Source organism: Acinetobacter sp. Lyrl_1 (assembly GCF_051948795.1).
In the GTDB taxonomy this organism is placed as follows: domain Bacteria; phylum Pseudomonadota; class Gammaproteobacteria; order Pseudomonadales; family Moraxellaceae; genus Acinetobacter; species Acinetobacter towneri.
Genome location: NZ_JAYJLK010000003.1, coordinates 57672 through 145157, shown reverse-complemented (window position 1 = coordinate 145157; position 87486 = coordinate 57672). Strand labels below are relative to the sequence as shown.

The window sequence follows — 87486 nt, the reverse complement described above, 5'->3', positions numbered from 1 at the left end:
GTATTTACACATCAGCTGGGGATGTTGAAGCTGGAATGTTGATGTTTTTAGCAACTAAAATATTAGGGCAATAAAAAAAGGTCACCGAAGTGACCTTTTCTTAGCAATCAGCGTTGAATTACGCAGATTTAACCGCTTCAAGTAAAGCAGCTTGACGTGCTTTCAATGCAGCAGGTAGGCGCTCACCAAGTTTGTTGAATAACTCAGTGTGGCTTTCTAACTCTTTGATCCATTGTTCTTTGTCTTGCGCTGTTACAGTTTCAAATTGCTCTTTAGAGAAATCTAAACCAGTCCAGTTCAATTGCTCATACTTTGGAACGAAACCAATTGGAGTTTCAACAGCTTCTGCACGACCTTCGCAACGATCAATGATCCACTCAAGCACACGCATGTTTTGACCAAAACCAGGCCATACGAAGTTGCCTTCTGCATCACGACGGAACCAGTTTACATTGTAGATACCTGGTAATTTGTTGCCTGCAGCTTTTGCTTTCTCGCCAACTTGCTCACCCATCTCTAACCAGTGAGAGAAGTAGTCTGCCATGTTGTAACCAGCAAACGGAAGCATTGCAAATGGGTCACGGCGTACAATACCTTGTTGACCAACGGCTGCTGCAGTCGTTTCAGAACCCATCGTTGCTGCTTTATATACGCCATCTACCCAGTCAAATGCTTCTGAAATTAGAGGCACTGTGTCTGCACGACGACCACCGAAGATGAACGCTGAAATTGGAACACCTGCTGGATTTTCCCAGTCAGCATCGATAGAAGGGCATTGACCTGCTGCAACAGTGAAGCGCGCATTTGGATGAGCTGCTTTTTCTGCGCCAGTGTGTGGTTGACCTTTCCAGTTGGTTAGGTTTGCAGGAACTTCTTTAGATAGACCTTCCCACCATACTTCGCCGTTGTCAGTCACAGCAACGTTGGTATAAATCACGTCTTTGTGCAGAGTTGCCATACAGTTCGGGTTAGTCTTGGTGTTTGTACCAGGAGCAACACCGAAGAAACCAGCTTCTGGGTTAATTGCATATAAGCGACCATCTTCACCTGGTTTGATCCAAGCAATATCGTCACCTACAGTTTCAATTTTCCAGCCTTCGTAACCTGCAGGTGGAATTAACATCGCAAAGTTGGTTTTACCACATGCAGAAGGGAATGCTGCAGCGATGTAGTGTTTTTCGCCTTGTGGATTGGTCACGCCTAAAATAAGCATGTGTTCTGCTAACCAGCCTTGTTCACGGCCCATTGCAGAAGCAATACGAAGCGCTAAGCATTTTTTACCCAATAATGCGTTACCGCCGTAACCAGAACCATACGACCAGATTTCACGAGTTTCTGGATAATGTACGATGTATTTTTCTTTGTTACATGGCCAAGCAACGTCTTTTTCGCCTTCAGCCAATGGTGCGCCCACAGTGTGTACGCAAGGAACAAATTCGCCATCTGTGCCCAATACGTCATAAACAGCTTTACCCATACGAGCCATTTTAGACATGCTGACAGCAACATAAGGAGAGTCAGTTAATTCAATACCGATGTGCGCAATGTGGCTACCTAATGGGCCCATAGAGAATGGAACCACATACATGGTACGACCAGCCATTGAACCGTCGAATAAACCGTTTAATTTAGCGCGCATTTCAGCTGGCGCTTCCCAGTTGTTGGTCGCACCAGCATCTTCTTTGTTTTCAGAGCAGATGAAAGTACGGTCTTCAACACGAGCAACGTCAGAAGGATCAGAGTTTGCAAGGTACGAACCAGGGTGTTTTTCTTGGTTTAATGCTTGCATGGTGCCGTTAGCGATCATCAAGTCAATAAGACGTTGATATTCTTCAGCGCTACCGTCACACCATTCAATTTTTGCTGGTTTCGTTAACTTTGCAATTTCTTCAACCCATGCAATAAGCTTAGGGTGACGAACGAATTCTGGTGCGTTCACTTGGGTCATGGTGAGGCCTATCTTAAATGTGTACAAGTCGTGTACAAAGTACAATCTGAACGATGGGGTACATGGTTCAGATGAAATATGAAAAAAAAGTGGCTGTATTAAAGCACAAAAACATAAAAAAAATAAGACATAGGCTTGATTTAGCTTTATGTGAAAAATACCCATATAAATAATGAATAACATATATGAAACATGGGCTTACAACTTTTTTGTGTTCCATTTATCATTATTTAAAAAAATTATGGGCATTATTTATTTTAATTATTTTTAATTAAAACATGTACTTATATCTTAAATTTTATAAAGAATGATTATTGATTTAATGAATGGTCGTCATTCGATTTTTACATAAAGCTGCTTTTCATTCTGCATCAATTGGTTGAAATTAGAGCAAAAGCTTTAAAATGATTGAAGAAAATGTCGACAACATTACAGCCGTTATCGCTTATTTATAATCAAAAATCTGGATTTCATGCCACACAGCAAGAAGGTGTCTATGAAGAGTTGTTGCATGTTTTGTCACAGCATGGTTTTGAAATCCAATTGTTTGAAATGGGCGATATCGCCAATTTTGATCAACTGATGCAACAGGTATTAGCACGGCATCAAGCAGCGCAGTTAAGCGGTGTTGTGGTTGCAGCGGGTGGAGATGGTACTTTAAATGCGGTTGCTGCAAAGTTAAAAGGGACATCTATCCCCATGGGTATTTTGCCTTTGGGCACGTTTAATTATGTGGCGCGCTTACTGAATATTCCGCTAGATTTAATTGAAGCAGCGCATGTGATCGCAACTGGCAGTATGCGTGCAGTACATGTGGCACAAATCAATCAACACATCTATTTAAATAATGCCAGTTTGGGTTTATACCCTTTATTTATTCAAAAACGTGAGCGTTATAACCGTTATTTAGGACGCTTTCCTTTACATGCCTATACCTCGGCTTTAGATGTGCTTCTGCGTGACCGTAAAGAATTAAAATTAGAAATAGAGGTCGATACAAAGCGCTATCCGCTGAAAACTCCGCTCATTTTCTTTGGGAATAATCAATTACAACTGTCTGAAATGAATTTACGTATTGCCAAAGCTGCTGCAGCGGGAAAAGTCGCAGGTGTTGCAGTGGCAAAGTCCGATAAATTGACTTTATTTAAAATTCTGTGGCAATTAATTCAGGGGAAGGCTGAGCAAGCCGATGATATGTACAGTTTTGCAGCAGAGCAGGTGGTCATTCATAGTAAACGCCCACAACTGACCGTGGCGCTTGATGGAGAAATTGTCAAAATGCGCCCACCACTGCGTATTTCGGTATTGAAAAATGCATTGAAGATTAAGGTGCCGCATGCTGCTGCATCTGTCTGATTTGCACTTTGGCACTGAAAATGTGGCTTGTATGCAGGCAGTACAACAACTGTGTGCAAGTATGCGACCGGAAGCGGTTGTGGTCAGTGGTGATTTAACCCAACGTGCACGCTATGCACAGTTTTATGCCTGTAAGCATTTTTTAGACAGTTTGAATTTACCGTATTTAGTTGTGCCAGGAAATCACGATATTCCGCTATACCATCTTTGGAATCGTTTTTTTAGTCCGTTTGCACGGTATCAGTTGTTTTTTGGGCGTATGGAAACAATTTTGGAAACCGCCCATTTTTATGTGATAGGGGTGAACAGTATTCGGCGACGTTTTCATACCCGTGGGCATATTTCTTTGAATCAAATTCAGGAGATCGACGCCTTATTGCAAGCTGCGCCCAGCAATAAGTTAAAAATTTTGGTGGCGCATCAGCCGTTCTATACACCGCCCGATAATGTGCACGGTATTAAAGATTGTCCTGTGTTGGGACGTATTGCGTTGGAGCAATGGAGTAAAAACGGCTTGCATGCCTTGCTACATGGTCATTTACACCAGCCTGCTGTATATGACCTCAATCAAATCTATGCACTTGGTGCAGCACATCCTGTACTCGATATTCATGCAGGAACTGCAATTTCACAGCGTTTGCATCAAGGTATGCCGAATAGCTTAAATATAGTCTGCAATAATGGTGATGTGCAGCATTACATCTTTGATGTAGGACAAAAACAATTCGTGTTGTGGCAGCAAAACGCAGAATAAAAGGTTGAACCCCTCAACTTGTCTAAAAAAACAACAAAAACTGAAATATTTTTAGCGTTTCCCCTTGAAGCGAATTTTTCCATCCCCACAACTGTGTCATCTAAAATTTATTTTGATGATGACACATGGAATAAATAAGTCGTCATCAGGAATCTATACATAGACTTAGTCTGATGGAGTTATTTATGAGCAACATTCGTCCATTACATGACCGCGTAGTTATTCGTCGTGTTGAAGAAGAAACAAAAACAGCTGGCGGTATTTTGCTTCCAGGTTCTGCTGCAGAAAAACCAGCGCAAGGTGAAGTGATTGCAGTAGGGAATGGTCAAATCACAGACAATGGCGTGCGCGCTTTAGACGTTAAAGTGGGCGATAAAGTCTTGTTTGGTACGTATGCAGGCACCACAGTTAAAGTAGACGGTGAAGAACTTCTTATTATGAAAGAGTCTGACATTTTAGCGGTACTTGAAGGCTAATTTCAGCACTCGTTATTCAAAGTCAATTTGAACATTATTTAAAGATATTTGGAGTCAAACATGTCAGCAAAAGACGTAAAATTTGGTGATTCAGCCCGCACAAAAATGATCGCAGGTGTAAACATCCTTGCAGATGCAGTTAAAGTAACTTTAGGCCCTAAAGGTCGTAACGTAGTGATTGACCGTTCTTTCGGTGCGCCGCACATCACTAAAGATGGTGTATCTGTTGCGAAAGAAATCACCTTGAAAGACAAGTTTGAGAACATGGGTGCTCAGCTTGTACGTGAAGTGTCTAGCAAAACCAATGATATCGCAGGTGACGGTACGACCACTGCAACAGTACTTGCACAAGCCATTTTAAATGAAGGCATCAAATCTGTAACTGCGGGCATGAACCCAATGGATTTGAAACGTGGTATCGACCTTGCTGTAAAGGCAGTCGTTGCAGACATTAGAGCAACGGCTAAACCTGCTTCTGACACGAAAGCGATTGAGCAAGTAGGTTCTATTTCTGCAAACTCGGACACGACTGTGGGCAAGTTAATTGCAGAAGCAATGGAACGCGTTGGTAAAGAAGGCGTAATCACTGTTGAAGAAGGTTCAGGCTTTGAAGACGCGCTTGACGTTGTAGAAGGTATGCAGTTTGACCGCGGTTATATCTCGCCATACTTCGCGAACAAACAAGATACTTTGACTGCAGAACTTGAAAACCCGTTCATTCTTCTTGTTGATAAAAAAATCAGCAACATTCGTGAACTGATTACTGTCCTAGAAGCGGTTGCAAAAACAGGTAAGCCTCTTCTGATCATCGCTGAAGATGTTGAAGGCGAAGCGCTGGCAACGCTTGTTGTGAACAACATGCGTGGCATCATCAAAGTATGTGCGGTGAAAGCGCCTGGTTTTGGTGATCGTCGTAAAGCAATGCTTCAAGATATTGCAATCTTGACAGGCGGTACGGTTATTTCTGAAGAAATTGGTATGTCTTTGGAGCAAACATCACTAGAGCATTTGGGTAGCGCGCACAAAGTTACAGTCTCTAAAGAAAACACCGTGATTGTGGATGGTGCTGGTGATGCAAATCAGATTTCTGAGCGTGTTCAGCAAATCCGTGCGCAAATCGAAGAATCTACTTCTGAATATGACAAAGAAAAACTTCAAGAACGTGTTGCTAAATTAGCAGGCGGTGTAGCAGTCATCAAAATTGGTGCTGCAACTGAAGTTGAAATGAAAGAGAAGAAAGACCGTGTGGATGATGCGCTTCACGCAACTCGCGCTGCGGTTGAAGAAGGTGTTGTTGCGGGTGGTGGTGTTGCACTGGTACGTGCTGCTAAAGCACTTGAAGGCGTAACTGGCGCGAATGATGACCAGAATGTAGGTATCAACATTCTTCGTCGTGCGATTGAAGCACCGCTTCGTCAAATCGTATCTAATGCTGGTGATGAGCCTTCTGTTGTAATTAATGCAGTGAAAAATGGCGAAGGTAACTTCGGTTATAACGCTGCAACTGGCGAATACGGCGACATGCTGGAAATGGGTATTCTTGACCCTGCTAAAGTGACACGTTCTGCGCTTGAGCATGCTGCTTCTGTGGCTGCTTTAATGCTGACAACTGAATGCATGATCACTGATATCCCGGAAGACAAACCTGCAATGCCTGATATGGGCGGCATGGGTGGAATGGGCGGCATGATGTAATTCATGTTGATCATTTGATCTTGAAAAATCCCTACCTCAGGTAGGGATTTTTTTTATTTCTTGATAAAAAAGTACAATTTCAATAAAAAATAGAGTAAAATTTGAGACATAAGTTTGATCTAGATTAAAAAATGCAAACAGGGTTTCATTTTTTATTAAAAAATTGATTAATGTTTATTTTTGTAACATTTGATCTTGGAATATATAAATTTTTGATTTATTATTTAATTAAAATATAATTGATGTGCGGCTATATGAACAGTACAGTTATAAATAATGAGGGGAAAAGTTCAGAGGATCATTCTGAACTGGTATTGATTAGTAAATGTGAATTAAAGTCTTTATACCGAAAATTAAAGGAATATGAAGATCGTTTACGGAGGTATGAGCATGAGCATAAAAAAATTTTAGCTTATTTCACGCATAAAAATTACAATTGATTTAACTCATCAATCAACTTTTTAATGATATCTTTATGATGATTTTTTAAAGCGCGAAACTTCAGATAATAGTCTAGATCTCCAATATCATGTTCTGAAATCTGAGCACTCGGACTAATATCCTGGTCTCCAAATCTTAGCCATTGATTAGATACATTTAGCCAGATTGCTAAAATAGAAAGTTTATCTTGGCTAGGGATGGCCTTACCTAATAACCAGTTATTCGCAGATTGTACTGAAATTGGGCTGCCGTCATAACGGTGATTGAACTCCCTAGATAAAAAAGTAGGGCTAATAGGGTGTGCAGCATCCAGTAAAGCTTGTGTCAATCGTTCAGCAAATAATTTTTTTTCTTGTTGATTGCTCATAAATTAAGTTCTCTCTTGCTATCACATCATACACTTTATAAGTTTTATCTTAAAAATGTATTTAAAATACTACAATGATTTTAAGAGCATAATTTTAAGAAAACTCGACTCATATTTCAATTGTAACAAAGTTTTTTAGCCCATCTTGTTGTAATCATTTGTAATCATTATTTGTTTCTATACTTTATGTTTAGTTTAGCTTAATACAAATATCAGGTAATCAATCTGTTAATTAATCAAGGTTACTTTATCATTTTTTAATTCTTAAATTGCTATTTAAAACAAAATCTTAGTTAATTTCATATTATTTTCACCTTTAAAATCAATTTTAAATTGAAAAATAAATCAAATATTGATTGATATATTTGTTTCGTTTTGTATATTATTGACTCAGGATCGCTCTAGCGGCGGTATGGGGTGGATGGCATTCTCCAGAACAACCAGACATTCAACTCAGTTTTGCTGGTTTGCAAACATCCTAGGGTAAACCAGTCTTTTTATAAGAATTGAAAGAGGACAAATCTATGACATTTAAGAAATCAGCATTAGCTGCGGCTGTATTAACAGTCGTTGCTGGGAATGCCTTAGCTGCACCGACAGCTTTACCAACACGTGACAAAGTTGATCCGACTTATGATGTTCCTGGTGTTCCATCGTGGGCTTATGCGTATGATCAATCTACAGGCTCTGAAACTATTGTTAATACCGATGGATTTAATAGTACTGAACGCTTTGAAGTTACAGGTCCAGATGATCAAGATGAAGTGGTGTATACTACACTACCAACTGCAGTAGAAGGTCAACCTGGAGTTAAGCAATATCAGGAAGTACGTAAAGATACGGTTACAAAAACTTCTACGTCATCTGATACTCGTCTGTCACCTGAAGATATAGAAACAATAAATACACGCACTATAGATACTTCCTCATCTTATAGTGCGAATGGCTTGGTAACTCGTACCGCGGAAACCCGTGCTGGTGTTTATTTGGGGAATACCTATGATGACCGATTTGCTGATCCTGGGCTTTTGACTGAATCTAACTTTCAAGCATATGATTTAACTAAAGTTGCGGGTGCTTTTGAAGACACAAGTTCGCGTAGTAGAACGGTAGTTGACTATAATGATGATCAGGTACTAGATCGTACTATTGAAAGTAAGCGTACTCGAAATTATAAGGATAATGCGGTTGCCTATGACCAAAATGGTCAACCAGTACAGGTTGACGGTCAAACCAGTTATGTGGTGTTAGAAGATACCAGTGAGCGCAATTTTAATTTAACTGCATATAATTCAGATATTCAAAATGGCGTAGAGACTAGCCGTGATCCTGATGGCAAGTTACTGGTTGTAGAACGTAGCCGCTCTTCTACCAAGCAAGATGCTAACTACCAATATGATGATAATTCTGGTGATTTCGTTACCTTTAAAGTTGAGGGTAATGATGTATTAGTGTCTAATATTAGCGAACAAACCAATGCTCAGTCATCAAAATTTACCAATTATGATGAAGTGAGTGCCAAAGATTTTGAACGTAGCCGTTCTGGTACAGCTAATTACAAAGAGACAGCTGTTCTTGATGGTTTTGAGCAATATGACAATCGCTCATGGGAAAATAGTGTAACTCAATATAAAGATGGTAAATCTAATATTGACCAAGAATCTTCATTTAAGTTTACACAAGCATCGAAAGACCGTGATTTCTTGACTGATGAAGATGGGGTGGTCCTTGTTAATGGAAAACCTGTTGTAGATAAAGTAACTGAAGTAACTTCAAGTGTGTCAGGTGCTTATTCTAACTACCAAGCAACAGAAGATGCTAATGGTGATGATTTTGTTATCACTAAAATTGGAGATGATACACGTTCGACTGATACTGATCTGAAACATCGTTCATTTACATTTGACTATAACAAAACAGTTACAGATCAGCAGGATGGCTTTGTTGCACATGACATCCGACAATTTGACGGATCAGCTGACTACTATTCAAGTATGCAGGAAAACATCGAAGTCGATCGTGATCTTAAATTGAACTTCCGCAGTGATGAAAAATTCAAAACGGGTCCTATTACTGTTGTAGAGTCTTCTGCTTTTGCGGATGTAGGTTCTGGTTTTAGACGTAAGCTAGATGGCTCACCTATTACAGCTGCAGATGTGAATACTTGGACCGATCAAAATGGTAAAGATCATTACTATGTTGTATTGGGTCATGATAAAGATGGTGAAGAAATCCGTACTGAGGTTAGCTATGCAGAAGGTTCAACTCCTGGTTTGACGTTGAATGCTGTACAGGAAAACTTCGAGGAATATAATTCAACAGAATCTGTACGTTATAATGAAGATGAATTCTATAAGTCTACCGATTCATTTGTAAATAAAGAAAAAATCACTTATGAAGATGGTTCGGTTGAGTATGATAATTCGACTCTTGATCAAACAATCACTGTTTACAATGAGAATGTAGTTGATAAAGAGTGGGAAGGTACTCGTGCTGGTACTCAAGCAACTCAGGATGTGACATTTGTTGACGTGGGTGGTGTTGCAACAGCAGCTCAAATTGATACTTCAGCATCAAACTTTGCTGAAAAAACTACTAAATATAAACCAGGGCAGGAACTAGAAGAAGAAACTACGCGTACTGAAACTGAACAAGGCAGCCGTGAGAATCTAGTAGCTGAAACAACAGAAACTTACCAAGATAATTGGGAGTTTAATGACAAACTGTATGCTGTAGGCGCAAGTGATTTGGGTCGCGTTACGACTGAAAGTGGAAATGGTACATCTTCTTATATTTCTGCTACACAGACTGAAGAATCACAATGGGCATCGAATAGTCAGGAAACAATCTATCAGGCTGGTGATATAAATAGAACTGAAACTGGATCGGAGTCTCAGAGCACAACAACGACAGATGTTGCGACAGGTAATTCACAGACTTATGCAACTAATGGTCAATCTGCATCAACTGAGTTCAACACGGTTACTGGTTTGCTGGCATCACAAGCTATTCTGTATACAGAGGCTGCTGAGCGTCAAGAAAGTTTAAGCACGACTCAGGCAGGTGTAACTACTTCTACAACGGTTGTTCGTGGTTATGAAGATGAACAACGTAGTGATGAAAGTGCAACCTACAAGCTTTATGGTTCTGAAACCAAGGTTGCGGGTGATGGCTCTCAAACTGTATTGGCTAAGAGTGAAACAACAGTTGTAGATAAATTTGGTATTGAGGAATCTAATCAGCTGACTCAAGTAAATACAGATATCACTGCTGATGGTGCTGCAACTACAACCACACAACAACGTATTGATGACGTTACTGGTATTCAGCTGGAAAAAACAGTGGCAGGTACTACGACTCAGACCAGTTCAACCACAATCAGTGCGGGTGAAATTTCTGTAGATGGCGTGTCTATCACTGCAAATGGTTTGAATGCCAATAATACCGTTGTGTCTAATGTTGCAAATGGTGTTGCGGATTCTGACGCGGCAAACCTTGGTCAAGTACGATCATACTACAATGATGTGAGTGGTCGTGTTAACCAATTAAATTCACGTGTTGATGATGTTGAGAAAACTTCTTACCGTGGTATCGCTATTGCATTAGCTGCTCAACAACAAATTCCTAACATCGGTGCTGGTCAATTCGCTGTATTTGGTGGTGTAGGTCACTATGAAGGTGAATCTGCTGGTGCCCTAGGTGTTGCAAGCGTATTTGCTGATGGTCGTACTTCTGTAAGTGCTGCACTTGGTTTCGCTGGCGGTAACGAAGTTGGTGGCCGTGTAGGTGTATCATACGTATTTGGCGGTAAATAATTACTCCTTATACTGAGCTATAAAAAATCCCCGCATATTGCGGGGATTTTTTATGCGGTACAATAAAAAATACAGTAGACTTCTTGCGAAAGTTTATAGTCAACACGCCAAAAAACCAATACAATACCGATATGAGTTATCCAATACATTTTAGAAAGAAAATATTGTCCAAGCTTGAAGAAGGTCAATCTATCCGAGCTGTTGCTCAGCACTTCGAAATTAATAAAAATACAATTGTCGAATGGAAAAAGCGAATCGAAATAAAAAGAACTCGACCAAGAAAACCATCTAAAGTTGATGATGATGCCTTACGTGCAGATGTTGAGCAATATCCTGAAGATTATCAATATGAACGCGCTGCTCGTTTTGGTTGTGGTACTTCTACAATTGGTGATGCGCTCAAGCGTCTAAATATCACAGTTAAAAAAAGACCTTACGGCACCCGAAAGCAAAAACAGAACTCAGAAAACAGTATTTAAAAGATTTAAACCGATTAAGGTATCAACACCCGATTATCTATCTTGATGAAAGTGGATTTAAATCTCATGAACATAGACCTCATGGTTATTCAAAACAGGGAACTCCTTGTTATGGAACATATAATTGGCAATTAGAAAATCAAACCAACGCAATAGGAGCAATCCATGAGGGTAAGTTATTTGCAGTGGGTTTATTTTATAGCAAAGTAAATTCGGATGTATTTCATTTTTGGGTAGATAAGTTTTTATTACCAGAATTACCCTCGAATAGTGTAATTGTCATGGACAATGTAGCCTTCCATAAACGACAAGATATACAAGATCTATTAGCCCAACATGGGCATCAAATACTTTGCTTACCACCTTATAGTCCTGACCTTAATCCTATTGAAAAAATGTGGGCATGGGTTAAAGCAAAAAGGAAAAATTGGTTGGTTAACTCAATAGATAAGCTTTTTAGTCGTTTCTTTAACGAGTGTATGGGTAATTAAGCGGTTTTGCTATAACAATAGGTTCGCCAATCAGGTATTTCCCGTCTGAGGTTACTTGAAGTACGATTTCTGATTCAGCATTTTTTGCGTACCAAACCCCAACGATATCTTTGAGGAGTTTTTTGTTAAAGTTAGCTTGTGCTTCTGTTGCGCTAACTACGACTTTATCTTTAAAAACTTCTATTGTTTGTAGAACAGGTTGAAAGCTTGTAATAAATTCTGTTGTTGGTTTAGAGAAGTCAATTGAGTTTGCAGGGAGTTGACTCACTGAGTCAGGGATTTGAATACCATCGTCATGATCACCCTCAGAATCTAAAGATTGTAAAAAAAATAAGTAAATTTGTTCGTGTTGTTACATCATCGGCTAACTCCATAGGGGTAATACGATCAGCACCAGTTACTGTGCCAATTTCAATATTTCCGATATGGAAAGTGATTTCATCACCTTCTTGATATTCAAACTCCCCTTGAGCATTTGTACGTTTAGAAACGCCATTAATTGTATACGTTGCGCCACTCACAGGTCCATCGGTCAGTATCCCAGTTTTTAGAGAGCTTGAAGGTGGGGGAGCAGAACTACCAGAATCATTGTCTGAACCACCACATGCACTGAGTAAGCCTGCTAAAGTTAAGCATAATAAAGTTTTTTTCATCACGAATTCCTTGTTATTCAAATTATCATGTCTGCAGTATAGAAATTAGATGAGTTTAGGTGCTATCCCAAAATTGGGAGGGTGTACACAAAAATCTGTGAGAAAAAATGAAGACCAATCAACATTTTTGTGACAAAACTAGATTTTTTGATGTGCAGTCATCGAAGTTCTATTTAGCTGTGTTAATTTGAAACACGGTTTCAAGTTTTTTTGATGATCTTCATCCACTTGATTCATTTCATATAAATCTCATTATTGTTATCTATAAGTGATCCAGTTTTATGTTGTCTAAATTTTTTATTGAACGTCCAATTTTTGCAGGGGTGCTCGCTATTATGGTGATGGCACTCGGGATTTTTTCAGTATTAAATTTACCAGTAGAACGCTATCCAGACATTGCACCACCTCGTATCACTGTCAGCGCAACCTATACGGGAGCTTCGGCAGAAACGGTGGAAGAAAGCGTCACACAGGTTTTAGAACAGCAAATTAAAGGCTTAGATCACTTACTGTATTTCAGTTCTAGCAGTGATTCTTCAGGACGAAGTCGAATCAGCATTAGCTTTGAAAATGGTACCGACCCCGATACCGCACAAGTCCAGGTACAAAATGCGATTAATGGCGCAATTAATCGCTTACCCGAAGATGTGCAGCGTCAGGGGGTAAATGTCTTTAAATCATTGGGTGATACCCACATGGTCATTGGGCTGTACGATGCCACAGCCAAAAGCAGCAATATTGCCTTGTCTGACTATATGATGAGTCATTTAGAGCAAGAGCTGGCACGCATTGAAGGTGTGGGTGAGGTCGATGTTTTTGGTGCGCAATATGCAATGCGGATTTGGCTGAATCCGATAAAATTAAAACAATATGCGCTGATGCCAAGTGATGTACGTGCTGCAGTATTGGCACAAAATACCCAAGTCGCAGCAGGCGCAATTGGTGAATTACCCACAGCACAAGAACAATATCTCAATGCCAAAGTCACCTCAGGTTCACGCTTAAAAACGGTAGAAGAATTTGAAAATATTATTTTAAAAGCAGATCAGGCAGGTGGCTTTGTTTATTTAAAAGATGTGGCACGTATTGAACTTGGTGCAGAAAATTATCAAAGCTTTAATACCATTAATGGTTTTCCATCGGCAGGGATGGGGATTTCATTATCTTCTGGTGCCAATGCGTTACAAACTTCAGCCTTAATTCAAAAACAAATTGAGCATTTAAAACAACAATTGCCCGAAGGTTACCAAATTGTCTATCCACGCGATAACACACCTTTCGTGCAGGAATCAATTAAAGAAGTGGTGAAAACTTTAATTGAAGCGGTAATTTTAGTCGTTATTGTGATGTTCTTGTTTTTACAAAACTGGCGCGCGACGCTCATTCCTACCGTAACCGTGCCTGTGGTGATTTTAGGCACTATGGCCGTGTTGCAACTCTTTGGCCTAAGTATTAACACGCTGACCTTATTCGCTTTGGTTTTAGCGATTGGTTTGTTGGTGGATGATGCGATTGTCGTGGTCGAAAACGTAGAGCGCTTAATGCATGAACAGCAGCTTAACGCTAAACAGGCCGCCATTGCATCCATGCAGGAAATTAGCGGTGCTTTGGTCGGCATTACCTTGGTTTTGACCGCAGTATTTATTCCAATGGCATTTTTTGGTGGTTCGACTGGAGTAATTTATCGCCAGTTTTCTATCACCTTAGTGACTGCGATGGCGCTGTCTTTAGGTGTGGCCTTAATTTTAACGCCTGCTTTGTGTGCTTTGATTTTAAAACCCAATTCACAACCTGCTCAATGGGCCATCTGGTTTAATCAAAAACTGGAAAGCTTAAAACAACACTATCTCAAATTATCAGGCTGGACGATTCAGCATAAAGCGGTGTGTCTGGTTATTTTTGCAGGTTTATTGACGGTGTTTGCCTTGTTTTACCGTGCCTTACCTACCAGTTTTATCCCGAATGAAGATCAGGGCATGTTGTCGGTGCAATTTAAATTACAGGAAGGTGCGCCGTTGTCTAAAAGTCGTGAAGTGGGCGAAAGCATACGTGAATACTTTATGCAGCATGAAGCCCACAATGTTGATTTGGTGATGATTCGTTATGGACGTAATTTTTCGGGAACAGGGCAGAATTTAGGGCAGGGTTTTATTGCGCTAAAACATTGGGATGAGCGTCAAGGGCAACAGCATACCGCACAAGCTATTCGTGAACGTGCCATGCAGCATTTTCGACAGCATCCCAATGCACAAATTACCATTGGCATGCCCGCAGCAGTTCGTGGTTTGGGGCAAACCGATGGCTTAGAGTTCTGGATGCGCGATGTGAATGGTACAGGACGCGATTTTTTAATTCAGCAATTTCAAAATTTACAGCAGCAAGCCGCTCAATATCAAAGCTTTAAAAATTTAGATCAACGTGCCAATCCTGAAAAAGCGGAGTTAAACGTCACGATTGATCAGAAACAGGCGATGGCAGCAGGTTTAAATCAAACGGCGATTAACAGTACCTTAGCGGCAGCTTGGGGCGGCAGTTATATCAACGATTTTATTGACCGTGGTCGAATTAAACGCGTAATTATGCAGGGTGATGCCGAATTTCGTGGTAAACCTGAAGATTTGAACCAATGGTCGGTACGTAGTCAACAAAATCAAATGGTACCTTTTAGCCAGTTTGCTCAACTCAGTTGGAGCGGTGGGCCAGAAGTCGTCAATCGTTTTATGGGTTATAGCGCCGTGCAAATGGAAGCCGATACTGCTGAAGGATATAGCTCGGGGCAGGCGATGCGTGATTTAGAACAGATGGTGGCACAGCAGCAGGGCATTGACTTGGCATGGAGTGGGTTGTCTTTTGAAGAAAATCAGTCTAGCAATCAGGCTTTGTTACTGTATTTGGTTTCCATCGGGTTTATTTTCTTGTGCCTTGCGGCCTTGTATGAAAGTTGGAGTATTCCAACAGCCGTGATGAGTGCCATTCCTTTAGGGATTGGTGGAAATATTATTTTCAGCTATTTGGCAGGTTTCCCGAACGATATTTATTTCCAAATTGCCTTGCTTACCACCATTGGTTTGTCATGTAAAAATGCCATCTTAATTGTGGAATTTGCTTCGGCTGCGCAGCAACAAGGCAAACAAGTCATCCAAGCCGCTTTGGAAGGTGCGAGTTTGCGGCTTAGACCAATCTTAATGACCTCATTGGCATTTGGTGCAGGTATTTTACCGTTGGTATTTGCGTATGGTGCAGGTGCAGCAAGTCGTCAGGAAATTGGGGTGAGTGTTTTGGGTGGGGTAATTTTTGGCACAATTTTAGTGCTCGTTTTTATTCCATTTATGTACGTGCTGATTCGTTCTATATTTCAAGTGAATCGTTCATCACCCATAAACTAAAGATGTTTTTTATTAGGCACTTAGCAAGATTATAGGCTATGATATGAAACGCTAAAAATCTTGCATAAATCTACAGATTTTCGGTTTTTTAAGGGTTGGTTTGGGCCGAGACACTGCGCCCATTCTTCATTTTACGTTTTTGGAATGATGGAGTGGGTGAGAGCAATGACCAATCTGCACGCTGAACAGTTAGAACAAGCCTTACAATTGCATCAGCCAAGCACAGTACACAGCCTGATCGACAGTATCAATCCTGCCGATTTAGCCGACTTGATGCAGTATTTAAGCCTGAAAGCACAGCTGAGTTTAATTGAACAAATTGACAGTGCTGCCTTGGTGATGGAATTTTTACCACTGCATTCACAACTTCAAATTGCCGAAGCGATTGCACCGCAGCAATTGGTCAAACTGATTTCAGCCATGCATTCAGATGACCGCACCGACTTATTTAAGTTACTTTCTCCGCATTTACAGCGTTTTGTCAGCTTACACATTACGGAAGAAAAACGCGCACAGATTCAGACTTTGGCGCGCTATCCTGAAGAATCTGCGGGCGCGATTATGAGTTCGGATTTCGTGGTGCTCTCGCCAGAACTGAACATGCAGCAAGCTATAGATGAATTGCGCAGAATGACCACAGATCGGGAAACTTTATACCTGATTTATATTGTCGATGAACTAATGAAACTATTGGGGGTTATTTCTTTAAGGGAAATTATTCAAAACCCGCCTGAACAAAAAATTAAAAATGTGATGTGCACCGATTTGGTCACAGGTTTGGTGACTGAAGATCAGGAAAGTATCGCGCAAAAACTCAGCCATTATGATTTTTTGGCCTTACCGATTGTAGATGATGCACAGCATTTACTGGGGATTGTCACCTATGATGATGCGATGGACGTGGTACAGGCAGAAACTACAGAAGACTTTTTAAAATCCAGTGCGGTAGCGTCTTCACCTGGCATGAGTATAAAAACTGCGCCAATTTTATTTTTATATCGCAAACGTGTGTTTTGGTTGGTGATTTTGGTATTTGGCAGTTTATTGTCTGGAATTGGCATTGCGCATTATGAAGACATTATTGCAGCACATATTGTACTGGTTTTTTTCTTGCCGCTTTTGGTCGGTAGTGGTGGTAATGCGGGTTCTCAGTCTGCGACCTTAATGGTACGGGCACTGGCTACAGGTGATGTGCAATTTAAAGATTGGCTGCATTTACTCGGACGTGAAAGTTTGGTGGCGCTATGTTTGGGTGGAACTATGGCTTTTGCGGTTTCAATTTTAGGCTATTACCGTGGCGATATGATGGTGTCTGTGGTATTGGCACTGAGTATGCTGGGCATTGTGCTGATGGGCTGTTTAATTGGCATGAGTTTGCCTTTTATTTTGCATCGCCTGAAACTAGACCCTGCCAGTGCCTCTGCGCCTTTGGTAACCTCGATTTGTGATGCAACGGGCGTGGTGGTGTACTTATTTATTGCTTCACAGTTGTTACTTTAAACACTGTCTGTGATGATGACTTATTCAAGACCTCATCTTAAACTTTTTGCATTGATCAAAATTATGTTTATAAAATCATAACAGACCTGAGTAAAAAAATGCTTTATTCTCAAGTAGATTGCATTTACCCAACGATACGTTTTCTATGCCAGAACCTGCATCTTCAAAAAAACTTAGCCAGCAAGAGGTGATTCGCTTAGAGCGCGATTTAGCCAAGTTTGCCAATATGATGGATTCTGTGGTGCGTATTCCATTTACCAAGCAGGGCGTGGGAGCAGATGCCGCATTAGGCACTGTACCTGTCGCGGGGGATGTCGCAGGTTTTGCACTGACCTGTTATGCGATTTATAAAGCCAAACAAATTGGTGTACCACAAACCAAACTCACTCCCGTGATTAAACTTGCTGTGATGGATGCAGTAGTTGGTTTTGTGCCAATTGTCGGCACAGTATTTGATGTATTTATTCGTCCAAGCCGTAAAGCTTTAGATGTAGTGCATACGCATATCCGTGAAGAATATCAGATTCACAGTGAGCATCATGTGGTACATCCTTTTTTACATGAGCGATTGGAACGTAAACAGCAGCAGTCAGCATTTTGGCGTAATCCTGTAGTGGCATGGCTGTGGCTACATTTGCCTGATTTGCTTGGTGTGATTTTTCTTATTTTCTTTATTTGGGCAGCATGGCTCGGTGCAAGTTGGTTGTGGCACTGGTCACAAAGTTTTGCTGTTTAAATGAACCTGTTTAAAGTACAAAACCATCTGGCAGATCTAATTTACAGACATGAAAAAAGCTTCCCTGAGGAAGCTTTTTGGTGTCGCTGTTACAATATCTTGCTAGCAGTATTAAGGTAAATTTAATTGCTGTAAAGCTGCAACACGTTGTTCAATGCTTGGGTGAGTTTGGAATAACGCTGCCAAGCTAAAACCTTCTTCTTTACCTGCAGAAATCGCAAAAGCTTTCATTTCTTTTGGCATTGCATCAGGCATTTCAGATTCTGCCTGTAAACGTAATAATGCAGAAATCATGGCTTGCTTACCTGCCAAACGTGCACCTGCTTCATCGGCACGGTATTCACGTTGACGCGAGAACCACATCACGATTGAAGAGGCCAAAATACCAAATACGATATCCAGTACAATGGTAATTGCAAAATAAGCCAAGCCAGGTGCTTCGCCGTCTTCACGACCAAATACGTTACGGTCAATGAAGTCACCTGCAACACGGGCAAAGAACATGACGAATGCGTTGACCACACCTTGAATCAGTGCCAAGGTCACCATGTCGCCATTGGCAACGTGACCAATTTCGTGTGCCAAAACTGCTCGTAATTCATCTTTGTTCATACGCTCAAGCAGCCCTGTAGATACAGCCACTAAAGCATCGTTTTTATTCCAACCTGTTGCAAAAGCATTCGATTGGTAAGAAGGGAAAATACCCACTTCTGGCATTTTGATACCAGCACGTTGCGACAACTGCGCAACTTCATTTAATAACCACGCTTCAGCTTGGTTACGAGGTGCATTCGGGTCAATTAATTCAGTCCCAGTTGTTTTTTTCGCCATCCATTTAGACATGAATAGTGAAATTAAAGAGCCAACCATACCAAAGACAAAACAGATGACCAACAGGTTGCCTAGGTTTAAGCCACCCGCGCCATGGTAACTACCGACACCGAAGAGTGACAAAATTATGCCAGCTACAACCAGTACCGCGAGGTTGGTTAGCAAGAACAAACCAATCCGCATCATTGAGTAAATCCTCTTATATTAAAAATGTAATCTGATTTATTAATAAACCATGCCGTAAATATGCGGTGTATGTATTAAAAATTCAAGAAAAAATAATAAAACTGTACTAAAAATATTTTGCGCTGATACTGCAATTGGCATTTCAAAAAGGCTTGCGTTGCCGCAAGCTCAAATGAAGTGCTGCAGCTTTTATTCTGAAATAAAAATACGTGCCGAAGCCGTGGCATTCCCTGTCGCGTATGAACCTGCAGGTGCATCGGTAAAGCGACCATCGGCGGCCATAATAATTTGACGTTGTGGGCGTTTGTTTGCCGCCACTTGATGACTACTGGCAGAGTAACTCTCTGACTGCGCAATCACTTGAGCATTTTGACTCTGAGTATTGCTATTGTTATTTGCCGTAATCGCATTGTTATTAGCACTTGCACTAACACCGTTGGCATACAGGTTGCTATAACGACTGGTCACACGACGTACATAGTCCTGAGTTTCACGAAAAGGTGGTACACCGCCGTATTTTGCAACATTGCCTTCGCCCGCGTTATAACCCGCCAAAGCTAAAGTGGTGTTGCCATTAAAGCGTTTGAGTAACCAAGCCAAGTATTTTGCACCCGCCATAATGTTTTCATGCGGGTCATAAGCGTTGCTGACATTAAAACGTCGTGCTGTCGCAGGCATGAGCTGCATTAGACCTTGTGCACCGACAGGCGAGCGGGCGTTGACATTAAAACCTGATTCGGTATGCATCACTGCTTTAATTAGACCTTCTGAAACACCGTGTTGTTGTGCTGCTTGCTGAATAATATGGTCAAAGGCGTTTTTATTGCGGCTATAACTTGGCAATACCGACGCTTCGGAATTGCCCCAGTTGCGATAACTGTGAATATTGCTGTCTGGATAATAGGTGACTTTTACTTTTGTCAGTGAACGATCTGCACTTTTGCGGTTAGTCAGCAAGGTACTGCCATTGCTGTCCTTATACATATAAATTTGACCTGCGTGCGTTGTCGTTGCCAAAGGCATGATGCTGGCAGTCCCCAAAATATACAGTAAAAAGGCATTAATTTTATTGTTCATGCTGTGAATACACTAAAAGCTGTCCCCAAACAGTTAATAGGAGTTTAACAAAAATCTCACAGATGAAAAGGCTTTGTACAAATTCATTTACAGTAGTGTCGAAAAAAATCAAGCTTAATTGCTGACAGAGTAATCAAAAAAAATATTTATTTTTTTTAATTGGATCAGCTTGACACACTTAAGTATATGATTTTAAATTAAAATAAAATCGATCAAAAAGTGATCAATTTAAAGAGAAGCCTTAGAATAACGGCAAGAGGCGTTGTCAAGTTGTTTTAAATCCACAAAGTTATCCACAGCTTTTGTGGAAAACTGTGGAAAAGTCCAAAAGATAAGCATCTTGGCGAAAAAGTGAACCTGAGGGTTCAAACTTGCCACAGAAAAAAACGATCTGCGCAGATAGAAATAAAGTGTGTAAACAGAAATGAACGCGCAGTCAGAAATTAAGTTCTTTGACGAAAAGGAAGATTGCGATGAAATTACATTCTTTTGATGCGGGATTGGTCTGAATCGGCTAAAATTGCGCGGTAATTTTTTTCATGGGTTAATCGCGTCTATGTTCTCACCAGTTGAGTCCGATCAAGGCTTTAATTTCAAACCAGAACTTCCAACCAGCTCTGCGTATTATCGTTTGTTGAAAAAGCTGCGTCGTCAAGTCGGGCATGCGATTCGTGACTTCAACATGATTGAAGATGGCGATAAAGTCATGGTGTGTATTTCTGGTGGTAAAGACAGTTATACCTTGTTGGACATTATGTTGCAGTTCAAGCGCATCGCACCCATCAATTTTGATGTGGTGGCTGTGAACTTAGACCAAAAGCAACCAGGCTTCCCTGAAGATGTATTGCCGCGTTATTTAGAAGAAAATAACATCCCATATTACATATTAGAAAAAGACACCTATAGCATCACCAAGCGTTTAACGCCTGAAGGTAAAACTTACTGTGCAGTGTGTTCGCGTTTGCGTCGTGGTTCTTTGTATGGCTTTGCGCAGGAAATAGGGGCAACCAAAGTGGCGCTTGGGCATCACCGTGATGATATTTTGGCGACTTTTTTCTTAAACTTGTTCCATGGCGGTAGCTTAAAAGCCATGCCACCGAAGTTGTTGTCATCAGACAAGAAAAATATGCTGATTCGTCCACTGGCTTATGTGGAAGAAAAAGACATCATTAAATATGCAGAAATGCGTAAATTCCCAATTATTCCGTGTAACTTGTGTGGTTCACAGGAAAACTTACAGCGTGCCATTATTAACGACATGTTACGTGAGTGGGATAAAGCACATCCTAAGCGTTTGCACAGTATTTTTGGCGCATTACAGAATGTATCGCCATCGCAGTTGGCAGACCGTGAATTATTCGACTTTGAAGCGTTAGACAGCCAGCGCGTATTTGATTTTGCCGATCAGGCCGAACAAAACGCAGCAGAGCAAAACAAACGCATCAATATGGTCAATTTAGGCTACGCTGCAGACTAAGCGATAACAGCCTGTCAATCCCTTTAAAATGTAATCAACACCAAGCCAGAGCTTGGTGTTTTTTTATGAATTTGATTTATTTGAGAAAGTCGTCATTTCGACTAAAAATACAAAAACTGAACGTCCCGTACAAAATTTCTTAGCCTTTCACGAAAGGTTCATGCTATAACAATCAGCAAGCAAAACAGCTTAATAATGATGGTGTCTGGATAGACAACACACATGCACAAATATATTGAGGAAAAATCATGCCTGCTTTTTTAACTGATGATTGGTTTGCAACTGTAGAAAATCTAACGGCTCAAGCTGGTGATTTAAACCTACCTCCAGCACTTGCAAATCTGGCAATTAACTTAGTGGTGACTGATGCTGCAGGCAACACAGAATTGTCTTTAGATGGCGGTAAAATCCAAAAAGGTTTGGCGGACAACGCAAAAACAACATTAAATATGGATGCGGAAACTTTACGTAAAGTATTCCTAGAGTTTGACATGGCGGCTGCTATGCAAGCCTTTATGACAGGTAAAATCAAAGTACAGGGCGATATGTCACAATTAATGGCATTACAAACTGCAAAACCAAGCCAAGAACAAAAAGACTTATTTAAGAAGATTCTTGAGCAATCTGCTTAATTCAAGCGATTTACGCTGTAGCAGGCGAATTTCCCGCTATAGTACAAAAAAGCCTAGCTGAAGTATCAACTAGGCTTTTTTATGCACTGCAGCTTTAACAGCGCATTATTCATGTTTGAATTGCAGCTGATATACACTGCAACTCAATCACGCGAGGTAAATTTTAGATATTCACCAATTGCGGTGTGGTCTTAATATGCTCAAGGTAGGCGCGAATACGAGTCACATATTGCACTGCTTGACGATAACGACCGTTGCTCGCTTTGTTACGGTCTAAATACGCATATAGGTTAACCCAATTGTTCGGGTTTTTGCCTTGTGAGCGAATACGCTTCTGAATTTGACTGACTGCACCAGGACCCATGTTATAAGCGACTAGGGCATACCAGTTACGATCAGGAAATGGAATATGCTCATAACGGCTCAGCATTTGGTCATAATACTTAGCACCACCCTGAATACTTTGTGCAGGATCGGTACGGTTGCTTACGCCCATCGCTTTGGCTGTATTATTGGTCAGCATCATAATACCGCGCACACCTGTTGGCGAAACCGAGTTGGGTTTGAGGTAAGATTCCTGATAACCAATTGCCGCCAAAAGATGCCAGTCTAAATCGTACTGCGTGGCAGTCTTTTTAAAGTTGGCCTTATATAAAGGTAAACGATTACGCAAATCCCGCTGGATCACATCCCACGATTCTTGTTTGACCACATTACGATTATAAAATGAAGCCAATTGGGTAATTGAGCCGTTTTGCTTGCCACGACAAACAAAGTTGCTTGCGGTTTGGCTAAGTGGATCATCTGCGTGTTTAAACACCCAGTTCAGCTCACTATTTAAACCATTACGCTTTAAAGTATTTAAATCGCCACAACTGGCAGAAAATGCCGTGAGTTGCTGCTTTTCGATGCTTTGGATACTCGACGTGGTCATGGCAAAGTTCGCTTTACCAGAAGACACCCATTTTAAAGCGGTCGCATTGTCGCTTACCGTTTTAAATTCGAGTTTCACATTCATGCTGTCGGCATAGTTACGCACAAGGTCATAACCAAAGCCATGTAAATGTTGTCCATCTTTAAACACTGTGGTTGGATTTTCCACAGACACAACGGTCAATTTGTTCTGATTGACGACGCTGTCAAATTGATGAACGGCTTTGCCTGCGTTAATACTGTGGAATGGGAGAAGAACAGTACTGAAAGCGAGGACTTTGAATGGGAGGCGATTAAAAAATGAGTGAAGGCTAAGCCTAGACCCAGACGTTGAACTACTGTGCATGTTGGCTCCGCTACAAGTAATTTATGCCCTAAAAAGCAAAGGCAACACACCTTAAACTTTTTCAAGTTTGATAAATTCAATAAGGGTTGGGCAGTCATGACGTCATTCAAAATGACTTGGGATTAAAGGGAAAATGTGTAAAATTTATACACAGGTTAAAAAGTGATCAAAACTAAAAGATGTGCGAATAATAAAGATGAAAATTTTGGATGTCAAATTTTGTACATAAATTTTTTGAAAAATGTAACATAAGATATTCATTTCATTGAGAAATAAATTTTATAAATTTTTATTGTGTATAAAAATGCAATAAAATATAGGATTGATGTTAACCAAATGTAAAAAACCGGCTGCAAAAACACCATGAAATCTAACTTAATTACACGTTCTGGACACGATAAACTCGTGGCAGAGTTACAGCATTTGTGGCATGAAGAACGCCCTGAAATCACCAAAAAAGTAAACTGGGCGGCAAGTCTCGGCGATCGCTCTGAAAACGCAGATTACCAATATAACAAACAGCTTTTGCGTAAAATTGACCGTCGGGTACGTTATTTGGGCAAGCGTTTAGAAGAGCTGCGTATTGTCGATTTTGCACCGGAACAAGAGGGTAAAGTTTATTTTGGCGCATGGGTCGAAATTGAAAATGAACAAGGCGAGCAAAAGACCTTGAGAATTGTGGGTGAGGATGAAATTTATGATCATCATCCACAACATATTTCGATTGATTCACCTATGGCTCGAGCTTTGTTGTCTAAACAGGTGGATGATGAGGTGGAAGTGCAGACGCCGTTAGGCAAAAAGAGCTGGTTTATTAATTCGATACGCTATGAAAAGCCTGAAATTGCAGAAAATGACTGATTTTTGATTTTATTTTGAACATTTGGATCATAATTTTTAGAAAATATTTGCCAAGCTGAATTTTTCTTTATATGATAGCCGCCATTGGAAGCGTGGCAGAGCGGTTTAATGCACCGGTCTTGAAAACCGACGAGGGTGTGAGTCCTCCGTGAGTTCGAATCTCACCGCTTCCGCCAAATATCAATGACTTAGCCCTGACATACTCAGGGCTTTGTTGTATTTGGGGTTTATGCAAGGTAAGCCTGTAGTAAGCATAATAAAAACTTGGTTTGAGTTTAAATTATTGTTCAAGACTAAATACAATCTCAAATTGGATACCATCCCAAATAGTTAATTCACCGATCCAATTGGTTTTTGCATTAAATCTTTTAGGGTATTGGCTGCCATCTTTGCCATCTAAAATATTTTGAAAATCCGAGCTTTTATCGAGCATAGCTATAATAGGTCTAATTTTTAATTTTTCTTCTAATGCAAGATCAAGGTTTTTCTTAAATTCATTACGTCCATTACCAGACCATCTATCAATACGGTCACGATAAACCTGTTTTCTTTCAGTTGGATGTTTAGATAATAAAGGTTTATGACCCCATAAACTAACAATTAGCTCATTATTAGAGCTAATTGAAGATACTGACCAGTTCGGATTTTTAAGATCAGCATCAAATTTTTTAAACTCAGAAACGATACCCACAATAATACTCATATTCAAATTAATCCTTATTTAAGATATGCTGAACGGCATAAATTACAAGTATTTAAGGTTAATAAATGTCTGATACTCCGACTGTTTGGGGTGTACACATGGGCGTACATGTTGGAACTGAGCCAGTTGAAAAAAATTACATTGGAATTGGCTGGTCAGAGTTAGGTGATTTAAGTCAGATTGATGCTGATAGGGAAGCCTTTAAATTTGCTTTGCAAGCAAAGCAACCTGATTCTTCAATGCCTTCTATCCGAACTCAGGTAGCCACAATTTACAGATTTATGCATGTGGTAAAAACAGGAGATTATGTGGTATACCCATGCAAATCGGATAGATTGGTCTATATTGGTATTATTAGTGGAGATTATGAGAGAGCTAATTCTGAAGACGAAGATGCTTATTTAAATCGTCGTCCTGTAACATGGCTAACACCTAATGGAGTCCCACGTAACAATTTTTCTCAAGTAGCGTTATATGAAATTGGTGCTTACATTACGTTGTTTGAAATTAAGAAAACAGCAGGTGATTTTTTAAATGCTGTAGGTATTGAATACCAAGCTACAATAAATAAAGACCCAATAGTTGAGTTACAAGAGCAAGAATTAGAACAAGAAGAAATACCCGATGATGAAACAGTAACTAAAGTAATTAATGAAACAGCAAAATATTCAACTGAAGATTTTATTATTCGCAGATTACATCAACATTTAAACGGTTATCAGTTTGAAGAATTTGTCGCTCATTTGCTTGAATGCATGGGGTATGTTGCTAGGGTTACTCAGAGGTCGGGTGATGGCGGTGTTGATGTTATTGCTCACAAGGATACACTTGGCTTCGAACCCCCTATTATTAAGGTTCAATGTAAAAAAACTTTAACATCTAATGGCTTACCTGAAATAAATCAACTTTTAGGTACTCTTGAAGATGGCGAATATGCTTTATTTGTTAATCTTGGAAGTTATAGTAATCAAGCAAAGAGTAAAGCTACGAATAAATCACGGTTAAGACTTATTGATGGTAAAGAGATTGTAGAGCTAATTTATCGTTATTATGAAGATTTTAAACCACAATATAGAGCTTTAATCCCTTTAAAGCAGGTTTTTATTCCTGATATTGGTGACTAATTCCTAGTATCGTCAGGATTTGTTGCCTAAACATTCAGAAGCCGAATTTTCCGAAATCCATTCAAATTTAAGTAACAACTCGGATATGTGGTCTGTCTAAGTCCGTAAATTTATTTAATGTAGTCATACGTACATGAATCTTAAAAGAAAATTCTACTTTTAGATTATTTTATTTTAGGGGGATTACGATCTTCCAATAATTTGATGCAATTTAGCTAAAACTTCCTTTTAACAAAAAACCAGTGAATTTTACAATTCACTGGTTTTTGAAATGACATTATGTAGAGCGCATGGGCCGATGTACTACCCAAGCGGCATAAAGCAATTAATTAATCGAATCATCCAAGTTTGGAGCTAACCAACGCTTCGCTTCATCTAAACTCCAGCCTTTACGCTGTGCGTAATCTTCAAGCTGATCTAACGAGATTTTACCTGCGTTAAAGTACTCAGAAGCAGGGTTGGCATAGTAGAAGCCGCTGACAGATGAAGGCGGCCACATCGCAAAGCTGCTGGTCAGCTGTGTGCCAATCTTTTCAGTTGAACCTAACCAGTTAAACAGTGTCGCTTTTTCAGAGTGTTCAGGGCAAGCAGGGTAGCCTGGTGCAGGACGAATCCCCACATATTTCTCTTTAATTAGCTCTTCATTGCTTAGTTGCTCATTCGGTTGATAGCCCCAGAATTCTTTACGAATACGCTCATGCAAATGCTCTGCAAACGCTTCTGCAAAACGGTCACCCAAAGACTGCACCAAAATGGCAGAATAATCATCCCCTTTGGCTTTAAACTCATTGGCCATTTCTTCCGCACCAAAAATCGACACGGTAAAGCCGCCCAAGTAATCTTGCCCTTGCTCTGTAGTTGCGACAAAGTCTGCCAAAGACAAGTTTGGTTTACCTGTGACTTTGTCTGACTGTTGACGAATATGATGGAAGGTATGCGTTACTTGATTACGTGCTGCATCATATACTTGTACTGAATCTGCCGCAGAACGGTTGGCAGGGTAAATCCCAAAGACTGCACGTGCATCAAAGCGATTATTTGCAATAATATCTTTGAGCATGGCTTGCGCTTGGTTATATAAGTCGGTTGCAGCTTCGCCCACCACTTCATCTTCCAGAATTTTCGGGAATTTGCCCGCCAAACTCCAAGAAATAAAGAATGGTGTCCAGTCAAAGTATGGCAACAAGGTTTCAAGCGGGTAATTGGTCAGCACTTGTGTACCAATTAATTTTGGTACTGCAGGCGTGTAGTTGTCCCAATCAATTTTTAAACCATTGTCGATGGCTTCTGCATACGACAATTTCGCAGCTTTTGGTTGCTTATTGGCAATACGTTCACGAATTTTAGCGTATTCCGCACGATGCTCTGCAACAAAAGCAGGTTTCATTTCAGGGGAGAGTAAGGTTGTCGCAACACCAACGGCACGCGAAGCATCGGCAACATAAATCACTGCATCATTTGAGAACTGTGGATCAATTTTAACTGCAGTATGTGCTTTAGATGTGGTTGCGCCACCAATCAACAATGGAATGTTAAAGCCTTTACGCTGCATTTCTTTGGCAACAAAAACCATTTCATCTAAAGATGGGGTAATCAGACCAGACAAGCCAATGATATCGACTTTTTCGTCAATGGCAGTTTGCAGGATTTTTTCTGCAGGTACCATCACACCGAGATCGACAATATCGTATCCATTACAGCCCAAGACTACGCCCACAATATTTTTACCAATGTCGTGAACGTCGCCTTTTACCGTTGCCATCAAGACTTTACCTTTAGACTGACCTTCGGTTTTTTCAGCTTCGATGTACGGGTTGAGCCATGCAACGGCTTGTTTCATCACACGGGCAGATTTCACCACTTGTGGCAGGAACATTTTACCTGCACCAAACAAGTCACCGACCACGTTCATGCCATCCATCAACGGGCCTTCAATCACATCTAATGGACGTTTGGCTTTCAGGCGCGCTTCTTCGGTGTCTTCATTAATAAAGGTGGTGATGCCTTTAACTAAAGCGTACTCAAGACGTTTTTCGACAGATTCACTACGCCATTCTAAGTTTTCTTCGGCTTTTTGTGCGCCTGATTGACCACGATATTTTTCTGCCACTTCTAGCAGTTTTTCTGTGGCATCCTGACCGCTTTCACCTTGGTTCTGGTTCAGAATAACGGCTTCAACTGCTTCTTTCAGTTCTTTCGGGATGTCATCGTAAATTGCCAACTGACCTGCGTTGACAATCCCCATGGTCATGCCTTGCTGAATAGCGTGATATAGGAATACCGCGTGAATGGCTTCACGTACAGGTTCGTTACCACGGAATGAGAAAGATACGTTCGATACACCGCCTGAAATCATGGCATGCGGCAGGTTTTGTTTAATCCAGCCTGTGGCTTCAATAAAATCGACTGCGTAGTTGTTGTGTTCTTCAATACCTGTCGCAACTGCAAACACGTTCGGGTCAAAAATAATGTCTTCGGCAGGGAAGCCAACATCATTGACCAAAACGTCATAAGAGCGTTTACAAATTTCGCGCTTACGTGCCACAGTATCGGCTTGTCCGACTTCGTCAAAGGCCATAACAATGACAGCTGCGCCGTATTGGCGGCAGAGGCGGGCTTTTTCGACAAACTCGTCATAACCTTCTTTTAAGGAAATAGAGTTGACAATGGCTTTACCTTGTACGCATTTCAAGCCTGCTTCAATGATTTCCCATTTAGAGGAGTCAATCATGATAGGTACGCGAGAAATATCAGGCTCAGATGCCACCAAGTTCAGGAAGTGCACCATCGCACCTTCTGAATCGAGCATGCCTTCATCCATGTTGATGTCGATGATTTGCGCACCGCTTTCTACCTGTTGACGAGCAACATCTAAGGCTTCGGCAAAGTTTTCTTCACGAATTAAACGCAGGAATTTTTTAGAACCTGTGACGTTGGTACGTTCGCCCACGTTTACAAATAAAGAGTCATCATAAATGTTAAATGGTTCTAAACCACTTAAACGGCATGCAGGTTTAATCTCTGGAATTTTACGCGGTGGAATGTCTTTTACCGCATTGTAAATCGCGCGGATATGATCAGGCGTTGTACCACAGCAACCGCCTGTAATATTGATCAAGCCGCTTTCAGCAAATTCTTTGAGGAAAGCTGCGGTTTCTTCAGGCGTTTCATCATAACCACCAAATGCGTTGGGTAAGCCCGCGTTCGGGTGTGCAGAAACAAACACATCGGCAACGTCTGAAACGGTTTTAACGTGTGGACGCATGGCATCTGCGCCCAAAGCACAGTTAAAACCAATTGAAAGTAAATCGCCATGACGTACCGAGTTCCAGAAAGCTTCTGCAGTTTGACCCGTTAAGGTACGTCCTGAAGCATCGGTAATGGTACCTGAAATCATCAACGGCAATTCACGCCCGAGCTGTTTAAACACTTCTTTGACCGCAAAAATCGCAGCTTTACAGTTTAAGGTGTCAAATACAGTTTCAATGAGCAGGATATCTGCACCACCTTCAATTAAGGCATGCGCAGCTTCAATATAGTTTTCTTTGAGTGCATCAAAGCTAATGTTACGAAATGCAGGGTCGTTTACATTTGGTGAAATTGAACAGGTACGCGATGTTGGCCCAAGTACACCTGCCACAAAACGTGGTTTGTCTGGTGTTGAATATTTTTCACAGGCAGCTTTGGCTAAACGCGCTGCTTCGCGGTTAATTTCTGGAACCAAATCTTCCATGTGATAGTCAGACATAGAAACGCGTGTGCCGTTAAAGCTGTTGGTTTCAATAATGTCTGCACCCGCATCTAAGTAGGCTTCGTGAATACCCTGAATAATGTGCGGTTGGGTCAGTACCAATAAATCATTGTTGCCTTTGAGGTCATGTGCCCAATCTGCAAAACGCTCACCACGATAATCGGCTTCTTCCAATTGATGGCGTTGAATCATAGTACCCATAGCACCATCGATAATTAAAATTCTTTGGGCAAGAAGCGCTTTCAGGGTGGTAAGCGTGGACATAAAAAACCCTTTATGACTGAATCCGAAATGAGCGCTATTTTAGCAGAGTTCGCACGGCTTTCGTGCACTTGAAGCGACCAGAGAGAGTGGAAGTCGTAAAAATAGTGCATAAAGCAGTATTTTTAGGATTTTGCTGTAGCTTTTGAACCTAAATAAAAGTTGTGATGAGGAACATTCTAATTTTGATTTTACTTTGATGCGTCATCGCTTTGTCATATTGCTCAGGCAAAATTGGCTCACGGTAAATTTTGTCTGAAATTTTAGGCAAATATGACAAAGGTGTAACAATCTAAATTTGAGAGAATGGCATAAGAAAAGTAGGTTTATTTATTCTAAGTGTTTAAATTTAAATGTTAATTTTAATTTTATGCACAAAAAAAACAGCTTAAAGTGTGAAAATAAAGTATGAAAGTTGCTTTATATAGCAGCTCTTTGTCATATAATTGTCACAATTTAATTGAACAATAAGGGGATTTTAAATCCTCTTTTCTGCTTGCATGAATTCTAATCCAACTCCTGTAGATTCAGCACACAAGTCGACCACTAAATCGACCAATGTTCATGTGCCTACACCGAAATTTTTTATGCCGGTGTTTTTAACGATCATCGTTTCTACCCTTATTTATATTGGTTTCCAATTGTCTGCGGACTTATCCCACGTGCCTGCGCTAAGCATGTACTCGGTGATTTTATTGGCGACCGCTTTATTCATTGCCTTAGGCTTTGAATTTGTGAATGGTTTCCACGACACAGCTAACGCAGTGGCAACGGTTATTTATACCAATGCCCTGTCTGCACCTGTGGCAGTAATGTGGGCGGGTTTCTGTAACTTCCTTGGGGTGATGGTCGCCAGTGGCGCAGTTGCCTACGGTATTATTGCCTTACTTCCAGTCGAATTGATTATGAATGTCGGTTCAGGCGCAGGCTTTGCCATGGTTTTTGCCATGTTGATTGCCGCGATTGTCTGGAACTTAGGAACGTGGTTTTTCGGTATTCCTGCTTCAAGTTCGCACACTTTAATCGGTTCGATTTTAGGTGTGGGGATTATGAACTACTTGCTGAACTCAGGTGCGGGTGCAAGTGGCGTAGACATGGAACAAGTCATGAAAGTGGGCAAGGCTTTATTGTTCTCGCCACTGATTGGTTTTGCCTTTGCTGCGATTTTGTTCTTCTTGGTGAAAAAAATCTTCAAGAAACAAATTGAGTTGTTCCAGCCACCTGAAGGCAATAAGCCACCACCACCACTGATTCGTGCCATTCTAATTTTTACTTGTACTGGGGTAAGTTTTGCGCATGGTTCAAACGATGGTCAAAAGGGCATGGGTTTAATCATGTTGATTTTGATCGGGATTGTGCCGTTGGCGTACTCGTTAAATAAAGAGTTAGACCAAAACCACATTCAATCGTTCCAACAGCTTTCAACGCAAACAGCTGATGTGATTTATGCACAACATGTCGATATGCCAGATGAAAAAGCACGTCAGGTCATCACTAGCTATATTCAGACCAAAGAAATTACCCCTGAAGTCGTGCCTGCTTTGGCAAGCTTAACTGACCATTTGGGTGAGCGTGTGGGTCAATATGGCAACTTGAAAGATGTGCCTGAAGCTGAAGTAGCAGAAATGCGTAATGATATGTATTTAAGCACGACTTCATTCAAGCGTTTAGACAAAGCCAATGCCTTGCCTGAAATGTCGGAAGAACAGAAAAAAGTGGTTAAAAGCTACCGCAGCCATTTAGATTCATTCTTACAATACATTCCAACTTGGGTCAAAGTTGCCGTTGCCTTAGCACTAGGCTTGGGTACGATGGTCGGCTGGAAACGTATTGTGGTGACTGTTGGTGAACGTATCGGTAAGCAGCACATGACTTATGGTCAAGGTATGTCTGCCGAGCTTGTGGCAATGTCAACTATTGCTGCTGCAGATGGTTTGGGGATGCCAGTTTCAACTACACACGTACTGAACAGTGCGGTGGCAGGTACCATGGTGGCAAATAAATCGGGTCTGAATTTCCAAATGGTGCGTACAATTCTTTCGGCTTGGATTTTCACTTTACCTGCGACAATTTGTTTATCGGGTAGCTTGTTCTGGTTGTTCTTAAAAGTGTTTTAATCCATTCTCAACTTTTTTGAGTGGTTGAAAAAAGCGCTGTGATGATACAGCGCTTTTTTTATACCTGCAGATCAGTCTAGAGAAATATTTGCAGGCAAGTTTTTGAATAGATAGATTAGCGGTTTACATTACTTTTTAAATTTTTGGATGACTTTGTCCAGCGGTAATTTATCTGCAGCAAAGCCATAGAGCGCAGCGAAAGGTAGGGCCGTTCGTGCCAAATACGCCACGCGCCACAATCCACCATGGTTCGCACCTTCCATCATCAATTCGAGCGGATGCTCAAGTTTCACTTCAGGATTGGCTGCCGAGTTTGGATTGCGTAAGTCATGAATCCACAATGCCGCCATAATCGCATTGGTGGTTTCAGGGCTAAATGCTTCAACATCAAACAAACTTGCGCCACTAAATGCTGCTTTGAGTAATGGATTTTTGGTCACAGAGTGTGTGGTGGTCGAAGGTGCAATATTGATGCTGACATGCTGTCCTTGATGACGCGCTAAAATTGCACGCCATTGCTGGATGCGTTTTGCTAAAGCATAGTTTGGCCCTTGTTCAACCACCAAACAGTCGGCAATACCATAATGTTGACCATTGTCTGAAGCAATTAAATTATGCAGATTCTTTTGGAAGAAATGACTGCGTGAAATGGTTTCAATACTTTTGGTGAGTAGCTTTTGCCCTTGTGAACGCTGCTGAAACTTCTCTGCCGATGCGCTAATCACTTCTTCAGGAACGGCATAAACATCGGTTGGGGTACACATAAACATAAGGCTGCTATCAGCTTTGTGTTCGCTGACATATTGCATAATGGCATCCATCGCCATCGCAACACGCACGTGTTTTTCACCATCTAAATAGGCAATGGCTGCTAAATCTAGCGTTTCAGGTTTTTGAGCTAACCATTGTGCAATTTCTGGGGTTTGTGTCAGTAGATTTGCACCCAACTGTTCTGTTAAAATATCAAGTGGGGTATCTGCCGCGAGTTGTGTTGTACTGGGTGCATATAAGGTGGCATTGCCTTGTTGCACAGTGCTTAAAATTTTATTCCACACACGGCTATTTGGTAAATCGACTGCAATAATATTGGCTTTCCATTTGGCTAACCATGTGAGTGGCCCTGCTTCTGAAGCTGCACCAAATAGCACCATGTTACGGTCAGACAAATCAAACCATTCAGGATGCGCCATTGCAGCATTTAACGCTTCGGCATGACTTGGTTCAATAATGCCTGCTGCTAGCCAAATTGCAATTTGATCTAGTAGAGCTTGACCTTGTAACTTTTGCCCACGATACGGCACATACCATTCGGGTGCTGCTTGGCTGCTGCCTTGTAATTTAAAGGTATGTAAAGTTTCAGTAGGCAAGAGCATGACATCTTTCAGCACATATTTTTGCTCATGACGATAAAACTCAAAACTTTGATGAGCTTTTCTTAAACCATCTTCTGCAATTTGAATTGCGTTAGCTTGTTCACGAATACCATTGGTCACGAGGGCTTTAAAGTATTTTGGATAGTGTTTACGCCAGTTTTTTTCTGCCAAAGCATCGACTGAGCTTTGATGATCGACTGTGGCTAAGGCTTCGGCAATAATTTGTTTGCCCGTGCTTGAGGTGCTGGGTTTATGATTTTCTGGATGAATTGGAAACTGTAAGCCATCGTAAGAAGTGGACATGCAAAAACTCGCAAACTAAATTGAAATTAATATACAGATGTATACATTATCTATGCCAAGTTGCGATATGGGGTAGCAAAAACTACCAAAATTGAGTGAAATTTGAATAAAAAAACCTTCACGAAGTGTAAAGGTTTTTAATGTGAATGAAATGTTGTTGAGATTTAAAGGTTAGTGTTTAAATGTCTAGGTTCGAATCATAAATGAGTCTGATGCTGTATCAACAATGTTTTATTCACTCAGACCAACAGCTTAACAACGTCCTTTTTTCGCCTGACCTGGAGGACAAAAATCACCATCACCATGTGGATGTTGGTGTGGATAATAGCCTTTCGGGTAGATCGTGCGGTCAGGATCAATCACCACACTGCCTTCAGGGGTATGTACGGCACAGGCGCTTAATCCTAGACTGAGTAACAGGGCGCTTAGAAGTGCAAACTTTTTCATGGCTGACTCCTGATTGCTTGATAGTTTTAGTCTTTATATTCTTAGTATAAGTGCTTGTCGAGTAACTGCATGTTATTTGTTGTGTGCTTTATGCTGTATTGGATCATTCAGATGCTTTCATCAATCAAAAATACTTATCAGCAGTTCATAAAATGACGATTGAAAGTCGTTTTTCCCAATGAGAGAGGCTGAAGATGAGAGGCAATAAATGATGGTGTTAAGCGGATTTATGAAAGCAGTCTATTGACGGATTTGAAAATTCTTTAAAGTAGCAACGACTCAGTGGTAGATGTACCGAGTCGTTATAGTTTCAAAAGTTAAAACGGCAGTTGCGCCAGTTTATTCAGGAAGTGAGGCAAGATGCGTGGTTCAATTAAAATAGTCACAATCACACCATAGGCCGCACCCCATAAATGCGCACTGTGATTAATATTGGAATTGCCGCGTTTACCCGACCAAATGCTATACGCTACATACAGTATTGCAAAAATAATGGCAGGCACTGGAATAAAGAACACGAAAATCAACTTCCATGGCTCAAACAAAATATAGGCAAACAACACCGCAGATACAGCACCAGATGCGCCTAAGCTGGCCCAACGATGGTCATTTTTATGCTTTAAATAACTTGGAATAATCGCGGCGATTAAACCACCCAAATAGAATAAAACAAAGCCTAAATCATAGACGTATTGGCGATAAAAACTTTCAATAATGCTGCCAAAGAAAAACAGGGTAATCATATTGAACAGCAAATGCGCACCATCGGCATGCACAAAACCATGGGTAATGAAGCGGTCATATTGACCACGTTGCATAGCAGGCGGCCAAAAAATCAGACGATTCATTAATTCTTGTTTGGAAAACGCCAACATAGACACAATGACCGTAATAATGATAATGGTCACGGTATGATTAAAAGGTAAATCGAGCATAAACGCCTATTCTTTTACTTGAATTCTGCTGTAATAATGCATCAAAACTGAGTTTGAGTCGAACTTTAGGAATAAATCCGACAATTTTGGTTGATTTTTTTTTATTCCCCCGCATCTTCAGTTAAAATAGCCACTTCAGCTTGAGGAAATTATTGTTATGTCGACTGAGAACAGCAGCACAGCAGTTGTAGATGAAATTCCAAACTTATTGATTACGCCAACTGCTCAAGAGTATTTGAAGGATTTATTGGCAAAGCAAAATACACCGGGTATTGGTGTGCGTGTTTTTGTGGAAAATCCTGGTACACCGCGTGCTGAATGTTGCATGGCTTATAGTGCGCCCGATGAAGTTGTACCTACAGACTACAAACAGGAATATCCAGACTTTCCTGCATTTATTGATACGCCGTCTATTCCGTATTTATTGGATGCCGTAATTGACTACAACAAAGACCGTTTTGGTGGTCAATTGACTTTCCGTGCACCGAACTCAAAAGTGCCACGCGTAGGCCCAGATGCTTCAGTAGAAGAACGCATTACTTATGTTTTACAGTCTGAAATTAACCCAGGTTTAGCAGGGCATGGTGGTAACTGTGCTTTGGTTGAAGTGGTTGAAGATGAAGAACACGGCTTAACTGCAGTATTGAAATTTGGTGGCGGTTGCCAAGGATGTTCAGCGATTGATGTGACTTTAAAGCAAGGTGTTGAAACAACCTTGAAACAACACGTACCTGAATTGATGCGTGTGGTGGATCAGACTGACCACAGTCAATCTGAAGGTGCTTATTTTAAATAAGCTCTAAGCCTCGCTTAAAAATAACCTCCTAAATTTTAGGAGGTTATTTTTTATCTGAAATTGTCAACAGACCCTATTCATTCGTTTGTAGATTTAAAATTTGTTGTGTTTTTTCAGAATAATAAAATTTCTCTAAATAATGGCGCGCACGTTGCTTTAAATAGCCTTCAGCGATCATTTTTTGAATGACTGGATTTAACAGTTGTTGTAATTGTTGTTGGACTAGCGCTTCATCAATGTTTAAGTCGTGCAATAACAAGTCAAAAGGGCGCGCCTGATTGCGTACATACCACGCATAAACCCCATCATGCACTTGCTGTTTCAAATAGTCACTTTGGCGTAAATGATCCCAAATTTCATGTCCTAAATTGACAGTTTGGGATAGGTCTTGTACTTCAATATAATTTTTTAAAACGGAAAGTGGCAAGTCTTTAACTTTGTGCCATAAATTGGCTTGGAAGTGATACAGTTTTTCCTCATCAAAATGTTGATTAAGCACCGACTCGCTCATTTGAGTCAGCTTCTGCACATTTTTTTGCAAATAATGCTGAATGGTCTGGTCTAAATTGGTATCGGTAACGCTTTCCAAAACCGATTTACCCATTTTCATAAAACGCGATACGCCAGGCACGCTTTTGGCGATCACCGAATTATCCATATAATCCTGAATGGAATGTTGAATGAGTTGGGTAATCATGGCGGCAAAGGCAGGATTATTCACCACGGCTTTAATCAAACGCTGACGATGTCCACTTTTCCTTGCAACATATTGTGCAATTTTGTCGATGGTCAGCACAGGTATCACATCGGCAATTTTACTGCTGTCATTAACAGGGTGTACCAGTGCAAAACGAATATGCTCAGCAATTTGTTCCACTAAAAATGAACTGGCAGGTGTATTTAAAATTTGATGTTGAATCAGTTGATGAATGGCTTCAGATGTCCATAAATCTTGTAAGCTTTGTTTGCGAAACCATTGGTAAAACTGCACAAATTCAGTTTGTACCATTTCACTTTGGTTAAATTCTTGATCTAAAAAATCAAGCTGAGCTTCAATTAGTTGCTCAATGATGGGATGTTTCTGCATGAAGGTTTTATATAATAATTAATTTAGAGGAATCAGTTTATCAGCAAGTGGGTTTTTTAGGTTCTGAGTTTTAGCCAGAAACGGCAAATAATATTGTGCGACTTGTTTTTCAGCTTCCAATAACGGCATGTGTCCAACATTATTAAGAATCACAGGTGTTTCGGCGCGTTTGAGTAAAGATTGTAATTCCTTCGCCACTTCAACATTAATAATGCGATCTTGCTTACCCCATAAAATCAGGGTCGGTGCTTCAATTGATCCTGCTAAACGTGCAAATGAGTCTGGAGTATAAATACGGTTGAGTTTGACAATTTGTTCAATTGCTTTACGGGTTTGTTCTGAGCGAGAAATCAGGACTTCTTCTTGCGCATGTTGAATTTGTGAGGTCATGGCAGGCGGGCTTTGCATGATTTGTTTAGCGACATCGGCTAAATCGCCATGTTTGCTCACAATTAAGTCATTTAAAGATAATGGATTTTTGGTGTATGGCGTATTGGCGAGTTTATAAATTCCCGCACTGTTGAGTAAAAATAAACTTTGCGTATCAAAAGGGTATTGCGAAGCATACACGGTTGCAATTGAGCCGCCTAAAGAATGTCCTGCCACGTGTAAGTTTTCTTCGCAGTCAATTGCTTCAATAAACTGACGCAGTTGTGAAGTTACATTCGGAACTGAATTATCAAAATTGCTTGGGGTTTTGGTGTCTCCGCTATTGGGTAAATCTGGAATAATCACATGATAATGCGGTGTTAAAAATTGCGCGACACGGTTCCAATTGTCACGTGTGCCTGCCAAACCATGAATCAATAAAATTGTGGGTTTGCTGTGCGAGCCACCTTCGTTATAGCTCCAGACGACATCTCCAACACGAATGCTTTTAGAGCTTAGTCCTGCTTGTTTGCGCTGTTGCTGAAAATGATTTTGTAATAGTTTAAGTTCAGTTGCGTTGCTGTTACTGGCGTTATTGTTTTTTGTGAAGGTATATGGATTGGGCGCAGCGCTTTGCACAAGGCAAGATGTACTTAGTCCCAAAGCCAATAAAGTCGTATGTAGATAACGTGATCGAATAAATTTCATCATGAAAACGTCTTCCCCTGACGAACCCAAAACAGGCTCCAATAATGATAGGCACTAGCTCTTAGGTCTAATTGCACAAGTGTATTCTGTCTATTGTAGGCGTTTAAAAATGAAAGTCATCCCTTGCTTTTTTGATCAAAGCTTTGAAATTGGTAGAAAATGTGACCTATCTCAATAAAAAGTGAAAAAATTTATAACAAAAATGAATAAAGAAAAGCGCAGCTGCATATTTTTTTGCAAGTGACATTCATAAAAACTGGCTTTAGAATATCGCAACTTCAAAGATCGGTGGTAAATCAAGAATGCTAACAGCTCAAGAAGCTTTAGAACGTCTTAAACAAGGAAACCAACGTTTTGTTTCTGGTGATACCAGACATCCGAAGCAATTGTCGCACCAACAGCGTGCAGAAATGGCAGAAGACCAAAATCCATTTGCCATTATTTTAGGATGTTCAGATTCACGTGTTCCTGCAGAAATGGTATTTGACCAAGGATTGGGTGATCTTTTTGTAATTCGTGTTGCGGGCAACGTGGTTGCGCCATCACAGGTAGGTAGTGTTGAATTTGCGGCAGAGCGTTATGACTGTGCTGTGGTTGTTGTCTTAGGACACAGTCACTGTGGTGCAATTCAAGCGACAATTGATACTTTAATGTGCCCAGACTGCCCACCATCGGCAAATTTAATGTCGATTGTGAACCGTGTTCGACCTTCAGTTGAAACCTTAATGCAGACTGAACTAAAAAATGATTTGGCGAAATTGTCTAAGCATGCAGTACGTTCCAATGTATTTGCATCGGTAAATCAATTGCGTCATGGTTCAGCAGTTTTAGAAAACCTGATTGAACAAGGTCAGTTGAAAGTAGTCGGTGCAGAATATTCACTGGAAACAGGTGAAGTGGTTTTTTTTGATTTTTAATCCGAACCGCACAGCAATTAGATTTTCCTCAAAGGCGCTTTATAAAGCGCCTTTGATATATGGATAAGCATTATTTAGCAAAATAGGCTGAGCTTTGGCATTTGGATGAATTAAATCTTTTTGCATCAATTGCTTATTGCCCGCAATACCTTCCATAAAAAATGGCAGTAATTTGACTTTATATTGCTGACTCACCACTTTATAGTTATTTTCAAATGCTTTGCTATACGCCGAGCCGTAATTTGGCGGCATTTTCATCCCAAAAATCACCACTTTCGCTTTGGCTTTTTGGCTATGCTGAATTAAGTTCGCTAAATTTTTTTGAATCATTTGTGGCGGTTGTCCACGCAAGCCATCATTTCCGCCTAACTCAATGACTACAACGTCTGGACGATGGGTCTGCAGCAATTTAGGCAGACGCGCCAAAGCACCACTGGTGGTTTCGCCACTGACACTTGCATTGACCACTTTATGCTGTTTCGGATACTGTTGTTCTAAACGTTTTTGCAATAAGTGAACCCAACCTTGTTGTGGTTGTATGCCGTAACCTGCACTTAAGCTGTCACCTACAATCATAATGGTTTTTGCAGATACCACGAATGGGCTGAAACATAGTCCAAGCAGCAACACACGCGGGAAGACACGACTAGTTAGATTGCGATTTTGCATAATGGGAAACGTATGACTCAAAACACTAAAGAATCTAATATCATGCCACAAACGATTATTTCTGCCCAAAATTTGACACAAAAGATACAACTTGCACAAAAACAATTGACCATTTTTGAGAATTTAAACCTCGATATTCAGGCAGGCGAACAAGTTGCTATTACTGGTCGTTCGGGTTCGGGAAAATCGACCTTATTGGGTATTTTGGCAACTTTAGATCAAGCCAGTAGTGGAAAATTGCTGATTTGTGGTGAGTCGATTGCAGAATTAAATGAAGAACAACGTGCAGAAGTTCGTTTAAAGCATATTGGTTTTGTGTTTCAGTCTTTTCAGTTGTTGCTACATTTAACTGCACTGGAAAATGTGATGTTGCCCCTGCGTTTACAGGAAAAATTTAAATATGCAGAAGCTGAACAAAAAGCGCTGAATTTGCTGAAACGTGTCGGTTTAGAGCGTCAGGCACAGCAAACGCCGAAAGTGCTTTCGGGAGGCGAGCAACAACGTGTCGCCATTGCGCGTGCTTTAATTCGTGAACCTAAAATTATTTTTGCCGATGAACCGACAGGAAACTTGGATGGTGAAACTGCAACTGAAATTGAGCAATTGTTATTTGAATTGAACCGTGAGTTGGGCACAACTTTGGTGTTGGTCACGCATGACCCGAAACTGGCGGCACAATGTCAGCGCCATTACGCTTTAATTGATGGGCAATTGGTTGAGCAATTTGCAGCTAAGCCAACCGCTGCCATAACAGGAGGATGAAATGAACGCATTATTTCATCCACTGTTAAAGCAGAGTTTTAAAAGCAGTGGTGTCTATTTACTGATTATTGCGCTGACTTTAGCGATTAGTGCGACCACGGCCTTAAAGTTTAGCAATGAACAAATTCAAAATGCGGTAGCGTTGCAAGCGGCAGAAATGTTGGCGGGTGATTTAGTCCTAAGTGACAATGAGCCCATTGCGCAAGACTGGCAGGATCAGGCGACTGCACATCAGTTACAACAGTCGCATGTGACTGTATTTAGTTCGATGGCACATACTCAAGCGCAATTTGTGATGGTGAATGTCAAAGCGATTGAGCACAATTTTCCGTTACGTGGTGAATTGAGGGTGAGTCCTGCAGCGGACAAGATTCAATCTGGTAAAATTTGGCTCAGCCAACGTGCCATGGATTTGCTTCACGTTAAACTTGGTGAAACGGTGAATATTGCCGATGCAGCATTTACCGTGACTGCCAAAATTGAACATGATTCTAATCAGGAACTCGGTTTTTCAGGTTTTTCGCCGACAGTAATTATTTCACAGGCCGATGTGGCACGTACCCACGCGATTCAAGTGGGTAGCCGCATAGATTACCGTTTGTTGTTGGCAGGCAGCGCCAAAGATACACAAAATTTTGAGCAGTATTTTAAAACACATACACAACAGCCTGCACAGGCACAGCAAACGGCCAGCCCTGAACAAAACTTTGAAGAACAAAGTAGTTTAAGACTACGCAATGCCAGTGAAGGCAATACTCGCTTAATGCGCCCCATTGCCAATTTAGATACCTTTTTACAGTTAGCGAATATCCTGACCATTTTATTGTGTGGGATTGCGATTGGTTTGACCAGTCAGCGCTATGTGCAACAAAATCAGGATCATATCGCCTTATTACGTTGTATTGGTGCAAGTAAACGACAAATTTTAGCCGCTTATTTGGCTTTGCTTGCTTTGGTCTTAATTATCGCTATGGGCATTGGCAGTATTTTGGGCGTGACGTTGGGCTATGCTTTGTTGCAAATCATGCTGCAACTGATTCCGCACCTGGAAATTCAATTTTCAGCCATGGCAATGTTGCTTGGGCCATTGCCAATCGCCATGCTGACCAGTGCTGTGGTGTTGTTGGGTTTTGTGCTGCCTAATTTATTGCAATTGCTGAATACCGCACCGATTCGCGTGATTCGCCAACAAGACAAAAGCATGCGCGCTTGGTGGTGGATGTTGCTTACAGGGACGCTAAGTCTAATCGTATTTTGTGTGGTCTTGACCGAAAGTTTAGTGCTTAGTACATGGGTGATTGGTGCGATTATTGCGCTGTGCGTATTGCTGTATGGAGTGGTGTGGAGTTTATTAAAATTATTGCGTCATTCTAAAGGCAGACTCGCAGCGTATATTCGTGCGCCTGCTGTCACGGCATTTCAAATTACTGCATTGGCTTTAGGATTAAGTTTAATTACGGTACTTGCAGTGTTGCGTACCGACCTGCTAGATCGTTGGCAGCAGCAATTGCCCGAAGGAACACCCAATCAGTTTGTTTACGGCTTGCCACCGTTTGATATGCCTGAGTTTCAACAACAATTAACGCAGCAGCAGTGGCACAGCACGCCACTTTATCCAAATATACGTGGGCGTTTGGTCGCCAAAAATGATCAACCTTTTGCCGACGCCTTAATTCAGCAAAGCAATACGTTAAGACGCGAACTCAACCTGACACAGTCTGACCGTTATCCTGCCGATAATATCATTGTAAATGGGCAAGCCAATTTCAGTGCAGTGGGACAAGTGTCAGTAGAAGCAGATACGGCTGCCGAGTTGGGCATTCAAATTGGTGATCGACTCAGTTTTAGTTTGCCTGAAGGCATACTTGAAGCCGAAGTGATTAATCTGCGTACGGTGGAGTGGGAAAGCTTTAGTCCAAATTTTTTCTTTATTTTTTCACCGCACACTATGGATGAAAATGCAGGCAGTTATTTGGGCAGTTTCTATGTGCCTGAAGCAGATAAACCGAAACTAATTCAATTGATTCAGCAATTTGCCAACACAGTGTTTATTGATGTCAGCCTAATTTTGGATGAAATTAAACGCATTGTGAATGTGTTGGTGCAGATCATCACCATTTTAGCCATTTTGGTGAGTGTGTCTGGGCTGTTGGTATTAATCGCGTGTTTAAACTTGCTGATGGATGAGCGCAAACGCGAAGTCGCATTACTGCGTTCTTTTGGTAGTTCTAAACAAAAACTCAAACGTATGTTGAGTCTGGAAATCGGTTTTATGGGCTTTATAGCGGGAATAGTGGCGTGTTTATTTGCCGAAGTCATTAGTGCTGTTGCCAGTTACCGCATGGATTTAATGCTGCAACCACATTGGCAAATCTGGCTGATTTTGCCTGTATTTATGACCGTGCTGTGTGCCTTGATTGGACGTTATCGTTTAAGTTATTTATGCGATATTCCGCCACTGCAAAGTTTAAGGGAGATGAATCAGTCCTGATTCATCTCTAGTTGATGTTGTTTTACTTGCTGTAAAGGTTGATTGTTCAACCCAGACTGCGTTGCATCATGCTAAGCAGTTCTTGCCAAAGGGGTTGAATTGGAGCAAGCAGTTTATGGCAATACCAGTAAAATGCAGCACAACCCAATGGTGCAAGGAGCATCGCAAAACTGTTCACTAAGTTACTGTGTTTGCTGCGTTGTCCAAGGTACCAAATGAGTGTCATGGCTGCGCCCATGAGCATGCCGCCAATATGTGCAGCATTATTAATGCCACTGATCATAAAGCCCATACCTAAGTTCAGTGCCATCACCATCACCAAAGTCTTGCCATCCAACAGAAATTTTTGGCGAGGTAATTGGGGCAATAACGCCAATACCGTCAGTGCAGCTCCAAGTCCCATCACTGCACCCGATGCACCTGCACCCACTCTAGGTAACAGCTTTGGATTAGCGACACCTTGTTCGAGCAGGGTATAGCTGTCTTGAATGCTGACATAGCCACTAAGCAGGCTACCCATCAAACCTGCGCAAACATATAACACTATAAAATAGACACGCCCAAACAACTGTTCACTGACGCTGCCAAAAATATACAAGGCCCACATATTTAACATTAAATGTACTAAACCGAAATGAAAAAACATGCTGCTGAACAGGCGAATGGGTTCCGCCAAAAAGGTTAAAGGTGCATAATCAGCACCCCAGCGTATTGCATCTTGCGGGCTAGGATTGCTAATGTTCATGCCGTTGAGCACTTGCCATGCAAACAAAGCCACGTTTATTGCAATCAGGGCTGCGGTAATCCACCACAGGTGAATTTCAACTTTATTGTTGCGCAGGTTTGGGGGATGTTGGGACATATATTTGAATATTGTGTCGTAGTGATCAATCTAAGCTTAACACGAAAAAATAACGCTTCAGGAGCCATGCACCAAGATGAAAGCTTTTTTTATACGAACTTTGTTAATTCTTGTCAGTGTGGTGCTTTTGGTTCAATTATGGATTTTTAGCAGCTTGGTGTGGTGGCGTACGCAGCCTGTGCAATCGACCATGATGATGCGTTTGGATTATTGGGCTGAACCGAGTAAGCCTATACAACATCAATGGCGCGACTATGACCAACTCAGTGATAATTTAAAGCGAGCTGTGGTGACTGCCGAAGATGGCAAATTTATGCAACATCATGGCTTTGACTGGGAAGGTATTCAAACTGCGCTGGAACGGAACAAAGATGAAGGCAAGGTTGTTGCAGGTGGTTCCACAATTTCTCAGCAGCTCGCCAAGAATTTGTTTTTATACAATAAGCGATCTTTTTTGCGTAAAGGGCAAGAAGTTGTGGCGACATGGATGATGGAACGCATGTGGTCAAAGCAGCGTATTTTAGAGGTCTATCTCAACTCGGTAGAATTTGGCGATAATATTTATGGTGCCGAAGCTGCGGCACAGCATTATTTTGGCAAAAGTGCAAAAAGTTTAAGCCGTGATCAAGCAATTTTCTTGGCTGCGATTTTAACCAATCCAAAATATTTTCAGGAACATCGTAATGCGGGGGCATTAAAAGCCCGTAAACAGATGGTGCAGCGCTATATGCGTTATGCGGAAATTCCCTAAATTGAGCGAAAACAAACTATAAAATGTGAAAATATCCACAAAGCCTAATTTTTTAGGCTTTTTTTATGAAAATGTCACAAAATTGAAGCATACTTGTAGCAGTGCCAAACATTTTAAAAAAGCATAGGTGGGTATGAATACGGCAACAGGCGCGACTCCTGCGCAAACAGAATATACATATAATGATCGCTACATTAACCGCGAACTGTCTATTTTAGATTTCCATTTGCGCGTGCTTGAGCAAGCTGTCGATCCGTTGCATCCTTTGTTGGAACGCATGAACTTCCTGCTGATTTTTTCACGTAACTTGGATGAGTTTTTTGAAATTCGTGTTGCGGGCATGATGGAACAATTGGACTTGGGCAATGAAAGCCGAAGCCCAGATGGTTTAACACCTAAACAAGTGTTAGATCAAATTTCTAAAACAGCACATGCTGCTATTGAACGCCAGTACCGTATTTTAAATCAGGAAATTTTGCCAAAATTACGTGAAGAAGACATTTGTTTCTTACGTCGTGGTGAATTAACCCCTGCACAATCGGCATGGGTGAAAAAATATTTCCAAGAGCAAGTTGCCCCTGTATTAACCCCAATTAGCCTAGACCCTGCACATCCATTCCCACGTTTGGTCAATAAAAGCCTGAACTTTATTGTGACTTTGGAAGGGAAAGATGCTTTTGGTCGTCAAATTGATTTGGCGGTTGTTCCTGCTCCTCGTTCATTACCACGTGTAGTGCGTTTACCCGATGAACTTACAGGCGGTAAAGAGCACCACGTCATGCTTTCAGCAATTATTCATGAGCATGTGTCTGACTTATTCCCAGGCATGACTGCGACAGGATGCTATCAATTCCGCGTGACCCGTAATGCAGATTTGGCCTTAAATGAAGATGTTGAAGACTTGGCTAAAGCCCTAAAAGGCGAATTAAACTCACGCCGTTTTGGTCGTGCGGTACGTTTAGAAGTAACGCAAAACTGCCCGAAAGCCATTTATGATTATTTGTTAGATGAGTTTGATCTTGAAGAAGAGCAACTTTATAAAGTAGATGGCCCAGTGAACTTGGCGCGTTTATTGTCTAATTTTAAACGTCCACATTTACGTTATGATTCACATACACCCGCCATTCCAAAGGTGTTAAAAAAGTCTGAAAATATTTTTTCAGCGATGCAAAAGCAAGACATTTTATTACACCATCCGTTTGAATCTTTTGCACCCGTGATTAACTTGCTGCGTGAAGCTGCACGTGATCCACAAGTCTTGGCAATCAAGCAAACTTTATATCGTAGTGGCGCAGATTCTGAAATTGTACAAGTGCTTGCAGAGGCTGCACGAAACGGTAAAGAAGTGACTGCGGTGATTGAACTGCGTGCACGTTTTGATGAAGAATCTAACATTGCTGTGGCTAACGTGTTGCAAGAAGCGGGCGCTGTGGTTGTGTACGGTATTGTGGGGTATAAAACCCACGCCAAAATGATTTTGGTGGTGCGCCGTGAAAATAATAAATTGGTGCGTTATGTACATTTAGGCACAGGTAACTACCACGCAGGCAATGCGCGTATTTATACCGACTATGGTTTACTGACCACAGACAAAGAGCTGTGTGAAGATGTGCATCGTATTTTCCAAGAGCTAACAGGCATGGGTAAAATGGCAAAACTGAAAAAGTTGTTGCATGCACCATTTACCCTGCACGCACAGTTGGTGAATTATATTGATGAAGAAATTGCCAATGCTAAAGCAGGTAAGCCCGCACAAATTATTGTGAAAGTGAATGCACTGACTGAAATGCAATTGATCAATAAATTGTACGAGGCGTCTCAGGCGGGTGTGCAAATTGATCTCATCATCCGTTCAATTTGCTGCTTGCGCCCAGGTTTGCCGGGCTTATCGGAAAATATCCGTGTGCGTTCGATTGTCGGACGTTTCCTTGAACATACCCGTGTCTATTATTTCTCTAATAATGGCAATCCACGTATTTATTGTTCAAGTGCTGACTGGATGGATCGTAACTTATTTAACCGTGTTGAAGCGTGTTTCCCAATTGAAGATCCTGCCTTGAAAAAGCGTATTTATGAGCAAGGTTTATTGACCTACATGCAAGACAATCAACAGGCGTGGTTGTTGCAGGGTGATGGAACTTGGGTGCGTGTAAAAGCAGCTGAGGGTGAAGAACCACACAATGCGCAGCGTATACTGACCGATAGTATTGTTTAGTTTAAAGCATTTATAACAGGTAAAAAGAGCGATGCCAGACATCGCTCTTTTTTGTTTCTAATTAATTGTTTGATGCTTATTTAATACTTATGTTTTTGATTTATCTTTTATATTGATCAGCTTAAGAAAAACAGCACATCGCATCATCCGCATTCATAATTTTCCGATAAATACTTTTCACATAACCATGCACCAGTTGTTCCGAAGCATGCAAGTTGGCTGCGACTTGTTGTGAGGGCAAACCTTGTCCTGAAAGCGCCAATATTTCATGTTCAGTTTTAGAGAGTGCCAAAGAATGGCCATGTGCGACAATGGATTGTTCGCAGGCTAAAATTTCATTGGCCAAGTTGACATCTAGCGGTGAGCCACCACGTAAAATAGTGCGAATCTGGTTTTGCATGCCTGTAGCAGATTGGTCGCTAAAGACATAGGCTGAAATGCCTAAATGGATGGCTTGTAGCAATTGTTTGGGCATACTGGAAGGCAGCACTGCCACAATTAAGGTGTCTTTACGGAAATGTTTGAGATTTTGAATAAAATCAATTTGAGCTTTTGACCAAGACTGTAAATTGATAAATACCAAATTAGGTAAATGTTGCTGCACCATCAACACTGCATTTGCGAGCGATGAGCTACAAAGCAAAACCTCTTTAGGGTAGCCAAAATTTTGTAAAATGTGGCTTAAATTTTTTAGTGCTTCTACCTGATCATCAATCAGCAGAACAGGTACAGGTAAAATGAGATCTCTGTGAATCATGGCAATTACTCCTGTGCTGTTCTATAAATAATTTTGATAAATAGATTGTGCGTGATATTGCTGTAACTGAATATCCTTAAATATAGTGATTTTTATATAAAAATGGTAAATATAAGTAATTGTTGCTGAATATTTTTTTTGAAATGTGTTGAAAACGTGAGTAATGTAACTCGATACCGTTCTTTCGTTCAGTGGTAAGAGTGAATTGTTGAATTTGTGATGAATCTCACATTTTAAAACTTATTCATTTTTATAAGTCACTTAAATCATAGTGAACTGCAAAAACAATACGCATTTTTGAACGAAAAATAAAAAAGGAGCCATGTTGACTCCTTAATGAAATGTTGGATCGTGTGTCTAAATTTAGACTGCGTTTTGAGTGATTTTCTGTAAAATCTGCAGCAAAACGTCAAATTCACTTTGTAATGGCGTGCTTTTACGCGTCATTAAAGCCAAAGTACGGCTTGGTGCAGCCTCAATACTTTTGATCTGTAAATCTGGATTCGATTTGATCATGGCATTATGAATTGCAATTTCAGGCAATAGGGTAAAGCCTAAATTTGCAGACACCATTTCAACCAAGGTCGGCAAAGAGCTGGCTTTTAAACGATGATCGTTTTTGCGTTCACCAATCGGGCAAGCACTTAAAGTGTGATCACGTAAGCAATGACCTTCTTCAAGCAGCATTAAACGCGATAAATCCAAATCATCTAAAGAATTGGCCTGCGCCGATTTTTGATCGCCCTTGTGATAAACCAAGAACAAATCTTCTTTAGAAATTTCAGCCACTTTCAAACCACGCGTATCGAATGGCAGGGCTAACACCACCATATCTAAATTGCCGTGTTCCAGTTTTTCGACAATTTTTTCACTTTGCGCTTCGTGTAAATGCAATTGAATTTTAGGTAGCTGCTTATGCACTTCATCTAACAGTTGCGCCAAAATAAATGGGGCAATGGTTGGAATCACGCCTAAGTGTAAATCACCTGTGAGAGGCTCACTCATTTCACGGCTTAAACGCATTAAGTCCTGTGCATCTGCTAACAGAACACGGGCGCGTGCTACGACTTGTTCACCCAATGGGGTTAAACGTACATTCTGTCGATCACGTTCTACCAGTACGCCGCCAAGCAGGCGCTCCAGTTCCATGATCCCGCCAGACAAAGTCGACTGAGTTACAAAAGAACGGCGAGCCGCTTCTGTAAAATGTAACGTTTCAGACAGTGTAACGAGGTATGACAGCTGTCTTAAAGATGGTAATGCAGCCATAGTGTCCTAATGATTATGATTTAAAGTGGTGAGCAAACAGTTCGCTAAGATGAGGAATAAAGTGTGGAGGAATATCATGCCCCATTCCTTTGATTAATTCAAACTTAGCGCCCGGAATCGCTTTCGCAACAGCCTTACCATGCCCTGGTGGGAGCAAACGATCTTGCGAACCATGTACCACAAGGGTAGGTTGCTGAATTTGTTTGTCCAGTTGTAGCAACGAGCCTGTACATAATATTGCTAAAAACTGTTGAAGTACACCCGCAGGGTAATAACTTCGCTGATATAATTTGCGTGCAGTTTGCATCGTTTCGAGTTGATTCACATAGCCAGGTGAGCCTATCACCTTAAATAGTTTTAAACTATGATCAACAATGCCATTTTCATCTTGTGATTTTGGTCTTTCTAGCAAGCTGAACAGTTGTTTCGGAAATGGTGGTGGTAAAAAAGGCTGGTTATTACTGGTAAATAATAAGCCTAAATTATTCACGCGATCTGCATATTTGGCTGCCAAAATTTGGGCAATCATGCCGCCCATAGAAGCACCAATCACCTCGGTCTTTTCAATGCCTAAGCGCTCTAATAGCAATGCAGCATCATCCGCCATATCAAATAAGTTATAAGGCGCACCGTGGTTTTGCAGACCTAAGCTAAAACGCCCCATCATTTTATAGGTGTTCAGACGTGGACCTTTGTGGCGAATTTTGGATGACAAACCAATATCGCGGTTGTCATAGCGAATGACCCGATAACCCTGATCAATCAGTGATTTACAAAAGAAATCGGGCCAGTACAACATTTGTGCGCCTAAACCCATAATCAGCAAAATAGGCGGATCTTCAGTTTTGCCGCCCACTTCGACATGCAGCTGAATTCCGTTGCCTAAATCGACTTTGGTTTCGTGCATAAATGCCGTATAGGGCGATGTGGTGAACTGAAGTGCACTATTCATGTTGTGATCCTCATGTCAGGCAAGGGCGAAATCAATCGCCCTTTATTGTTTTTATTTTATTCCGATACAGGCAATAAGTCTGGCACTAATTTGGTCAAACTCAAGCGTTGTTTAGCTGCCGTTGCGCCCAATAGGACAAAGCCACGTAAGGTATCGGTTTGGTCATAGGCTCTGGCAATCATGCCATCGTCAAATTCTTCGGTATGCCAGTTGACATCTACCCCTAGTGGCGCAGGTAAAACGGTCAGTGGTGCAGCAGGTGTTTTCACTGCAACAGGCATGGCAGGGTAGTGTACCTGAGTAGTTTCACCATTTAAGGTTTTGGCTAAGGCACGTGCTTGCTGCATGATTGGCATCACATACGGCAATAAAATACCATTCACTTCCGCACAGTCACCTACTGCATAGATATCAGCTTGGCTGGTTTCAAGTTGCGCATTGGTTAAGACCCCACGACTGGTTTCGATGCCTGCTGTTTTAGCCAAAGCAATGTTTGGTTGTAAACCAATGGCAGACAGTACCACATCGGCAATTAAAGACTGACCACTGGTAATGGTCACTAAATAGTCGTCATTTTTAATTTTCGAAACTTTTTCAACGGTTGTACCCAATACAAAATGGATACCCGTTTCTTCTAGGTTTTGTTTAAAAGCACTGGCTACATAATCCGGCAATAAACGACCTAGTGGTTGTGGTGCAAGGTCAATCACCGTGACTTGGTGTCCTGTTTGCTGCAAGTCATTGGCAAATTCACAACCAATTAAACCTGCACCTAAAATCACCACACGTTTGTCTTGACGTTGTTCAAGCTGTTGGCGAAATGCGGTGTAATCACTTAAATTATTTACCACATGAATGTCATCACTGCCATCGCCCGCAATGGCTAAACGTACAGGATTCGCACCCACTGCCAAAACCAATTTAGAATAAGGTTGTTGGCTGCTTACACCCTCTTTTTCTAATTCAAGTACATGCGCTTCTGCATCAATTGCTTTAACCCAAGTGTGGGTTTCAATACGCATATTGAGTTGGCTTGCCATTTTAGCTGCATCGCCCAATGCAATTTGAGCAGGGGCTTTATTGCCCGCCAATGCGTTAGATAAAGTTGGTTTGGCATAATTGGCAGCATCATCTGCACAAATCATGACTAACTCTTGTTCTGCATTTAGCTTACGAAACTCGCGTGCAACAGTATAACCTGCCATGCCTGAACCAATAATAACGATAGGATGCATAAGGTGTACTCCAAATGAGGGCATAGAAATTGGCGTTAAAAAAAGACCATCGGACATGGTCTTTTCGTGGTCTTAAACTTCAATCATTTCAAAATCAGCTTTTGAAACGCCGCAGTCTGGGCAAGTCCAGTCATCAGGAATATCTTCCCATAATGTACCTGCCACAATACCATCTTGAGGCCAGCCTTCTGCTTCGTCATAAATCCATCCACAAACGATGCATTGATACTTTTTCATTCAATTCTCCATAAACCGATCTTTAAATTTCCAGATCAGCAAAAAACTTATCTACGACTAGTTGTATGATATATCTATTTGATTAAATTTTTACGCAGTTATACGGCTAAAGTAAAGTAAATAAGCGATTTTAATCTGTGCTTTTATAGAATGAATAGCTGCATGGGACATAACCGCGCAGAAAAGACCTCTTTTGATATAGATACGGCATTGTAATGAGAGAATGGCTGCAGGAAAAATCACGTTTTTATGCGTTTAAATGCCATTTAAGACCTTGGTCGTACAGTAAAAGTCTTATATTTTTGCTATTTTATTATGGAATAAATATATATTAATATTTTTAAGTATATTAAAGTTTATAAAAATCAAAACCTTGTAGTGTTTTGATGCGTGATTGATGGCAGTCTTGCCGATTCGATCACTAGCCTTATGTGAAAATAAACGGTAAAATTCAACCATTCTTTAGTCACATTTCTGATCTTCCATGAGCAATTTGTCTACTTTTTTGTGGTCGCATATTCGTACAGTTCCTCATTTTCCAAAACCAGGCGTAGATTTTTATGATTTAACGCCTTTGTTTATGAATAATTTGGATTCATTAACAGATGCTTTAATTGCCAGCATTCCTGCAGAAAAATTAGCTGAAGTTGAAAGCTTTATTGCAGTAGAAGCACGTGGTTTTGTATTGGCGAGCCTTTTGGCACAGCGTACAGGCAAAGGTTTGGTACTTGTGCGTAAAGCAGGTAAATTGCCACCACCAGTTGTGGGTGTGGGTTATAGCTTAGAATACGGTTTAGACCGTTTAGAAATGGCTGCCGATGTGCAAGCGCAAAAAGTCATTATTGTAGATGATGTATTGGCGACAGGTGGCACTTTAAAAGCAGTGAAACAATTGGCTGAAAAATGTAATCATCAAGTTTTAGGTGCAAGCATTTTCCTAGACTTACCAGATTTACACAAAAATTTAGGTTTAGATATTTGGTCCGTATTGGACAATAAATCTAAACCAGAACAAGCAGTGGCTTAATCCTTTTAAGTTATTGTAACTGCTGTAAAAAAGCCTGATCTCCATAGTTGTGATCAGGCTTTTTTAATGGGTGATGTTTAATTGATTATTTTTAATGGATAGCTTTGACTTTATTTGGCAAGATAAGCTTGTTCGATTTGCTGAATACAAGAATTAATATTTTCTGGATGCAATAAGCGATGATGCCCAGACTCAAAAGTAGAGGTCTGCATATAGTTTTCTAAAAATGCTTGCGCGGCATGCATATCCAAAATTTCATCGCCCAATTCTAAATAAGCCAATTGTGGAATATCGTGCTGCAAGTCATCATCTGAAATTGCAGGATAGTCATTGCGAAACGTGGGAGCTAAACTTGGATTTGCCACCACACACGGAATATGGTGCGACAAAGACATTTTGAGTGCCCAATAGCCGCCTAGACTATGTCCCACCAAAATTTCAGGCTTAATTTTTTGAATGATATTGTGATAAAAATCGGCAACAGTTTGATAATTTAAGTTGCGATAATCGACATTGATACAAAATTTTTGTTTTGCATCTATGGCATGGAATTTAGTCGACTCCCGCGAGGAATCTAATCCATGTAAAAACAAGACTTTTAAAGCACATGTATTCATTGCCAGATTCACAAAGTTAAACATCTTGAGTCAAACTGAGCCTAAAGATAAAGTGGATAGAAAATAAAATATTTAGACTGATACATCAGCAGGTTTAAAAACAGCAAAATACGGTCTTTTTCATCTATTTTCTGAACAATATTGTAGTGCGCTTAGCCTGAGAAAGAAGTTAGCTTTTGGTCTAAGTCTACAAAAAATCACAAAAGCAAGTGGCAATTTAAAAAATAAATTGCTCGAGTCAGAGAAGGCATACGAAATCGTGTCTAAATCTGCTATTCTATTGAACTTCTTTTTTTAGTAATTATTCGAGGCAGAGATGACGCAACATAACGCTCAATCGACTTCTGAACCCACTATTTCCGAAAACGATTTAATTGCGCAGCGTCATGCCAAGTTAAAGCAAATTCAAGAACAAGCGCAGGCGAAGGGAACTAGCCCTTGGCCAAATACGTTTAAGCGTGAAAACTACGCAGAAGATTTGCAGGCACAATTCGCAGAAGTTTCTAAAGAAGAAATTGAAGCAGGCGAAAAAGTGTATGTGTCTGTAGCAGGTCGTGTGATGTTGAACCGCGGTTCATTCATCGTAATTCAAGACATGACAGGTCGTATTCAGTTGTATGTGGCGCGTAAAGAACTTAGTGCTGAAACATTAGAGACGATCAAGAGCCTAGATTTGGGCGATATTATCGCAGTGAAAGGCTATATTGGTCGTTCAGGCAAAGGCGATTTATATGTTCATATTGAACATTTTGAATTGTTGACCAAATCTTTACGTCCATTACCAGACAAATATCATGGTTTAAGCGATACCGAAGCGAAATATCGTAAGCGTTATTTAGACTTAATCGTAAATGAAGACACCCGTAAAACCTTTGAAATTCGTGCCAAAGTGGTTTCGGGTATTCGTGCATTTTTAACTGAACAGCGTTTTATGGAAGTTGAAACGCCAATGATGCATGTGATTCCTGGCGGTGCATCGGCACGTCCATTTGAAACGCATCATAATGCTTTAGATATGCCGTTATTCTTGCGTATTGCGCCTGAATTATATTTAAAGCGTTTAGTGGTTGGCGGTTTTGAACGTGTGTTTGAAATTAACCGTAACTTCCGTAATGAAGGGGTGTCTACACGTCATAACCCTGAATTTACCATGATCGAATTCTACCAAGCTTATGCCGACTATAAAGATTTGATGGCATTGACTGAGCAAATGCTAGAAAAACTGGCTTTGGATATTTTGGGTACTACCGATGTGCCGTATGGCGATGAAGTGTATAGCTTCAAAGGCCCATTCAAGAAAATTTCTATGTTTGATGCCATTCTTGAGCATAATCCACAATTCACGCCAGAAAATGTTAATGACCGTGATTTCTTGGCTAAATTTGTGCAGGAAGAATTGAAAGAACAGGTGAAGCCTGGTTTTGGTTTGGGCAAATTACAAACGATTGTGTTTGAAGAAACCGTAGAAACTCAATTACGTCAGCCGACTTTCATTACAGAATATCCTGCAGAAACGTCGCCTTTGGCACGTCGTAATGACGATAACCCACACATTACTGACCGTTTTGAGTTCTTTATTGGTGGTCGTGAATTGGCGAATGGTTTCTCAGAATTAAATGACCCGATTGACCAAGCTGAGCGTTTCCAAGCACAGGTTGCAGAAAAAGACGCAGGCGATGATGAAGCGATGCATTACGATGCAGACTTTGTTGAAGCTTTGGAATACGGCTTACCACCAACTGCAGGTGAGGGCATCGGGATTGACCGTTTGGTAATGTTGTTTGCCAACGCTGCGAGTATCCGTGATGTGATTTTATTCCCACACATGCGTCATAAAAACTAAGTTTTAGCGCATCGTTGACGACATAAAAAACAACCTGCAGAAATGCAGGTTGTTTTTTTGTTGTAACTTAAAGTTAAACACTTGCCACCAATTTTTTGATCATAGGTCGCTGGCGTTGACTGGCAAGCCATAAATCATGCTGCATTTGTAAATTCAACCAAAACTCTGGTGAGGTTTCTAAGGCTTCACTCAAACGAATCGCCATATCTGCAGAAATTCCAGTATGACCATTCAAAATGCGAGATAGGTTTGCACGTGTCACTCCAAGTGCTTGAGCCACTTCAGTCACAGAAGTTTCACCAATATATTCGCGCAACATTTCGCCCGGATGAGGTGCATTAAACATCATATTCATCTTTGTACTCCTGCGCTAGAAGCTATGTGATAATCCAAATAATCTACAATGTAGACATCACCATCTTCAAATTTAAAAATTACACGCCAATTACCATTTACTGTTAGTGACCATTGATCTTGTAGATTTCCACTCAATTTATGTAAACGCCAATTGGGTGGAGTTCGCAAATCATTCACCGTAGATGCAGCATGTAGTGCTGCAAGTATTAAACGTAATTTTGTAGAATGCGCTGCTTGAATACCTGCTGTTGAACCAGTTTGGAAAAAAGCCTGAAGACCTTTATGTTTAAAACTCTTAATCAAGCCTTAGTATCCAAGTGTATTGTGTATATGTACAGTATACGATAATTTCGAGTTTAATCAATCAACCAGTTTTGGCGGGGTTTAAGTGCATCTTGCGTAATCCGCAGAAACTTAAAGTGATGATGCTTATAACAACGCCGTTTGAATCCGTACTTTCATCTCTAAAGCTTGCTGCAAAATATGCGCTTTCATCCAAGTTACTTGTGTACCCATGGGGTTGGTTTTAATAGCAGTGTTTAAGAAATCCAGTTTTTCTTGCGAAAATAATTGCGTTTCAATCGCTTGATGCAGTTCTGCCGTGGTTGCATTTAAAGGCACATCTACCAAATAAAAACCTTTAGGATAATTATAAAATGCATACATTAAGTTAAAGGCTTTTTGTTCGGCCTTTAAATTGCCCGCACCAATTTCATAGCTGCGGTCTTGATTGCTATGCGTCACGCCTATTAAAAAGGAGAGTTGTTGATCACGGCAACGCAAACCAAATTGCAGCCCAATCTGATCTGCACTGAGTTCATGTTGCACAAAAACATTCAGCATTGAAGCATCATCGTTTAAAGGCTCTTGTAGGACGAGTAGCTCAGGGCTGTGCTGATACAAAAAACCAGCCAGCTGCGCCTGTTCAAGTTTGGATTTGATCTGTTCAATCTGTGGCATGGGAGCATCTTAAAAATAAAAAAATATGTTTTTACTTTAAGCATTTTTTGTTCATGCTTGAAGCACTGAATTAGATGAATAATCTATGAAGTTATTCAAAAATGAGCAGCTTGTAAGCGCGATTTGTATGTATCAAACGTAGCGAGAATGACGTTAAATTTCAATATATGATGGAATAAACTATTGATTAAATAAAACTTATACTGCTTATTGGTTTTCTTTTATATGAGCTTTTTGCATATAAATATAATAAAACAAGCAATAGTCTGCATAACTAAGTCACTATAATGAAAATCAAATTCTATCTGTGTTATTCGTACACAAGTTTAAGTACATCTGGTGTGATCAATGTCAATAAATCAGGAAAGACTTACTCATCTTAAACAGCTTGAAGCTGAGAGTATTCATATTATCCGTGAAGTTGCAGCCGAGTTTGAAAATCCAGTCATGTTGTATTCGATTGGTAAAGATTCAGCGGTAATGTTGCATTTGGCTTTAAAAGCATTCTATCCAGCGAAACTGCCATTTCCACTGTTACATGTGGATACAGGCTGGAAATTCAAAGACATGATCACTTTCCGTGACAACATGGCAAAACAGCACGGTTTTGACTTGATTGTTCATCAAAATAAAGAAGGGGTAGATGCCAACATTAACCCATTCGATCATGGCAGTTCTAAATATACCGACATCATGAAAACCCAAGGCTTAAAACAAGCTTTAGATAAATACGGTTTTGATGCGGCATTTGGTGGCGCGCGTCGTGATGAGGAAAAATCACGTGCCAAAGAACGTGTTTATTCTTTCCGTGATGCAAAACATCGTTGGGACCCGAAAAATCAGCGTCCTGAATTGTGGAATTTGTATAATGGCAAGGTCAATAAAGGCGAAAGTATTCGTGTGTTCCCATTGTCTAACTGGACTGAATTAGACATCTGGCAATATATTTACCTAGAAAGCATTCCTTTGGTGCCATTGTACTTGGCTGCAGAACGTCCTGTGGTTGAGCGTAGCGGTACTTTAATTATGGTTGATGATGAACGTATGCCTTTACTTGAAGGTGAAGTTCCACAAATGAAATCGGTACGTTTCCGTACTCTGGGCTGTTATCCACTTACGGGTGCAGTCGAATCAGCAGCAAATACCTTGCCTGAAATTATTCAGGAAATGCTATTGGCAACCAGTTCAGAACGTCAGGGTCGTATGATTGACCACGATGAAGCTGGCTCGATGGAAAAGAAAAAACAGGAAGGCTACTTCTAATTCATCTCCCTTCAAAAATCCTCCTTTCATAGCAGGAGGATTAAGCGGGATGAAAAACTGGTTTCTAAAGAATATGTGGAGCTTTGAGCAATGTCTCATAAATCGAATTTAATTAGCCAAGACATTTTGGCGTACTTAAAACAACACGAAAACAAAGATCTACTGCGCTTTTTAACTTGCGGTAATGTAGATGATGGTAAATCGACCTTAATTGGTCGTTTGTTGTACGACTCAAAATTGATTTATGAAGATCAATTACAAGCGGTAACCCGCGACTCAAAAAAAGTCGGTACCACGGGCGATGCTCCTGACTTGGCCTTACTGGTCGATGGCTTGCAAGCTGAGCGTGAGCAGGGCATTACCATTGATGTCGCTTACCGCTATTTCTCTACTGAAAAACGTAAGTTTATTATTGCCGATACCCCAGGGCATGAGCAGTACACTCGCAACATGGCGACAGGTGCATCGACCTGTGATTTGGCGATTATTCTGATTGATGCGCGTTATGGTGTGCAAACCCAAACCCGTCGTCATACCTATATTTCTAGTTTATTGGGTATTCACAACATTGTGGTTGCCATTAATAAAATGGATTTAGTGGATTACTCAGAAGCACGCTTTAATGAAATTCAGGCGGAATATGCCAATTTTGTGAATCAATTGGGTGACCGTAAACCATCGAATATTATCTTTACACCTATTTCTGCCTTAAATGGCGACAACGTGGTGAACAGATCGGAACATACGCCGTGGTATGCGGGCAACACCTTAATGGGTACCTTAGAGTCGGTAGAAATTAACCGTAACACTGCACACAATGATTTCCGTTTCCCTGTGCAATATGTGAACCGTCCTAACCTAGACTTCCGTGGTTTCTGCGGCACGATTGCTTTGGGCGATATTCATGTGGGTGACCGCATTGTGGCTTTACCATCGGGCAAAAGCTCAACCGTGAAAGAGATTGTGACCTTTGATGGTAACCTAGAACATGCCATTGCTGGACAAGCCGTTACCCTGACCTTAAATGATGAAATTGATATTTCACGTGGTAATGTTTTGGTTCGTGAAGATCAGGCACGTCCTGAAATTTCACGTGCTGTAAATGCCACAGTGGTGTGGATGGCCGATCAGCCTTTATCGATTGGTAAGTTGTATAACTTAAAAGTGGGTACGCAAACTGTGCCTGCGAAAGTCACCGCAATTCATTACCGCACCAATGTAAATACTTTGGAACAGGTGCAGGTTGAACAACTTGAACTGAATGCAATTGCTAATGTAACGATCGAATTTGATGCACCGGTCGTGTTCGACCGTTATCAAGACAGTCGTTATACAGGTTCATTTATTTTCATTGACCGTCTTAATAACGTGACCATTGGTGCGGGTATGGTTGAAGCTTGTGTAGAATGGTCTGCACACAGCGCGCCAGTCACTGCAGAAGATCGTGCTGCACGTTTAGGTCAGAAGCCTGCTGCAGTCAGCGTTTCAAGTCAAATTTTAGCGCAGGCTCAGGCCATTGAAAGTTTGTTGATTCAGCAGGGTATTGTTGCAATTGCCAAAGCAGGGTTAGATGCTACGCAAGTTGCGTTACTGCGTGAAACAGGCATTGTGGTGATTAGTGATGTAGAAAGCGGTGCCGATGCGCAGTTAAGTGCAGACACCATTGAAGAATTGGCAGAAAAAATTATTGCGCTAGTTCGTTTATAAAATCGTAGCTGCAATACAGATGAACCCGCTTTCAAATGAAAGCGGTTTTTTTTATGGGGGTATCGAACTGAAAGATTGTTGTACTCAGGATTGCTCTGATCGTTCTGTATTAAGATGTTTGAGCATGGGGGTGAAATGCCCATAACTAATTTTTTGTGGTTGAATTTCAAAATCGTATTTTTGATAAAACATCAGCGCAGTCTGTGTGCTAAACACACTGATTTGCGATACATTTTTAGCCCGTAAATGAGCAATAGCTTCAAATAACAAGGCCTGACCAATACCACGCTGTTGTACTTCAGGTGCAATCGCATGTTGTAAAATTTGCCCGCGATCACTCATCATAATAAAACCAACCACCACATGCTGTAAGACATAGACCCAGCAATTGTTGTAGTGCAACAGCATTAAAATATTTTCATAGTTTTTCGTTTCAAGCCATGCCTGAATTTTGGCTTCATTACGTTGATGATCTTGAATACAAGACCGAATACTGGCGTGTAATACCGCAACCAAATCGGAGACATCTTGAATTTGTGCAGCTCTAATCATCTAAGCTTATAGTTATAGATAAAAACAAGGCTCTATTGGAAGGGAAAACACCTGTAAGAAATAGCAGAAATTTGTTGTGTTTTACTTCATTATGATGATGCTCAAGTCGTATTTTTGAGTAAAAGCGTAGTATTGTGTAATTCAAGCATGTCTAATTGAATTTAAGTATAAGAAGCTTATTTGTGTATCTATTGATGATCTTTAGCAGTATAGGTTTAGGTTTAATCCGTTGCTAAGGATGTGTTCGCACAGTACACAGAATAGACGCTAAGCGCTGAAATCGTTATACTTTATTCAAGCGCCCGAATAAGAGCGAAGACCAAGATGGCAAAACTATTGTTGTGGATTTTGTTCTTCATTGCAGTCTATGCAGTGTGGAAAGTCTGGTTCAAAATAAAAATTAATCGTAGCTTTCAGCAAAGCTGTCAAGATATGGCCAATATCGTACAAGACCCGATTACCCACAAAGCACCTCGTGCTGTAGAAGAAGTGGTTGAAGAAGTCGCCGAATACGAACAGCAATTATTTGACGATGTCGCAGCGTTATTTTTAAGCCTAAAAGTTTCTACTTCCGACCCTGATGATGCCACAGCCATACAGCAAGAATTACTCAATAAAATGCCTGCTAAAGCCCAAACGCAGATTCGTCAGTTAGATTTAGGTGAGTGGTCGATTTACTGGAGTTTTTATCAACAATCTTTGGAATATTATGTGGGTAAATATGGTGTTTTTATTACCCATGTAGACCGTTTTGGACAAGAACATAAATATAATCATGCAGATGTATAAAGCCAATTTTATCGGGTGTTTATTTTTATTGTTTTGACTTGTTCTTAACTCAGTCTGAGTTTGAGCAGTATTACAGAAACAAGGTATCATGCATTTTTCTTTTTCATAGGCTGCATCAATGTCGGTTTTAGAAATCATTGCTGTATTGATCAGTGTCTTAGGCGTGACGTTAACCATCAAACGGCATATTGCTTGTTGGGTGGTAAATTTTATTGCCTGTTTGTTGTATGCCTATTTATTCTTTGAATATCAATTGTATGGCGAAACGGTATTACAAACCCTATTTATGGGCATGGCTGTTTATGGTTTTTTCCAGTGGAAAACTGCACAGCAGCAAAAACAACATATCATCATTCAAAGCTTGCCACTCTCTAAAATGTGGCTGCAAATTGCACTGAGTAGCATACTGGGTTTACTGTTTGGGCTAAGTTTAAAGTGGTGGACGCAGGCTTCACTGCCTTTATTGGATGCACAACTGGCAGCTATGAGTCTATTGGCAACCTATTGGACCAGTCGTAAATACTTGGCTACATGGGTGTTATGGATTGTGGTCGATCTGGTGTATATCGGCATGTTTATTTACAAAGAGTTGCTGTTAACGGCTGTGTTATATGCAGGTTTTGTGGGTCTTGCTTATTTGGGCTGGCGTGAATGGCATAAAATCCGACAACAACATGCGGCACATTCTGCGGTGTGATGGCGTGTAGCGATGAGCAATTTAATTGATTTTAAACAGGCGCAGCTTAAACAATTTGATTTATTGGCATTGGATATTTTAGCGTATCCTGAGCGTTATTTACAGTTTGATTCGATTGCAGATTTTTATCAAGCCCAATGGTTGGATGATTTTCCTCAAGGCACCACTTGGTATGCCACAGGATTGGATGATGGGGCAGAGCATTTTTATGCCAAAATCGAATTTTGTGGGCATTATCTTACTTTATATAGTCATGATATTTATGCTGCTGAATTTGGCATCCTACACACAGATTTGAACAATTAGAGTCAATGACAGCAGGTGGAAAAAATACTTTAATAGCCTGAAAATAAAGTTGTATTTAGGATATAAAACAACTTATACCCGTTGAGCATCAGCCAAATTATATTGCACGATGATGCTAGACCTACTCCATCAATAAACAAAATAAAAGGAACTCAAATGGCTCATCAATTTACTGTTAATGCCACTATTCATGGCGTTTCAATTGACGAATTTAAGCGTTTAGTGGCAGATATTGCGTTACATGAAGCGGTGTGTAAACGTATTCCAGGTGAAAATTTAGAAATTTTAGAATCAAAAAAGAATGGTGATATTTACACCCTGCGTCGTGCTTATAACTTGGATGTGAATATTCCAGATATGGCAAAAAAACTATTAAAAGATGCATTTCGTTTAAAACGTAATGATGTGACCAACTTATCAGCACTTACTTCTACAGTTGAGTTGGGCGCTAACTTACCTTTGGAAGCCAAAGGCGAGCGTACCGTTACAGGTAATCAAGAAAAAATTGAAATTCAGTTGGACTGGACCATTAAAGTTAAAGTTCCATTGATTGGTGGTATGTTAGAAAAACATGCAGAAGGTGAAATCCGTCGTTTCAGTGAGCTAGAAATTAGCATTGTAGAAGATGAGCTTAAGAAAAATTTAGCCGCTTAAACTGTTTATTTAAAACACGAATGCTTAATTTGTATTTAGCGCTGCCTATTGGGTGGCGCTTTGTTTTTTTGTAGCTGGGATGGCTGCACTTGGTCATTTGCAGCACTGGTTTTTAAGTCAATTGTAGATGCGAAGCATAATATATTAATTATTTAAATATATTATATTTATTATGCTACTATTTTAATCACATCTAAATTGACTCTGAGATCAACCATGAAATTGATTAAGCTGTTGTGTCTGTCTTTATTCCTGAGCTTTGCAAGTCTATCGCCTGCTATGGCAGAGAATAACAAAGATCCGCTATTTGTATTGCTCACCAGTAATGATGCACACCGTACCAAAATGGCAATTGGCATGAGCAATAACCAGTTTGGCAAAGGTCATCCACTGACCATTTACTTGGTTGATCAGGGTGTGATGTTGGCATCTAACCGTTTTGAACATAAATATGCTGAGCATCAAAAAATGCTAAAAAGCATTATGGCCAAAGGTGGTGAGGTCTATATTTGCAAAATGTGTATGGATCAGTATGGTGTTGCCGAGGGTGATTTAATCAAAGGTTTAAAATATTCAAATCCAGATGTGATGGGTGAAGCGATTTTCCGCCCAGGCACACAGACCCTGAGTTGGTAATATTGCTGCTTTAAAGTGCAAAAGCCTTGTTGAAAAACAAGGCTTTTTTTATTGAAGGAAGTTTTAACGCATGGCGTATTTTTTTAAACGATAATCCAGTGCGGCACGTGAAATTCCCAATAAGCGGGCAGCTTCAGATACATTCTGTTTGGCTTTTTGCATGGCGGTCATAATCAATTGTTGCTCATGCTGTTCTAAGTCAAAACCTTCGGTGACCAATCTGTCTAAATCTGTGCTGTCTTGCACATCTTCAGCATCGTGTTCATGCTTTTGTGGGAATAACGCATTCAGTTTAATCATTTGTTGCGCTTCGGTGAGCAGTACTGCACGCTCCAACAAGTTTTCCAGTTCACGAATGTTGCCTGGCCAAGCATAACTTTGCATAAAGGCGGTGGCTTTTTCACTTACTCCCTGAATTTGTTTGTCGTACATTTTTTCAAAGCGTTTTAAAAAGTGCTCAACTAAAAGGGGGATATCTTCACGGCGTTCTCTGAGCGGTGGAATCTGCACGGGAAAAATATTCAGGCGATAATACAAATCGGCACGGAAACGTCCTGCTTTAACTGCCTGTTCTAAATCTTCATTAGTGGCGGTAATCACACGGACATCTAAATGCCGTGTTTGTGAATCCCCAACACGTTCCACTTCACCTTCTTGTAGCACACGCAGTAAAGCCGCTTGAGCGCGTGGTGAAAGCTCAATCACTTCATCTAAAAAAATAGTGCCGCCATGGGCGCGTTCGAATTTACCTAAGCGTGATTGATGTGCACCTGTAAAGGCACCTTTTTCAACACCAAACAGTTCAGATTCAATCAGTTCAGGCGGAATTGCCGCACAGTTGACCGCAACAAAAGCATGTTCTTTACGTTGACTGAGTTCATGCACACCACGGGCAAAGGCTTCTTTACCTACACCAGTTTCACCTTGTAGTAAAATCGAAACTTTGGCACCAGCGGCTTTTTTCAGCAGGTCACAGACCCGTTGATAGGCAGCTGATTGCCCCACCGAGCTGAACATGCTGTAGTCATTTTTACTGGTGGCATAAATCGACTTTTTCAGTTCATACAATTCAGCTTGCAGTGCAATGAGTTCCTGTTCCATCGGTTCAGGCGACATGAACTGAATCAGCTCATCGGCATTTTCCCATTCACTGAGTTGTTTACCAATAATACGGCAATGCTCACGCCCGCAGGCTTTACATTCCACTTCCTGATAAATAATGGTCATGCCTGTGGCAAAACTGCTGTAACCGCAAGCATAGCCCAGCAGCATCCAGCAGGAAGGTTCGTGACTCAGTCCAAATTGCTCAACATGCACATCGGCTTCAAAAGAGTTATGCCAGTTTAAGTCTGCATAAAACTGTTTTTTCTTTTGATTTAAAATCAATTGATTGGCAGAAACTTGCACCATGCCACGAATACCGTGCATTTGCGGCCCTGCCATAAAAGCCTGTTCTTCATTTAAACCTGGGCGCATTTTAGTAGTGACTTCTGCATCTTTCAGACCTGCCTGATAGCCCAAACGAATAAAAAAGCGTTTGGTGCGTTCCATTCCAATCATATTGGCAAGGTCTTTACGCAAATAGCCCATGATGCTGGTATGCATCAGCAACATGCGATATTCATCAAACCAGATTTGTCCACGCTCAGTGTCAAAATGTAGTTTGGAAAGCAGGTCGTGAATTTCCTGAGGATGACCTGCATATTTGCCGCTGCTGTCGTATTTTACTCGTACCATGCGCCGTGTTTAATCCATTAAATTCGAGGCTGTTTAGCCATCTTATGCAAATTCGTGAAAATTCAATAATACCTAAACAGCATCATGCCAAACCTTAAAGGTATTTAGTTGTATCTATATGTTTTTGTTGTTTTTATTCCGTCTTTATCATAAGCGAATTGCATAAAGCCCAAGGGTAAATTTTTGTATCTGTACGGGCTGTATTTCATCAAATCATGAAATCTTAAATTTTTTAAACATCAAAATTCATCAAATCATGAAATCCAAATTCTTATAAAAACACTCAGATTTTTTAAGTTGCTGTTTTTCAATGTTTTTATAAAGTTGGCACGCTTGTTGTAATAGTAAAAGTAAGCAACAGATGCATGAAGCAACTGAAGCAAGTTCTGAATGAATCAGATCTTGTAGGAGAACAATATGAAGGATGCAACAGGCGCATTGCCCTTAACCAAATATATTCGGGTAACGGGCGATATTAATGCCGCATTTGTCGAGTTCGACTTTGCCATTCACGATCCCACTTTATATGTGGAGTTGGTGTTACCGCAGCAAGCATTCCGCGAGTTCTGCGCAACCAATCAAGTGGTGGAAATGAGCGAACAACAGCAAGCCGTGAATGATGCTGAAGAAGACAAATGGCGTTACGGCATTGAACACGACACTTTAGTCGGTGCACAGCGATACAACATTGATCATGAAGATCAACACTGAATGCTTAAGGAGATAAGCGATGACTTTAGAAATTAAAACAGCGGGTATTGAGCCAATTCGTCAAAACTATGCCTATATTGAGCGCCGTTTTGGCAACAAGCCAGCCACCCGTTATCAGGAAGTCAGTTTTGATATTCAGGCGGAAACCAACTTTCACTATCGTCCGCTGTGGAAACCTGAAAAAACCTTAAATGATAAAACCCATACTGCGATTGAAATGCAGGATTGGTATGCATTTAAAGACCCGCGTCAGTTTTATTACGGAACTTATGTGCAGCATCGTGCGCGTTTGCAGGACATTGCCGAAAGTAACTTTAGCTTTTTTGAAAAGCGTCAGTTGGCAGAGCATATTTCTGAAGATGTCAAAGCCAAAGTGATTGCCTTGTTTTTGCCGTTTCGTCATATCGAACAGACTGCCAATTTACACATGATGTCGGGCAGTGCTTATGGTTATGGCACGGTGCTGACCCAAGCCTGTATTTATGCTGCGATGGATCGTTTAGGGATGGCGCAGTACATCTCACGGGTTGGTTTGGCACTCGATGGCAACACGGGCGAATCTTTAATTCCAGCCAAACAAGCATGGATGCAGGATGAAGCATGGCAAGGACTGCGCAAGTTGTGTGAAACCAGTTTGATCGAGCAGGACTATTTCAAACTGTTTTTATTACAAAACTTGGTGATTGACAGCTTTATGAGCGAATTGGTTTACACCCAATTTGATCAATGGCTGGCACAGCATCAAGCACGTGACTTGGCGATGCTGATGGAATTTATGCAGGAAGCCATGGCAGATTTACGCAAATGGTCAGACAGCGTATTTAAAACCGCAGCTGCAGAATCTGCACATAACAAACAATTGTTGAGCCAGTGGTTAGCCGAATATTTACCTGCAGTGAAAGCGGCATTTGCAACGTGGGCAGCTGAGGCGTTGTCTGCAGATGCAGTCGACATTGCAGAACAAAAACTGCTGGAACGCAGTAAAAAAATTGGCATCGAACTCGAACAAATTTTGCAGGCTTAAGGAGAAGCAGCATGTCTAAGGTTTATCTCGCATTACAGGACAATGACACGTCGCGCTACATCATTGAAGCGATTGAAGAAGACAACCCAGATGCCACGATTCAATATCTGCCAGCCATGATTCGGGTAGAAAGCGAAACAGGTCTGATTGTTAAAGCAGAAACGGTATCTGAAAAACTTGGACAAGATTGGGATATTCAGTCTTTACAACTCAACATGATTACGTTGGGCGGCAACGTCGAAGAAGATGATGACAGTTTCCGTTTGCACTGGAACTAGGAATAAGGATGTGCACTGAGCCAATTTGAGTACAGTGCCGCCAGAACATATTGCTGCATAGATTGCCGCTAAAAAATTTAAGGATGATGAGCATGAATTCACAAGTTAAAACCCCAGCAAAAAAACTGAATGCCAAAGACCGTTATCGCGCACTTACTCGTGACTTGGATTGGGACTTTTCTTATGCAGACCGCAAAGAAGCTTTTCCATACGAAGAATTTGAAGGCATTAAAATTACAGACTGGTCTAAATGGGAAGATCCATTCCGTTTAACCATGGATGCTTACTGGAAGTATCAGGCAGAAAAAGAGAAAAAACTTTACGCCATTTTTGATGCTTTTGCACAAAACAACGGTCAAATGAACGTGACCAATGAGCGTTATTTGAATGCCATCAAACTGTTTTTAACTGCGGTAACTCCGCTTGAATATCAGGCATTCCAAGGTTATGCACATGTAGGGCGTCAGTTCAGTGGTGTAGGCGCACGTATCGCATCACAAATGCAGTCGATTGATGAATTACGTCACGTGCAGACGCAAATTCATGCCATGAGCCATTACAACAAATTCTTTGATGGTTTTCAGGATTGGTCGCACATGCATGACCGCGTTTGGTACTTGTCTGTACCAAAATCTTTCTTTGAAGATGCGCGTTCAGCAGGGCCGTTTGAGTTCTTGTTAGCCATTAGCTTTGCCTTTGAATATGTATTGACCAACTTGTTGTTCGTACCGTTCATGTCAGGTGCAGCACACAATGGCGATATGGCAACGGTCACCTTTGGTTTTAGTGCACAGTCCGATGAAGCACGTCACATGACTTTAGGTCTAGAAATCGTGAAATTCTTGTTAGAACAACACGAAGATAACGTGCCAATCGTACAGGAATGGATTGATAAGTGGTTCTGGCGTGGGACTCGTCTGTTATCTATAGTTGGCATGATGATGGACTACATGCTGCCAAACAAAGTGATGTCGTGGAAAGAAGCGTGGGAAACCTACTTTGAAGAAGCGGGCGGTGCGTTATTTAAAGACTTGAGCCGTTACGGTATTCGTATGCCGAAATATTCAGAAGTAATTACCAAAGAAAAAGAACACGTGTCGCATCAAGCGTGGTGGATTTTCTATAACTTCGGTCATGCAGCAGGTTTCCATACTTGGATTCCAACCGATCAGGAAATGGATTGGTTATCTGAAAAATATCCAGACACCTTTGACAAATACTACCGTCCAAAGTGGGAGTTAGCACGCAAGATGGAAGCAGAAGGCAAGCGTTTCTACAGCGCAGGCTTACCGCAATTGTGCCAAATTTGCCAAGTGCCAATGACTTTCACCGAAATGGATGGCGATCCGACCATGTTTACGTATCGTGAGTCTGTTTATAAAGGCGAGCGTTACCACACCTGTTCAGATGGTTGTCACGATATTTTTGAACGTGAACCTGAAAAATATGTGCAGGCATGGTTGCCAGTGAACCAAATTCTACAAGGCAACTGTGGTGGCTTAGATTTGGAAAACATGCTGCGCGAATATTATCGCTTCAATGTCGGTGCAGATAACTTGGATATTGAAGGTTCACCAGACCAGCAACGCTGGAAAAAATGGAAAGGTGATGCGGCTTAACGCTCATTCACTATCTAAAGTAAATATCTAAAATTTAAGTTATTTCAAGATTCAAATTTAAAAGGATTTCGGTTTGAGTCATTTGCGGCTCAAACCACCCCAATACGGAGAATGACCATGTCAGTACGCGCTATTCGCCCAGATTACGACTTTGAACCACGCGACCTACAAAAACACTATGGCGACAACATTTTGGTGTATGTGGGTTGGGATCATCACACTTTATATTGTTCTGCACACGCCATGTTGGTTTCGCCGCAGCAAACCTTTCAGGAATTTTTGGATCAGCAAATGCAGGCGGGTTTCCATCAACATCCTGACTTTGAAAACATTAAATGGGATGAAGTGCAATTTACTTTAAACAAACAGGTAATTCAGCCACGCCCTGAACAGACCTTGGCAGAAATTGGCTTCGATCAAAAATCACTACTGCGTTTTGTGACCCCAGGACTGAATGGGTACAAGGGCGCACACGTTTAAAACAGTAAGATCACAACAAAATAAAGACAGCAAAGCACAGTCAGTAAGTACAAGACAGGAGGTCGCAGATGAGCTATCAAGTCACAATTGAGCCAATTGGCACAACCATTGAGGTTGAAGAAGATCAAACCATTTTAGATGCCGCGTTACGTCAAGGCGTGTGGTTGCCATTTGCTTGTGGGCATGGCACTTGCGGCACTTGTAAAGTCCAAGTCACCGATGGTTATTATGATATCGGCGAAGCGTCACCTTTCGCGCTGATGGATTTGGAACGTGAAGAACACAAAGTGTTGGCGTGCTGCTGTAAGCCTGAATCAGACATGACCATTGAAGCCGATGTTGATGAAGACCCAGATTTCTTGGGATATTTGGTTCAGGATTATCAGGCCAAAGTCCTTGAGGTAAAGGACTTATCTCCAACCATTAAAGGTGTGCGCTTGCAGTTAGACCGCCCGATGGAGTTTCAGGCAGGGCAATACATTAACGTGCAATTCCCGGGTATTGAAGGCACTCGTGCCTTCTCAATTGCCAATGCACCAAGCGAACTAGGCATTATTGAATTGCATATTCGTCATGTTGTGGGCGGCAGTGCTACGACCTATGTGCATGAGCAGCTTGCGGCAGGCGACGCACTGGAAATTTCAGGGCCATACGGACAATTCTTTGTACGTAAATCGGATGATCAGGATGCGATTTTTATTGCAGGTGGTTCAGGTTTATCTAGCCCGCAATCTATGATTTTAGACTTACTAGAGTCGGGTGATACCCGCACCATTTACCTATTCCAAGGTGCGCGTGATGTTGCGGAATTATATAACCGAGAACTGTTTGAGCAGTTAGTCAAAGACTATCCAAACTTCCGCTACATTCCTGCATTAAATGCACCTAAAGCAGAAGACCATTGGACAGGATTTACAGGCTATGTGCATGAAGCGGTTGCCGATTATTTTGAGCAGCGTTGCGGTGGACACAAAGCCTATTTATGCGGCCCACCAGTCATGATTGATGCAGCAATTTCGACCTTAATGCAAAGCCGTTTGTTTGAACGTGATATTCACACTGAACGCTTCTTGAGTGCTGCCGATGGTGCAAGTGGTCAGTCACGTTCAGCATTGTTTAAACATATTTAACACATATTTAAAAGTGGATAGGTGCTGCAATATTGTACTGAGCCTATCGAATTGCAATAGATAAAAAGTTTCCAAGGAAGTCGGTCAGTGTTGAGGCATTTAGCTCAGCACTGACACCATCATCAACACAGTAAGGCAGTGTCAAAAGCCAAAATAGCAATGCGACAACCAGCAAAGCCAAAATAGCCAAGGAGAGTTACATGGACCGTCAACAAATTGATACTTTAGTGAAGGAAATGAACGTAGACACCGCTACACGCCCTGTCGATCAGCGTGTGCAGCAAATAGTGGTGCGTTTAGTGGCAGATTTATTTCAAGCCATTGAAGATTTAGACATTCAGCCTTCAGAAGTGTGGAAAGGTCTGGAATATATTACCGATGCAGGCAAAGCCAATGAACTTGGTTTACTTGCAGCAGGTTTGGGTTTAGAACATTATCTAGATTTACGTGCCGATGAAGCCGATGCCAAAGCAGGCGTAACAGGCGGTACACCACGTACCATTGAAGGGCCACTTTATGTTGCAGGTGCGCCTGAATCAGTCGGTTTTGCGCGTATGGATGATGGTTCAGAATCGGACCATTTAGATACGTTAATTATTGAAGGTACAGTCACTGACACCAATGGCAATATCATTGAAAATGCCAAAGTCGAAGTTTGGCATGCCAACGGTTTAGGTAACTATTCATTCTTTGATAAATCTCAGTCTGACTTTAACTTACGCCGTACTATTTTCAGTGATGCCAATGGTAAATATGTGGCGCAAACGACCATGCCAGTCGGTTATGGCTGCCCACCAGACGGCACGACTCAAGCTTTATTAAACAAACTAGGTCGTCATGGCAACCGTCCATCTCACGTGCATTACTTCATTTCTGCACCAGGTTACCGCAAACTCACTACGCAATTTAACATTGAAGGTGATCAATACCTGTGGGATGACTTCGCATTTGCGACCCGTGAAGGTCTGGTTGCAACAGCGGTAGATGTGACCGATGCTGCAGAAATTCAGCGCCGTGGTTTAGACAAACCATTTAAGCACATCACCTTTAACTTTGAATTAGTCAAAGACACTGCAAATGCACCATCGACTGAAGTTGAACGTCGTCGTGCAAGTGCTTAATCCCACACCTTAAAACACAAAGTTTTAACACGTTCGCCAATACAGCATCAGCAAGTTCTTTGTTGATGCTGCCCTTAAAAGTCGGCTGTTCGCGCATGAATGATTCAGGCGCAGCAGGCAGACTTCATCAAAATTTCTATTGAATAGGATGTTCTATGAATAACAAAATTTGGGCACTCATGCTTTTGGGTGTCATGGCGACACACGTCAATGCAACAGAAAACGGTTTAGATACATTTGGATTAGGCGCAGAAGGCATTGCAGCAGGGGCTTTACCACCAGCTGGGGTATACTTACTCAACTACTATCAGAACTATCATGCCAGTGAGTTTAAAGACGGCCCAGACAATTTCCATGCCGATGTGAATGTCTATATTCCACGTTTGGTATGGATGACCCCCCAACACATTGCAGGCGGTCAGTTGGGTTTATATGCTGCACAGCCTTTGGTCGATTTGCGTTTAAATGTGATGGGCATGTCAGACTCTAACAGTGGTTTGGGCGATTTGATTATTGGCAGCATGTTGGGTTGGCATAAAGGCAATCATCACAGTGTAGCTGCTTTAGAAGGTGTGCTCGCAACAGGCGATTATGAAGATGCCAATCCACAACGTCCTGTAGTTGCCAACTTAGGTAAGAACTACAACACCATTCGTCCTATCTTTGCGTATTCTTATTTGCAGCCGCAAGGTTGGGAGTTTTCCACCAAAATGTCTTATAGCTTCAACAGTGAAAATGACGACACAAATTATCAGTCGGGGGATTATTTCGCTGGAGATTATGCAATCGGTTATCAATTGAATGATCAAGTCAAATTGGCACTCGAAGGTTATGTATTTAAACAAACCACAGATGATGAAGTGAATGGTGTCAGTATTGGCAATAAAGGACAGGCTCTATCTTTTGGTCCCGCGATTCAATACAAACGTGATAATTGGTCTTTGGAAGCAAAGTTTTTGAAAGAAACCGAAGTGGAACATCGTCCTGAAGGACACTCTTCGACTTTGAAATTGGTTTGGGCTTTTTAAAGCCCGAACCTGATTCTGCAGTGTTGCACATCAAGCTATCTTACAAAACAAAGTCAAGTTGAAAGACTTGGCTTTTTTGCAGCATCATTTTTCAAGATGGCTTGCTTCTAATTACGTGCTTCCATAAGTTGAGTTTGGTGGACTGAATTTTTAATCTCTCACGTGTTGCACTTATGCGCTAAGATTAGGCATAGCAACAGGGTGCGTATTGCGAGCAGGAGAGCCATTTTGAATCAAATAATGGATGCCGATGTAATTATTATTGGTGGCGGACAAGCAGCATTGGCCACGGCTTACTTTTTAAAACGGCAAAAAATCAATTTTCTGATCTTGGATAATCAAACGCAGTCGGGCGGTGCGTGGCAACATGCGTGGGATTCTTTACAGCTGTTCTCTCCAAATACATGGAGTTCTTTGTCCGGCTGGTTAATGCCAAAAACCGAACAGGAATATCCGAAACGATTAGAAGTGATTGACTATTTAACAGCGTATGAAACACGCTATCAATTTCCTGTGCTGCGTCCTGTGCAGGTCGAAAAAGTCCTGAAGGAAGGCAATGATTTAATTGTGTGTTCGGCACAGCAAAGCTGGCGAGCCAAAGCCGCTGTGAGTGCTACTGGAACGTGGAGTCAGCCTTTTATTCCTGCTTATACAGGACGCGAACGCTTTTTAGGCACACAAATTCATTCGGCTCATTACCGCAATGCCAATGCTTTTCAGGGCAAAAGAGTCATGATTGTCGGCGGGGGTAACTCAGGCGCACAAATTTTGGCAGAAGTGTCTAAAGTGGCCGAAACTTTTTGGGTTACACAGCAACCGCCAAGTTTTTTAGCCGATGATGTAGATGGACGGGTTTTATTTTTACGTGCCACGGAGCGCTTAAAAGCCCAGCAGGAAGGTCGCAGTATTGAACAACCGATCGGTGGTTTGGGCGATATTGTGATGATTCCAAGTGTCAAAGAAGCACGGCAACGTGATGTATTACATGGTCTGCCGCCATTTGACTATTTAACCGAACATAGTGCAGTTTGGGCAGATGGGCGCGAACAGGAAATTGATGCCATTATTTGGTGCACAGGTTTTAAGGCAGCATTGTCGCATTTACAAAGTTTGAATGTGGTTAATGCACAAGGCACAGTCGATGTGTTAGAAAATCGAGCGTTACAACAGCAAAATTTATGGTTGGTTGGTTATGGCGATTGGACAGGCGCAGCCTCGGCAACTTTAATTGGTGTTTCCCGAACCGCACGGAATGTGGCAGAGCAAATTGCTGCGTATTTGCAGACAACAGCGTAAAGTCATTAACGTGACAAAAACTGTGTTTAAAAAATGAATCATGCAATTTCAGCCATAAAAAAGCCCTCTGTAGAAGAGGGCAAGAGGGTAACTCAAAAAATTAAAGATGCTCAATCATAATAAGGTGACAGTCAGGACTTACTGTTTTGGTAAATCAAACCAAATGAACTGGCTGTCTTCTTTTGCTTCAATCACAGCATTATCAGCAAATAACAAAGCATCGCCCGCTTTAACTGTTTGCTCGCCAATGGTGATTTCACCACGAATTACATGCACATAGTTTACCGCTTGTGTTGCTGTAACTTCTAAACGATGTCCAGTTTCTAAAACAGCTGCTTTTACTTCTGCCTGTTGACGAATGTGCATTGGGGCATTGTCATTCGGGCCGACAATTAAATGCCACTGGTTGGGTGCTGTATTTGGGTCACGTTGAATTTGCTGATACGTCGGCTCTGCATCGCGTACATTCGGCTGAATCCAAATTTGCAGCATGTGTACTTCTTCATCACCATTGTTAATTTCGCTGTGCTGAACGCCTGTACCTGCGCTCATTAACTGCCATTCACCTGCAGTAATATGGCGTTCATTGCCCATGCTGTCGCGGTGGGAAATCGTACCACTTAATACACAAGTCAAAATTTCCATGTTGTCGTGTGGGTGAGTACCAAAACCATTATGTGCGGCAATACGGTCATCGTTAATGACACGTAAGGCACTAACACCCATATATTTCGGGTTATACCAATTACCAAAAGAGAAACTATGTTTGGTGTCTAACCACCCCATTTTCACATGACCACGATCTTCACTACGGTGTAAATAAGCATTCATGATAATGCTCCTATCATTTTTTTAACTTGAACTAATCTTAATCTTTTCACCGCAGCCGACCTAGAGGCGAACTGCAACATGCCGTTCTAAAATTGCAACATGTGTAGATTTTTTGCAGAACCTAGACATTTTAGAGTTTTATCGCGGCATTAAAAAACCCACGTAAAAACGTGGGTCTTTTGCGGTTTAAAGCGATCACTGATTATTCAAGGAATTTTACAGTCACGCCAGAACGTACTTTACGACCTAAATCGTTTGCATCCCAGTTGGTTAAACGGATACAACCATGCGACGCCGTTTTTGAAATGGTCGATGGGTTTGGTGTGCCGTGAATACCGAATGATTTTTTACTTAAACCAATCCAGATATTCCCCACAGGGCCGTTAGGGCCTGGTGGTAAAGACAGCGGTTTTAAGTTTTTGCCCTGAATAAAGTTACTTGGTGAATAGCTGTACCATGGGTTTGGTGCAACACCTGTCACTTTATAAGTACCTGTTGGCGATGGAGTATCTGCACTGCCAATGGTTGCTGGGAATGAGCCGACCATTTGGTTTTGTTTGTTGAACAAATACAGTTGTTTTGCACCTTTGTGCGCCACAATCAGGTGAATGTCTTCAGGTAAGTCATTGCGAACGTTGGTCACCAATAACTTTTCACCCACTTTATTAAATGTTGCATTCGGATTTAATTTCTTTAAGAAATTTTCATCCATGTGGAATTTTTCACCTAACATTTCACTTACGCGGGTGTAGTACAAGCCTTTCATTTTGGCTTGTTCTGCATAGTCATGCGGAATAGATTTCGCATAAGGACCTTTTAAGTCCGCTTCAGTAACCGTGTATTCTACAAATGCAGGACGTGAACCTTGACGTGCAACCAACGCATCCCAAGTTTCTTTGGTTAAAATACCCGTTGGGCTAATGCCATTCATTTGCTGGAATGATGCAATTGCTTTTAGGGTGTTCTTACCACTAGTGCCATCAATTGCACCTGGAGAAGCATGTGAATTGTTCAGCATCACGTGTGCACGTGCATACACAGGGAACTGACCTTTACCAATATTTTCATACCAAGTGGCATTATTTAAACCATCTAAAGTCCATGAAACTTTTGGTGCTGCTGTGTTGGACGTAGCAGTTTGGCTTGCAGAGCTTTTTGTTGGTGCAGTGCCTACATCGGCAGTGGTATCTTCAGTTTTGTGTAGATCATCTAAGGTTTTTGAAGCCTTATTTAAATCATTTTGTTCTTGTTGCGTAATAGCAGTGTCTGTTGCATTTAGATTATTTTGTGCAGCCGATGCTTCTGTCGCTAAAGGATCAATCGGATCTTCAATAGCGGTATTGCTAATCACTTGTGGATTTAACGGTTGTTCAGCAGTAGATGCAGCAAAAGTAGTCCCTGCAAAAATGCAACTTAAACTCATTGCGAGTATTGTGCGAACCAACATGTAATTCAACCTTGAGAATTATTCATTTACATAGATAAAAACTAGCCAAGTATTGCAGAAAAACTAAGGAGATGCAGTAGTTGTTTTGTGTAAATATGCAAGATAACCCCAATTTTACAGTGACTTTTGTTTGTGTGATGTATTTCACATAAACGTAAGCTGAATTTGAACACTTAGAATAGGCTGAAAAGACGAGCAAGAAATGAAGTTATTAAAACTTCAACCTTTTTGATATGATGGCTGCAAGATTGAAAATGAGTTGGGAAAGTAAATGACGACCTTAAAAAATGATCGTTTTCTTCGTGCCTTATTACGTGAGCCAGTAGATTGCACGCCCGTATGGATGATGCGTCAGGCAGGACGTTATTTACCAGAATATCGTGCTACACGTGCGCAGGCAGGAGATTTTCTTTCTCTATGCAAAAATACTGAATTTGCCTGTGAAGTGACTTTACAGCCTTTGCGTCGTTATGAATTAGATGCTGCGATTTTATTTTCAGATATTTTAACTGTACCCGATGCATTAGGCTTAGGTCTGTATTTTGAAGTAGGCGAAGGGCCAAAGTTTCATAAAACGGTGCGTACCGAGCAAGACGTTGCCAATTTACCTAAATTTAATGCCAAGTCAGACTTAGACTATGTCATGAATGCAGTATCGACCATTCGTTCTGCTTTGGGCGGACAAGTGCCTTTAATTGGTTTTTCAGGTAGTCCATGGACTTTGGCAACGTATATGGTTGAAGGTGGTTCAAGCAAAGATTTCCGTTTCACCAAAAACATGATGTACGCACAGCCTGAAGTTTTACATGCACTATTAGACCGTTTGGCCGATGCAGTGACCGAATACTTAAATGCACAAATTGATGCAGGCGCACAGGCAGTACAAATTTTTGATAGTTGGGGCGGTGCATTGGCCCATCGTGAATATCTTGAATTTTCACTCCACTATATGCAGAAAATTGTGTCAGGTCTGCAACGTGAAAAAGATGGACGTAAAATCCCTGTTATTTTATTTACCAAAGGTGGCGGTCAATGGCTGGAGCCAATGATTGCAACAGGTGCAGATGCTTTTGGTCTGGACTGGACAACACCGTTAAATGTCGCACGTCAAACGGTGAGTGGTCGTGCCGCATTGCAGGGTAACTTAGACCCAGCCACTTTGTACGGTTCACCTGAAGCAATTGCCAAAGCAACACGTGCGATGCTGGATGATGCCTATGCCAATGGTGAAAAAACAGGTTATGTAGCCAACTTAGGTCATGGCATTACCCAATGGGTAGATCCTGAACGTCCTAAAGTATTTATCGACACGGTTCATGAATACAGTGCCAAATATCTATAATCACGTAATGATATAGATGGATCATTTTTAGATGTATCAGAGTAATTTCAGCTTCGGTCAGGTTGTCAGATCATGTGGATAACATGGTTAAAGTCAGGACTTGAGTTTTCGACTAAGGCAGCTTCGGCTGCCTTATTTGGAATTTTATTGCTGATTGCATTTGCACTCACTGCATCAATGGGTAGCCAGGAATATTTCGGATTTTTCCGTTACGACTATTTATTGTTTTATGCCTTAATTATTCAAGTTTGTCTTTTATATTTAAAACTAGAATCTTGGGCAGAAGCCAAAGTCATCGCTTTGTTTCATATTTTAGCGATGATCATGGAAATTTTTTTAACTCATCCACAAATTGCATCGTGGCAATATCCTCAACCTGCTGTCTTTAAAATTATGACCGTACCGCTTTTTGCAGGCTTTATGTATTCTGCAGTTGGCAGTTTCTTTGCGCGTTCTTTGCGTTTGTATCGGGTATCTTTACGGAATTTGCCGACTTTTAGCAATATGATGGCCTTGGCAGTGTTGTCGTACATCAACTTCATGAGCAAGTTTTTTATCCCCGATATTCGTTATGGCTTGTTTGCGTGGAGCGTTGTGATTTTCTGGAAAACCAAAATTCGTTTTCAATTACAACGGTCTCAATTACAACTGCCAATGTTGCCTGTATTGATGCTTTTGGCTTTTATTATTTGGGTCGCAGAAAACATTAGCACCTTTTATCAAATATGGTTGTATCCAAGTCAGGTCGATGCGTGGCACATGGTCGGCTGGGGCAAACTCGGTTCTTGGTATTTATTGCTGTTACTGAGTCTGGTTCTGGTCATGAAAATTTTGGGTTATCGCGATGCAGAAGGGCAGTGGACACTGAAAACTGAGGATCAACAGCAGCAGTAAATCTAAATGCTATCTTCAACACTAAAATCTATTTTCAAATTTAAGACCAATCTTTAAGCTAAAAACCAATCGACGCTACAAAAATGCACAAAAATAATGCCTGATTTTGTGATAAATGTTTTGCCTTCTGAGTGACATCTCGCTATCTTAAAATAGTGTAATAAAAATTACACATAGCAATAAAGAATAACGATTCGAAGCATAATTTTTCGAATAATAAATCTCTGGAGTAAGGCGATGATTAAAAAATTAGCATTGGCTGCTGTCTTGGCAGTGGGTTCTACAGCAGCATTTGCAGACCGTGATGCAGGTTGTGGTATCGGTTCTCAAGTTTGGGCAGGTCAGTCTGGCAAAGTTGCAAAAATTTTAGCAGCAACTACAAACGGTATTTTTGCAAACCAATTATTTGGTATCACATTTGGTACTTTAGGTTGTAGCGGTACAGGTACAGTAACTGCACAAGTTGTGACATTTACCAATGAAAATGCTGAAACATTGGCACGCGATATGGCAGTTGGTGAAGGCGAAAGCTTAAACGTATTGGCTGAATTGTTAAGCATTAAAGCAGAAGATAAAGCACATTTCTTTGCGGTTTCTAAGCAAAACTTTGCATCTATTTATTCTGCAGAAAACCAGACTTCTTTAGAAGTATTGGCATCTTTACAGAACGTGATGGCGAATGATGACGTATTAAAAGCATACGTTTAAGTTTGAATAAAAGCCCTGCATTATTCGCAGGGCTTTTTTATAGCACAAGAATACGTTTAAGCCTGAATATGTATATAAAATTTATAAAATGTCCATGAAATCCATTATTTTAAGTAGTTTAGTTTTTTTATCTCCTACGGTTTTTGCGTTATCTCCTGAAATATCTCCAATACAGATTCAGCCACTTACAGCCACTTCTACAGTACAAAATACAAATAAATTAGCAATATCTTCCGCACATTATGTGCAAAAAGCCAAAGACCTACACTTGGCAGAACAGGTGACTTGGCAGCGTTTAATGTATGCGCAGCAAGGCAAAAGTAAAGTGCAATATGCAGGCTATTTTGTGTCGGAACAAGGCGGAAGCAATTTAAACCAAGAGTTACTTCGCAATGTGCAGGCATTATTTGAAACAGCGCCTGCCAATCAATCGGTGCAGTGTAAATTTCCTGCACGTAGCCGCTGGTTAATTGAACAATTACAAATTCCTCAACAAGATTTGGCACAGGTGCAATGTCCTGAATTGGACGAATGGATTGGACAAATTAAACCTTATAAAGCAGTGCTGATTTATGCCACAGACTTTATGGGCAATCCAAGTTCTATGTTTGGGCATACTTTATTGCGCTTAGACCCAAAAGATCAAAAACAACTGAATTTAATTTCTTATGCTGTCAATTATGCAGCAACGGTAACGGGCAGCGAAGGTTGGTCTTATGCATGGAAAGGACTTACAGGGCAATATCCGGGTGAATATTCACTGATGCCGTATTACCGCAAAGTAAAAGAATATGGCGATTTAGAAAGCCGAGATTTGTGGGAATATGAACTGGCACTGAATGAGCAGGAAACCACATTTTTAGTGCAGCACATTTGGGAAATGAAGCATGTGCAATTTCCGTATTATTTTATCAGTGATAATTGTGCCTATCGCTTATTGGGTTTAATGGATTTGGTGCGCCCTGAGCTGAATTTACAGCAGCAGTTTAGAGTCGCATCTATTCCAATTGAAACACTAAAAGCTGTAGAGCAGGAAAATTTAGTGGCAGATGTTGTCTATCGTCCTGCTTTGGAAACTCAGTTATTGGCGCAAGCTAGACAACATGGCACAGCGTTGGCAAAAACTGCCCATCAAGTGGCCGAAGCAGAACCTGAAAATGTGGCGGCAGTTTTGCAAAATCACAGCCAAATCGATCAAGCTAAAATTCTGGAAATGGCTTATGACGATTTGTATCTGAAACTGATTGGACGCAAAATTGAAGCCAAAATTGCACAACCGCGACTGAGACAAATTTTAAGTTTAAGAAGTCAGATCAATTTAGAAAAACAACGTCAGGATGTCGCACGCCCTCAGGTCGATCCTGTGCAGGGGCATCATGCACGAAGCTTTGCTGTGCGTACTGGCGAGGTGCAAGGCGAGCATTTTGTAGAGTTGAGTCATCGACAGGCTTACCATGACTTACTTGATCCGCAAGGTGGTTTTCGTACAGGGACGCAACTCAACTTTTTAGAAGCTTCTGTGCAATATCGTGAAGACCGCTTAAAACTGAATCAGTTAGATTTACTCTCGGTGAACTCTTATAACCCAATGACCGCATTTAAAACACTACTTAGTTGGGGCTTTAATTTGGGTTGGCAGCAAGAAGCCCTGAATTCGCACGGGGCTTTTAGCGAAACGGAACAGCATGGTGTTTTAAGTTTAAAAACACAGTTTGGTTATAGCGTGGCTAATCAAGCGCGTGAACATTTGTGTTATGTGCAAATTCAAAATCATGTGCAAGCGGGTAAGGCTTTAGACAAAGGCTGGCGTGTTGGAATTGGCCCAACACTGGGTTGTCAAAATATCTGGTCAGCACGCATGAATAGTTTGGTTCAGCTTGAATTACCGTATTGGGAAGATCGTCACCAATGGCAATTTAAGCTGAACAGCCAGTTGCAATATGTACTCAACCCGCAGCATGTGTTGCGATTGGGTTGGGAATATCAACAACAGGACAAACAGGACTGGAACAAGACCAGTTTAGGCTATGTGCATTTTTTTTAAAGAGCTGTTGAATTTATACTGAATTGTAAAAAACCAGCTAAACAAGTTGAGTTGCTGGTGAAACCCGTTAAAATTTAGCAGTTTCTTTTGGCTGGGTTGTTGTGGATGTATCAAGAGTGTACGCATGAGCTTGCAGAGCAATGGAAGTCAATTTGCGAGCAATTTAAGCCAGAAGATTTGCAAGCGACATTCCAGTTTATTCAAGCACATGCAGAAGATTTTGTGATCGAGTTCTATCAGCAAATGTTGCTTGAAGAACATGCGACAGAATTTTTGTCTGCAGAGATGGTGAAGAATCGCTTAAAAAACTCTTTATATCAGTGGCTAATTTCCAGTTTTGAAGTTCCGTTTCAACACAATTATAACGAGATTGTAGAAAAGCAATTTAAAGTGGGCGATGTGCATGCACGTGTACAAATTCCATCTTGGCTGATTATTCGTGGTGTGCGCGTTATTATAAAAAAGGCTTTTGAGTTTTTTGCAACAGAAGCCAATAGCAACTTAAATCAGTTTAATTATTTAAGCCAAATTTTATGCTTTGCCACAGAAATTATGTGCCGATCTTATGAAATGAAGGTCGAAGTACATAATGATATGAAACATACCTATCGCTTATTTTCTGCCATGCAAGATGTTGCCGTGCACAAAGATCGACAACGCGGAACTTTGCTGGATTGGGAAAATGAACTGATGTTTCAGGTGGTGTCCGATCACACCAAAATGACGCAACCGATTTTATCTAAAACAGAATTTGGTTTATGGTTTATTCATAAAGCGGCTTATGCATTTTCAAGTTCAGAACAAGTACAAACTATTACTGAATTTATTTATCAGGTGGATGAATTAATTCAGAAAATTGGTCAATGTGAAAGTCAGGCACAGGCAATTGAAATGATTCAATCCATTCGTGCCAAGAATCGTGAAATTTTGCATTTAGTCGATCAAATTTTTCAGGTGTCTGAATATATCAGTTCAGGCAATGATGCCTTAACTCAACTGCTCAACCGCCGTTATTTAAATACCATCGTGTCCCGTGAAATTAATTTTTCACGAAAAAATAATTCGCCTTTAACATTGTTGGCGATAGATGCCGATCATTTTAAATCAATCAATGACCGTTATGGACATGCAGCAGGAGATGATGCATTACAGTTTTTAGCTGATGTGATTTTGCAATATGCAAAAGGCAGTGACTATGCCTTCCGAATTGGCGGCGAAGAATTTTTACTGTTACAGATTGATACCACCATTGATCGTGCCTTGGTAGTCGCTGAAAATATTCGTAAACGTGTCGAAAAAGCCACATTAAAAACATCAACAGGTGAAGAATTTAACTTTACCATTAGTATAGGTGTGCATGAATATGATGGGCATCCAGACTATCAACGTTTTTTTGAAGAAGTGGATAAAGCCTTGTATATGGCAAAAAATAATGGACGCAACAATGTGTCTGTAGGTTGAATCTGAAGATGTATCAAGCTAATTTTTTAATCTAAAACCCAAAAATCCCGAACATAAATTTCGGGATTTTTTATTTGATTGAGGAACTTAGCCACAATTTAAAAACTCTCAGGCACCGCACTTAAAAATTCACGACGGGCTTCTTTATCTGTTTTAAAGTCACCTACAAAAGATACGGTACGTGTGGTCGATTCCTGTTTGCCTACACCGCGCATCATCATGCACATATGGGCTGAATCAATCACCACAGCAACACCGCGTGCTTTGGTCACTTCAGCCACAGCTTCCGCAATTTGCTGAGTCAGATTTTCCTGAATTTGCAAACGACGTGCAAACATTTCGGTAATACGGGCAAATTTAGACAAGCCTAAAACATTACCTTCAGGTAAATAGGCGATATGCACGCGACCATAAAATGGCAATAAATGATGTTCACACAGTGAGTAGAACTCAATATTTTTCACCAAGACCATTTCACGGTTGTCGGATGGAAATACGGCATTATTGGTCACTTCGGCTAAGGTTTGGCTATAGCCCGAAGTTAAATACGAAAAAGCTTTAGCAGCACGCATCGGCGTATCTTTTAGACCTGGACGATTAAGATCTTCACCAACGGCGGTTAGGATGTTTGCGTAGGATTGCTGCATAGACATAAGACGTGTTCACTTACACTGATATTGAACAAGGTCGGCATTGTAACAGAAAACTATTGCAATGCCTTGTTTAAAAGATGAAACCGATTACTGTTTAAACTTTGGGTTCTTTTCGCTGCGTTTAAGCAACACTAAAACTGCACCAGTGCCACCTTGTTTTTCAGGCGCACTCACAAAAGCCAAAACATCACGATGCTGACGCAGCCAGCCATTTACATAAGTTTTTAAAATGGCTTCAGGGCCTTTGCCATGCACAATTTTAATCACGTTCTGTTTTTCATCTTTAGCCATTTGAATGATTTGCAAAACGGCTACCCGCGCTTCTTCTACCGTACAACCGTGCAAATCAACAGCTTCAAACCAGCGTAAGTTGCCTGCTTTTAAATCTTCAAAGACTTTATGTTGCAAAGTTGCAATGCGATAGCTCAGCGAAGCTTGGCTGCCCACAGGGTTAAGCATGGCTTGCGTATCGGACAGCAATGTATCATCGGTTTCCATAGGGCCTATGGCTGCTGCACGTTTGGCCAGCGTTTGGGCATCTGGTTTTTTCTTGGCAGTGTGTTCGATTTTTGCAATATTGCCTGCGTCCATTTTTTGAACGCCTTGCATTTGCTGACGAAACAATGCGAGATCATCTTCCTGTTGTTGCTCAGGCGTCTGAACTTTGGGTTCAGACGGCTTGGCAATGCTTGAAGTATGAGGCTGAGTGATTTGCTTTTTAAAAGATTTTAGTAAATTGTACTGTTCTTTAGAAAGCGAAGAATCATGTTTACTCATGGTATTTCAAATTGGATTATAGATTTTCAGGCTGACCAAACAGTGCCGTAAAGGCATGGTCAGGACGTGCTTGTTTCATAAAACTTTCACCGACCAAGAAACTGTGAATCTCATGGTCTTGCATCATGCGGACATCTTCTGGTGTGGCGATACCACTTTCAGTGACCAATAAACGCGCAGGCGGCAACAAGTTTTTTAAACGCAATGAGGTGTTTAAATCGACTTCAAAGGTTTTTAAATTTCGGTTATTGACCCCTAAAATACAACGCTCTGAAAGATTCAAAGCACGTTCCAATTCATTTTCATCATGCACTTCAACCAACACATCTAAGTGATGTTCAAAAGCCGTTTCCGACATTTCTTCCAACTGTTGGTCAGATAGGCAAGACACAATCAATAACACACAGTCTGCGTGTAAGGCACGTGCTTCTACCACACCATACGGATCAATCAAGAAGTCTTTACGCAGAGCAGGCAAGTTACAGTGTGAACGGGCAATCTGAATATTTTCATCTGCACCCTGAAAGAAATCGACATCAGTCAGCACAGATAAACAGGCTGCGCCTGCGGCTTCATATTGCTGTGCAATTTCGGCAGGGTCAAAGTTTTCACGAATAATGCCTTTAGATGGTGATGCTTTTTTAATTTCCGCAATCACCGCTGGGCGTTTGTTATGCAAGGCTTGTGCAAAGCCACGTGCAGGTGTTGCTGCACGTGCCAATTGTTCTAGGTCTGCATAACTGCGTTGTTTTAAACGCTCGGCAAACTCTTCTTTTTTACGTTCTACAATTTTACCTAAAATGGTATTGCTAATATCCACCATGATGCACCTTCCTGATTTGCTTTATGCTTCGTACTGTTTGAGCGTTTTGGTAAATTCAGACAACACGCCCATTTTTTCCAAAGCTTGTCCACCATAAATAATGTCATGTGCCAAAGCGACACCTTGTTTGTAGCTTGTAGTTAGACCCGAAACATAGATACCCGCACCCGCATTGAGTGCAATCATATTGGCCGCTTTTTCGCCTTTGTCTGATTTGTTTTTGCCTAAAGCATCTTTAATCAAACTCAAGCTTTCAGCAGAGTTTTCTACAATCAGTCCTGTTAAAGTTTGAGATTCAATTCCCACGCTTTCAGGGGTAAGTTCCCATTCGGTAATTTCACCATCTTTGAGTTCTGCAACATAAGTGCTCGAAGCAAGGCTAATTTCATCTAAACCATCTTTAGAATGCACCACCATGACATGCTCAGCACCGAGCTGTTTCATCACTTCTGCAATCGGGCGGCATAATTCATTGCTAAACACCCCAATGACAAAACGCTTTACACCCGCAGGGTTAGTCAATGGCCCAAGCAAGTTGAAAATACTGCGAATACCCAACTCTTTACGCGGGGTAACCGCATATTTCATGGCTTTGTGATGATTCGGTGCAAACAAGAAACCTACGCCCATTTCACGAATACAGCGTTCAGTTTGTTGCATGTTTAAGTCAAGATTAATGCCTGCTTGCTCAAGTAAGTCAGATGAGCCTGATTTGGTTGAAACCCCACGGTTACCGTGTTTGGCAATGGTTGCACCTGCAGCTGCAATGACAAAGGAAGAGGCGGTAGATACGTTAAATAGGTTTTGACCATCGCCACCTGTGCCGACAATATCCACGAGGTAAGGAATATCGCTGACATCAATTTTGATGGCAAATTCACGCATTACACGTGCAGCAGCAGTAATTTCATCAATGCTTTCGCCTTTTAAGCGTAAGCCCATCATCAATGCACCAATTTGAGCGTCTGTTGCTTCGCCCGACATAATCGCGCGCATCACATCTTCCATTTGAGGCTGAGTCAGGTGAATTTGTTTTGTAATATGGTTGAGTGCTTGTTGAATATTCATGTGATTTGACTCGCTCATTATGCGTAAATTTCCAAAAAGTTTTTAAAGATTTGATGACCGTGTTGGCTCAGGATCGATTCGGGGTGAAATTGCACGCCTTCAACAGGCAAAGTTTTGTGCTTCACGCCCATAATTTCTTCCATCGAACCATCTGCTTCTTTGGTCCAGCATGTCACTTCCAGACAATCTGGCAAGGTTGCTTGATCAATTACCAACGAGTGGTAACGGGTTGCAGAAAATGGTGAAGGCAGATTGCTAAAAATACCTGTGTTGCTGTGGTACATATCCGATAAACGACCATGCATCACGGTTTTAGCGCGCACAATGTTTCCACCAAAGGCTTGTCCTATACTTTGGTGTCCTAAACACACGCCCAGTAACGGAATTTTGCCTGCAAAATGCTGAATTGCAGGAATAGAAATCCCTGCTTCAGATGGAGAACAAGGGCCTGGGCCAATCACCAAATACTTGGGTTGCCATCGCTCAATATCTTCTAATGTCACGGCATCATTACGAACGACTTTTACTTCCTGATTTAACTCGCCAAAATACTGGACGATGTTGTAGGTAAAAGAGTCATAGTTATCGATCATTAAAAGCATGAGCTAACCTATTGAAAATTGAACACTTTAAGTGCTAAAGAGTCTGAGATAATTTGCTTTATTCCTGCGCCTATAATGAGAAAGGACTTTATTTTTCTTGTCGAAAAGAAGGTGGAATAAGAAAGCACTTATCATCATAGCAAATAATAAGCATTTTCTGCGGACTATTTATATGATAATCCCTGTTAAAGCTTATCAGCGCATTCACCAGTTCATAGATTTTCAAAGCTTATTACACATTGTTCAAGTTTGATCTGAAAGAAATGATCACTTGATCAAGCAGGGTCATTCAGCAGTCATATTTTAGCTTCACACTTATAGATAACGTAAAAAATGCGCTAAAAAGTAGCATCATGGCGCATGTTATTAGCGGTTCACGTCAGGCAGTTTGATTGCAAAACATCGATAGAAAATACAAATGTGTAGTAAAGGTATTTTCAATCAGCTTGCTCGAAAAGAATACAGATTTAGGATTTTTAAACGATCTTATTATTTTTGCTCAATAAAAAATAAAGTGTTGTTTAATATTGTTGAATAATTTGCATTGCTCAATGAAAGTACGGCACAGCAAAATACTTGCATAGATACAGTTTGAGCTATTTTTTGATCTACAATTCAACAGAAATAAAACATAAATGCACTAAAATGGTGCTATGTTTTGCAGTTTTAAATCAAATCAAATGAACAGTGTTTGAATATGGTGCAAATCGTATTTCTGACAGTATAATAGCGACAAAGTAATTTTTTTAAATGATGTATTCTCATACGGAATTCATGGTTTTAGCTTTGCTTTTAAAAGTTGGTACGCTAATTGCTTAATAACTGCCAACTACTAACACGCACTTTCGGGTGCAACAAAAAACATCGGAGCAAAATGAGCATGGCGAACAAGGTCCTTCAACTCATCCAAGAAAGTGGTGCAAAATGGGTCGATTTCCGCTTTACAGATACTAAGGGTAAAGAGCAGCACGTAACTTATCCTGCAGACAGTATCGATGAAGATACTTTTGAAGACGGTAAAATGTTTGATGGTTCTTCTATTGAAGGCTGGAAAGGAATCGAAGCATCAGACATGATCTTACGCCCAGATGCCAACACAGGTTTCATTGACCCGTTCTTTGCAGAACCAACAGTGGTTGTAACGTGTGATGTTATCGAACCATCGACAGGTCAAGGCTATGACCGCGATCCACGCTCTATTGCTCGCCGTGCTGAAGAATACTTAAAATCGACAGGTATTGGTGATACTGCTTTCTTTGGTCCAGAACCAGAATTCTTCGTATTTGACGAAGTAAAATGGGACATCGATATGTCTGGCGCGCGCCACACATTAATCGCTGAAGAAGCTGCATGGTCTACAGGTAAAGACTACGAAGCTGGTAACTCAGGTCACCGTCCACGTGTGAAAGGCGGTTATTTCCCAGTACCACCAGTAGATTCTTCTCAAGATATGCGTGCAGATATGTGTGCAAA

Annotated in this window: 78 protein-coding genes, 1 tRNA gene and 1 pseudogene (1 of these 80 cut by a window edge); 46 read left to right on the top strand and 34 right to left on the bottom strand. The window is 41.0% G+C overall.

Annotated features, from left to right (window positions below; all coding sequences use genetic code 11):
* Positions 1–118: 118 nt before the first annotated feature.
* Entirely contained in the window at positions 119–1948 is a 1830-nt protein-coding gene (locus VF675_RS02620; protein ID WP_440204701.1) for a phosphoenolpyruvate carboxykinase (GTP), read from the bottom strand.
* Positions 1949–2365: 417 nt separating this feature from the next.
* Between VF675_RS02620 and VF675_RS02615 the strand changes: the two genes are divergently transcribed.
* The 4 genes from VF675_RS02615 (at position 2366) to groL (ending at position 6229) form a co-directional block, all read left to right on the top strand.
* Positions 2366–3304 (top strand): diacylglycerol/lipid kinase family protein, encoded by a 939-nt coding sequence (locus VF675_RS02615; protein ID WP_440204700.1) that lies wholly within the window; start codon positions 2366–2368, stop codon positions 3302–3304.
* On the top strand, positions 3285–4058 hold the full coding sequence (locus VF675_RS02610; RefSeq protein WP_440204699.1) for a metallophosphoesterase family protein: 774 nt from the start codon (positions 3285–3287) through the stop codon (positions 4056–4058). The genes VF675_RS02615 and VF675_RS02610 overlap by 20 nt, the downstream gene beginning before the upstream one ends.
* A 185-nt stretch (positions 4059–4243) precedes the next feature.
* Positions 4244–4534, top strand: a complete 291-nt coding sequence (locus tag VF675_RS02605) for a co-chaperone GroES (protein ID WP_004972131.1) — start codon at positions 4244–4246, stop codon at positions 4532–4534.
* A 60-nt stretch (positions 4535–4594) separates the two neighbouring features.
* A complete protein-coding gene (gene groL, locus VF675_RS02600; protein ID WP_440204698.1) occupies positions 4595–6229 on the top strand; it encodes a chaperonin GroEL in 1635 nt (544 codons plus the stop codon).
* Positions 6230–6659: 430 nt separating this feature from the next.
* On the opposite strand, the gene VF675_RS02595 is transcribed toward groL, so the two are convergent.
* Positions 6660–7037, bottom strand: a complete 378-nt coding sequence (locus VF675_RS02595; RefSeq protein ID WP_440204697.1) for a hypothetical protein — start codon at positions 7035–7037, stop codon at positions 6660–6662.
* A gap of 524 nt (positions 7038–7561) precedes the next feature.
* Between VF675_RS02595 and VF675_RS02590 the strand changes: the two genes are divergently transcribed.
* The 3 genes and pseudogenes from VF675_RS02590 to VF675_RS02580 all read left to right on the top strand — a co-directional run.
* Positions 7562–10852 carry a YadA C-terminal domain-containing protein gene (locus VF675_RS02590; protein ID WP_440204696.1) on the top strand — a complete coding sequence of 1097 codons (3291 nt, stop codon included), beginning with the start codon at positions 7562–7564 and terminating at the stop codon, positions 10850–10852.
* A gap of 131 nt (positions 10853–10983) precedes the next feature.
* Positions 10984–11331: an IS630 transposase-related protein gene (locus VF675_RS02585; protein WP_440204695.1), complete on the top strand. Its 348-nt coding sequence runs from the start codon at positions 10984–10986 to the stop codon at positions 11329–11331.
* Between the two features lie 17 nt (positions 11332–11348).
* A pseudogene (locus tag VF675_RS02580) lies at positions 11349–11822 on the top strand (IS630 family transposase); the annotation flags it as partial.
* On the opposite strand, the gene VF675_RS02575 reads toward VF675_RS02580, so the two are convergent.
* Positions 11800–12090 (bottom strand): hypothetical protein, encoded by a 291-nt coding sequence (locus VF675_RS02575; protein WP_440204694.1) that lies wholly within the window; start codon positions 12088–12090, stop codon positions 11800–11802. The pseudogene VF675_RS02580 and the gene VF675_RS02575 sit on opposite strands and share 23 nt — an antisense overlap.
* A 37-nt stretch (positions 12091–12127) precedes the next feature.
* Positions 12128–12475 carry a hypothetical protein gene (locus VF675_RS02570; protein WP_440204693.1) on the bottom strand — a complete coding sequence of 116 codons (348 nt, stop codon included), beginning with the start codon at positions 12473–12475 and terminating at the stop codon, positions 12128–12130.
* 281 nt (positions 12476–12756) lie between these two features.
* On the opposite strand from VF675_RS02570, the gene VF675_RS02565 reads away from it, so the two are divergent.
* The 3 genes from VF675_RS02565 to VF675_RS02555 all read left to right on the top strand — a co-directional run bounded on the left by VF675_RS02565 (position 12757) and on the right by VF675_RS02555 (position 18097).
* On the top strand, positions 12757–15861 hold the full coding sequence (locus tag VF675_RS02565; protein ID WP_440204692.1) for a multidrug efflux RND transporter permease subunit: 3105 nt from the start codon (positions 12757–12759) through the stop codon (positions 15859–15861).
* A gap of 165 nt (positions 15862–16026) precedes the next feature.
* Positions 16027–17361, top strand: a complete 1335-nt coding sequence (mgtE, locus tag VF675_RS02560; protein WP_075175071.1) for a magnesium transporter — start codon at positions 16027–16029, stop codon at positions 17359–17361.
* Positions 17362–17506: 145 nt separating this feature from the next.
* On the top strand, positions 17507–18097 hold the full coding sequence (locus VF675_RS02555) for a DUF4112 domain-containing protein (protein ID WP_004972119.1): 591 nt from the start codon (positions 17507–17509) through the stop codon (positions 18095–18097).
* A 111-nt stretch (positions 18098–18208) separates the two neighbouring features.
* Here VF675_RS02555 and htpX read toward each other — a convergent pair whose 3' ends face one another.
* Together htpX and VF675_RS02545 are read right to left on the bottom strand one after the other, a co-directional pair.
* Positions 18209–19114 (bottom strand): protease HtpX, encoded by a 906-nt coding sequence (gene htpX / locus VF675_RS02550; RefSeq protein WP_004972117.1) that lies wholly within the window; start codon positions 19112–19114, stop codon positions 18209–18211.
* A gap of 189 nt (positions 19115–19303) precedes the next feature.
* Complete coding sequence (locus tag VF675_RS02545; RefSeq protein WP_440204691.1) at positions 19304–20191, bottom strand: lytic transglycosylase domain-containing protein; 888 nt, start codon at positions 20189–20191, stop codon at positions 19304–19306.
* 556 nt (positions 20192–20747) lie between these two features.
* Here VF675_RS02545 and ttcA point away from each other — a divergent pair.
* Together ttcA and VF675_RS02535 are read left to right on the top strand one after the other, a co-directional pair.
* The gene (gene ttcA, locus VF675_RS02540; RefSeq protein WP_104853169.1) at positions 20748–21668 is read left to right on the top strand and encodes a tRNA 2-thiocytidine(32) synthetase TtcA; all 921 of its coding nucleotides are present in this window, start codon (positions 20748–20750) and stop codon (positions 21666–21668) included.
* Positions 21669–21916: 248 nt separating this feature from the next.
* Complete coding sequence (locus VF675_RS02535; protein ID WP_004972111.1) at positions 21917–22300, top strand: SCP2 sterol-binding domain-containing protein; 384 nt, start codon at positions 21917–21919, stop codon at positions 22298–22300.
* Positions 22301–22463: 163 nt separating this feature from the next.
* Here VF675_RS02535 and VF675_RS02530 read toward each other — a convergent pair whose 3' ends face one another.
* A complete protein-coding gene (locus VF675_RS02530) occupies positions 22464–23579 on the bottom strand; it encodes a transglycosylase SLT domain-containing protein (protein WP_004972108.1) in 1116 nt (371 codons plus the stop codon).
* Between the two features lie 363 nt (positions 23580–23942).
* Between VF675_RS02530 and greB the strand changes: the two genes are divergently transcribed.
* Both greB and VF675_RS02520 read left to right on the top strand, forming a co-directional pair.
* Positions 23943–24440, top strand: a complete 498-nt coding sequence (gene greB, locus VF675_RS02525) for a transcription elongation factor GreB (protein WP_179994676.1) — start codon at positions 23943–23945, stop codon at positions 24438–24440.
* Positions 24441–24526: 86 nt separating this feature from the next.
* Positions 24527–24616 (top strand) — tRNA-Ser (locus VF675_RS02520).
* A gap of 104 nt (positions 24617–24720) precedes the next feature.
* On the opposite strand, the gene VF675_RS02515 is transcribed toward VF675_RS02520, so the two are convergent.
* Positions 24721–25143: a hypothetical protein gene (locus tag VF675_RS02515; RefSeq protein ID WP_179988560.1), complete on the bottom strand. Its 423-nt coding sequence runs from the start codon at positions 25141–25143 to the stop codon at positions 24721–24723.
* 65 nt (positions 25144–25208) lie between these two features.
* On the opposite strand from VF675_RS02515, the gene VF675_RS02510 reads away from it, so the two are divergent.
* On the top strand, positions 25209–26267 hold the full coding sequence (locus VF675_RS02510) for a restriction endonuclease (RefSeq protein ID WP_225530189.1): 1059 nt from the start codon (positions 25209–25211) through the stop codon (positions 26265–26267).
* Between the two features lie 325 nt (positions 26268–26592).
* Here the strand turns inward: VF675_RS02510 and metH are convergent, their stop codons facing one another.
* On the bottom strand, positions 26593–30282 hold the full coding sequence (gene metH, locus VF675_RS02505; protein WP_131261618.1) for a methionine synthase: 3690 nt from the start codon (positions 30280–30282) through the stop codon (positions 26593–26595).
* A 497-nt stretch (positions 30283–30779) separates the two neighbouring features.
* On the opposite strand from metH, the gene VF675_RS02500 reads away from it, so the two are divergent.
* Positions 30780–32396 carry an inorganic phosphate transporter gene (locus VF675_RS02500; protein ID WP_440204690.1) on the top strand — a complete coding sequence of 539 codons (1617 nt, stop codon included), beginning with the start codon at positions 30780–30782 and terminating at the stop codon, positions 32394–32396.
* Positions 32397–32524: 128 nt separating this feature from the next.
* Here VF675_RS02500 and VF675_RS02495 read toward each other — a convergent pair whose 3' ends face one another.
* The 3 genes from VF675_RS02495 to VF675_RS02485 form a co-directional block, all read right to left on the bottom strand.
* The gene (locus VF675_RS02495; protein ID WP_004972044.1) at positions 32525–34072 is read right to left on the bottom strand and encodes a hypothetical protein; all 1548 of its coding nucleotides are present in this window, start codon (positions 34070–34072) and stop codon (positions 32525–32527) included.
* Positions 34073–34324: 252 nt separating this feature from the next.
* Positions 34325–34519: a hypothetical protein gene (locus tag VF675_RS02490; RefSeq protein ID WP_004972042.1), complete on the bottom strand. Its 195-nt coding sequence runs from the start codon at positions 34517–34519 to the stop codon at positions 34325–34327.
* 317 nt (positions 34520–34836) lie between these two features.
* Positions 34837–35454, bottom strand: a complete 618-nt coding sequence (locus tag VF675_RS02485) for a rhomboid family intramembrane serine protease (protein WP_004972041.1) — start codon at positions 35452–35454, stop codon at positions 34837–34839.
* Positions 35455–35611: 157 nt separating this feature from the next.
* Here VF675_RS02485 and nfuA point away from each other — a divergent pair, with 157 nt between their 5' ends.
* Complete coding sequence (nfuA, locus tag VF675_RS02480) at positions 35612–36250, top strand: Fe-S biogenesis protein NfuA (RefSeq protein WP_096900978.1); 639 nt, start codon at positions 35612–35614, stop codon at positions 36248–36250.
* A gap of 73 nt (positions 36251–36323) precedes the next feature.
* Here the strand turns inward: nfuA and VF675_RS02475 are convergent, their stop codons facing one another.
* Both VF675_RS02475 and VF675_RS02470 read right to left on the bottom strand, forming a co-directional pair.
* On the bottom strand, positions 36324–37337 hold the full coding sequence (locus VF675_RS02475) for a hypothetical protein (RefSeq protein WP_440204689.1): 1014 nt from the start codon (positions 37335–37337) through the stop codon (positions 36324–36326).
* Between the two features lie 18 nt (positions 37338–37355).
* On the bottom strand, positions 37356–38417 hold the full coding sequence (locus tag VF675_RS02470) for an alpha/beta fold hydrolase (protein WP_026438298.1): 1062 nt from the start codon (positions 38415–38417) through the stop codon (positions 37356–37358).
* 299 nt (positions 38418–38716) lie between these two features.
* Between VF675_RS02470 and VF675_RS02465 the strand changes: the two genes are divergently transcribed.
* Entirely contained in the window at positions 38717–39331 is a 615-nt protein-coding gene (locus tag VF675_RS02465; protein ID WP_004972031.1) for a carbonic anhydrase, read from the top strand.
* A gap of 39 nt (positions 39332–39370) precedes the next feature.
* On the opposite strand, the gene VF675_RS02460 is transcribed toward VF675_RS02465, so the two are convergent.
* Positions 39371–40000 (bottom strand): arylesterase, encoded by a 630-nt coding sequence (locus tag VF675_RS02460; protein WP_004972029.1) that lies wholly within the window; start codon positions 39998–40000, stop codon positions 39371–39373.
* Between the two features lie 12 nt (positions 40001–40012).
* Between VF675_RS02460 and VF675_RS02455 the strand changes: the two genes are divergently transcribed.
* Positions 40013–40762: an ABC transporter ATP-binding protein gene (locus VF675_RS02455; protein WP_440204688.1), complete on the top strand. Its 750-nt coding sequence runs from the start codon at positions 40013–40015 to the stop codon at positions 40760–40762.
* A 1-nt stretch (position 40763) separates the two neighbouring features.
* A complete protein-coding gene (locus tag VF675_RS02450; RefSeq protein WP_440204687.1) occupies positions 40764–43253 on the top strand; it encodes an ABC transporter permease in 2490 nt (829 codons plus the stop codon).
* A 46-nt stretch (positions 43254–43299) separates the two neighbouring features.
* On the opposite strand, the gene VF675_RS02445 is transcribed toward VF675_RS02450, so the two are convergent.
* Positions 43300–44115, bottom strand: a complete 816-nt coding sequence (locus VF675_RS02445; protein ID WP_440204686.1) for a rhomboid family intramembrane serine protease — start codon at positions 44113–44115, stop codon at positions 43300–43302.
* 76 nt (positions 44116–44191) lie between these two features.
* On the opposite strand from VF675_RS02445, the gene mtgA reads away from it, so the two are divergent.
* On the top strand, positions 44192–44866 hold the full coding sequence (gene mtgA / locus VF675_RS02440; protein ID WP_004972019.1) for a monofunctional biosynthetic peptidoglycan transglycosylase: 675 nt from the start codon (positions 44192–44194) through the stop codon (positions 44864–44866).
* 133 nt (positions 44867–44999) lie between these two features.
* A complete protein-coding gene (gene ppk1, locus VF675_RS02435) occupies positions 45000–47081 on the top strand; it encodes a polyphosphate kinase 1 (RefSeq protein WP_180095997.1) in 2082 nt (693 codons plus the stop codon).
* Between the two features lie 121 nt (positions 47082–47202).
* Here the strand turns inward: ppk1 and VF675_RS02430 are convergent, their stop codons facing one another.
* From VF675_RS02430 to rubA, 5 genes are all read right to left on the bottom strand, one after another.
* Positions 47203–47838: a LuxR C-terminal-related transcriptional regulator gene (locus VF675_RS02430; protein ID WP_180112175.1), complete on the bottom strand. Its 636-nt coding sequence runs from the start codon at positions 47836–47838 to the stop codon at positions 47203–47205.
* A 363-nt stretch (positions 47839–48201) separates the two neighbouring features.
* Positions 48202–49107, bottom strand: a complete 906-nt coding sequence (oxyR, locus tag VF675_RS02425; protein ID WP_440204685.1) for a LysR family transcriptional regulator OxyR — start codon at positions 49105–49107, stop codon at positions 48202–48204.
* 13 nt (positions 49108–49120) lie between these two features.
* The gene (locus VF675_RS02420) at positions 49121–50059 is read right to left on the bottom strand and encodes an alpha/beta fold hydrolase (protein ID WP_131261612.1); all 939 of its coding nucleotides are present in this window, start codon (positions 50057–50059) and stop codon (positions 49121–49123) included.
* 56 nt (positions 50060–50115) lie between these two features.
* Positions 50116–51294 carry an FAD-dependent oxidoreductase gene (locus VF675_RS02415; protein ID WP_096900969.1) on the bottom strand — a complete coding sequence of 393 codons (1179 nt, stop codon included), beginning with the start codon at positions 51292–51294 and terminating at the stop codon, positions 50116–50118.
* A gap of 72 nt (positions 51295–51366) precedes the next feature.
* Entirely contained in the window at positions 51367–51531 is a 165-nt protein-coding gene (gene rubA / locus VF675_RS02410) for a rubredoxin RubA (protein ID WP_004972007.1), read from the bottom strand.
* Positions 51532–52015: 484 nt separating this feature from the next.
* On the opposite strand from rubA, the gene VF675_RS02405 reads away from it, so the two are divergent.
* A complete protein-coding gene (locus VF675_RS02405; protein WP_004972003.1) occupies positions 52016–52558 on the top strand; it encodes an adenine phosphoribosyltransferase in 543 nt (180 codons plus the stop codon).
* A 110-nt stretch (positions 52559–52668) separates the two neighbouring features.
* On the opposite strand, the gene VF675_RS02400 is transcribed toward VF675_RS02405, so the two are convergent.
* Positions 52669–53175 carry a YqiA/YcfP family alpha/beta fold hydrolase gene (locus VF675_RS02400; protein ID WP_026438299.1) on the bottom strand — a complete coding sequence of 169 codons (507 nt, stop codon included), beginning with the start codon at positions 53173–53175 and terminating at the stop codon, positions 52669–52671.
* Between the two features lie 316 nt (positions 53176–53491).
* Between VF675_RS02400 and lysS the strand changes: the two genes are divergently transcribed.
* Positions 53492–55018 carry a lysine--tRNA ligase gene (lysS, locus tag VF675_RS02395; protein WP_303363049.1) on the top strand — a complete coding sequence of 509 codons (1527 nt, stop codon included), beginning with the start codon at positions 53492–53494 and terminating at the stop codon, positions 55016–55018.
* A gap of 73 nt (positions 55019–55091) precedes the next feature.
* On the opposite strand, the gene VF675_RS02390 is transcribed toward lysS, so the two are convergent.
* The 3 genes from VF675_RS02390 to VF675_RS02380 all read right to left on the bottom strand — a co-directional run bounded on the left by VF675_RS02390 (position 55092) and on the right by VF675_RS02380 (position 56335).
* A complete protein-coding gene (locus VF675_RS02390) occupies positions 55092–55373 on the bottom strand; it encodes a HigA family addiction module antitoxin (RefSeq protein ID WP_004971994.1) in 282 nt (93 codons plus the stop codon).
* Positions 55370–55678 carry a type II toxin-antitoxin system RelE/ParE family toxin gene (locus tag VF675_RS02385; RefSeq protein ID WP_096900967.1) on the bottom strand — a complete coding sequence of 103 codons (309 nt, stop codon included), beginning with the start codon at positions 55676–55678 and terminating at the stop codon, positions 55370–55372. Before VF675_RS02385 ends, VF675_RS02390 begins: the two co-directional genes overlap by 4 nt.
* A gap of 126 nt (positions 55679–55804) precedes the next feature.
* Positions 55805–56335 carry a hypothetical protein gene (locus VF675_RS02380; RefSeq protein ID WP_096900966.1) on the bottom strand — a complete coding sequence of 177 codons (531 nt, stop codon included), beginning with the start codon at positions 56333–56335 and terminating at the stop codon, positions 55805–55807.
* A gap of 354 nt (positions 56336–56689) precedes the next feature.
* Here VF675_RS02380 and cysD point away from each other — a divergent pair, with 354 nt between their 5' ends.
* Together cysD and cysN are read left to right on the top strand one after the other, a co-directional pair.
* Complete coding sequence (gene cysD, locus VF675_RS02375; RefSeq protein WP_353675769.1) at positions 56690–57598, top strand: sulfate adenylyltransferase subunit CysD; 909 nt, start codon at positions 56690–56692, stop codon at positions 57596–57598.
* 90 nt (positions 57599–57688) lie between these two features.
* Positions 57689–59305 (top strand): sulfate adenylyltransferase subunit CysN, encoded by a 1617-nt coding sequence (cysN, locus tag VF675_RS02370; protein WP_440204684.1) that lies wholly within the window; start codon positions 57689–57691, stop codon positions 59303–59305.
* A gap of 84 nt (positions 59306–59389) precedes the next feature.
* On the opposite strand, the gene VF675_RS02365 is transcribed toward cysN, so the two are convergent.
* Positions 59390–59857, bottom strand: coding sequence for a GNAT family N-acetyltransferase (locus VF675_RS02365; RefSeq protein ID WP_136144110.1), 468 nt, complete (start codon positions 59855–59857; stop codon positions 59390–59392).
* A 324-nt stretch (positions 59858–60181) separates the two neighbouring features.
* Here VF675_RS02365 and VF675_RS02360 point away from each other — a divergent pair, with 324 nt between their 5' ends.
* The 5 genes from VF675_RS02360 to VF675_RS02340 all read left to right on the top strand — a co-directional run bounded on the left by VF675_RS02360 (position 60182) and on the right by VF675_RS02340 (position 62939).
* Positions 60182–60646 carry a hypothetical protein gene (locus VF675_RS02360; RefSeq protein WP_168419327.1) on the top strand — a complete coding sequence of 155 codons (465 nt, stop codon included), beginning with the start codon at positions 60182–60184 and terminating at the stop codon, positions 60644–60646.
* 118 nt (positions 60647–60764) lie between these two features.
* Complete coding sequence (gene pnuC / locus VF675_RS02355) at positions 60765–61343, top strand: nicotinamide riboside transporter PnuC (RefSeq protein WP_440204683.1); 579 nt, start codon at positions 60765–60767, stop codon at positions 61341–61343.
* A 12-nt stretch (positions 61344–61355) separates the two neighbouring features.
* Positions 61356–61649 (top strand): hypothetical protein, encoded by a 294-nt coding sequence (locus VF675_RS02350; protein WP_440204682.1) that lies wholly within the window; start codon positions 61356–61358, stop codon positions 61647–61649.
* Between the two features lie 156 nt (positions 61650–61805).
* Complete coding sequence (locus tag VF675_RS02345; RefSeq protein ID WP_104488713.1) at positions 61806–62303, top strand: DUF2505 domain-containing protein; 498 nt, start codon at positions 61806–61808, stop codon at positions 62301–62303.
* Positions 62304–62519: 216 nt separating this feature from the next.
* Positions 62520–62939 carry a DsrE family protein gene (locus VF675_RS02340; protein ID WP_104505546.1) on the top strand — a complete coding sequence of 140 codons (420 nt, stop codon included), beginning with the start codon at positions 62520–62522 and terminating at the stop codon, positions 62937–62939.
* A 63-nt stretch (positions 62940–63002) separates the two neighbouring features.
* On the opposite strand, the gene mobR is transcribed toward VF675_RS02340, so the two are convergent.
* Positions 63003–64676 carry a phenol degradation transcriptional regulator MobR gene (mobR, locus tag VF675_RS02335; RefSeq protein WP_440204681.1) on the bottom strand — a complete coding sequence of 558 codons (1674 nt, stop codon included), beginning with the start codon at positions 64674–64676 and terminating at the stop codon, positions 63003–63005.
* Between the two features lie 417 nt (positions 64677–65093).
* Between mobR and VF675_RS02330 the strand changes: the two genes are divergently transcribed.
* From VF675_RS02330 to VF675_RS02290, 9 genes are all read left to right on the top strand, one after another.
* Positions 65094–65387 (top strand): phenol hydroxylase subunit, encoded by a 294-nt coding sequence (locus VF675_RS02330; protein WP_004971972.1) that lies wholly within the window; start codon positions 65094–65096, stop codon positions 65385–65387.
* A 19-nt stretch (positions 65388–65406) separates the two neighbouring features.
* The gene (locus VF675_RS02325) at positions 65407–66411 is read left to right on the top strand and encodes an aromatic/alkene monooxygenase hydroxylase subunit beta (protein ID WP_440204680.1); all 1005 of its coding nucleotides are present in this window, start codon (positions 65407–65409) and stop codon (positions 66409–66411) included.
* Positions 66412–66422: 11 nt separating this feature from the next.
* Positions 66423–66689, top strand: a complete 267-nt coding sequence (locus VF675_RS02320) for an MmoB/DmpM family protein (protein WP_004971969.1) — start codon at positions 66423–66425, stop codon at positions 66687–66689.
* Positions 66690–66781: 92 nt separating this feature from the next.
* Positions 66782–68308 carry an aromatic/alkene/methane monooxygenase hydroxylase/oxygenase subunit alpha gene (locus tag VF675_RS02315; RefSeq protein ID WP_004971966.1) on the top strand — a complete coding sequence of 509 codons (1527 nt, stop codon included), beginning with the start codon at positions 66782–66784 and terminating at the stop codon, positions 68306–68308.
* Between the two features lie 117 nt (positions 68309–68425).
* A complete protein-coding gene (locus VF675_RS02310) occupies positions 68426–68788 on the top strand; it encodes a phenol hydroxylase subunit P4 (RefSeq protein ID WP_104853300.1) in 363 nt (120 codons plus the stop codon).
* A 68-nt stretch (positions 68789–68856) separates the two neighbouring features.
* Positions 68857–69918, top strand: coding sequence for an NADH:ubiquinone reductase (Na(+)-transporting) subunit F (locus VF675_RS02305; protein WP_180072231.1), 1062 nt, complete (start codon positions 68857–68859; stop codon positions 69916–69918).
* A 200-nt stretch (positions 69919–70118) separates the two neighbouring features.
* Positions 70119–71039, top strand: a complete 921-nt coding sequence (catA, locus tag VF675_RS02300) for a catechol 1,2-dioxygenase (protein ID WP_004971957.1) — start codon at positions 70119–70121, stop codon at positions 71037–71039.
* 155 nt (positions 71040–71194) lie between these two features.
* The gene (locus VF675_RS02295; RefSeq protein ID WP_004971953.1) at positions 71195–72067 is read left to right on the top strand and encodes a SphA family protein; all 873 of its coding nucleotides are present in this window, start codon (positions 71195–71197) and stop codon (positions 72065–72067) included.
* A gap of 240 nt (positions 72068–72307) precedes the next feature.
* Positions 72308–73363 carry an ArsO family NAD(P)H-dependent flavin-containing monooxygenase gene (locus tag VF675_RS02290; protein WP_373424807.1) on the top strand — a complete coding sequence of 352 codons (1056 nt, stop codon included), beginning with the start codon at positions 72308–72310 and terminating at the stop codon, positions 73361–73363.
* A gap of 138 nt (positions 73364–73501) precedes the next feature.
* Here VF675_RS02290 and VF675_RS02285 read toward each other — a convergent pair whose 3' ends face one another.
* Both VF675_RS02285 and VF675_RS02280 read right to left on the bottom strand, forming a co-directional pair.
* Positions 73502–74194 carry a pirin family protein gene (locus tag VF675_RS02285; protein WP_004971950.1) on the bottom strand — a complete coding sequence of 231 codons (693 nt, stop codon included), beginning with the start codon at positions 74192–74194 and terminating at the stop codon, positions 73502–73504.
* Between the two features lie 202 nt (positions 74195–74396).
* Entirely contained in the window at positions 74397–75641 is a 1245-nt protein-coding gene (locus VF675_RS02280; protein ID WP_440204679.1) for a L,D-transpeptidase family protein, read from the bottom strand.
* 271 nt (positions 75642–75912) lie between these two features.
* Here VF675_RS02280 and hemE point away from each other — a divergent pair, with 271 nt between their 5' ends.
* The 5 genes from hemE (at position 75913) to VF675_RS02255 (ending at position 82090) form a co-directional block, all read left to right on the top strand.
* Positions 75913–76983 carry a uroporphyrinogen decarboxylase gene (gene hemE / locus VF675_RS02275; protein ID WP_004971944.1) on the top strand — a complete coding sequence of 357 codons (1071 nt, stop codon included), beginning with the start codon at positions 75913–75915 and terminating at the stop codon, positions 76981–76983.
* A gap of 72 nt (positions 76984–77055) precedes the next feature.
* Entirely contained in the window at positions 77056–77877 is an 822-nt protein-coding gene (locus tag VF675_RS02270; protein WP_440204678.1) for a DUF817 family protein, read from the top strand.
* A 237-nt stretch (positions 77878–78114) separates the two neighbouring features.
* On the top strand, positions 78115–78585 hold the full coding sequence (locus VF675_RS02265; protein WP_096900956.1) for a DUF3015 family protein: 471 nt from the start codon (positions 78115–78117) through the stop codon (positions 78583–78585).
* 94 nt (positions 78586–78679) lie between these two features.
* On the top strand, positions 78680–80629 hold the full coding sequence (locus VF675_RS02260; RefSeq protein WP_440204677.1) for a DUF7840 domain-containing protein: 1950 nt from the start codon (positions 78680–78682) through the stop codon (positions 80627–80629).
* A 105-nt stretch (positions 80630–80734) separates the two neighbouring features.
* Positions 80735–82090: a diguanylate cyclase gene (locus tag VF675_RS02255; RefSeq protein ID WP_096900955.1), complete on the top strand. Its 1356-nt coding sequence runs from the start codon at positions 80735–80737 to the stop codon at positions 82088–82090.
* A gap of 98 nt (positions 82091–82188) precedes the next feature.
* On the opposite strand, the gene folE is transcribed toward VF675_RS02255, so the two are convergent.
* The 5 genes from folE to VF675_RS02230 all read right to left on the bottom strand — a co-directional run bounded on the left by folE (position 82189) and on the right by VF675_RS02230 (position 86013).
* Positions 82189–82737, bottom strand: a complete 549-nt coding sequence (gene folE / locus VF675_RS02250; RefSeq protein ID WP_171062567.1) for a GTP cyclohydrolase I FolE — start codon at positions 82735–82737, stop codon at positions 82189–82191.
* A 93-nt stretch (positions 82738–82830) separates the two neighbouring features.
* Complete coding sequence (locus VF675_RS02245) at positions 82831–83520, bottom strand: Smr/MutS family protein (protein WP_440204676.1); 690 nt, start codon at positions 83518–83520, stop codon at positions 82831–82833.
* Positions 83521–83536: 16 nt separating this feature from the next.
* Positions 83537–84343 (bottom strand): indole-3-glycerol phosphate synthase TrpC, encoded by an 807-nt coding sequence (gene trpC, locus VF675_RS02240; protein ID WP_104853201.1) that lies wholly within the window; start codon positions 84341–84343, stop codon positions 83537–83539.
* 21 nt (positions 84344–84364) lie between these two features.
* Positions 84365–85411 carry an anthranilate phosphoribosyltransferase gene (gene trpD / locus VF675_RS02235; RefSeq protein ID WP_004971918.1) on the bottom strand — a complete coding sequence of 349 codons (1047 nt, stop codon included), beginning with the start codon at positions 85409–85411 and terminating at the stop codon, positions 84365–84367.
* Between the two features lie 17 nt (positions 85412–85428).
* On the bottom strand, positions 85429–86013 hold the full coding sequence (locus tag VF675_RS02230; RefSeq protein WP_004971915.1) for an anthranilate synthase component II: 585 nt from the start codon (positions 86011–86013) through the stop codon (positions 85429–85431).
* Between the two features lie 874 nt (positions 86014–86887).
* On the opposite strand from VF675_RS02230, the gene glnA reads away from it, so the two are divergent.
* Positions 86888–87486, top strand: partial view of a type I glutamate--ammonia ligase gene (gene glnA / locus VF675_RS02225; protein WP_171287402.1) — the 5' portion only. 817 nt of this gene lie beyond the right edge of the window; only the first 599 of its 1416 coding nucleotides appear in the window; the start codon lies at positions 86888–86890; the stop codon falls past the right edge of the window.

Coding starts and splice junctions, on each gene's coding strand:
- VF675_RS02620 (WP_440204701.1), bottom strand. CDS start 1,948: ATGACCCAAGTGAACGCACCAGAATTCGTTCGTCACCCTAAGCTTATT.
- VF675_RS02615 (WP_440204700.1), top strand. CDS start 2,366: ATGTCGACAACATTACAGCCGTTATCGCTTATTTATAATCAAAAATCT.
- VF675_RS02610 (WP_440204699.1), top strand. CDS start 3,285: ATGCTGCTGCATCTGTCTGATTTGCACTTTGGCACTGAAAATGTGGCT.
- VF675_RS02605 (WP_004972131.1), top strand. CDS start 4,244: ATGAGCAACATTCGTCCATTACATGACCGCGTAGTTATTCGTCGTGTT.
- groL (WP_440204698.1), top strand. CDS start 4,595: ATGTCAGCAAAAGACGTAAAATTTGGTGATTCAGCCCGCACAAAAATG.
- VF675_RS02595 (WP_440204697.1), bottom strand. CDS start 7,037: ATGAGCAATCAACAAGAAAAAAAATTATTTGCTGAACGATTGACACAA.
- VF675_RS02590 (WP_440204696.1), top strand. CDS start 7,562: ATGACATTTAAGAAATCAGCATTAGCTGCGGCTGTATTAACAGTCGTT.
- VF675_RS02585 (WP_440204695.1), top strand. CDS start 10,984: ATGAGTTATCCAATACATTTTAGAAAGAAAATATTGTCCAAGCTTGAA.
- VF675_RS02570 (WP_440204693.1), bottom strand. CDS start 12,475: ATGAAAAAAACTTTATTATGCTTAACTTTAGCAGGCTTACTCAGTGCA.
- VF675_RS02565 (WP_440204692.1), top strand. CDS start 12,757: ATGTTGTCTAAATTTTTTATTGAACGTCCAATTTTTGCAGGGGTGCTC.
- mgtE (WP_075175071.1), top strand. CDS start 16,027: ATGACCAATCTGCACGCTGAACAGTTAGAACAAGCCTTACAATTGCAT.
- VF675_RS02555 (WP_004972119.1), top strand. CDS start 17,507: ATGCCAGAACCTGCATCTTCAAAAAAACTTAGCCAGCAAGAGGTGATT.
- htpX (WP_004972117.1), bottom strand. CDS start 19,114: ATGATGCGGATTGGTTTGTTCTTGCTAACCAACCTCGCGGTACTGGTT.
- VF675_RS02545 (WP_440204691.1), bottom strand. CDS start 20,191: ATGAACAATAAAATTAATGCCTTTTTACTGTATATTTTGGGGACTGCC.
- ttcA (WP_104853169.1), top strand. CDS start 20,748: ATGTTCTCACCAGTTGAGTCCGATCAAGGCTTTAATTTCAAACCAGAA.
- VF675_RS02535 (WP_004972111.1), top strand. CDS start 21,917: ATGCCTGCTTTTTTAACTGATGATTGGTTTGCAACTGTAGAAAATCTA.
- VF675_RS02530 (WP_004972108.1), bottom strand. CDS start 23,579: ATGCACAGTAGTTCAACGTCTGGGTCTAGGCTTAGCCTTCACTCATTT.
- greB (WP_179994676.1), top strand. CDS start 23,943: ATGAAATCTAACTTAATTACACGTTCTGGACACGATAAACTCGTGGCA.
- VF675_RS02515 (WP_179988560.1), bottom strand. CDS start 25,143: ATGAGTATTATTGTGGGTATCGTTTCTGAGTTTAAAAAATTTGATGCT.
- VF675_RS02510 (WP_225530189.1), top strand. CDS start 25,209: ATGTCTGATACTCCGACTGTTTGGGGTGTACACATGGGCGTACATGTT.
- metH (WP_131261618.1), bottom strand. CDS start 30,282: ATGTCCACGCTTACCACCCTGAAAGCGCTTCTTGCCCAAAGAATTTTA.
- VF675_RS02500 (WP_440204690.1), top strand. CDS start 30,780: ATGAATTCTAATCCAACTCCTGTAGATTCAGCACACAAGTCGACCACT.
- VF675_RS02495 (WP_004972044.1), bottom strand. CDS start 34,072: ATGTCCACTTCTTACGATGGCTTACAGTTTCCAATTCATCCAGAAAAT.
- VF675_RS02490 (WP_004972042.1), bottom strand. CDS start 34,519: ATGAAAAAGTTTGCACTTCTAAGCGCCCTGTTACTCAGTCTAGGATTA.
- VF675_RS02485 (WP_004972041.1), bottom strand. CDS start 35,454: ATGCTCGATTTACCTTTTAATCATACCGTGACCATTATCATTATTACG.
- nfuA (WP_096900978.1), top strand. CDS start 35,612: ATGTCGACTGAGAACAGCAGCACAGCAGTTGTAGATGAAATTCCAAAC.
- VF675_RS02475 (WP_440204689.1), bottom strand. CDS start 37,337: ATGCAGAAACATCCCATCATTGAGCAACTAATTGAAGCTCAGCTTGAT.
- VF675_RS02470 (WP_026438298.1), bottom strand. CDS start 38,417: ATGATGAAATTTATTCGATCACGTTATCTACATACGACTTTATTGGCT.
- VF675_RS02465 (WP_004972031.1), top strand. CDS start 38,717: ATGCTAACAGCTCAAGAAGCTTTAGAACGTCTTAAACAAGGAAACCAA.
- VF675_RS02460 (WP_004972029.1), bottom strand. CDS start 40,000: ATGCAAAATCGCAATCTAACTAGTCGTGTCTTCCCGCGTGTGTTGCTG.
- VF675_RS02455 (WP_440204688.1), top strand. CDS start 40,013: ATGACTCAAAACACTAAAGAATCTAATATCATGCCACAAACGATTATT.
- VF675_RS02450 (WP_440204687.1), top strand. CDS start 40,764: ATGAACGCATTATTTCATCCACTGTTAAAGCAGAGTTTTAAAAGCAGT.
- VF675_RS02445 (WP_440204686.1), bottom strand. CDS start 44,115: ATGTCCCAACATCCCCCAAACCTGCGCAACAATAAAGTTGAAATTCAC.
- mtgA (WP_004972019.1), top strand. CDS start 44,192: ATGAAAGCTTTTTTTATACGAACTTTGTTAATTCTTGTCAGTGTGGTG.
- ppk1 (WP_180095997.1), top strand. CDS start 45,000: ATGAATACGGCAACAGGCGCGACTCCTGCGCAAACAGAATATACATAT.
- VF675_RS02430 (WP_180112175.1), bottom strand. CDS start 47,838: ATGATTCACAGAGATCTCATTTTACCTGTACCTGTTCTGCTGATTGAT.
- oxyR (WP_440204685.1), bottom strand. CDS start 49,107: ATGGCTGCATTACCATCTTTAAGACAGCTGTCATACCTCGTTACACTG.
- VF675_RS02420 (WP_131261612.1), bottom strand. CDS start 50,059: ATGAATAGTGCACTTCAGTTCACCACATCGCCCTATACGGCATTTATG.
- VF675_RS02415 (WP_096900969.1), bottom strand. CDS start 51,294: ATGCATCCTATCGTTATTATTGGTTCAGGCATGGCAGGTTATACTGTT.
- rubA (WP_004972007.1), bottom strand. CDS start 51,531: ATGAAAAAGTATCAATGCATCGTTTGTGGATGGATTTATGACGAAGCA.
- VF675_RS02405 (WP_004972003.1), top strand. CDS start 52,016: ATGAGCAATTTGTCTACTTTTTTGTGGTCGCATATTCGTACAGTTCCT.
- VF675_RS02400 (WP_026438299.1), bottom strand. CDS start 53,175: ATGAATACATGTGCTTTAAAAGTCTTGTTTTTACATGGATTAGATTCC.
- lysS (WP_303363049.1), top strand. CDS start 53,492: ATGACGCAACATAACGCTCAATCGACTTCTGAACCCACTATTTCCGAA.
- VF675_RS02390 (WP_004971994.1), bottom strand. CDS start 55,373: ATGAATATGATGTTTAATGCACCTCATCCGGGCGAAATGTTGCGCGAA.
- VF675_RS02380 (WP_096900966.1), bottom strand. CDS start 56,335: ATGCCACAGATTGAACAGATCAAATCCAAACTTGAACAGGCGCAGCTG.
- cysN (WP_440204684.1), top strand. CDS start 57,689: ATGTCTCATAAATCGAATTTAATTAGCCAAGACATTTTGGCGTACTTA.
- VF675_RS02365 (WP_136144110.1), bottom strand. CDS start 59,857: ATGATTAGAGCTGCACAAATTCAAGATGTCTCCGATTTGGTTGCGGTA.
- VF675_RS02360 (WP_168419327.1), top strand. CDS start 60,182: ATGGCAAAACTATTGTTGTGGATTTTGTTCTTCATTGCAGTCTATGCA.
- pnuC (WP_440204683.1), top strand. CDS start 60,765: ATGTCGGTTTTAGAAATCATTGCTGTATTGATCAGTGTCTTAGGCGTG.
- VF675_RS02350 (WP_440204682.1), top strand. CDS start 61,356: ATGAGCAATTTAATTGATTTTAAACAGGCGCAGCTTAAACAATTTGAT.
- VF675_RS02345 (WP_104488713.1), top strand. CDS start 61,806: ATGGCTCATCAATTTACTGTTAATGCCACTATTCATGGCGTTTCAATT.
- VF675_RS02340 (WP_104505546.1), top strand. CDS start 62,520: ATGAAATTGATTAAGCTGTTGTGTCTGTCTTTATTCCTGAGCTTTGCA.
- mobR (WP_440204681.1), bottom strand. CDS start 64,676: ATGGTACGAGTAAAATACGACAGCAGCGGCAAATATGCAGGTCATCCT.
- VF675_RS02330 (WP_004971972.1), top strand. CDS start 65,094: ATGAAGGATGCAACAGGCGCATTGCCCTTAACCAAATATATTCGGGTA.
- VF675_RS02325 (WP_440204680.1), top strand. CDS start 65,407: ATGACTTTAGAAATTAAAACAGCGGGTATTGAGCCAATTCGTCAAAAC.
- VF675_RS02320 (WP_004971969.1), top strand. CDS start 66,423: ATGTCTAAGGTTTATCTCGCATTACAGGACAATGACACGTCGCGCTAC.
- VF675_RS02315 (WP_004971966.1), top strand. CDS start 66,782: ATGAATTCACAAGTTAAAACCCCAGCAAAAAAACTGAATGCCAAAGAC.
- VF675_RS02310 (WP_104853300.1), top strand. CDS start 68,426: ATGTCAGTACGCGCTATTCGCCCAGATTACGACTTTGAACCACGCGAC.
- VF675_RS02305 (WP_180072231.1), top strand. CDS start 68,857: ATGAGCTATCAAGTCACAATTGAGCCAATTGGCACAACCATTGAGGTT.
- catA (WP_004971957.1), top strand. CDS start 70,119: ATGGACCGTCAACAAATTGATACTTTAGTGAAGGAAATGAACGTAGAC.
- VF675_RS02295 (WP_004971953.1), top strand. CDS start 71,195: ATGAATAACAAAATTTGGGCACTCATGCTTTTGGGTGTCATGGCGACA.
- VF675_RS02290 (WP_373424807.1), top strand. CDS start 72,308: ATGGATGCCGATGTAATTATTATTGGTGGCGGACAAGCAGCATTGGCC.
- VF675_RS02285 (WP_004971950.1), bottom strand. CDS start 74,194: ATGAATGCTTATTTACACCGTAGTGAAGATCGTGGTCATGTGAAAATG.
- VF675_RS02280 (WP_440204679.1), bottom strand. CDS start 75,641: ATGTTGGTTCGCACAATACTCGCAATGAGTTTAAGTTGCATTTTTGCA.
- hemE (WP_004971944.1), top strand. CDS start 75,913: ATGACGACCTTAAAAAATGATCGTTTTCTTCGTGCCTTATTACGTGAG.
- VF675_RS02270 (WP_440204678.1), top strand. CDS start 77,056: ATGTGGATAACATGGTTAAAGTCAGGACTTGAGTTTTCGACTAAGGCA.
- VF675_RS02265 (WP_096900956.1), top strand. CDS start 78,115: ATGATTAAAAAATTAGCATTGGCTGCTGTCTTGGCAGTGGGTTCTACA.
- VF675_RS02260 (WP_440204677.1), top strand. CDS start 78,680: ATGAAATCCATTATTTTAAGTAGTTTAGTTTTTTTATCTCCTACGGTT.
- VF675_RS02255 (WP_096900955.1), top strand. CDS start 80,735: ATGTATCAAGAGTGTACGCATGAGCTTGCAGAGCAATGGAAGTCAATT.
- folE (WP_171062567.1), bottom strand. CDS start 82,737: ATGCAGCAATCCTACGCAAACATCCTAACCGCCGTTGGTGAAGATCTT.
- VF675_RS02245 (WP_440204676.1), bottom strand. CDS start 83,520: ATGAGTAAACATGATTCTTCGCTTTCTAAAGAACAGTACAATTTACTA.
- trpC (WP_104853201.1), bottom strand. CDS start 84,343: ATGGTGGATATTAGCAATACCATTTTAGGTAAAATTGTAGAACGTAAA.
- trpD (WP_004971918.1), bottom strand. CDS start 85,411: ATGAATATTCAACAAGCACTCAACCATATTACAAAACAAATTCACCTG.
- VF675_RS02230 (WP_004971915.1), bottom strand. CDS start 86,013: ATGCTTTTAATGATCGATAACTATGACTCTTTTACCTACAACATCGTC.